We start from the raw sequence: 115,343 nt of genomic DNA, 5'->3' as shown, positions 1-115,343 counted from the left end.
ACGCCTCCGCGCGGCGGCGGGCGGAGTACTCGTCGGACGCGTCGAACTACCGGGTGCCGCCCGCGGTGGTGGTGTTCCCGCGGGAGGTCGACGACATCGCGGCGGTCGCCGAGGTCTGCCGGGCCACCGGTACCCCGCTGACGACCCGCGGCGCCGGCACCTCGATCGCCGGCAACGCGGTCGGCCCCGGCGTCGTGGTGGACGTCAGCCGGCACCTCGACCGCATCGTCGCACTGGATCCCGCCGAACGCACCGCCACCGTGCAACCCGGGGTCGTCCTCGACCGACTGCAGGCCGCCGCCGGGCGCCACGGCCTGCGCTTCGGCCCGGACCCGTCCACCCACGCCCGCTGCACCCTCGGCGGGATGATCGGTAACAACGCCTGCGGTTCGCGCGCGATCGCCTACGGTCGCACCGCGGACAACGTGCTGTCCCTCGACGTGCTCGACGGCACCGGTCGCCGGCTGCGCGTCGGCGCCGGGGAACCGAACGGGATTCCCGGCCTCGACGCGTTCGTCCGGGCCAACCTGGCGACCCTGCGCACGGAGCTCGGGCGGTTCGGCCGCCAGGTGTCCGGCTATTCCCTGGAGCACCTCCTCCCGGAGCGGGGCGCGGACCTGGCCAGGGCGCTGGTCGGCACCGAGGGAACCTGCGTGGTCGTGCTCGGCGCGACGGTGCGGCTGGTGGCGCCCCCGCCCGCGACCGCCATGGTGGTGCTCGGCTACCCGGACATGCCGGCCGCGGCGGACGCGGTGCCGCCCCTGCGAGCGCACGGGCCGCTGGCGATGGAGGGGATGGACGCCCGGCTGGTCGACATCGTCCGCCGCCACCGCGGGGCGGGTGCGGTGCCGGCGTTGCCGGCCGGCACCGGCTGGCTGTTCGTCGAGGTCGGTGGGGACACCCCGGAGCAGGCCCTGGCGGCCGGCCGGGCGCTGGCGGCCGACGCGGGGACGTCGGCGGTGCGCGTGCTGGCGACCGGGCCCGAGAGCCGCGCGCTGTGGCGGATCAGGGAGGACGGCGCGGGCCTGGCCGGGCGGACCGCCGACGGCGAGCCGGCCTGGCCCGGCTGGGAGGACGCCGCCGTGCCGCCCGAGCGGCTCGGCGCCTACCTGCGCGACTTCGAGGAGCTGCTACGCGCCCACCGGCTGGCGGGGGTGCCCTACGGCCATTTCGGCGACGGCTGCGTCCACGTCCGGCTCGACCTGCCGCTCGCGGCCGCGCCCGGTCGGCTGCGAGCCTTCCTCGGCGAGGCCGCCGACCTGGTCGCCGCGCACGGTGGGTCGCTGTCGGGCGAGCACGGCGACGGCCGCGCCCGCAGCGAGCTGCTGCCCCGGATGTACTCGCCGGCCGCGATCGCCGCCTTTGCCGGGTTCAAGCACCTGTTCGACCCCGCGGACCTGCTCAACCCGGGTGTGCTGGTCCGGCCCCGGCCCGTCGACGCCGACCTGCGCCTGCCCGCCGCCCGCCCGTTGCCCCTCGCCGGCGGCTTCGCCTTCGCCGCCGACGCGGGGGACTTCGGGCGGGCCGTGCACCGCTGCGTCGGGCTCGGGACCTGCCGGGCGGACACGTCGGCGGCGGGTGGGTTCATGTGCCCGTCGTTCCTGGCCACCCGGGACGAGAAGGACTCCACCCGCGGACGGGCCCGGGTGCTGCAGGAGATGGCGAACGGGACGCTGGTCCGCGGCGGCCCCGCGTCCCGAGAGGTCGCCGAGGCGCTGGATCTGTGCCTGTCCTGCAAGGCCTGCGCCCACGACTGCGCGGCCGGGGTGGACATGGCGACCTACAAGTCCGAGGTGCTGTACCGGGCGCACCGCCACCGGATCCGGCCGGTCGGCCACTACGTGCTCGGCTGGCTGCCGCGCTGGGCTCGCCTCGCCGGCCGGGCGCCCGCGCTGGTCAACGCGGTGCTGTCCCGGCCCGCGGCCCGGCGTGCCCTGCTGCGTCTCGGCGGCATGGATCCCCGCCGCGACGTTCCCACGTTCGCGGTCGAGCCGTTCAGCCGCTGGTGGCAGGCGCGGATCCGGCGAGACGGGGGCGGCGGCGGGGGCGGGGGCCGGGACGTGGTGCTCTGGATCGATTCGTTCACCGAGTCGTTCTCGCCCGAGGTCGGGCGGGCGGCGGTCGAGGTGCTGACCGCGGCCGGTTACCGGGTGATCGTGCCGCCCGGCCCGGCGTGCTGCGGGCTGACCTGGATCACCACCGGCCAGCTCGACGGGGCACGCCGACGGCTGCGGGCGACCGTGGCGAGCCTGGCGCCGTACGCCCGAGCGGGCACGCCGATCGTCGGCCTGGAGCCGTCCTGCACCGCGGTGCTGCGTGGCGACCTGACCGAGCTGCTTCCCGACGACCCGGCCGCGGCCCTGGTCGCGGGCGGGGTCCGCACGCTCGCCGAGCTGCTGGCGGCCACCCCCGGCTGGGCGCCGCCGCGTCTCGACGGGGTGCGGGTGCTCGCCCAACCGCACTGCCACCAGCACGCGGTCATGGGTTTCACGGTCGACCGCGACCTGCTCTCAGCGACCGGCGCCCGGCTGGAGGTGCTGGCCGGCTGCTGCGGCCTGGCCGGCAACTTCGGGATGGAGGCCGGGCACTACGACGTCTCCGTCGCCATCGCGAAGCGGGGCATCGGCCGGGCGGCCGCGGCGGCACCCGCCGACGCGATGCTGCTCGCAGACGGGTTCTCCTGCCGCACCCAGGCCGCGCACATCACCACCCGGCACGGCCGCCATCTCGCCGAGCTGCTCGCCGCGCCCCCGACCGTTGCGGCGCCCGCGACCATCGCGCCCGCGACCATCGCGCCCCCGACCACCGCGCCCGCGACCATCGCGCCCCCGACCACCGCACCCCCGACCGTCGCCACCTGACGCGGCGGTCCGGACTCGCCCTATCCGGGCCATAGGCTCGCTTGTCCGGCATCGGACGTATGCCATGAACCACATTCTCCCGCCTCGTTGTGGTCGGGAGAGAAGGCGGTCTTCGACTCCGGTAAAGATGCGCAGGATTTACCGTGGAGAATGTCGTGGATTTTCGTGCTGGTTGGGCCCGTCGGCGGGTCGCGTAGCGACGTTGGTTGTGTCTCGGAGTGTGCCTGGTGGGCACTTGTGCCCACCTGTTGCGACCGTACGGTAATTTTTCGCTCAGCCTCGGGAGTTGTCAGGCCGAGATTCGGGCCGGGGGTGTCACGAAAATGGCCCGATTCGTTGTTTCTTTTTCGGCTCCAGCTGGGGGAAATTCGTCATGCTCCTTGCCACAACCATGCCCGACAGACCGTGTGTCGCATTGCCGGCGGCCGCCCCCGGGAACGGGAACCAGTCGGCGCCGGTTCGCCTCGTGAGGGTCCGCCGACTGATAGCGCGCGGACCGGGCGGAGGCCAGCCGCGATGACGCCGACGAGTACCGGGGATCTTCCCGACGACCTCACCGGCCTCCTGCGTCGGCCGGTCCTGCCTCAACCCCGCACCCCACCGGACGTCCTGGCCGGCGCGGCGGCAGCGGGCGGGGCCAGGGCCGATTCGCCCCTGCCCGCCAACGCCGACCTCGACCCCGACCTCGACCCCGACTCCGACTCCGACCTCGACCTCGACGCCGACCCCGACCCACCGACGACCGCCCACCGCCTCGCGCCGGTGGCCCCGCGGCTGTCTGTCGTGGTGCCGACCCGCAACGAGGCGCACAACGTCGAGCCCCTGCTGCGCCGGCTCGACGAGGCGCTGCGGGGCCTCGCTGGCGAGGTCATCTTCGTCGACGACTCCGACGACGGAACACTCGAGGCGATCGCCCGGGTCCGGCCGACGGTGAGCCTGCCGGTGCGGGTGCATCATCGCGCGCCGCGGGACCGGGTGGGCGGTCTCGGCGGCGCGGTCAGCGAGGGTTTCGCCCTGTGCGCGGCGCCCTACGCCGTGATCATCGACGGCGACCTGCAGCATCCGCCGGAGACGATCCCCGCCCTGCTCGCCGCGGCGCTGCACGATGCCGCCGACGTGGTCATCGGCAGCCGTTACGCGCCCGGCGGCAGCGCCTCAGGTCTCGCCGGCACCACCCGGCACCTCGTCTCCACCGGCTCGAACCTGCTCTGCCGGCTGGCGTTCCCGCGGCGGCTGCGCGGTGTCTCCGACGTGATGAGCGGCTTCTTCCTCGTCCGGGTGGCCGCGGTCGACCGGGCGGGGCTGCGTCCCGACGGCTACAAGATCCTGCTGGAGCTGCTGGCCACCGCCGGTCCGCTGCGCATCCGGGAGGTCGGCTACGCCTTCGCCGAGCGGCACGCCGGCGCCTCGAACGCCTCGATGTCCGAGGGAGTGCGGTTCGTTCGGCGGCTGTTCTCGCTGCGGGTGCCCCGCCCGGCGCGGTTCGCCCTGGTCGGGGCGTCCGGGACCGTCCCGAACCTGGCCGGCACCGCCGTCCTGCACCACCTGGGCCTGCACTACCTGGCCGCGGCGATCCTCGCCACGCAGGTCGCGATCGCCTGGAACTTCGCCGGCTGCGAGCTGCTGGTCTGGGACCGCCAGGCCGGCTCCCGGCTCCGTCGCTACCCGGTGTTCGCGATCATCAACAACCTCGACCTCGTCGTCCGGCTGCCGCTGCTCGCGCTGCTCGTCGGCCGGTGGGGCTTCGGCGTCGGCACGGCGACCCTGCTGTCGCTGGCCGCCGCGGTGATCATCCGCTACCTGGTGGTGGAGCGGCTGGTCTACCGCCGCCGGCCGGCAGGATCGCCCACGCCGGCCCCGAGTGGGCCCGCGGGCCCGTCACGACCATTCCGGCCGGGCCGGGCCCAGGGCGCGAGTCGGCCGGGTGGCCTGTCCTGGCCGGCGGGCGCGCCGGGGGAGGAGGCCCCTGATGCGGCCACGTGAGCTGCGGCCACGTGAGCTGCGGTCGCGCCGGCTCGCCCGCCCGACCCGGTCCGGCCGGGCCCTGGTCGCCGTGGTGCTGGCCTCGGCCGTCGGGCAACTCGCCCTGCTGGTCGCGGGCTCGCCGGCGGCGTCGGCGCAGACCTGTTCGGACGACCAGTGGAACGCCGAGTTCCACTCCGGGACCGAGCTGGGCGGCGACCCGGCCGGGCAGCGCTGCGACGCCGCCATCGACTTCGACTGGTCGGCGAACGGCCCCGGCGTCACCGGCATCGGCACCACCGGCTACTCGGTGCGCTGGACCCGCCAGGTCACCCTCGCCGCCGGCTCCTACACGGTGAACGTGACCGGCGACGACGGCGTCCGGGTGCTCATCGACGGGCAGTCCGTCGCCGACGGCTGGGGCGACCACGGTCCGCAGACGTTCACCGGCACCCGCACCCTGGCCGCGGGCGCCCACACGATCGTCGTCGAGTACTACCAGAACGCCGGCGGCGCCATGGTCGAGTTCGACCTCACCGGCGGTCCGGCGGGATCGGGCGGCGCCGGGCCCGACTGCGCGGCGGGCGAGTGGGCGGGCACCTACTTCCCGAACCGGACGATGAGCGGCACCGGGGTGCCCCGCTGCTCGGCGGCCGTCGACTACGCCTGGGGCGACGACGGTCCCGGCCTGGCCGGCATCGGCGCCGACAACTTCTCCGCCCGGTGGACGCGGACGGCGACCTTCGCCGCCGGCACCCTGGCGTTCACCGTGACCGCCGACGACGGGATCCGGGTCTACCTCGACGACCAGCCGATCATCGACCGCTGGCGCGACCAGGGCCCCACCACGTACACGGCGAGCACGGAGGTCACCGCCGGCAGCCATGCCATCCGGGTGGAGTACTACGAGCACGCGGGAGGCGCGACCGCGCGGGTCGGCTACACCCTCACACCCGCGGCCGCGTGCCACGGCCTGCAGTGGTCGGCCCAGTACTTCGGCAACGTCACGCTCACCGGCACGCCGACGCCGGCGCGCTGCGAGACCGGACTGCACCACGACTACGGTGACGGCGGCCCGGGCGTGGCCGCCATCGGCGTGGACGCCTTCTCCGCCCGCTGGACCCGGGCCGACCGCTTCGCCGCCGGTCCGATCACGATCACCGCGACCGCCGACGACGGGGTGCGTGTCTACGTCGACGGCACCCGGGTGATCGACGGCTGGAACGACCAGGGCCCGACCACCTTCACCGCCACCCCGACGATGACCGCGGGCACCCACACGATCGTCACCGAGTACTACGACCGGGCCGGCGGGGCGCAGATCCGCGTCGACTACACCGGCGGCGGCGACCCCGGTCCCGTCCCGCCCCCGCCGCCGGGCGGTTGCGCCTCCGACTGCGGCGGATCCTGGCAGACGCTGAGCTATCCGAGCTCCGTCCGGTCGGTACACGCCAGCGTCCTGCACACCGGGAACGTGCTGCTCGTCGCCGGCTCCGGAAACGACCTGTCCGCGTTCGACGCGCACACCTTCAAGTCCACCGTCTGGAATCCGACTACGGGTCAGTTCAAAGATATTCCTGTTGCGGACGACCTATTCTGCTCCGGCCATGTCCAGCTTCCGGACGGTCGAATCCTGCTGGCCGGCGGAACGGCCGCCTACTCCACCACGACGGCCAACTACAAGGGCCTGGCGAAGAGTTACGTCTTCGATCCCGTGGCCGACACGTACACGGCGACGAACGACCTGCCCGGCGGCGGCCACTGGTATCCGAGCCTGACCGCGCTGGGCGACGGCAACGTCCTCGCCGTGGGCGGCCTGGACCAGAACGCGGCCGGCAGCGTCGCGACCGAGATGTTCGACAGCTCCCGGCAGACCTGGCTCCCCGCCGCCCAGGTGCCGCAGACGTACTTCTTCTGGGGCCTCTACCCGGAGCTGAAGCTGATGACGGACGGGCGGCTGTTCTACGCCGGCGTCCACACCTTCGGCAACGCGCCGACCGAGGCCGGCTCGAACATCTACGACCCGGCCGCGGCGACGGTCAACGACGTGCCGGGCCTGCGTCACGTGAACCTGCGCGACCAGGGCGCCTCGGTGCTGCTTCCGCCGGCCCAGGCCGGGCGGGTGCTGACCCTGGGCGGCGGCAACGGCGACGCCGGGGCCGACGCCATCGCCGCCACCGACCTCATCGACCTGCGCCAGCCCGACCCGCACTGGCAGGCCGGCCCGGACCTGCCCGCGGCGAAGATGTACGTCAGCGCCGTGATCCTGCCCGACGGGAAGGTCCTGGAGACCGGCGGCGGACGGCACCTGCGCTCCGACCCGGTGCACGAGGCGTCGATCTACGACCCGGTCGCGGACACCTTCACCTCCGTCCCGCCGGACCCTCAGGACCGGACCTACCACTCGCAGGCGTTCCTGCTGCCCGACGGCAGCGTCGCGGCGCTGGGGAACAACCCGCTCGACGGGTCGTTCAGCCAGGCGATCTCCGTCTACCGGCCGTGGTACATGAGCCGGCAACGCCCCGCGATCACCCAGGCGGCCGACACGTTCGGCTACGGCTCGCGGCAGGCGCTGACGGTCGACGGTGACATCGGCCGGGTCGCACTGCTGCGGCCCGCGTCGGTCACCCACCAGGCCGATCCCAACCAGCGCAGCGTCGATCTGCCGGTGTCGGGCGGCGGCCAGGGCGGCCAGATCTCGGTCGCGGTCCCCGACAATCCGAACCTGCTTCCGCCGGGGTATTACATGATGTTCGCCCAGAACACCGCCGGGGTCCCCTCGGTCGCCCGATGGGTGCGGGTCGGTTGAGCGCGCACCTGGACGGACCACCCGTCCCACGCGTTCCACCCGTTCCCGCGGCCGGCGGGCGGCGACGGGCGATGGTGACGATCGTCCTCGCGGTGGCGCTGGTCAACGGCGCCGCCGGGGTGATCGGCCATGGCGGGTGGCCCGGCGGCGGCTCCGGCCGTCCCCGCCCCCCCGGCCATGACTCGGCCGGTCATGACTCCGCCGGTCATGACTCGGCCGGTCATGACTCCGCCGGTCAGGACATCGTCGCCGCGGTCGCGCCGGCCGCCGCGCTGTCCGGCCGGGTCGTGCCCCGAGGCAACGGCAGCCCCTCTCCGGTCCCGGTCGGCTTGGACGGCTGCGATTACAACTACGTCACGGCCGACACCAGCCGGCGGATCTGCGTGCCGGTCACCCCGCCGCCCGGCCGGCGCCTCGACTGCGCCTACCTGCGAGAACAGGGAATCGGCTCCGTCCGGGTCGCCGGTCAGGACACCCGGCGGCTCGCCGGCGCGGCGCCCGCGGCCGCACGGGGCACGGTGCTCTGTGCGCCCTGACGAAGGTTCGGTAGGGCGGCGGGGGCTGGTGGCGCTGGTCGCCGTCCTCGGGATCGGCGCACTCGGCGGCTGCGGCGGCGCCGGTTCCGCGGGCGGTGCGTCCGCGGCGATGGCCGATGGGCCGCCATCCGGTTCCGGTGCGGCGGCCACGGCCGGCGGCGGCTGGCACGGCACCGTGCCCGGGGTCACCGTGCCCCGGCCGTCGTTCGTCCTGACCGACACCGCCGGGCGCCGCTACGACTTCGCCCGCGCCACCGCCGGCCGCGCCACGCTGCTGTTCTTCGGGTACACGCACTGCCCCGACGTGTGCCCGACGACGATGGCGGACCTTGCGGCGGCCCGGCAGGTCGCCGGGCCCGTGATCGCGGCGAAGGTGACGGTCGTCTTCGTCACGACCGACCCGGAGCGGGACACCCCGGCGGTGCTGCGCCGCTGGCTCGCCCAGTTCGACGCCGGGTTCGTCGGTCTGACCGGCACCCCGGCGCAGATCGACGCGGCGCAGCAGGCGGTCGGCGTGCCGGTCGCCCTCTCCGACCCGGCCGCCCGCGCCCGCGCCGGTGCGGGTGCCGGCGCTAGTGAGGACGGCCGGGCGTACCTGGTCAGCCACGCCTCGCAGGTTCTCGGGATCGGTCCGGACGACCGCGTCCGCGTGCGCTACTTCGCCGACACGACGGTCGCCGAGTACGTCGCCGACCTGCCGAGGCTCGTCGCCGCCCTCTGATCCGACCCCAGCATCCACGGCGCGCAACCCCGGATCGCGTGCCGCCCCGGCGGCATCCCGCCGTTGCGACCCGCCAGTCCGGCACCCCGCCAGTCCGGCACCCCGCCGCTCCGGCGTCCCGGCGCGACGCCGCCGCGTCCCCTTCCCGTCAGGCAGGTACTCCAGTGGCATCCGACTTCGAAGCACCGCGGCCCCGCGCGGTTCCGTCCGGCCCGCCCCGACACCCACCGGCACACAACCACCGAGACCCGCGGGCGTCCGCACGTCGCCGGCGGTTGGCGACGGCGGCCTGGGGGATCGCGCTGCACGTGGCGCTCGCCGCCCTGCTCGCCGGCCCGTTGGCCGTCGAGGACGGCCTGGCCTACCTGGTTCCCACCGCGTTCGCCGTCCTCGCGCCCCGCACGTTCGGACGCGCCGGCCCCCGCCGCCCGGCCGCGGCTTGGCCGCGGCCGGTTGGTAGCGGCGGGGGCCTCGCCGTCGTCCGCGCCGCCGGGTGGGTCGATCATCGCGGCGCCCGGCTGCCGCGGATCGTCCAGCTCGCCTGCGAGTCCGCCGGCTGGTACGTGTTCACGGTCGCCGGTTCCCCGGACCTGCGGGTCGCCTCGGTCGACGGCCCCGACCTGCCCGGCTGGCTCGCCGCGACGCTGGGGGCGGCGGCAGCGGTGGGCGGCACGCTGCTGCTGTCCCGTCGCGAGCCGTCCGTGCCCGCGGCGCGCAACCGCCGTCGCGCGATGTCCGTCCTGGCCGCCGCGCCGCTCGCCGCGGCGCTGGCGGTCCGCGCGGCGCAGCATCACCACGCGGTGCTGCTCGCCGCGTGGACGGGGGTGTCGCTGTTGATGCTGCTCGTCGCCATCCTCACCCTGGTGCGCGGCCAGTACAGTTGGCAGCTACCCGAGCGGGTGCACCACGTCGACCTCGCCGACGTCCAGGCGCCGCGTCACCGGTTCTCGCTGATCATCCCCGCCCGCGACGAGCCGATCCTCGGCCGGACCCTGACCCAGATCCTCGCCGGTGACTACCCGGCCGACCTGCTGGAACTGGTCGTGATGGTCTCCCACGACGAGGTCGACCGGCCGACCCGGCGCATCGCCGAGCAGATCGCCGCCCGCCATCCCAACGTCCACGTCATCGCGCCGCAGGGCAGCCAGCGCAGCAAGCCGCTGTCCCTGGAGGACGCCCGCCGGCACTGCACCGGGGACATCGTCGGCATCGTCGACGCCGAGTCGCTCATCGCCGGCGGCCTGCTCACCTACGTCAACACCCTCGCGCTGCGCCAGGCCGACGTCGGCATCTTCCAGGGCGGCGTCCAGCTCATGAACGTACGCGGTCCGGCCCGGGAGGCCCGGGAGCCGCGGCCCGCCGGCGTCGGCCCGTTGCGTGCCGCGCTGCGCCGGTGGAACACCGGGACCTCCTGGTGGCGGGCCCGCAACTGCCTGGAGTACTACATCTGGTTCATGTCCCGCCTGCGTTTCCAGGCGCGGGCGCGCTTCATCCCCCTCGGCGGGAACACCGTGTTCATCCGCCGGTCCGTGCTGGAGCGGCTCGGCGGCTGGGATGTCGCCTGCCTCACCGAGGACTGTGACCTGGGCGTGCGGGCCTCGGTGGCGGGCATCCGCACGACGGTCTTCTACCACCCGGATCTGACGACCAGGGAGGAGACGCCGGAGAGCCTGACGAAGCTCGTCGTCCAGCGCACCCGCTGGATGATGGGGTTCATGCAGGTCCTGTTCAAGGGGGACTGGCGCCTGCTGCCGGGGGGCCGCCAACGGATGATGGCGGCGGAGATGCTGGCCATGCCGTTCTTCCAGGCGATGGCCGGGGTGCTGCTACCCGTCTCGGGAGTCCTCACACTGTTTCTCGCGGCGCCGACGGGCCTCGTCATCGTCTTCTGGTTGCCGCTGGCCGCCTCCGTCATGTCCGTCTTCTCGGAACAGGCGGCGTTCCGGGAGTTCACCGACGCCTACGATCTCGCCGTCGGCCGGTGGGACAGCGTCCGGCTCATCCTCAGCGCGCCGTTCTACCAGCTCGTGCTGTCGATTGCCGCGGTGCGGGCGACCGTGCGGTTGGTGCGCGGCCGGCTGGAGTGGGAGAAGACATCGCATTCCGGCGCCCATCACGGCGCCGGCTCCGGCGCGGGTCGCTTCGGATTGGAGGCGGCATCATGACCGTTCCCGACGTCTTCGACGCTCTCGACGAGACCGTGGGGCGGCCGGTGGCGCCGCGGCCCGCCGCCTGGGCCGCCGACCGGGCCCGGCAGGTGGGCGCCCGGGTGGCATCCCTCGCGCGGGCCCACCGGCACAGCCTCGTCCTGCTCGCGGTTCTCCTGCCGGTCGTGGCGGTGGTGCACGGGGTCAACTTCGACGGCTGGCCGGGCCGGGTCACCGATGACGAGGGCACCTACGCCGCCCAGGCCTACTCGATGCAGTACTGGAACCGCATCGCCCACTACACCTACTGGTACGACCATCCGTTCGGCGGCTGGCTGCTCATCGCGATCTACACCAAGCTGACCGACGGCTTCCACCGGGCGGCGACGGCCGTCACCGCCGCCCGCGAGCTGATGTTCCTGCTGCACCTGGTGAGCTGCGTGCTGCTGTACCGGCTTGGCCGGCTGCTGGGCCTGCGCCGGTTCTTCGCCGGCCTCGCGCTGCTGGTGTTCTCGCTGTCGCCGCTCGCGCTGTGGTACCAGCGGATGGCGTTCCTGGACAACATCGCCGTGATGTGGCTGCTGGCGGCCTTCGTCTGCGCGGCGTCCCCGCGGCGCAGCGTGGCCGCGGCGGCGCTCGCCGGGACGTTCATGGCGTTCTCCTTCTGGTCGAAGGAGACGACACTGCTGTTCCTGCCCGGGCTGTACGTGCTGCTCTGGCAGCACCGGGATCCGCGGAACTGGCGGTTCGTGCGACGCAACTTCCTCGGCTGCCTGCTCGGGATCTGCGGCATCTACATCCTGTACGCGGCGGCGAAGAACGAGCTGTTCGAAGGGCCGGGCCACGTCTCGCTGGAGTGGGCGGTGCGCTGGCAGCTGTTCGACCGGGCGCCGAGCGGCAGCGTGCTCGACACCGGCAGCGACACCTACAACGTCGTCCGCTCCTGGTTCGACCTCGACCCGTACCTGGTGCTGGCGGGCATCGCCGCGGCCGTGCCGCTGCTCGCGCTGCGCCGGCTGCGGGTGGTCTCGGCGCTGCTGTTGATGCAGTTCGGCTTCATCTTCCGCAACGGCTACCTGCCCAACCCGTACGTCACCGCGATGCTGCCCTTCGCGGCCCTCTGCGCCGCCGGCCTGCTCGACGTAGCGCTACCCCGCACCCCGTCGCGGATGACTGTTGGCCTTGACCATGGCGACCGCGACGCCGACCGCGACGCCGACCACGACGCCGACCACGACGCCGACCACGACGCCGACCACGACGCCGACCACGACGCCGACGCCGACGCCGAACGCAAGGGCGACCCGGACGGCAGCGGTGGCGCGGCCCGGGAACGCGGCGGTGAAGCGCGGGGTGTGCCGAGATGGTTGACGGCCGCGTGGACGGGACTGCGCCGAGGCGCGGTGGCCGTGGCCGTGGTCGGCGCGGTGGTGACGCTGGCCTGGGACTGGACACCGAAGATCCACACGGCGCTGACCCTGGACGCGAGCGCCCCCAGCCGGGACGCCACCCGCTGGTTCCTCACCCACATCCACGACAACGGCACGGTCATCACCGACGACATCGCCTGGACCGACCTGACCATCCACGGCCGCCATCCGCTGCCGGTGTGGTTCTACAAGCTCGACCTCGACCCGCAGGTCCGCGGCCACTTCCCGCACGGCTGGAAGGACGTCGACTACCTGATGATGGGCAAGCCCCCGGACTCGGTGCTCGCCGAGGTCCCGATCGTCGCCGAGGCCCTGCACCACTCCGTGGTCATCAAGTCCTTCGGCAACGGCGAGATCGAGATCCGCCGGGTTCTCCCCCCCGGCTGCCGCCTCGACATCCCGCCCGACCGCTGCGGCCCCGACGCGTCCGAGCGGCTGTCCCCGCCCGCCGGAGCGGGTGGCCATGGTTCCGACTATGGCTACGTTCCCGCCGCCGGCGGCGGCGATCATGTCGGTGGAGGAGCGGGAGGGCCTGCACGAGACTCCGGCGATCCTCTCCGACACCGAGATGACGTCCCCTCTCCTGGCGGCGGGTGAGGAGATCGTCCGAAGCGAGGTCCACCCGCCCGCCGAGGTGCTCGCGGCGTTCCGTGAACGAGGTCAACAAAGCGCGGATCATGCCTCTGACCTGCGCAGTTGCACTACTGTCGGACCGTTGCAAGATCTCTTTTTCTGACCCGCCCCGCCCTACCCTTGACCTGCACCTTTACTACGGGGTCGCTGATCATCCCTGGCGGGATCGCAACGCCGGCAGATCACACCTGCGGGGTGCTGACGGTGGGTTTCGGCCGCCGGCATCGCCTCAGGCGAGGGTTGGTCGTCGATGCGACGCTGCTCCGGCTCATCGCGAGCGGTCCCCGTAGCGACTACCGCTATGCCTGAGTAGTCACTGCTCATTTCTGACGACTTCTGGTGCCGGCCGTGCACGCGAAGACTGTGCCTGCAGGCGGCTACCGGGGGTGGGAGCTGCGACAAACGGAATCGGCGCCGGCGCAGGCGCAGTCTGGAGACCAGTGTGAACAAATCGAGAATCGCGGTGCGGGCTTTGCTGTCCGTGACCGTGGCCGTGGCCGGTCTCGTACTCGGCATCGCTCAACCGGCGAGTGCCTCGGCGTTCTCCTGCACGGGCTATGGCATCGGGCGGTACGCCCAGTTCTGCGGGGATACCCAGGGTTCGGGTACGTACGTGCGCACCATCGGGGCTGGTTACTCCTCACCAGTGGCATGGACGGGCTGGCTGTGCAGCACGCGGGTGCGGGCGGAGTTCAAGGACAACGGGGGCAACACCTACCTGTCCTACCTGTCCAGTCTGCAGAGCGGCTGCGGATCGGTCGGGGCGTGGAAGTGGACGCTGAACGGGTACCTGCGGCCGGGCACCCTGCGTTACACATTGTTGTCCAACGGTGCGGAGATCGCCGCCGTGCAGCAAACGATCAGGTAGTCGATGCAATGCCCCTCCCATCCGGGGGGCGGGAGGGGCACCGTCCCGCGGCCCGTCGGTTACACGGTCGGGGTGAGCAGGTGGAACGGTCGTGCAGGGCCGCCGCGGCGGACGCCGGTCAGTGGCACACGGATCGTCGTTGTGCGCATGACGTCGTGTAGGTGAACGGGGACGAGGGGGAGACGTGGCAAGGGCGAGTCGGCCGCCTGTGGGCGCGAGCGTCACAGGCGAAGCGAACGATTCCGGCGGGATGACGCCACCTCCGCACGGGGTGCGGCCTCGTCTGGTCCTGCTATACACCACCTCCGGTGGTGGGCACGTCAGCGCGATGGAGGCTCTGGCGCAGCTGCTCACCGATGCCGGGGCCGAGGTCGAGCGCGTCGACGTCGTCGCGGACTGGTCGTCGTTCCTGGTCCGGCCCCTGTTGCGACTGCACGCCGCAGCGGTGCATCATCCGCCGCTCTGGCGCGTCTGGTACGCGTCGGTGGCGGGCGCGCGCCGGGTCAGGGTGGCGAACGCGGTGCTGGGGTGGGCCGCCCGCCGCGGTTTACGGAGGCTGGCGACGGCGTACCCGGGCTGCGTCTTCGTGTCGCTTCATCCCGCGTTGAACGCGCCGGTGTTGACCGCGCTGGATCGGCACGCCGGCGGACGCAGCCCCTTCGCGACGGTGATCACCGACCTGGTGACGATGTCGCCCATCTGGTTCGACCCCCGCGTCGACGCCTGCCTGGTGCCGACGCGGGAGGCCGAGTCCCTGGCCTTTCGCGCCGGCGTCCCGAGCCAGGTGGTCCATCGGGTGCCCTACCTCGTGCGGCCGGGCTTCCGCCGCGATGCGTCCACCCGACCGTCGGACCCCGCGGCGCGACGGCCGGTGGTGCTGCTGATGGGTGGCGCGGACGGGCTGGGGCCGATGGCCGAGATCGTGCACCGGCTGGACGCGGTCGGCACGCCGCTGACGATCGTCGTCGTCACCGGGAAGAACCGGCGGCTGCGGTCGCGGCTGCGGGCAGCGGCCTGGCGCCAGGACGTGCGCGTGTTGGGGCACGTCGCCGACGTGCCGATGTTGCTGCGGGCGGCCGACGTCCTCGTGAGCAAGGCGGGCGCGGCGGCCATCCACGAGGCGTGCGCCGCGCGGGTGCCGCTGGTCATCGTCCACAGCCTGCCCGGGCAGGAGGAGGGGAACGCGGCCTACGCCGCCGAGCGGGGCGCGGCGCTGGTAGGTGCCGACTCTGCTGACGCATGTGCCAAGACCCTCGCCCTGCTCACCGACGGCCCCGCCCGGCGCGCGATGATCGAGGCACAGACGCGCCTGGACGCGAGCGGCGCCAGCGGCTTCCCCGTCGACCTCCTGATGTCGCTGGGCATGTCGTCGGGGGCCGCGAGGTAGGCGCATCGCTGGCGGGCCGGCGACGGGTGGCAGGGAAAGGAGAAGCGGTGGACGTGGCAGGGGAGAGCGTCGGTGCCGACGTGCCGTGGGTCGGCGTGGTCGAGGATCAGCCGTTGATGGGACGTGGCCTGTTGACGGTGCTGGCCGAGGTTCCCGGCCTCCGGGCCGGAACGTTCGCCAAGGATGTGCGGACCTTTCTCGCCAACGAGGGCCCGGCCTGCGGACGAGGTCAGGTCGTGCTGCTGGACCTGGAGCTCAAGGACGGCACGGCGGTCGGCGAGAACGTTTGCCAGCTCAAGGACGCCGGGTACTCGATTGTCGTCTACACCCAGGAGCTGCGTCCGGCGATGCTGCGGGAGGCGCTCAGCGCCGGGGCGGACGCACTGGTGGGCAAAGGGGACGACGAGGAGGCGTTGTTCGACGCCGTGCGCGCCGTGGCCAGCAGCGATCCCGGCTACCTGTCCCCGCTCATGAGTCAGGTCATGCAGGACGCAGGACTGGCTCCCCGCCTCGCGCCTCGCCAGCAGGCGGTGCTGCGCTGGCATGCCACCGGCGCCACCGATCGGCAGATCGCCCAGCGGCTGGGTATGGCCCCCACGACAGTGCGATCCCACCTGCGTGACATCAAAGCGAAGTACGAGGAGATGGGGCGGGCCGCCGGCACCCGCTCCGACTTGCTCGCGCGGGGGCTGACGGACGGCTACGTGCCGCCGGACTGGTTCACGGACCCTGACTAGCATCATGGGCATGCCAACAGAGCCGGACTTCCGGTTCCGGGCACATGCGCAGGGCGCCGAATTGTTCCTGGCCCGCGTGCTGGCCGCCTTCTGCCTGGTCTACCAGGGGCAGTGGTGGCTCACCGTCGGGATCTCCGGCGGAGGGTCGGGGCAGCTGGCCGTGGCCGGTGCCGTCCTGCTGCCGACCCACCTGCTCCTGGCCCTGTCCTGCCTCGGCGGGCCCCCGCAGCCGCGGGTCGTCACAACGCTGTTCGTGCCGGCGGCCCTGGCCGTCGTCGGACTGTGGACGCTACCACTGCCGGCCCGCGCCGCGGACCTGATGGTCAACGGCGGGTACTCCCTGGTGTACCCGTCCGTGGCGTCCTGGCTGCTGTTCGGCCCGGGGCTGCGGCGCAGTGTCGCCTTCGGCCTGATGGCCGTCCTCGCGGCGAGGATGGTGTGGGTCGCGCCGGTCGTCGCCGTCGAGAATTCCGCCTACTCGGTGGCCGTCACCGTCGTGGTGGACGCCGCGAGCAGGCTGCTACGCCGGCGGTCCCTGGCAGCCGACGTCACCGAGCGTGAACTCCAGGGCCGGCTGGCCGAAGCGCTCGCGCGACAGCACCGCGCGTTGCAGGACCGCCGCTGGGCCGCCTACATCCACAACTCCGTCCTGGACGCCCTGCGGGCGGTCCGCCTCGCAGGCCGGCTCGTATCGTTCCCCGACGCGGTCGATCGTTGTCGGGAGGCCATGGATCTGTTCGCCCGGGCGGCGCCTTCGCGGACGAATTATGAGAACCTCCCGGCCCCGACCATGACGGCGCCGCAGTTGCTGGCCGAGCTGGAGCAGATCGCTCGCCGTGAGCTCCCCGGCACACCCGTGACCATCGAGTTCTCCCGAGACCCGGCGCCCGACCTGCCGCGGAACCTTACGGACACACTGGTCCACGCTGCGGCCGAGGCGTTGCGGAACGTACAACGGCACGCCAGGGCGAATAACGCGTCGGTGACCGGGTTTGTCGACGCCGACGGGCTGCGGGTCGCCATCATTGATGACGGCGTGGGCTTCGACCCCTCGGACCCGTCGCCCGGTCGGCAGGGAATCTCGGGAAGCATCGTCGACGTCATGGCCCTCGCCGGCGGCCGGGCCACGGTCACGTCCGCCCCGGGTCGGGGCACCACGGTATGCCTGGAGTGGCGTCGGCCGGCCGCTCCTGAACTCGCCGGTGCGCCCCCGGAGGAGGACGCGTGGCGCTCTCGGTGGGTCTCCCGGGTCATGCCGGATTCCTCGTGGTCCGCCCTGACCACCTACTACGTCTCCTTCTTTCTGGTCATCGGGGGAACGGCGGTGTGGCAGTCGCCTGCCTCCCGCGCGCCGGCGCTGTCGGCTGTGGTGTTCTGCTGCCAGCTCGCGATCGCCGGGGCCTGCGCGCGAGCGATGGCACGGCTGCGTTTTCCCGACCGGACGTGGTGGGTGCTCTCGGCGTTCCATCTGGGCCTGCTCTTCGGAGGGCTTGCGCTCGCGCGTCCCGGCGTGCGCGACGGGTATGCGTACTGGGCCGCCGGAGGCGGCATCGCCTTCGTCGCCACGACGGCTTTCCTGCGCGGGTGGCGGCAGACAGCCGGGCTCTCGGCCGCCTCGCTGGCGGTGGTCCTGCTCGCGGTCGGGTTTCCCCAGCGCACGCCATTCGCTGTGGCCATGGGCCCGGCGGTGGTGGTGCTCGTTGCCACCTTGTTCGGTTGGGCGCACCGACGGGTGCTGGCGGACCTCACCCGTGCTGCGGCCGCCGTCGCCACCCGGGACCGCCTCCTTGTCCGGTACGAACACCAGTTGGCGGCCGAACGCCAGGCCGAGGGCTTCTGGACCAGCCACGTACGCCGACGCGTCCTGCCGTTCCTGCACGAGGTGACGGATGAACGGGCCGCGCTTGAGGACGATCTGCGCTCCCGGGCGGAATGCCTGGACCGGCAGACCCGGCTGCGACTGGCATCCCCGTACCTGTTCGTCCAGGACGACGCCGCCTCGGACGACCCCGGCCGAGGTGGGACCGCCGGGGCCGATCCGCCCGGTAAGCCTCTCGGTGGTGGTGCCGACTTCGGGTCGCTCATCGACCGTGCCCTGGAGTTCGGGGTGTCGATCGCCGTCAGCGGCGTGTCCTCGCAGTCGCCGGTGGTACCTGCGGTGCGACGGCTACTGCGGGAGCTGCTTACCGGCGAGCCGGTGAGTGCGGTCACGCTGCACGTCGGCCGCGATACCAGGGCTGCTGGAGACGAGGCGGACCCTGGATACCTCATCGCCGGGATCGTGCGGACGCGCCGCGACCCCAACGGCGTGGCAGCCAGCTTGGCGCGGGCGTTGGCGCGCGGCGCAGCCGTCGAGTTCGGCCCAGACGGCGACGCCGACATCGACCTGGATGGCACCGTGGACGTCGACCGCGATGCGCTCCTGTTTCAGGTAAGGGTGTACTCGCCCCGGTCGGAGGCGTACCGCCATCCTGCGGATCGGTTAGCCCTGCGGCAGTCCCGGGCCGAGGCCGCAGACCGGGACATGCCCCCCTCGAGCGCCGTCAAGCCGAGATCGGCGGTTTCGACCTGACAGATCACGACCTTTCCGAGGGCGGGTCCGCATCGTCATCGGTCGCTATGCACAGCGCGCTGCGGTGCAATCTGCACGGTCTCGGGAGACTAGACCGTCCCGAGCGCACCACACCGTTCTGATTGATTAAGGATCATCTCTGGAGGGATCGCGACTTTAGCTGAGTGCCAGAAGCGCGCCGAGGGCGAAGCCGGCTGCGGCGAGCCAGACGAGGGTTGGTAGAGCGTGCAGCCAGCGCGCGATTGGTCGCCGTCCGGCCGTCCCGGCTGCCCCGTCCGCAGATCTCGGCTGTTCGGGCACTGGCGACTGGCCGGACATCGGGGGACGGCCCGCTGCCGGTGCTCCCGGCGGTGGCCCTGCGGGGTGAGGAAGGGGAGCGGGTGCGGGTTGGCAGGTGCCCTGGCCGGCGAGGAGCGTCTCCTGGTCGACGATGTCCGGGTCGGCGGGTGGGGCGACCGGGCGGAGCGCCGGGGGCGGGGAGATCAGGACGACGAGTGGGCCGTTTGCGGCGCCGAGATGCAACCGGACCTCGGTGCCGGTGAGCGGGACGCTAGCCCTGCGGGCGCCGTCGACCCAGATGCCGTTGGAGCTGACATCGCGGGCGAGCCAGCCTGCGTCGCCGGGCTCCAGGCGCAGGTGGCGGCGGGAGACCCGGCCGTCGGCGAGGACGACGTCGCAGTCCCGGCCGCGGCCGACGACGTGCTCGCGGTCGGGCGTCAGGACGGTCTCGCCGGCTGGGGTGATGATCCGCAGCCCTGTCGGGTCCACTGCTGGTCCTCTCGAAGCGGCCCAGCCGGTGGCGTGGCTGGGGTCGGCTGGGGCCGGTCAGGCGGGGAAGATCTCGTCGCCGCGGACGGTCACCGCGACGGGGGGCAGGGGGGCCTTGGCGGGGCCGGCGACGGGTTGGCCGGTGCGGGTGTCGAACGCGCTGCCATGGCAGGGACAGCGGATCCGGCCTTTCGACACCGCGTTCACCGTGCAGCCCTGGTGGGTGCAGACGTTCGAGAAGCCCTGGACCTCACCGGCGGCATCCCTGGTCAGGACGATGCCGGCGCCATCGAGGATGAGGCCGCCGTCCGCCGGCACATCACCGACCCGGGCCAGCGCCGCGGCCTTGCTCCCCGAACCGGCCGAGCCCGCGCCGCCGGAGTCGTCGGAGCTCCCCGAACCGGCGGAGCCGCCGGCGGCGGCCGACGTCCGGCCGTGGTCGCCGGACCGGCCGGACGACGACTTCGCCGCGTCGCTGTGGTCTGCCACGACGTAACCAACCGCCCCGGCGGCGACGGTCACCGCGATTCCGGGAACGACGGTCCGTCGGCTGAGCGCTTCCTGGGTCATCGTCTCTTCCTCGATAGCGGGCCCGGAAGCGTCGGCTCAGACATGGGGAATTCCGGACTGGGTGAAGAACCACAGCGAGGCGCTCAGCCAGAGCACGACGAGTGACGCAAGGACCGTGGAACCCAGCACCGGCAGCGCCCAGCCGGGCATCCCGCGCACCCGCAGGCCGAGCATTTTCGCCGCGTAGGCGCCGTAGAACAGGCAGCCGACGACGCTGTGTATCAGAACGCGGGCGTCGGTGTCGGCGAAACCGAGTGCCCAGATGCAGTGGAAGGCGACCGGCAGGGTCAGGACGAACGCGGCCGTGCCGCTCCATCGGTGCAGCCCACTGGCCCAGGCGGGGGCCGGACCCGCGCCGGGCAGCCGGCCCCACATCCACAGCGCCGTGATGAGCTGGACGATCAGCAGCAGGGTGGCCGCAGTCGTCAGCCACGCCTTCATCGGCAGCATTCCGGAAAAGCCGAGAGTGAACACGGGCCGGCCCGCGGGGTCGTGAACTTTCGCGTAGACACCCATCGACACGGCGACTGCGGCGCCGAGCAGAAGAACGCCGGCAGTCGTCACGCCCCGGCCGGTAGGTCTACTGGGCGCCTGTGCGCCGACTGCCATACCGCCCCCATCCCCCGAAACGATCGTTTCTGCGGCAACTATGCCGGAAAGTTTCGGTTCGCGCGGGCGATCGTCGGCGGGATGACACATTTGTTGCGGACCTTTTGGGTCCGCTTATCGGCTTGACCCGCGCCGCCCCGGCCGGGTCAGGGGCGGGAACGGGCGCGCACGGCGCGGCGCAGCTCGTCGGTCGCGTCGACGATGACGCGGCGCAGCACCGGGTCGAGGCTGCCCCGGTCGAGCAGGGCGTCCGCGTCGCGCAGCGTCCCGGCGGACACGGCGTACTGCGGGTAGGCGAAGGTGGCGATCTGGCGGGCGGCGTGCGGGGTCCGCCGGGCGCTCATCGCGGGCATCTGCTCGAAGTAGCGGGGGATGTACGCGGCGGTGAGGTCGTCCTGTTCGGGCTGCCAGAAGCCCTCGGCGGTCGCCCCGATGAGCCGCGCGGACGCCAGATCGTCGGCCACGATCATCTCCCAGGCGCGGGCCTTCGCCGTGGTGTCCGCGATGGCGGCGCGGGCCCGCGCGGCGTGTTCGGCGGCTCGGGCGCTGCGGTCGCGCCGGCCCTCCGCGGCGATCTCCGCCTCGCCGGCCCGGCCGAGCACGACCAGCCGGTGCAGCAGCGTCCAGCGCAGCTCCGGGTCGATGAGCAGGCCGGCGGGCACGTCCTGCCCGGCGAGCCAGGCGGCGAGCCCGTCGACCTCGTCCGGTCCGCTGCACCCGATGGCGCCACGGGCCGCCGAGAGCTGACGGCCGCTGCCGGGGGCGGCGTCGGCCAGCACACGCAGGCAGGCGGCGTGCAGCCGCGCGGCCGCGGCCGGCCGGGCGGACGGGGCGAGGTAGCGGGTGAGGGCGGTGGTGCGGGCGAAGCGCAGGGCGTCCTCGAAGACGGCGAGCTGGGTCTCCGCCGGCAGCGCGGCGGCGGCCAGCGCCAGGTAGTCGGCCGCGGGCCACTGCGCGTCGCGGGTCGCGTCGGCCGCCGCCGCCCAGATCACCGCGCGGGCCAGCGGATCGGCCATCCGGGGCAGCACCGCCGGCAACGCCGCCAGATCCTGCGGCGTGAACCGCACCTTCGCGTAGGTCAGGTCGCCGTCGTTGACGAGCAGCAGCCGGCCCGCCTCGGTACCGGCCAGCGCGGCGACCACGGTCCGCCCGTCCACCGCGGCCGGGTCCACGTCGACCTCGACCCGGCGCAGCAACTCGATCGGCGCCGCGGCGTTCGCGGAGTTGGCGGCGTCCGCGGGGCCGTAGACGCCGATGCCGAGGCGGTGCGGGCGCAGCGTCGGATACGCCGCCGGCGCCGTCTGGACGACCGTGACCTGCTGGTAGCGGCCCTGGGCGTCGACGGTCACCTGCGGGCGCAGCGTGTTGACCTGTTCGCGGCGCAGCCACAGCTCCGCCCAGGTGGCGAGGTCGCGCCCGCTGGCCTCGGTCAGCGCGGCCAGCAGGTCGGCCAGGGCGGCGTTGCCGTAGGCGTTGCGGGTGAAGTAGGCGCGCAGCCCCGTCAGGAACGCCTCGTCACCCACCCAGGCGACGAGCTGGCGCAGCACGGAGGCGCCCTTGGCGTAGGAGATCCCGTCGAAGTTCAGCAGCGCGAGCGCGGTGTCGTCGACGTCGGCCGGTGCGACCGGATGGGTCGAGGGCCGCTGGTCGGCGGCGTAGCCCCAGCCCTTGCGGCCGACGGCGAAGCTGGTCCACGCCTCGGTGAACCGGGTCGCCTCGGCGGTCACCCGGTAGCCCATGTACTCGGCGAACGACTCGTTCAGCCACAGGTCGTCCCACCAGCGCATGGTGACCAGATCGCCGAACCACATGTGCGCCATCTCGTGGGCGATCACGACGGCGCGCAGCTCGCGTTCGGTGTCGGTCACCGCCGAGCGGTAGACGAACTCGTCGCGGAACGTCACGCAGCCAGGGTTCTCCATCGCCCCGGCGTTGAACTCGGGCACGAACGCCTGGTCGTAGGTGCCGAACGGGTAGCGGTCGGCGAACAGCTCGTGGTAGCGGTCGAGGCACGCCCGGGTGACGTCGAAGATCTCCGCCGCGTCGGCGTCCAGGTAGGGCGCGAGCGAGCGGCGGCAGACCAGGCCGAGCGGGATGCCGTCGTGGCTGTCCTCGATGACGTGGTACGGCCCGGCGACCACCGTCACGAAGTAGGTGGCCAGCGGCGGGGTCTCGGTGAACTCCCAGCGGCCCGGGGCGGTCTGCCGGCCCGCCCCGTTGGCCCGCACCACCCAGTCGGGGGGCGCCAGGACCGTCAGCCGCACCGGCGCCTTGAGATCGGGCTGGTCGAAGCAGGCGAACATCCGCTGGGCGTCGTCGAGGAATGTCTGGGCGTACAGGTACACCTCGCCGTCCTCGGGATCGGTGAACCGGTGCAGCCCCTCACCCGTGTTCGAGTAGCGCATCGTCGCCGTCACCGTGAGCTCGTTCGACGGGACGAGGTCGGTGAGCGGGAGCCGGTTGCCGTCGAGCTCCGCCGGATCCAGGAGCCGGTCGTTGAGCCGCAGGCGGTGCGCGGTCACCGGCTTGAGCTCGGCGAACGTCGCCGGCCCGGCCGGGCTCGGATTCGCCGGTCCGGCCGGGCTCGAGGTCGGCGTGCCGGCCGCGTCGACACTCTGATCGACGCCGGGGTCGGTACCGGGATCGACGTCGGGGGCGGTACCGGCGGCCGGTTCGCGCAGGCTGAAGCGCACCCTGGTCGTCGAGCCGAACTTCGTCGACGTGCGGGCCGCCGTCAGGTCCAGCTCGATGTCGTAGCCGTCGACGCGCAGCAGGTTCGCGCGCGTCACGGCCTCGTCCCGGGTGAGGGTGTGCATACCGCGAACCTACGAGATGGCCGGGCTGGGGGAACGGCGATCCCGCCGGACGTCCGGTCAGGGGTTGGCCGACTCCTGAGCCGAGCGACCCGCGGCCCGCGCCCGCGACGCGGATCCGCGCAGCCAGGTCAGGCCGAGAACGGGCAGGATGACCGGAATGAACAGGTAGCCGCTGCCGTAGTTCGACCAGACGGCCTGGTCGGGGAACGCCGCCGAGTCCACGACGCTCGCGGTTCCCACGGCGAGCACGCCGGCCAGCTCGGTCGCGCAGGCGGCGACGGCGACCCGATGCCAGGCCGCGCCGGGCCGGGCCAGCGCCACCGTCGCGACGACGTAGACCACCGCCGCGAACGCCGAGAGCAGGTAGGCCAGCCGGGCGTGGTCGAACTCGGTCGAGATCTGCACGGCCGACCGCGAACAGGCAGCCACCGCGAAGATCGCGTAGACCGTGACGAGGATCCGCCCCGGCCCACCCGCCGTCCGCGAGCCGCCGCGGCCGCGCCCCGCCGGATCTGCCTCGGCCGCCGGGCTGGTCGCGGGGCCTGCCTGGGCCGCGGGGGTCGTCGGGGCTGCCGGGGCTGCCGGCCTTGTCTCATCCACCTGTGCTTCCACCTGTGCTCTCCCAGACCTGACCGAGCCGGACGACGATGATGGCGACGGCGAGGCACGCGATGCCCAGCACCCCGCTGCCCCACCGGGACCGATCACCCAGGGACCACCACACGCCCACGGGTAGCGCCACGACCGAGGCGATCAGGTACAGCACGAAGTTCACCGGCTGGTCGGCGTGCGAACCCCGGGCCACGACGACGATCGCGGCGATCACCTGGGCGAGCAGGACGGCCTCGACCACCCCGGCCGCGGCCAGCAGCCCCACCCCGACAGCCCGGTCTCGCCAGGTCTGCAGCAGGCAGGCCACCCCGGCCACGAGCGCGCAGGCGATGGACGCAGCCGCCAGTCCGTCGATCATCGGCCGCGCCCCGACCCGCCGTCCACCCGCATCCGTCCGCCCCTTCCGAGTTCGCCACGCGTCCTGCTCGAGTTCGCCGCGCGTCCCGCCGCGCGGTCGTTCGCGCCGCTGTCTACGACGGATGGTAGAAGGTTGCCGCCGAACCTGTCAGACGGGACACCTTGCGCGGCAGGTCGTCACGCGGGCGCGGCCTCAACCCCGGCGATCACGAGGTTCCGCGGAACCGCACCACGCCTGTCGACCCGGCCTCGGCGATGCTGCTGTCCTGCTCGCCGTCGAGGATCTTGAGCGGCTGGAGGAGACGCTCACGATCCTCGGCGACCCGGCCACGCTGCGCCGGCTCGCGGACTCCGACGCCGAGCTTGCTCGCGGCGAGGCCGTCTCCGAGCAGGAGCTCGCCGAGACCATGCGGCGCCGCCTCGGCGCAGCGTGACTGATCAAGTCGAGCCCTATGCGTTACGGGCGACACCGACGGTTCGCCGCGCGCTCGCCGAACGCCTCCCCCAGGCGGTGGCCGCGGCGGCGTACACGTTCATCACCGGTCCGCTCGTGCAGGCGCCCTACCGCGTGGGGAAAAGGCTGATGCCGCCGCTGGACGATCGGTTCAACGCCCGTCGCGGCACCTACCGGATCATTTATCGCGTCGATGACGCGGCCAGAATCGCGACCGTCGTGGACATCGACCACCGCCGCGATGTCTACCACCGCTGAACCAGCCGCCGCGCTGCTCGGCGCCCTGCCGCGGCGCCGCCTACACCTGACGCCTTCCCGGGGCGTCTTCGACGATGCCCGGGACGCGGAAACGGGCCGGCCGGTGCGGTAACGTCGGCGTCCCGCCCCGGCAGGAATCGATGGCCGGGGGTCGAAATCGGGGCCGAACTGGGGCTGCCGCCGGTGGTTCGGTCGGCGGTGGCGGTTCAGTCGGCGGTGGGCCGGGCGCGACGAGCGCGAGGGGGCCGGCGTGGGTGTCGAGGCGAACCTGCGGCTCGTCGTGGGTCTTGCGTTGCTGCTCGCCGCGGCGGTCGCCTGCCTGACCTGGGCACGGGTGCCGCGGCGCCGGGACGTGCTGACCGCGTCGGCCCGTGCGGTGGGCCAGCTCGCGTTGATCGGCCTCGCGCTGCGGGGGGTGTTCGCCGCGCCGCCGGCCGCGGCTGCCGTGCTCGCCGTCATGCTGGCGGCGGCCGTGGGGACCGCGTCGCGCCGCCTGGTCGGCTTCCCGGCGGTCGTCCGCCGGGTCGGCCTGTCCTGCCTGCTGGGCGCGTCGGTCGCACTGGGCCTGGTCTTCGCCGCCGGCGCGGTGGAGGCGACCGTGCGCAACCTCGTCGCCCTCGCCGGCAGCGTGGTCGGCGGGACGATGACGGCCTGCACGCTGACCGGCCGCCGGCTCGCCGACGGGCTGCGGCGCCGCCGCGACGAGGTGGAGGCGTGGCTGGCGCTCGGCGCGACGCCGCGGCGGGCCGTCGCCGACATCGCCCGCGAGAGCGTGTCCGAGGCGCTCGTCCCGCCGCTCGACCAGACCCGGACCGTCGGGCTCGTCTCGCTGCCCGGGACGTTCGTCGGCGCGCTGCTCGGCGGCGCCTCCCCGGCCGCCGCCGCCCGGTTCCAGGTGATCATCCTGGTCGCCATGCTGACCGCGCAGAGCATCGCGGCGGTGTCGTTGTCCTACCTGCTCGGCGCGCCGGCGCAGCTCCCGCCGGCGGCGGCGGAACCGACCCCGCGGCCCGCGGCCGGGGGGCGGGGCGGGCTGGGCACGTATCTACCCCGATGGCCCCGCCGGCCAGGTGCACCGCGTCGTGAGCTGCCGTGAGCTGCCGCGAGCCGTCGTGCGCTGCCGGCCGGCGGGCGCGGGTCAGTCCGCGGTGGGCTCGAGCACGAAGAGCGGGATCTCACGCTCGGTCTTGCGCTGGTACTCGGCGTAGTTCGGGAAGGCGGCGACGGCGCGCTCCCACCACTGCGCCTTCTCGTCGCCCGTGACCTCGCGGGCGACGTAGTCCCGCCGGACCGGGCCGTCCTGGAGCTCGACGTGCGGGTCGCCGAGGATGTTGAAGTACCAGACGGGGTGCTTGGGCGCGCCGCCGAGGGAGGCGACCACCGCATAGGCGCCGTCGTGCTCGACCCGCATCAGCGGCGTCTTGCGGATCTTGCCGGACTTCGCCCCGCGGGTGGTCAGGACGATGACGGGCAGGCCCTGCATGACGGTGCCCCGGGTACCGCCGGAGCTTTCGTACTCCTCGACCTGGTCACGGACCCGCTGCGCGGGACTCGGCTCATACTCTCCGGTGAGTGGCATGCCTACCAGTCAATACCACCGGGTACCGCGCGGCCGGATGAACAGGCCGGCTGGCAGGCTGGATGGATGACGGGTGCGCAGGCGACGGACGGGGGCGACCTCGCCGCGGCCCGGCTGGCGGCTCAGGGGTTGACGGGGACGCCGGCGCGGGACCCCGTCGACGTCGTCGGACGCCTGCTCGCCGTGCAGGGCCAGGATCCCCGCGGCCTGCGGCTGGCGATCCGGTCCCGGACCCGCGAGTTGCATGCCGCCGACGTCGACCGGGCCCTGTCCGACGACCGGTCGCTTGTCGTGACCTGGCTCAACCGCGGCACCCTGCACCTCGTGCGGGCCGAGGATCACTGGTGGCTGCGGGAGCTGACCGCGCCGGCCATGGCCGCGCAGATCCGGCGCCGGCTGGCGCAGGAGGGCGTCTCGCCGGACGCCGCGGAGCGGGGCGTGGCACGGATCGAACGTGCGCTGACCGACGACGGCCCCCTGCCGCGCGGCGAGCTGCGGGAACGGGTCGAGGCGGCCGGGGTTCCGACGGCCGGGCAGGCCATGATCTATCTGCTCATCGTCGCCGCGACGCGCGGCCTCGTGGTTCGCGGACCCGTCGTCGGCACCGAGCAGAACTACGTGCTGGTCCGCGACTGGCTCGCCGCGCCGCCGCGGGAGTTCGACCGCGATGCCGCCCTCGCCGAGCTGGCCCGCCGCTACCTCGCCGGGCACGGCCCGGCCGATGAGCGCGACCTGGCCCGCTGGGTGGGCCTTCCGCTGCGGGACGCCCGCCGCGGGCTCGCCGCCGTCGCCGCCGACCTGGTGACGCGCGCCGACGGCCGGCTCGACCTGCCGCGTGGCGACGGGCCGGCGCCGGGCCTGCCGGCGCCGCGCCTGCTCGGCCCGTTCGACCCGGTCCTGCATGGCTGGGACGGGCGGGACTGGTTGGGCGCGGCCGGGCGGGCCGTCACGGTCAACGGCATCTTCCGACCGGTGATCCTCGTCGACGGGCGGGCGGCGGGAACCTGGTCGATGCCCGCCGGCCGCGTCGAGCTGGCGCCGTTCACCGACCCGCCGGACTGGGGGCCGGCGGTGGAGGAGGCGCTGCGCGCCGAGGCCGCGGACGTCCGGCGCTTCCTGGCGCCCCGCCCCGGCTGAGCCCAGGCGGGGCGGCGCTGGGAAGGTCGGCGCTCAGGCGGAGACGCTCAGGAGGAGAACAGCATCCGGGCGAAGCCGCCGTGCTTGTAATGGCCGCCGTGGCCGTGGCCGTGGCCGCCATGGCCGCCGTGGCCCCACGCGGGCTGGGCGTATCCGGGCTGTGCATAGTGCCCCGGCTGCGCGTACGGCGCCGGCGCGGGCGGCGGGGGAGGCGCGGGCTGGGACCACTGCGCCTCGAGCCGGGTGAGCGCCTCCAGCTCGCCGTAGTCCAGGAAGATGCCGCGGCAGCCGTCGCACTGCTCGATCTGGATGCCGTTGCGGTTGTAGGTCCGCATCATCGCGTGGCACTTGGGACACTGCAGCGTGTAGCTCACGGGGCGCAACCTGCCGTTCGATGCGGGAGACATCCGACGTCGCCGGTAGCGTACCGACCGCCGTCAGATCATCCGTTGCGCAGTCGGGATCGCGACGCGTCGCAGACCGCCCCCGCGATGCGCGCGCAGGCGTCGACGAAGGCCAGACCGACCTCGTCCGGCCCGGTCTCCAGGCCGGTCTCCGGGTCGGCGTCGAGGCGGTCGACGGCGCGGGCGTCCGCACCGGGGTGGCGGTCGTCGTCCCCGAGATGGCGGTCGTCCCCGAGATGGCGGTCGTCGAGATGGCGGTCGTCGAGGTGGGCGGCGACGGCGGTGGCGGCGTACTCGACCGTGAGGGCCCGCGCGGGCAGGTCGAGCGCCGCCCAGGGATCGTCCGGGTCTGTCACCGCCGGGCCGCCGCCCGCCGTGTAGGCGTCGAGGAAGCGCGCCCACAGCTCCACCGGCAACAGGCCGGTCGCGAACCAGGCCGCGGGCCGGGCCAGGTCCCAGGCCGGATCCCCGAGCCCGAGATCGTCCACGTCGATGATCCGCCAGCCGGCCGCGGGCAGGGCGACGAGCTGCCCGAAGTGCCAGTCGCCGTGGATCACAGTGGTGGGCCGCCCGGCCCGGATCGCGGACGGCGGCGACGCGGGCGGGGACGGCGGTGGCTGCGAGGCGAGCGCGGTCGGCGGCGGGGACGGCGGGGGCTCGGTGAGCGTGGCCCAGGCGGCGAGGACGGGATCGACCAGCGGGTGACCGGCATGGCGGCGCAACCGGGTCACCCGGTCGGTGAGCCGGCGCAGCACGGTGGCCGGCGGCAGCTCGGTCAGGTCCGCCGGGCTCACCGGGACGCGGTGCAGCCGGGCCAGCAACGCCGCGGCCTGCTCCCAGGGAGCGTCGTCGGCGTCCTCCGTCCCCAGGTTCACCCCGGCCGGCCAGGCGCTGACCCGGTGCGCGCCGACCCGGACCGCGTACGTCCCCGGCACGGACGCCAGCTCCAGCGGGGTGAGCAGCACGGGGCGAAGGGTGGGCCGGGCGGCGAAGCGCAGCCGGGCAGCGAGATGCTCCGGATCGGCGGTGTCGGCGTGCGCCTTGAGAATCACCTCGCCGCAGCGCACGATCAGCCGGTCGTCGCGTCGCGACACCACGGCGGGCGGGCCGACGGCCTGGTCCGGGCGCAGCCGGCCGGCGAGCCGCGCCATGCCCGCCAGCAGCGCGGCCTCGGCGGCGTCCGGGTCGGTCACCTCGGGCTCAGCGGGCGGGTTTACGCAGGCGCCAGATGCACTCGGACGGCCACCGCCGGGCCCACGCCTCGTCGCCCCGCTCAGGTTGCTCGGCCCGCTCCCGGGTCGACCCGCCCGCGGCCTCCACGTCGTACACCTGCTGCCCGCCGCGGCCGTCGTGGGCCGGCGCCGGCGGGCGCGGCTCCAGCAGGTCCTCGATGACGAGACCGCAGTCCCGGAACAGCCTGATCCACGCACCGTAGGGCAGGTTCGCGCTGACCAGGCCGTCCGCCTCGGGCAGCAGGCGAAGCGCGAAGTAGTCCCGGGTCAGGCGGGTGCCGGGGGTGTCCCGGCCCGGCCGCACGGTGATCTCGTAGATCGGGCTGACGTGGCTGAAGGCCAGCAGGCCACCGGGGCGCAGCACCCGTGCCGCCTCCGGCATCGCCCGCAGCGGGTCGGCGAAGCAGAACGCGCCGTGATCGGCGAAGACGATGTCGAACGACTCGTCGGCGAAGGGCACCGACTCCGCGCTCGCCTGCACCAGCGGGAAGGTCAACCCGGTGTCCGTGGCGAGCTTGCGGCTGTGCAGGAGCTGCCGCTCCGACAGGTCGAGCCCGACCGCGCGGGCGCCCCGGCGGACCAGCGCCGTCGACCACTGCCCGCCGCCGCACCCCATCTCCAGCACGTCCCGCCCGGCGACCTCGCCCAGCACGCCCAGGCTGGACTCCGGGATCGCCCACAACCCCCAGGAGATGTCGCCGGTGAACGCCTGCCGGCGGATCTGCGGGGCGTTCAGGCGCTGGTAGTCGTCGGAGATCTCGTTCCATCGGGCCCGGTTGGTGCGTACATGGGCGTCGCCGTCGATCATCCTGGCCTCGTCCTTCTCCCGGCGGACGCGGCTCGGCGTTCCACCCGCACCGCCGGAGGGCGGGCTCGGGTCAGGACGGGTCGGACCGGGATGCCGGGTCGCCGGGCGGGGATCATCCCGATCGGCGGCTGTCGTGATGGATCAGTTCGCTCGATCGGTCATCGTATGAGACCGGGACAAACGCGGATGGCCGGCGTCTGTTCGCCGCCGGTGGGACCATGCCGGTCCGCCCCACCCCCGTGGGGCGCGACGGCACGCCGGTCACCCGCGAGCAGCCCGGTTTCCTCGACGGCTACCTCGACGCCTCCGTCGAGGCGGCGCTGCGGGTGCTCACCCTGCTCGCCGCCCCCGGCCCGGTAGCCTCCGTCATCCCGGCGCCGGCCCTGACCGATCAGTTCGCCCAGCTTGCCGCCGAGCACTGACCGCCGCCGGGCCGGGCCGCCGCCGGGCCGGGCCGCCGCCGGGCCGGCCCGGCGCGGGGCGCAGCGCCGTCAGGCGGGCGGGCGGACCGGGTCCGACAGTTCGGTTGCTAGCGCGACCAGGTTCGCCAGACGCCGAGTGAGGTCATCGGCGTCGACAAGGTGCAGAGCGGGATAGGTCTCGTTCAGTCGGCGGGTGAGCACCTCCTCGACGAAATCGAAGATCGGCGCGATCTCCGCCGTGCTGCGCGCCCTGATGTCCGTGGGCTTCCTCTCCTGCCTTTCATCAATGCCATGCGAGAGCGGATGCTTGTTCCGGTGGCGCTGCAGGCCGCCGAGGACGACCTCCGGCCGCGTCGCCCTCCCGGTCCGGCCGGATCCGCGCACGTCCGGTGGCACGCCCGAGGGCTTGTCGCCCGACGTCCGCATGCCCTCCCACGGCGCGAGTGTCGGCCACTGCTGGGGCTTGCCGACGGGCTTGGTCGGCGCGGCGGCGACCGGGACCCAGCCGTCCTTTCCGGACAGGACGACGCGGCCGATGCCCGGCACGTCACAGGTGTCGCCATTGCGCCGGCAGGGGGCGGCATGCGGAAGGTGTGATCGAGGATGCTCGCGGCCAGGTAGGCGGCGTCCCAGGGATGTCGGTCGACGATCGTCCGGCACAGGCGCAGACGGGCGACCGCGAAGGCGATCTCCGCCGGCGAGGTGTGGGCGGTCGTGCCGTGCTTGCCTGGCGCGACGTCGACGATGCCGTTGAAGTCCCGTCGCAGGGAGGCGATGCCGGCCGCGAGGACAGTCAGCAGCGACGAACCCCGCCGGGCCAGATCGTGGGCAAGGCCCAGGTCCAGATCGCGCAGCGCCGTGGACGCCAACCTGGCCAGCAGCCGGTCCTGGCCAAGCGCGGCCAGCGGCCGGTCGGGCTCGGTCGGCTGCTGATCGTCCGGATGTGAGCCGATCGGCGGCGGTGCCGACATGGTCGCCGGTTCCCGGTCGAGGGGCAGATCGATGACTCGCAACGGGACCCCGAGGTGGATCGACCACCGGACGGCCGCCAGCATGGCGCCGATGGCCAGCGCCTTGAAACCGAGCGGCAGCAGCACGGCCACCTCGTCGACAAGGTCGGCCTCGACGCCGGCGGGGTCGTCCCGGTCTCCGGCGATCGCGCGGAACATTTTCTCGGCGTAGTCGACGACCGTGCTGGGCTGGATGTATTCGATGTTGCGGGCGTCCCCATCAGTCGGAACCCGTCGATAGCGGACGCCGTCGAGGTCGTCCGCGTCGGGAACGTCCGGGCCGGCGAACTCGACGAGCATCCGTTCGCGGCAGCGCAGTTCAGCCCGCCCGCGGTCGAGGACCCGCTGGTCGTCCGCCACAAGATGCGGCGCTGCGGAACGGCGGACCCGCAGGAGCAGGACGCGGCGCTGCGCGACCGGCGGTGCGAGGACCGGCCAGGCCGGAAAGTCGGCCAGCGGCGCGCTCGCATGCTCCTCGTCGACCCAGAGTTGCGCGCGGGCGCGGATCGGCGCGGGCAGGTCGGTGACCGCGTGCAGCCCGCCGTGGCTGGCGGAGACGATCCCGCGATACCACCTGACGACCTCGTCGGTGAGCAGCGCGTACAGCGGGTCGTCGGGGGTCGTGACGTCGTCGGGGGCGGGCGGCAGCCGGTTCGTCTTCGGGAAGCCCAACATGCGGCGTGCCTTCGCCCGACGCCCGTCGGCCGCGGACGCGGGTTCGCCCGCTCTGGGCTCCGTGAGGGCGTCGACGAGGTCGGAGAACCAGATCCGGGCCGCGGCACCGTCGGTGACCTCCCCGCGGGCCAGGCCGCCGAAGAACGACGCCTCGACCGCCCGCCGCAGCACCTCCAGCGGGGTTCGCGGCTCAGGATCATGGGCGGTGCCGGCAAACGGCCAGACCTGAGGGCTCGTCGGGTCGCCCGCCTTCGTCGGGACCGTCGGGTAGTCCCGCAGCAGCGCGCGCACGTCGATGGACTGCCGCTCGTGCAGACGTTGCCACGGCGCGCCGCCGGCGTCTGCCGCGAGGTGGGCGAGGGCGCCGTAGTAGCGGTGCCGGACGAGCCAGCGCCGCAGGTCGTCGACGGTGACGTCGTGGTACGGCGAGATCTCCTCCCCAACGGCGTCCGCGGCCCGCAGAAGCACCCGCCGGCCGCGGACCAGCAGCTCATACAACGCCCCAAGCAGGACGCGCGTCGCCCCGGAGCCGAGCAGGACCGTCCAGTCCGCCGCGTCGGCCAGCTCGGCGGGTGGCATGGTGTCGAGGACGGTGCCGAGACTGGACCGCGTCCGCGCCACCGTCGGTTCGGCGATGGGGACGACCAGCGGCTCGTCGGCGAGAATCACGCTGTCGTGGAGGTAGGCCGCCACCTTCTTGGCGATCGGCATGGTGTCGCGGTGATCGCCGCCGTCGGTCGCGAGCAGGATGACGCGGGGCCGCGCCGGAAGGGTGCGCAGGTGCCGGGCGAGGGCGCCGGTGGGGTTGGCGGCGAAGAACTCCTCGCGGTCGTCGCCCGTCAGGTGGTCGAGCCGGGCGAGGTTCGCCTGCGCCTCGGCGGCCAGTGTCTCCGTCGATTTGTGTTGTGACCGGCCGGCCGGCTGCCGGACGTTGATGTCGGCCTCTCCGACGACGTGGACCAGCGTGCGGTACGTGGGCATGCGTCTCTCCCCGATCGGTACGGGCTGGCCCGTCACGCCGCCGCCGGAGCCAGCTCACACTCCAGCCAGTCGGGTTCGGCGAGCAGCGTCGGCGCCGCCGGCTTGGCCAGCAGCGGTCGGGCGATGTAGCGCCGGTGCCGGGTCGGCTCGGCGTCCCGCACGGCGCTCACCACCCGGTCGATCCAGACGGACATCGCCGCGTCGGTGAGGCCGTACCGGTCCGCCCACGCCCGGACCGGCCAGCCGATCCCGCCGGCGGCCGGGGCGGCGCTGCCCAGCCAGGTGATCAGGTGGACGAGGAAGGTTCGGTCGGGCCGCGCTGGCAGGATCTGCATCAACCAGCGGGCGTCGCCCAGCCGCTCGGGGCGCTGCGGCAGACCGAGGTCGCGTCGGCGTCGGCGGTGCAGGTCCCCGAGTGCCGCCCTGGCGGTGCGTGCCGCGTATGCGGACGGTTGGCGGGGCGCGGCCCTGCGCGTCAGCCGGCGCAGCACGTCGGTGAGAACCTCGATCGCGTCGTCGAAGCAGCCGGCGTCGCAGTAGGCCAGTGCGCCGGCACCCTCCGATCCGTGCTGGTGTCGCTGCGGGCATGGGCGGCCGCGGTGGTGCGGCGAACCTTCGCTCAGCACGGCGTTGACGGCCTCGACGGCGATCAGGAACAGCTCGTCGGCGTCGAGGGAGCCGGGTGTGCGGGGGCAGGGCCGGGCAGGTCCGGCGGGGGCGGCGTCCGTGGTGTCGTCAGGGGACATGCGCAGCAGCCTGGCGGACCGCACGGGTTGCTGAGAAGTCGACGCAGTGCCGAGTTTCTCGGTCTGCGTTGCAGAATCTGCCACTCCGGCCTGAGGTGTGCCGGACGTCCGGATGCCTTGTCCGTCAGGGATGGGTGAGTCGCCCGCGATCGGCCTCGGTGCGAGGAGTGACCCGCGAGGTGCGTCCGGTCCGAAGGTCGCTGATCTGTCCCGCGGTCGCACCAAGATCGCGAAGCTGGCGCGGGTGTGGTGGGTTCCGGCAGGAGGAGGTCAGGTGTCGACGAGTGCAGGGGGGAGCGGCGGGCACGCCGCCGTCGAGGCGACGGGACCGCCCACCGAGCCCGCGGCTGCGGGCGTGGGCGTGGGCGCGGGCGGCTCGGGGGCCGGTGACCTGGTCGTCGTGACGATCCCCGGGGTGCAGCAGTTCATCGGCGAGGCGCGCACGACCGCGGATCTGCACGCGGCGAGCCGGATCATGTCGCTGCTCACGGCCCGGATGGCCGCCGTCGCGGACGAACTCGGCACGCTGGTCCTGCCCGCGATTCCGCCGCTGTCCGTGCCCGACGATCCGGGGCTGGCGGGCATGACGGAGCGTTCCGCCGCCGGGCTGCCCAACCGGGCCGTCGCCTTCGCCGAGGCCGGCGGGGGCGGCCGGCTCGCCCGCGCGATGTCCGCCGCCGTCGTCGACGCCTGGCAGGAACTGGTCGCGGCCGGCTCCGGCGACGGTGTGCCGGCCGCGCCCACCCCGGGGTTCCCCGTGCCGCAGTGGGCCGTGGCGCCGGGGGCGAGCTGGGCGACCTACCAGGAGGATCTGGGCCGGGCGATGCGCGCGCTGGCGAACCGGAAGAAGACGCGGGACTTCCCGGGCTACCGGGTGCGGACCGCCGCGGTCTGCGGGCTGTCCGGCCGGTGGGCGGCGACCGGGCGCGATGCGCGCACCGGGGAGGAGCTCTCCGCCGCAGCGCGGGCCAAGCGGGACTTCCGGGAGACGCTCGGCGGCTTCCCCTCCACCCCGTCGGTGGCGTCCGCCGCCTACCGGGCGCGGATTCTCGACCTCCTGCCGTCCACGCCGGAGCTGCTAGCGGGTGTGAAGCGCCTGCAGGACGCCGTCCAGGCGTTGGTCCAGACGGATGCCCAGCAGCGGGATGCGGGCCGCGCGCGCAACCGCCTCGTCCGAGGCAACAGCGACCTCCCCGGCCTGCGGGAGCTGGGGGAGCGGGCCGGAGAGGTCGGCCGGTGGTTGGCGCTGGCCGAGGGCGCCTGGGTCTACCCCGACACCTGGGACGAACAGTCGCCGCGGCGGGACTTCCGCCTCGACTACGTGCCCGACGGGAAGCTGTGCGATGCGGGCCGGCTGGCGGCGCAGACGCTGAGCCGGCGGGCCGCTGAGGCCGGGGTCGATCCGCTCACGCCGTATCTCGCGCTCGTCGTGCAGGACGCCGACCGGATGGGCGTTGCGTTGTCCGAGCCGCCGCCGACCGCCGAGGACGTGGCCGCCTGGCACGGCAGTGTGTCCCGGACGCTGGTCGACATCGGCGGGCGGCAGTCCGTGCAGGTCGCCCGGCCGGACCTGTTGGGACGCGCGGTCTACGCCGGCGGGGACGACCTGATGTGCTTCGTGCCCGCGGCGACCGCGATCACCGCGGCGCTGCGGATGAACGCGGAGTTCGCCGACTCCGCGGCGCGGGAGGTGGCACACGGCCGCACGTTGTCGGCCAGCACGGCCGTCGTCTACTTCCACGCCTCGGCGGCGTTGCAGGGGGTGGTCAAGACCGCGAACGACCTGCTGAAGGCGGCGAAGGACCGGGACCGGCCCGGCCTCGGCGTCGCGGTGCTGCGACGCGGCGGCGAGCGAGCCCGGGTCGTGGTCCCCTGGCTCGCGCCGGGCGGGCAGACCAGCCTGGAGGCGATCGCGCACCTGGTCGCCGCGTACGGCGAGGGCATGTCGCCCCGGTTGGCCTCCCGGCTGGAGACGGACCGCGAGGTGCTCGCCGTGCTGCCCGAGCGTTGGCGGGCGCGGGAGATCGGCCGGCTCGCCGGGCGCCAGCACGCCCCGGCCGATGTCGTGCACCTGCTCAGCACGTGGACGGACCGGGACGCGCCCAGCAGGCTGGCCACCGATGTCGCCCTCGCGTCGCCCGGTTCATCGCCGCCGAGACGCGCCGCAGCCCCGCCGCGCCGACCGGTGGCGTGGCGGCGGCCGGTGGCGTGGCGGCGGCCGGTGGCGTGGCGGCGGCCGGAGGCGGTGCGCGATGAGCGGCACCGGAGCCGACGTCCGGCGCGCCGGGACCGCCGCGTCGACCGGCAACGACCGATGGGCGGTCCTCGAACCGCTCGACACGCTCGTCGTCCGGGATGGTCGCCTGTTCCAGGCCGGCGCGTCCTCGATGGCCCGGACCACCGAGCCGAGCCCGGCGACGATCGGCGGTGCGGTCGGCCAGGCCCTGCACGGGCAACCCGGGCAGGTGCACGGGCCGCTACTGGTCCGCCGGCGCGAGCAGGCCGACGGCGGTCCGGGCCGCTGGGAGCCGATGTTTCCGGTGCCATCGGATGTCGTGTCCCTGCCGCCGACGCAGGCATCCGCGCCAGAGACGCAAGCCTCCTCGCCAGAGACGCAGGCGTCCTCGCCAGAGACGCAAGCCTCCTCGCCAGGGACGCAGGCGTCCTCGCCAGAGATGCAGCCGTCCTCGCCCGAGACGGGGGCCTCCGCATCGGTGCCGAAGGCGCCCGCGCTGGTGTCGCAGGCGTCCGCGCCGGAGGCGGTGACGCTGTCCGTGCTGCGTCCGGGCGAGCCGGCGTCCCCGACCGAGCCGTATACGGATCTTCCCGCGGACCTGGCGCTGCTTGAGGGCGACGGCCTGCCGACCGGTGGCTGGTGGGACGCCGACACGCTGGCCTCGTACCTGACCGACCGGCCCGCGACGCCGGCCCCCGCGGCCGAATGGACGCCGTGGACACAGGAGAACCGGGTCGGCCTCGCCCGCGACCCCGTCGCCCGCACCGCGCTTGACGGCATGCTCTACTCGCTGCCGCACCTGCGCCTCACCGACGGGGTGGGGCTGGCCGCGTACTGCCAGGACCTGCCGCCCGGCTGCCTCTCCCGCGCCGAGCCGGGCCGGCCGGCGGGCACCGTCCGGCTGGGCGGCGAGGGACGCCGCGCCGGGGTGCACTGGCTGCCCGCCGAGGCGCTGACGCTGCCCCCACCGCCCCGGCTCGACCCCGCCACACCGAACGCCGCCGCCGCCGACGACGACACGGCCGACGACACCGACGGCCGGCCGAGGCTGCTGGTCTATCTGGCGACGCCGGCGCTGTTCACCGACGGTTGGCGTCCCCAGCCGCAGGAGATCGGCCCGGGGCTGACCCTGGTCGCGGCGTCGGTGATCGGTCCCCGGGTCATCACGACCGCCCGGCCCGACCTGGTGACCGGCGCGGTGAGCAACGGCCGACTGCTGTGGGCGGCCCCGGCCGGCAGCGTCTACTACCTGCGCACCGACGACCGCCGGGCGGCGGCCGAGCTGATCCGGGCCTGCCACGGCCGCCTGCTGACCGCCGACACCCCCTTCCCACAGATCGACGACGAAGTGATCACGGCGGGCTTCGGGCTCGCCCTGATCGGGAGATGGTAGATGCCTCGCGCACTGTTGTTCCTGTACGCGGAGTCGCCGGTGCACGCTGGCGCCGACACCAGTCTCGGCGCGGTCGACCTGCCCATCCAGCGGGAGGCCACCACGCGGCTGCCAGTCATCTGGGGCCAGTCGCTCAAGGGCGCCCTGCGCGCGCACGCCTCCGACGCCTGGCAGGCTCGCCCGAGCCTGATCGAGGACGTCTTCGGCTCTCCGCCACCCGGCGCCGAGAGCTTCGGCGTCGAGGACCCCGCCTCCGGGCGGGATGCCCGCGCCGCGAACGGGGCGCCGCGGCGCCCCGGCGCCCTTCGCCCCGGGACCCTGTCGGTGGGCGACGCGCAGCTCGTCGCGTTCCCCGTCCCGACCATCCGGGAGATCTTCGCCTGGGTGTCGTCGCCGCTGCTGCTCGGCCGCCTCGCCCGCCGGGCAGCCCTGGCCGGTTTCACGGGGATGCCACCGCTACCGGTCGGTGACCGACCCGACGGGCCGAGCGGGAGCCGGTCCGAGGGCCCGTCGGACGGCCAGGCGATCGGCCTGTCGGCAGGCCAGGCAGATGGCTGGTCGGCAGGCCAGGCGGACGGCCGCCAGGTCGACGTCTTCGCGGCCGGCAGTGCCTGGCACGACGCCGACACCCTGATCGGACCGTACGTGACCCGGCCGGGCGAAAATCGGGCCACTCGCCGGTGGGCCGACTGGCTGGCCGATTCCGCGCTGCCCACCGGCGACACGGCGGGCTACTTCGCCGGGAAGATGCGCACGGATCTGCTCACGGTGCCCGACGGCGCCCTGGTCGAGATCACCCGCGAGTGCATCGAGCTGACTCCACGCGTCCAGCTCTCCGCCGAGAAGACAGTGCAGAACGGCCCCTTCTACAGCGAGTTCCTGCCGGCGGAGACCGTGCTCGCGGCGCTGCTGGAAGGCTCCGCCGATCACCTTGCGGGCCTGCGCACGCTCCTCGACGGCCAGGTGCTGCGGCTGGGCGGCAACGAGACCATCGGCAAGGGTCTGTTGTGGTGCCGCTGGCTCGCCGCAACCGACGCGCGGCCCACACCCGCCCCCGCGTCTGTGGCCACGTCTGCGTCCGCGGGACGGGTCGAACCACAGCGGGGCGGGGGCCGACCACCGGCCACGCCGCCGGTCGACGCGCGTCCGAACGGGTCCCGTGCGGGCGGTCCCCGGCCGGGTGCCGGGCGGAACGGAAACGGTGGCCGCCGTGGCTGACGACGGGGCGGGCCTCCCCCGTCACGACCTGACCACCGCCACCGCGGCGGCCGACATCCTGGACCACCTGCTCGCCTCCATGCAAGGCAGGCTGACCCCGGAGTTGCTGACGCGGCTGAAGCAGCTGCCGACGATGCTGAGCGTTTCCGGCCTGCCCGCGACGCTCGCCTTCTACGCGGCGAAGAGTGACCCGACGTCGCAGCTGGGCAACGCCTACGCCGCCATCGGCCAGGCGCTGCGGCAGGCGGCGTGGGACGCTCTGCAGCCACCGGCGAGCCGGCCCGACCCCGCCGCCACCACACCAGCGCCGCCACCACCGCCAGCGCCCGACATCGTAGAGATGATCCGCGGGCTCGCGCGCGCCACGGTCGATCGGCGGGCGGCCGCGTCGGCGGCGGTCAACTCGCTGGCCGGCTGGCTGCGGCGGCTGTCCGAGGCAGTCACGCGCGAACGTTCCACCATCACCACGGCCCCCACGGCCCCCACTGTCACCACCGGTGGCACCGTCACCACCGGCGGCACGGCTGCAGGTGGTGCGTCGGATGGCTGAGCGGGGCACAGGGCAGCCAAACGGCCCCAGACCTCGACCTCCGCGATCGACGCACCCGCCGCGTTCCTCCGCCGGCCGTGGAGCGGCGGGGACGTCCGCCGCCGACCAGAGGGGTGCCTGCGGTCGCAGCACCGTCCCACCGGGGACGCAGGCGACTCGTTCCGGCGGGGCCGCGCAGCCGCCGTTGATCGGCCTGCTGGGTTCCCTGCTCACCGTGGATGCGGCGGGACGGCTCCGTGGACCCGGGAGAACTGGCGGCTCCGCAGGCGCGCGCGGGTCCGGACGACCTCCCGAGGAAGCACGGACAGCCACATCGGCGGACGATCTCTCGTCGGCGAACGCCCTGGTGATCCTGCGTCGCGCGCCGTTCCTGCGTCCGGCCCAGGACGGCCAGCCCGCCAAGCTCGATGTCACGGCCAACCACGACTGGGCGCGCCGCACTGCGACCGGCTGGTCCGTCCCCAGGCCAGCGTTCGGGCCCGGGTCGGATTGGGAGGCGGATCCGGAGTTGTCCGCGCTGGCCCGGGCGGTGGCCGAGCGTCGGGAGCGGGCCGTCTCCCGGCTCGCCGTCGGCGCCACGACCGCGCTCGCCATCGACCTGCGCACCGAGGGGACGATGCTGGTGGGAGCCGCGGACGGCAGCGTCCAGGACGTCGCCATGTCCCTGCACGGCACCTACGGTTGGCCAGTGATTCCCGGTTCCGCGCTCAAGGGGGTCGCCCAGGCCTGCGCCGCCCGGAAGGGGGCGTCCCTGTGCGAGGCGGATCTGCGCATCTTCGGCTCGCCTCGGCCGGGCGGCGACGACACCGCCGTGCAGGGCAGCGCCGCGCAGGGCACCGTTCGTTTTCTCGACGCGCTGCCGACTGACGCGCTGCGAATCCATCGCGACGTCCTGACTCCGCACGCGGGGATGTACTACAACACCGTGGCCACGGCGGCCGAGAACATCATCCCGCCGGCCGACTACCTGCAGCCGGTGCCCGTCGGCTTCCTCAGCGCGAGCGGTCGGTGGCAGGCGTTCTGCATCGGGCCGCACGACGACGTCCACCGGGCTGCCCAACTGCTGACGGAGGCGGTGGATCTGCTGGGCATCGGGGCGAAGACGGCGGCGGGCTACGGCTACCTGTCCGCCTCCGAACCCGTGGCAACGTCCGGACCCACGCCGACCGGAGGGCACCATGACCTGGACTGAGATCACGCTGAGGGTGCAGACGCCGATGTTCCTCGGCGGGGTCGACCTGCCCGGCGACATGACGAGGCCCCCCGCCGGGCGGGCTCACCCGGACACCAGGGTCGTCTTTCCGGTCCCGAGCCTGCGCGGGGCGTTGCGGTACTGGCTGCGCGCCCTCGTCGGCGCCCACCTGCCCTCTTCCCGCGAGGGGCTGGTGGCGCTTGCCGACGTGGAGCGTCGGGTGTTCGGCACGGCTTCCCGAGAGGACGGCGGCGCACCGGCGCCCGGCGATCGGTCACCCGCGAGGCGCAGCCAGTCGACGGTGATCCTCCGCTCGCGGGAACTCGTGCCCTTCGTGCGGCCGTACGGCTTGGCGAGCCGGCTCGACGGTGCGCAGGAAGAGGAGCCCCAGAGCAGTCGAGGAACCCGTCGTACGGGCTGGGGCCAAGGCGGACGCGGAGGCAAGGACAAGGACAGGGACCCCGAAGGCGGCGGCACGGTCACCTACCTGCTCGGGCAGGGGCTGTTCAAGGACAAGAAGCTGGTCGTCGGGCATGTGCCAGCGGAGTCCAACATCCGGCTGGCCGTCCGGCTTGACGGCCGCGCCGACGATCAGCCGGCCGTCGGTGACCTGCTGATCGCGTCGCTGTGGGCGCTGGCGACGTTCGGCGGGCTCGGCCAGCGGGCCCGGCGCGGCTTCGGCACGGTGGCGGTCACGACGGTCGGCGAGGACCTACCGGTTCGGCGTTTCTTCACCGGCTGGCTCACGAAACCCGTCGAGGGGGACGCGAGGGCCGAGCTCAGGCTGGTCCTCGGCGGTGTCCGCCTGGTGCTGGTGGATCTCGGCGTCGAGCACCTGCTGGTGGGTGCGCCTCGCCTGCCGGACGGCAGCGGCGGGCCGCCACCGCCGGACTACCCGTGTTTCCGCCCAGGCCGCTACCTGCTGGCCGACGACGTACCCAAGCCCCCGGCGCGGGACGTGGGCGCCGCCCTGCGGTACGTGGCCGGACAGCTTCGAGAATTCCGGGCGAACGGCGAGCCGAGCGCGGCAGGCCAGCCGCGCTCGCAGGACTACGTCGAGGTCATCGGCCCCTGGCTTGACGGCACGCGACCGTCCCCGGAACTGGCCCTCGGCAACTCCGCGCTGGGACTTCCCACGGGCTACGCGCGACCCGGTTCCAGCAGGAAGCCGGACACGGCGATGGTCAGCCCACGCCTCGACGGCGCGGAGATCAGACGCGCCTCGCCGCTGTGGCTGCGACCCTTTCCGTCCGGCGGCGGATGGCACCTGCGCTCGCTAGCCTTCCTCGACCGCTTCCTTCCTGATGGAGCGACTCTCGTGGTCACCGGGGAGCGCAACGGGCGATCCATCGACCCGCACGTCATGGCCGCGCCGACCCAGGACGATGTGGACAGCACGCTGCGCAAGTGGTTCTGAGCCCGGACTGAGGCCCCACATGCGAGGTGAGACCAACATGGGCTGGTCGGGATCCTGCATCGGGCAGGGGGCCGCGTTGCCCGTCGGCGAGCAATCCGTGACGACGTCGGCCCTCAGTAGGCCGCCTGACCGTGGCGGCGGGCGGGCTCCCGCGATCAACGTCCTGACCTGGGCAGTTACACTACCGTCGGACCGCTGCAACGATCATCCCGCACACCCCCCAACCAGCCTGTGATCATCCCTGGAGGGATCGCAACATGACGACGGCGGTCCAGATCCCGCCGCCACCCTCACGCCTGTGATCATCCCCGGAGGGATCGCGACGGTACGCCCAGGTGATCCCCGACAACCTTGAGGACTACCGGCGGATCCGGGCAGTCTTGGCGGATCTTGGCATCACGAACAGTGACACAGACGGTGGCTCGGCCTCCGACGGCGGGGACAAGCCGCCGGATTACCCGTGTTTCCTGCCAGGCCGCCCACTTAAGAACAGGCGGCCGTGGCCTACGAGCAGGCCCAGGTGATCGAGCCGGCCAGGGTCCGGCCGCCGTCGGTGCTGGCGGAGAAGGAGACCGAGCCGCCCGTGGGGGTGACCTGGACCTGCGCCGGGACGGCGGTGATGGCATAGCGCCCCGCGTCCGGCGCCGCCACCGAGACGCTCACGGCGGCCGAGTAGGTCCCCGGGCCCTGGTAGCGGGCGATCCGCACGCCTTCGGTGACGGTCTTCCCGTTCACCGTCCCCGACGCGCTCTCGGCGTAGCGCAGCGCCGCCGAGGCGCAGGTGACCGGCGTGCCGACGTGCCCGGCGACGGTGATCGGGCTGGCGATGTCGAGCGTCAGCGAGCCGGCACCACCCTGCCCCGCGCCTCCGCTCACCGCCTCCTGCATCCCGGCCGACGTGGTGGCCGCAGCGGTGGCCGGGACGGTGGTCGCCCCCGAGGTCCCGCTGCCCGCCGCGCCGATGGCCTCGGCGGTGCCGGCGCTCTGCGTCGACGTGGCGGAGCCGGCGACGACGCCGTCGCGGCAGGCCGTCAGCGACATCGCGGCGGCGAGGCCGGCGACCAGCAGCAGGGGGAGTCGGCCCGGGCGCCGGGTCGGGCGCGACGAGCGGGCCAGGGCCAGGGCCGGATACGGGGTCGGGTGCGGGTGCATCGAGGGGGCTCCCGGGGTCGGAGGGCGGCCAGTCTGCGGGGGATGCGTGGCAGAGCGGCTTCCTGTCTCTTCCACAGGGTTTGACGTCCGATTTGTCCCTGTGGAAGAGACAGGTGGGGCCGTTCCCGTGCACAGGGGCGGTTGCGCTAGTCCTTGGGGTCGGCGACGACTGTGGCGGTGCGGGTGCCGTCGGCTACCGTGGCGCGCACGACGACCTGCGCGCCCTGGTGGATGTCGGTGGCCTTCGCGGCCTTCCCGTCGGCGCGGAACTTCGTGTCGCCGTTGATGACGTAGGTGGCGGCGTAGCCGTCCTCGCTGGTCAGGCTGATCGAGGTCGCGCTGATCGCGGTGACCTTGCCGCGCTGGCCGTCGACGACCCGGTAGCCCTTGTTCGTCTTGATCGTCGCCTCGCCGTGCAGGCCCTGGCGCATGAGCCGGCGCTCAGCCAGCCGTGCGCGGGCCTCGGTCGGCTTCGGGTGATCGCCGGACGTCGTCGACGCCGTGGACGGCGCCGGGGAGGTGGTGGCCGCCGGTGTCGATGCGGCACTGGCCGTGCCGCTGAACCCGAGGCCGATTCCGAGAGCGAGGCCGAGCAGTCCCGCCGCGGCCGCCCCCGCGCCCCGCCGTCCCGTCAGAAAGCTGCGCATCTGTGCGCCGTCCTTTCCCTGCCGTGCCGTCACGCCGCACCCGGCCCGCCCGACCAGAGGGTCGGGCGCCGGCCGGTCCGGCATCGCGCGCCGCCGCGGCGCGCTGGCCGGATCCACAGTGCGGCGGCCGGATGTGAGCGGGATGAGAACGTGGTGGGGAAAGGATGTAGACGGACGGTTGTCGGCGGTGCGGGTGCTCCGTGCTGATGCCAGTCGTCGGTGACCGGCTGACCGCCGTGGGCGGGTGGGTTACTGGAAGCTGACCGCTGTCGGCCGGACCGCGTAGGCCACCCGGTGCGGCGCGTCCGCGGGCGGCCCGTCGAGCTTCATCGCATAGCGGTCGGCGAGCCGCGTGAAGAACTCGGCGGACGGATCGGGGTCGATCCGTTCGACGACGCCGCGGATCTCCAGGTACCGGTAGGGCGCCTCCGGGTCGTTGACGGACACCGCCACCTGCGGCGTCGCCGTGACGTTGCGGTACTTCTGCCGGGTCGTGGTGTTCGTGAACCACAGGAACGTGCCGTCCCAGAGCACCCACATCGGGTTCACCTGCGGGGTGCCGTCCGGCCTGATCGTGGCCAGGTGCCCGAACAGTGGCCGCTCCAACAGATCACGATGGCTCTCGGGAATTAGTGTCATACCACGATGGTATATCAGTACCCTGACGGTTCCTCGTGCGCGCGGGTCGTGACCGCCATCGGCCCGAGGTTGCGGCCCTGCGCAAGTCCCACGCTAAGAGTTCGAGGATCAACGTCCTGACCTGGGCGGTTGCATTACCGCCGGACCGCTGCAATGATCATCCCGTGTACCACCCGACCAACCCCACTGGCCTGCAGCTTTACCATGGGGTCCGTGATCATCCCTAGAGGGATCGCAACACCAGGGATGGATCGGCGACATCACCGCCCGGGACCTCCGCACCCGGTCCGTGATCATCCCTAGAGGGATCGCAACTACGGGCTGTACCAGCTGCCCGAGGTGGCCGCGCAGGTCCGTGATCATCCCTGGAGGGATCGCAACCCGATGTACACGTCACGGCCCTTGGCGAGGCCGACGCTGGTCCGTGATCATCCCTAGAGGGGGCGCGGCGGGAAACGGGCGATCCAGCGGCGTTGCCAGGGAGTCTCGACTGCGCGCGGATGGTGGTGCGCGCGGACCCAGGCGACGGCGTCGGCGGGGGATAGTCCGGCGATGACGGCGAGGCAGGCGAGCACGGTCCCGGTGCGGCCCACCCCGCCGCCGCAGGCGAGCTCTGTTCGCGCGGACGTCCGCATGTGCGCGTGCAGTTCGCGGATGCGGGTGGCGGCCGCCTCGGAATCCCGGGGGAGGAGGAAGTCCGGCCAGTCAATCCACTCGTGTGGCCAACGCAGTCGCTCGTCATGCCGCCGTCGTAGACGGGCGCCACCCAGATAGAGACCACGGTCGGGAAGCGGGCCGGGCGGCGTCGGGTCGCGCAGCGCGCGGGGCCGGATCCAGCCGCCGTCGGGCAACCGGATCGCCCCGGGCAGGGCGGCCCCACCCGTGCCACTGCCGTCCTCATCGACTACGCCATCGTGCATATGGTTCTCGCGGTCCATGCCTCCATCGTCTGTGTCGCCCTCCGCGCCATCCTCGCCGGCTGGCGCCATCCTCGCGAGGCAGCGTCGTCCAGCGGCGAATCGGATCGGTCCGGACGACATACCGGCGGTCGCAGACCGCTCCCGGCGTCAACGGACCGGCCTCGGCCGGGCGGTCAGGGGAACATCGCCACCCCCGGGGGATGGGACGGCCCCCTCGGAGGTGCCGGCCGCGGGGTCCGGATGGTCGTATGGTGGCTGGCTCGATGGCGCCCGGCGTGAGTCCGTTCAGGAGCCTGGCCCTCCGGGGTAACCTCAGACCGGTGTGGCCCTCCCGGCCATCCGTGGGTTGCCCACCCCAGTCGAGTCGAGCGGGCGCAGTGAGGGCCGTGGCAGCCAGATCCCGCCCGGTCGACGCGGGAGTCGAGCGGCTCGGCCTGGTGATCAAGCGGGCCGAGCAGGTGCTCATCGCCGAGAAGACCAGGGTGCTGCGGCCGTTCGGCCTCACTGTCCCGCAGTACGCGGCGATGGTCGCGATCGCCGCCATGCCGGACATCTCCGGCGCGCGGGCCGCCCGGGAGTGTCACGTCACCCCGCAGACGATGGCCGTCGTGCTGGCCGGCCTGGAGACGAGGGGGCTCATCGCGCGGCAGCCGTCCGACGCCCACGCGCAGGTGCTGCTCGCTCGCCTGACCCGGGCTGGCCAGGCGCTGTTCCGGCGTGCCGACGCGGCGGCGCTGGCGGTGGAAGCGCGGCTCGCCGCCGCGTTCACCGATGAAGAACGTGCCGCCCTGCGTGAGCTGCTTGAGCGGGCCGCGGCGGCGATCCCCGCCGAGCAGGGCGACCCCACCGCGGCCGGCTGACGCGACGACGACGCCTCGGGGCGGGCGACGCGGGCGACCGGTATGTCGCAGACGACACACAGCGACGACCGCCCGGCGCGGGAACTCGTCCCGACCGGGCGGTCGTGTGGTTCTGCGGCCTACGCAGGGGCGCGATGGGATCAGCTAGACCCTGGTGGGCTCGCGACTTTCCGTGCCCTTCGCCCCGGCCTGGGGGGGCACCTGGGAGCGGGCCGCGCCCGTCCAGGACGGTGCGTCGCCGGCCTTGGGGGGCAGCGACGGGGCGAAGTTCTCCCCGAGCCGCTCCAACGCCGCGCGGGCGAAGATCTGCTGCTGGGTGACCGTGCGCTCCGACCGGCCCCGGCCGATGAAGCTCACCGTCCAGTGCAACAGGGTGGTGAGGCGGTGCTTGAAGCCGATGATGTAGACGAGGTGCACGGCCAGCCAGACCAGCCAGGCGAAGAAGCCGCTGAACTGGATGTTGCCGATCTTGGCCACCGCGCTGAACCGCGAGATGGTGGCCATGCTGCCCTTGTCGTTGTACTTGAACGGGTGTCCCGTCTGCTTGCCGGCGACCCAGGCCTGGATCTCCTTGGCCGCGTGCCGGCCGCCCTGGATCGCGACCTGGGCGACACCCGGCAGCCGGTTGAGGCTCATCATGTCGCCGATGACGTAGATCTCCGGGTGGCCCGGGAGGGTGAGGTCGGGGAGCACCTCGACGCGGCCGGCGCGGTCGATGCCGGCGCCGGTCTGCTCGGCGAGCTGCTTGCCGAGCGGGCTCGCGGCGACGCCGGCGGCCCAGACCTTGCAGACCGAGTCGATCCGCCGGCGGGTGCCGTCGCTGTCCTCGACGTCGATGCCGGTGGCGTCGACGTTGACGACCTTGGCGCCGAGCTGCACCTCGACGCCGATCTTCTCCAGCTTGTCGGCGGCCTTCGCGCCGAGCCGCTCCCCGAAGGGCGGGAGCACGGCGGGCGCGGCGTCGAGCAGGATCACCCGGGCCTTGGTGGGGTCGATGCTGCGGAAGTCGCGCCGCAGCGTGCGCCGCGACAGCTCGGCGATCTGGCCGGCCATCTCCACGCCGGTGGGGCCGGCGCCGACGACGACGAAGGTCAGCAGCCGCTCGATGTCGGCCGGATCGGTCGAACCCTCGGCGAGCTCGAACATGCCGAAGATCCGGCCGCGCAGCTCGAGGGCGTCGTCGATGCTCTTCATGCCCGGGGCGTGGGTGGCGAACTGGTCGTTGCCGAAGTACGACTGCCCGGCGCCGGCAGCGACGACGAGGCTGTCGTAGGGGTGGACCGTCGTCCGGCCGAGCAACTGCGACGTGACGGTCTTCGCCTTCACGTCGATGGTGGTCACGTCGCCCAGGACGACATGGGCGTTCTCCTGGCGGCTGAGCACCTCGCGGGTGGTCGGGGCGATCTCGCCCTCCGACAGGATGCCGGTCGCCACCTGGTAGAGCAGCGGCTGGAACAGGTGATGGGTGGTCTTTGCGACGAGGGTGATCTCGACGGGCGCCTTGCGAAGAGCCTGCGCGGTGAACAGGCCCCCGAAGCCCGAGCCAATGATCACTACGCGGTGCGGGGAGCTCTGCCGCCCCTCGAGCCGTTCCGGTTCGTCGGCATGCCCTGTGCGGGCGCTGTCCGTGCTCACGATCCTTCTCCGCTCAACCTCTTGACTCCCAGCGGTGCCCGTTGGCGCCGCGGAGACCTTATCCCCGATAGCACGTCGGTCTCCACTAACTATTTTCCGCCGTATACCGGCCGTTGGATCGTGTTCATCGTCACCCCGTAGCCCGAAACATCGACTACGGACTATGTGGCGTGGAACACACTTCCGGTGGCGGGCGGTAGGCTTAGCCCGGACCTTGATCGACGAGTGCGGCCGGTCCCACTACCGGTCGCCGGGGGAGGCTCCGCGTGCCGGCTCGGAAATACGGCCCGACGGCGCCCGCGGTCGACCATACCGTCCGCAGCCTGGCCGAGGTCGGCGGGGATCTTTCTGGGCAGGCGCATGATCACGTCGCCTTCGTCGACCTCGACCTGACCGAGGTGCCGACCACGGGCGCGGTTCTGGACTCGTGCACCTTCCGCGGCGTCCGGTTCAACGCATCGGGTTATTCAGATACCGCTTTCATCAACTGCGTGTTCGTCCGGTGCTCCTTCTTCGACACGAGCTTCGACGCGTGCAAGTTCACCGGCAGCCTGTTCGACGGATGCACGCACGACCTCATGAAGGTCGGCGGCGGGGATTGGTCCTTTGTTGGTCTGGCGCGGGCAAAACTGAGTCGCGCGTCCTTCGTCGGAGTCCGGATGCGGGAGGCCGACCTGACCGGTTCGCGCTGTGATGGTGCCACGCTGCGTGACAACGATCTCTCCGGCGCGCTGTGGGACGGGGCCGACCTGTCCGGCGCCGACCTGCGCGGCAGCGACCTGTCCGCGCTGGATCCGCTGGCCGTCACGCTGCGGGGCGCGCGCATCGACCCCTGGCAGGCCATCGTCGTCGCGACCGCGCTCGGCCTCGCGGTGGACTGACCCGCGCGCCGCCCTGAGCGCCTGGTCGCGAGCCATCGGCGCAGGTCGGCGCAGGTCGGCGCAGGTCGGCGGCCCGTTGGGAGCCGTCGTCCGCCCTCGCGGGAATTGCTCACGATGCCTATCGTGCAGATAGGGAAGGTGGGCGGTGTATGGATCTCGATCCGTTGATCACGCTTGCCGGGTTCGTCGTCGGCGCCGTCGTCGGGATGACGGGCATGGGCGGTGGTGCGCTGATGACGCCGGTGCTGGTGCTGCTGTTCGGCGTCCAGCCGCTCGCCGCCGTCTCCAGCGACCTGGTCGCCTCGGCGGTGATGAAGCCGGTCGGCGCCACCGTCCACCTGCGCCGCGGCACGGTCCACCGGGGCCTGGTCGGCTGGCTGTGCCTGGGCTCGGTGCCGGCCGGCTTCTGCGGCGTGCTCATTCTGCGGGCGCTCGGCGACGGGGACGCCGTCCAGGAACGGATCAAGGTCGTCATGGGGGCGCTGCTCGTCCTCGCGGCGGCGGGGATGCTGGCGAAGACCCTGGTCGACCGCGGTCGGCCGCCGGCGCCCGCGGGCGAGGTCGACCTCCGGCCACGCCCGCTGCCGACTGTCCTGATCGGCGCCATCGGCGGGCTGGTCGTCGGGCTGACCTCGGTGGGTTCCGGCTCGCTCATCGTGGTGATGCTGCTCGGCCTCTACCCGCGCATCCGTTCCTCCCAGCTCGTCGGCACCGACCTCGCCCAGGCGGTGCCCCTGGTCGCCGCCGCCTCGCTGGGGCACCTGCTGTTCGGGGACTTCCAGCTCGGCCTGACCGGTTCGCTGCTGCTCGGCTCCCTGCCCGGGGTCTACCTGGGGGCGCGGGTCTCCGCCGGCCCGGCGACGAGCCGGCTCATCCGGCCCGCGCTCGTCGTCGTGATCTCGCTCAGCGGCCTGAAGCTGGTCGGTGTGCCGGCGGTCTGGCTCGGCGGGATCCTGTTCGCGATGCTCGGCACGGCGGTGGTCGTCCTGGCGCTGCGCCGCCGCAGCCGGGTCGCCGCCGGTACCGGCCGGGCCGATGATCTCGCCGGGGTGGCCGCGGCCGCGACGATGGGGCCCGGTGCGCGACCGCTCGGGCCGCCGCCCGCCGTGGCCGTCGTCCAGGATCCGTGGGAGATCACCGAGGTGCGGCTGCTTGCCGCGTCCATGGCCGGGATCCCCGCCGGGGCGGCGGTGGGGATCTCAGCCGCGCAGCGGATCACGGGCGAACGCCGCCATCCCCGCGGCGAAACCTACCCGCGCCCGGTAGCCGAGCAGCTCGGCGGCGCCGACCGATGAGGCGACGATGTGCCGCACGTCGCCGATCCGGTAGCCGCCGGTCACGACGGGCGGCGGGCCGCCGACGGCGCGGGCCAGCGCGTCGGCCATGTCCCCGACGGTATGCGGTGTCCCCGAGCCGATGTTCAGGGCCGTGAGGCGGCCGGGCCGGTCCGCGCCGCGTGCCGCCAACAGGTTGGCACGCGCAACGTCGTGGACGTGGACGAAGTCCCGCAGTTGGCCGCCGTCCTCGAACACCCGGGGCGCACGTCCGGCCGCAAGGGCGCTGCGGAAGATCGACGCGACCCCGGCGTACGGGGTGTCCCGGGGCATCCGCGGGCCGTAGACATTGTGGTAACGCAGGGCGATGACGGTGCCCCCGGTGGCGGCGGCCCAGGCGGCGGCCAGGTGCTCCTGGGCCACCTTGGTCGCCGCGTAGACGTTGCGGGGATCGATCGGGGCGTCCTCGCGGACGGGGACGGACGCGAGCTGCCGGTGGCAGTGCGGGCAGGGCGGCTCGAACCGCCCGGCGTCCAGGTCGGCGCGCACCCGCGGGCCGGGGCGCACCGTTGCGTGCTCGGCGCAGCGGTAGCCGCCCTCGCCGTAGACGACCATGGAGCTGGCCAGCACGAGGCGCCCGATCCCGGCGCGGGCCATCGCGGCGAGCAGCACGGCCGTGCCGAGATCGTTGTTCGCGGCGTACGCCGGCAGGTCGTCGAGGTCCACCCCCAGGCCCACCATCGCGGCCTGGTGGCACACCACGTCGATCCCGTCGAGCGCGGCGGAGACCTGGCCGCGGTCGGTGACGTCGCCGACGACCAGTTCGGCGCGGCCGTTCACCGCGGGTGCGACCCGGTGCACCGCCGGCAGCAGGGCGTCGAGGATCCTGACCTCGTCGCCGGCCGCGACCGCCGCGTCCACGACGTGGGAACCGATGAAGCCGGCGCCGCCGGTGACGAGAACCCGCATGTCGCCGACGCTATCCGCGCCGGCCGCCGCCGGATCTTACGATCCGCGGATGGCCCCGCCGCTTGCGGCGTCAGGAGGTCGGGAGGGCGACGACGAAGCGGCAACCGCCCGGCTGGTTGTGCACGCTGACGGCGCCGCCGTGCGCCTCGATGATCCCGCGCACGATCGCCAGGCCGATGCCCGAGCGCATCCGCGGCTGCCGGGGCCCGTCGTCGCCGTCCGGGGTTCGCGCGGGCTCCCCGCGGAAGCCCAGGTCGAACACCCGGGGGAGGTCCTGCGGCGGGATACCGCCGCAGCGGTCCGCCACGGCGAACAGCGCCCGGTCGGCGGCCATGGTGGCGGTGACCTCCACCGTTCCGTCGTCCGGAGTGTGCCGGATGGCGTTGACCAGCAGGTTCGTCAGGGCCCGCCCGACCTCGACGGCATCGGCGTCGACGCAGCCGGAGTCGTCGGCACTGCCATGCACGACGACCCCGCGCGCCCGCGCGATCGGATCGACGGCCGCGACCGCGTCCGACACCACGTCCGCGACGCGCACCTTTGCCAGGCTCAGCCGCAGCGCCCCGGCCTGCAGGCGCGCCAGCTCGAACAGGTCGTCGACCATCCCGGTGAGCCGCTCGGCCTCGGTGAGCATCCGGCGGTGGTAGCGGTCCGTGGTCTCCGCATCGGTGATCAGGCCGTCCTGGAACGCCTCGGCCATCGCCCGGATCCCCGCCAGCGGGGTCCGCAGGTCGTGGCTGATCCAGGCGACGAGCTCCCGGCGGCTCGCCTCCAGGGCCCGTTCGCGGGCGAGTGACTCGACCAGGCGGGTGTTCGTGGCGTCCAGCGTGGCGGCGAGCGTGGCGAGTTCCGTCGTCGGGACGCGCCCCGCGCCACGGTAGCCGGGATCGCCGAGGCTCGCCGCCGCCCGGGTGAGGGCACCGGTCCCGGCCACGACCGGACGCCCGACGCGCAGCGCGAAGGCGGAGGCGACCACCGCCGAGACCACGACGACGATCAGGACTACGCGCAGGTCGTGATCGGAGAGGAACATCATCCGTGCCGTGACCGCGACACCCACGACGACCGCGACGATCGGCCACACGCACAGCGCCGCAGCCATCGCCCACAGCGGCCGGCGGCGCAGCGTGAGCAGCAGCGGCACGCCGCTGACGGCGGCGGCCGTCGAACAGGCCAGCGCGATCCCGGCGACCTCCAGCTCGGCGTTCATCGCGTTCCCGCCGGCGCGGCGTCGTAGCGGTACCCCACCCCCCAGACGGTGACGAGCAGGCGGGGAGCGGTCGGATCCTCCTCGATCTTCTCCCGGAGCCGGCGGATGTGCACCGTCACCGTCGACGGATCGCCATAGCTCCAACCCCACACCTGTTCGAGCAGCTCGACCCGGGTGAAGGCGTGGCCGGGCCGGCGCAGCAGGAAGGCCAGCAGGTCAAACTCGCGCACGGTGAGCCCGAGTGGCACCTCGTCGCGGGTCGCGGTCCGCGCCGCCGGGTCGACGACCAGGGCGCCGGCCCGCAGGACGCCGGGCTCCGGGGCCGCGGCGGCTTCGGCCGCCCGCCGCAACACCGACCGCACCCGCAGGGTCAGCTCCCGCGGGGAGAACGGTTTGGTCACGTAGTCGTCGGCGCCGACCTCCAGGCCGGTGATCCGGTCCGCCTCGTCGGCCCGCGCGGTGAGCATGATGACCGGGACGGCTCGGCGCGCCGTGAGCCGGCGGAAGACTTCGAGGCCGTCGATGCCGGGCAGCATCAGGTCGAGGACGACGAGGTCGGGCGGGCGGGCCTCGGCGGTGCGTAGGGCGGTCGGGCCGTCCGCGGCGCGGTCGACGTCGAAGCCGGCGTTGCGCAGGTAGCGGTCGACGACCTCGGCGACGAGGGCGTCGTCGTCGACGACGAGGACGCGGGCCATGCCGCCACGATAGGCAGCCCGGCCCGCCCTCGCCCCGCCTGGCGCGGATGTTCCCCGCTTCGTAATGTTCCGCGGACGGTGGGGATGGCCGGTGCCCGCACGGGGGCCGAACGGCCGCGGTCGGCGGCGCGCCCCACCGCCTCCGCGCCACCGATGAGCCAGGTCAGCGGGCCGATGCTCGCCGAGGCCCGTCCTCGTTCCGTAATGATCGATCATGGTCGTCCGGCACTACAGTCCCGATCATGTTTACGGAAAGTGATGGTGACCGGACGTCGGTGGACATCGTCCTGCCCTGCCTGGACGAGGTCGGGGCGCTGCCCTGGGTGCTCGACCGGATCCCCGCGGGCTACCGGGCGATCGTCGCCGACAACGGTTCTCGCGACGGATCCGCCGAGCTGGCCCGCGGCCGGGGCGCGACGGTCGTCGCCGTGCCCGAGCGCGGCTACGGGGCGGCCGTGCACGCCGGCCTGCTGGCCGCGGACGCCGACGTCGTCTGCGTGTGCGACGCCGACGCCTCGCTCGACCCGGCCCGGCTGCCCGACCTCGTCGCCCTGCTCGCCACCGACCTGGTCGACCCGACCGCCGGCCGCGCCGATCTGGTCCTCGGCCGGCGCCGCCCGACCTCGCTGCGGGCCTGGCCGCCGCCCGCCCGGCTCGGCAACGCCGCCGTCGCCCGCCGCCTGCGTCGGCGCGGCGTGCCTGTGCGCGACCTGGGGCCGATGCGGGCCGCCCGGCGCGCGGACCTGCTCGGCCTGTCGATCGCGGACCGCCGCTTCGGCTACCCGCTGGAGCTGCTGCTGCGCGCCGCCCAGGCGGGCTGGCGCATCGCCGAGACTGACGTCGCCTACACCCCCCGGATCGGTCGGTCCAAGGTCACCGGGACGCCGCTCGGTGCCGCCCGTGCCGCCCGGGACATGTCGGTGCTGCTGGCGAGCATCCGGTGAGGCTGCTCGTGATGGCGAAGGAGCCGGTGCCCGGCCGGGTGAAGACCCGGCTCACCCCGCCGCTGCGCCCGGAGCAGGCCGCGGCCGTCGCGGCGGCGGCGCTCGCCGACACCCTCGCCGCGGTCGCGGCGGTCACCGCCCGGCCCCGATTCGCCGACCTACGTCCCGTGCTCGTCCTCGACGGGGCGGCGGGGCCCTGGCTGTCCACCGCCGGCGGCTGGCCCACCCTGGCGGTGGCGCCGCAGGCACCCGGCCCCTTCGATGCCCGGCTCGCCGCGGCCTTCGACGCCACCGGCCCTGGGCCGGCGCTGCTCATCGGCATGGACACCCCGCAGCTCACCGCCGACCTGCTGGCCGTCGCCTGCGACGCGCTGCGTGGCGCCGACGCGGTGTTCGGACCGGCGGCGGACGGCGGCTGGTGGGCGTTGGGGCTGGCCCGTTCGGACGGCGACCTGGTGCGTGGGGTCCCCACCTCGCGCCCCGACACCGGCGCGCGCCAGCGGGCCCGGCTCGTCGCCGCCGGCCTCGCGGTGACGGGGCTGCCGGCGTTGCGCGACGTCGACACCATCGCCGACGCCGAGGCGGTCGCGCGGCTCGCCCCGGACGGCCGGTTCGCCGCCGCCCTGCGCGCGGCCCGCGCCGGTCTCCCCGAGGACGGCCGGACTCTCCCCCTTGAGGGCCGATGTTCGCCCGGGGGAGGCGGCCGTGTCGCCGGAGCGTCCTCGAACGCGGCATGGTGACCGCATCGGTGGACGGCGAGTGGGAGCCCACGGACATCTACGAGGCGGGGCTGCTCTCCGCCACCGGCCGGCTGTGGGCGCGCCTTGCGGACGGGCGGCGGATCCCGCTGCCCGTGGACCGCTGGCGGGGCATGCCTGTGCCGCCCGCCGGGCTCGGGAGCGAGTGGTCGTCGGCCCGGGCCAGCGCCGGGACCCCGCTGAGCGCCGGGGACCTGTCCCTCCTGGGGCACTGCGCCGGCCCGACGTTGGACGTGGGCTGCGGCCCGGGCCGGCTGGCGGCGGCACTCGCCGCCCGCGGGATCCCGGCGCTCGGCATCGACCTCGCCCCGCTGGCCGTGCGGCTGACCCGGCAGGCCGGCGCGGTCGCGTTGCGCCGTGACGTATTCGGTCGCCTGCCGGCCGAGGGCCGCTGGGTGGCGCTGCTGCTGGCCGACGGCAACATCGGTATCGGCGGCGATCCGGTCCGGCTGCTGCGCCGAGCCCGACAACTGCTCGCCCCGGCCGGGCAGGCGCTCGTCGAGGTCGAGCCGCCCGGGACCCCCGTCGGACCGGTCTGGCTGCGGCTGGAGGACGCCGGCGGCCGCGTCTCGAAGCCGTTCGCCTGGTGCCAGGTCGGCGCCGATGAGCTCACCGCCGCCGCGTCGGCCGCCGGCCTGCTCGTGGCCCGGTCCTGGCAGAGCGCGGGGCGCCACTTCGTCGCTCTTCGCCGCGACAAGGTGCCCGCCGCCGCCTCGACCATCTCACCAGGCCAGCACTAGCGCGCGTGCCTGGCTGTGATCAGGGGCTTGTTCGCGAATCCCGACGGGCGTTGCGGGCTCGGCGGGCTCGGCGGGCTCGGCAGGCCATGACGAGCGCGGCGCCGGCCCAGACCGTGCCGAGGACGATGGCCAGGTTGCGGACATAAGGCAGCGGGTTCACCGAGGGGTTGTCGGCGGACCCGCCATAGCCGCGCCACAGCGGCAGCGATGCCAGCGCCACCGCCCCGCTGACGATCAGCGCGCCCTGGACGACGGCGCGGTAGGGCGCCGGGACGAGGCGGCTCAGGGCGAAGCCCACGACCATCGTCACGGGCACGGCCAGCGCGTCGTGGACGGCGACCCCGCCGATCAGCCAGGCGGCGGCGTTCGGTGGGCTCGTCGCCCGGGACATCGTCAGCAGGCCGTGGACGCCGTAACCGAGCGCGGCGAGCCCCGCCGCCGCCAGTACCACCCGCAACGCAAGGCCCGCGACGCTCGGGCCCGCGACGCTCGGGCCCGCGACGCTCGGGCCCGCGACGCTCCTCCCGGTCCTGCCGTCGCCGTCGCTCGTCACAGCATCACCACCCGGTGCACCCACTTCGTCTGCAGAACGCCGGGCCGGTCGGGCGCGATGAGCCGGGCCGGGTAGCCGTGGTCGAGGTCGAGGTCGGCGCCGTCAAGGCCGGTGGCCAGCAGGGTCAGCGGATCCCGGGCGTGAGCGGGGCGCACCTCGCTGGCGCGGTAGCCGCCGCGCGCCTCCAGCGACTCGACCCGGACGGTGGCGTCGACGGGGATGAGCGCCGCGTCGAGCAGGTCGCGCAGCCGGGGGCCGTGCCAGGTCGCATCGGCCGACCAGCCCTCGACACAGGTGATCGGCAGCCGCACGGTGTGGCGGGGCAGCGCGTGCACCTCGGCGAGGTGGTAGATGATCCGGCGGGCGCCAACGATCTCCAGTCGGTACTCCGGATCGCGGGCCGCGGCGGTGACCCGGGCGGCCCGTGCGGTCCGGTTCACCGGCAACCCCTGCGGACCGAGGTCGGGCCGGCGGGGAGCGAGCAGGTCGAGCGGTGCCAGCGCGGGAACAGCCTGGCCGGCCGTCGTCGCGACGATGACGGCCGCCGCGGTGCCGGTCGCCACCGCCAGCCCACGGCGGGTGAGGCCGCCGGTCGGCGGGCCACTGTCGCCGGGCGGCCTTTCCGCCGCCGTCACCGTGTCTGCGCGGGGAAGCTTCTCGTCTCGTTTCCGGCCCACGTTCGCGCGTACGACCGTCAGCTTCGCGGCTATATGCACGACCAGGGCGCCGATAGTGATCCAGGCGACCCAGTAATGGGTCACGGTGAAGAAGAAGTGGAACCGGTACCACTGGGCGACGTTCGCGATGCCCGTCGCGAGCTGGAAGATGGAGCCGGCGATCAGCGGCACGATCGTGAGCCGTTCCAGGGCATGCCCGACGGACCGCAGCGGCGGCCATTGCCACAACCGCGGATACACCGTCCACAGCTTCACCAGCAGCAGCGGAACGCTGGCCAGACCGGTCGTGACATGCAGGCCCTGTGTCGCCCGGTACAGCCAGACCGGCCGGGACGGCCATTGCAGCCAGCCCGGTGGGTGTTGCATGAAATGTGACACGAGCCCGGTCAGGAAGCAGGTTCCGAAGGCGATCCCGAGCGCGATTCCCAGCAGCGATGCCACTCGTGGATCATGCAGCGTGCTCGGGAACGCTCCAGCGCGCAGCGGACCGCGGCGCACCGCCACCGGTGGTTCCGGCAGCCTCGCGGAAAGCAGACGGGCCCCGCTGGCCGACCGGCTGGCGGAGAACACACGGAGAAACCGTCGCACGAGAGGAACCGTAGGTCGCGGCAACCGGAATCCGGCCTGATCATCGCCTTACGGAACGAGGAAACCGGGTCACAGCAGCCGGGCGTCCCCCTGTTGTCCTGCGAGGCTCGGGGCATGCCGCCACCCGCCGTCGTGCCGCGAAGCCGCCCGGACCGTGCCCTGATCGGCGCGGGCGTCGGGCTGGCGGGGGTGCTCGCCACGCAGCTCGCCATCCGCGCGGTCCCCGGCTACCTGCCCGGCCGGGCCGGCGTGCTGCCCGGGGTGCTCGTGTGGTGGGTCCTCGGGGCCGCGACGGCCGCGTCACTCGTGCGGTCGGCGAACCGGCGGGCCGCCGCTGGCATGCTGCTGGCCGGGATCCTCGCCGTGCACGCGGTCGCGGCGACCGGACCGCCACAGCTCTCCGACGACCTTTACCGCTACGCCTGGGACGGCCGGGTGCAGGCCGCCGGCGTCGACCCCTACCGCTATGGACCGCTGGACCCGCACCTGGCCGGGCTGCGCGACCAGTGGCTGTTCCCCGACGCCGCCGGCTGCGCGGCGATCGAGCGGGGCCCGCACTGCATCCGTCTCAACTACCCGCGGGCGCACACCATCTACCCGCCGGTGGCGCAGGCGTACTTCACCGCCGTGCACTACCTGCCCGGCCCGCCGCGGGAGCACAAGCTCCAGCTCTACGGTTCGCTGCTGTCGCTGGCGTTGACCGGCCTGTTGATGCGGATGCTCATCGCCCGCGGCCGGGACCCCCGGTACGCGGCGTTCTACGCGCTGTCGCCGCTGGCCGGCCTGGAGATCGGCTCGGACGCGCATGTCGACGTTCTCGGCGCCCTGTTCGCGCTGGCCGGCCTCGCCGTGCTCACCCACCGCTCCGTCCGCCCGCCGTCGATCCCGCCGTCGATCCCACCGTCGTCGTCGAGCCCGCCGCGGCCCGCGCGGCCGTCCCGGCGGCGGGTGGCGGCGGCCGGGGCACTGCTCGGCGCCGCGGTGGCGGTGAAGCTGTACCCGGCGCTGCTGTTGCCGGCCGCCGCCCGGCGTCGCCCGGTCGCGCTGGTCGGTGCGGCGCTGGGGGTCGTCGGGCTGGCGTACCTGCCGCACCTGTTCGCCGTCGGCACCGGTGTGCTCGGCTTCCTCCCGCAGTACCTGGACGTCGAGGGCTACGGCCAGGGCGCGCGGTTCCTGCTGCTCGCCGGCGTGCTGCACCTCGGCGGGTCGGCGGCGAAGGCGGTGGCGGTGGCGGTGCTCGCGGCGGTGACGGTGGCCGTGTGGCGCACCGACCCCGACCGGCTGCCCCCCGAACGGGCCGCGCTGTGGACGGTGGGCGCGGCGTTCCTCGTCGCCACGCCGGTGCAGCCCTGGTACGGCGTGCTGCTGGCGGCGCTCGCCGTCGTCGCCGGGCGGCTGGAGTGGCTCGCCGTGGCCGCCGCCGCCCATCCCGTCTACATCTCGCTGTTCACCGATCTACCCGGCGATGCCTGGACCTTGCGGGTGACCTCCTACGCGGTGGCCGCCGCGATCGTCCTCGCCGTGACCGGCCTGCGCCGCCGACTCGCCGTCCCCGGCCCCCGGGTAGATCGGGACGCGGAACCGACGCTCCTCGCCCGGCCGCTGGATTCTGGAGTGACGGTTCCAGAGAGGTAGGGTTCGTCGATGAGCCCACCCGTCCCCGGCGGTGCCGGCGACCAGGACGGACGCCGGATCACCCGCAAGGGCCAGGCCACCCGGGCGCGGATCGTGGCGGCCGCCGCCGGGCTCATGTACGCCCGGGGCGTCGCCGGCACCAGCACCGAGGACGTCCGCGCCGCCGCCTCGGTGAGCAGCTCGCAGCTCTACCACTACTTCGAGGACAAGAACGCGCTGGTCCGCGCCGTGGTCGCCTACCAGACCGAGGCCGTGCTCGCCTTCCAGCAGCCACTGTTCAGCCGGCTGGACAGCCTGGCGGGGCTGGCGGCCTGGGCGGACACGCTCGTCGACTTCCACCTAGGTCTGCATCTGCGCGGCGGCTGCCCGCTGGGGTCGCTCGCCAGCGAGCTCGCCGACGCGGATCCGGTCGCCCGCGAGGCCCTGGCGGCGGCGTTCGCCCGCTGGGAGGCCGCCATCCGGGAGGGACTGGCGGCCATGCGCGCCCGGGGCGAGCTGCGGGACGAGGCGGACCCGGAGCGCCTCGCCCTCACCCTGCTCGCCGCGGTGCAGGGCGGCCTGCTGCTCGCCCGGACCCGCCGCGAGGTGGCGCCGCTGCGGGTCGCTCTCGCCACCGTGCTGGACCACATCCGTTCCCTCGTTTCCGACGTCGTCCGTCCGTATCCGGTCGGGTCGGCCTCGGTCGTGGTGACCTCCGGCGTCCCGGTTCGGGTCGAACGGCACTGACCTGGGCGTTGTTCATGCCGGAGGCTGGAGACCGCCAACAGCCGAACACGACTGCGCATTGGCGCGCAGGGCGGAGGAGGAGCAATGGCCGGTGTGCGGTTTCCCCGTCACAAGCCCGTCACGGTGCCCCGCGAGATGACCATCGTCGAGGCGGCCCGGTGGATGGACGTGCAGGGGGTGGGATCACTGCTGGTCATGGACGGCGAGGACCTCGTCGGGATCGTGACCGACCGGGACCTGGCGCTGCGGTCGCTACGCCGGCGCATCCCCTTCGACGGCCGGGTCGAGGCCGTGATGACCCGCGGCGTCGTCACCCTGGACGTGGACGCCGACCCCGTCGACGTGGTCCGCATGTTCCGCGAGCACACCGTCCGGCGGCTGCCGCTCACCGACAATGGCCGGGTGGTCGGCCTGATCGCGCTCGACGATGTCGTCGCGGTGCCGGCGTCGGCCGCGGCCCCGGCGTCGGCCGCGATGCCGGCGCCGGCTGGGCGGGCCGCCGGTGGCTCCGGGGCGGGTGCGCTCGCAACGGTCGTCCCGGCCGGCCGGGAGTCGACCGCCGAACTCGCCGACCTGCCGGGACTGGCCGATCTCGCCGCGGCGGTGGCCGCCGAGACCCCGCGTTCCTCGCACGAGGGCGGGCTGCCCGGCCCGAAGACCGTCACCTGGCTACCCGAGCCCCGGCTCGGCCGCTGGCGGGCGTCCGTAGGCGACCGGCTGGTCGTCTCGCCGCCGAACCCCGGCCGGCCGCCGTGCGGCGGGGAGATCCTCGAGGTTCACTCGCCCGCCGGCGACCCGCCCTACCTGGTCCGATGGGGCGATGGCGGCCACGCCACCTTCGTCTACCCGGGACCGGACGCCGAGGTGCAGCCCCTGCGCAGCAATGCCGGCCCGGTGGCCCCGGTCTGACGGCCCCTGCCCGGCGGCCCCTGCCCGGCGGCCCCTGCCCGGCCGGCGGGCCCCAGCGCCGTGCCTCAGCCCGGCGGCCCCAGCGCGGCGTCTCGGCCCGACGGCCCCCGCCGGCGCCCCCCGCCGGCGCCCCCCGCCGGCGCTGGGCGTCTGGCCGGGGCGCGCGTCTGACCATCGTCAGGGCGAGGATGGGCGTGGTGCTCGCGAGGACCGCGGGCCAGGGCGAGGGGGCTCGTTGCACGCGCTGCGGATGACCCGTCACCAGTCGGCTCCCGAGCTCGTCGAGGTGCCCGATCCGGTCCCCGGGCCGGGCCAGGTGCGGCTGCGGGTGGCCGCCGCCGGGGCCTGCCACAGCGACCTGCACCTGATGGAGATGCCGCCGGAGCAGCTCGCCGGGCAGGGGCTGCGCCTACCGTTCACCCTCGGCCACGAGTCCACCGGCTGGGTCGACGCGATCGGCCCGGGGGTCAGCGCGGTGCGGGTGGGTGACGCCTGTGCCGTCTACGGGCCCTGGGGCTGCGGGCACTGCCGAGCGTGTGCCCGCGGCGCCGAACAGTACTGCGAGGTTACCCACGGGATGGGTGGCCCGGGCCTCGGTGGGGACGGCGGTATGGCCGAGTACCTGCTCGTCGACGACGTGCGCCACCTCGTCCCGCTCGGCGACCTCGACCCGGTGGCCGCCGCGCCGCTCACCGACGCCGGGCTGACCCCGTATCACGCGATCCGCAAGGCCCTGCCGCTGCTCGGGCCGGGCTCGACCGCGGTGGTGATCGGGGCCGGCGGCCTCGGTCACCTCGGCATCCAGATCCTTCGGGCGATCACCCCGGCCCGCGTCGTGGCCATCGACGTCGCCCCGGGCAAGCTCGTCCAGGCGCTGGCTCTCGGCGCGCACGCGGCGGTGCCGGCGGGCGAGGACGCGGCCGCCGCGATCCGGGCGCAGACCGCCGGCGGACTGGGCGCGCAGGCCGTGTTCGACATGGTCGGCAGCGCCGCGACGATGGCCACCGCCGCGGCTGCCGTCGGGGCCGAGGGACGGATCACCGTCGTGGGCCTGGCCGGCGGGGCGCTGCCGTTCCGGCTCGGGACGGTGCCGTTCGACGTCGACGTCTCGCTGCCGTACTGGGGCACCCGCGGCGAGCTGTTCGAGGTCCTCGACCTCGCTCGCGCCGGCCTGATCCGCGCCCACGTCGAGACCGTCCCGCTGGCCGACATGCCCGCCGCCTACGACCGCCTGCGCGCGGGCGACGTCTCCGGCCGCGTCGTCATGGTTCCCACGACCTGATGCGGGCGACGACAGAAGGAATCGAAGGACAGCGCAGGTCTTCCTAAACTCTGCCGGGTGCAGATTTATGGTCGCGTGGTGGCCCGGTACGAGGTGGCCGACGAGGACCGCCGGCTGTGGAAGCCGGGCATCGGCGACCTCGTCCGGCTTCGGACCTGGGACATCTTCGCCCGGTTCCTACCTGGGCGCGGCAGTCTCGTCGACGTCGGCGGCGGGCCGGGAACGCACGCCGCGCACCTTGCCGAGCAGGGTTATGACGTTCTTCTCGTCGACGTCAATCCCAGCTGACCTATCAAGCCTGACCAGGCGTTCCCTCACGTCGGTCAACCAGCGGAGCGAGGTCGACCCTGGCAGGCCGCTCGAGCCTCCTCCGAGTCCGTGGGGGCAACGACCTCATCGCGCGCCTGGATGGGATGCGAAGGGCCCCTCTCGCACCACGCGGTGATCTACCCGGCGGCGCCGATGAGGGTAAGCCTGGGCCTAGTCTACTGTGGAGAGGGTAAGAGCACTCTTCGACGCGAGGACCTGTCTGGGAGGTTGGTGTCGAGGATGAGTGGTATGCCATCCGGCGGGCCGCCCCCGGGCTCGCGGTACGACGACGTGCGTCCCTACGCGGTCGCGAACTCTTTGGACGAGCTGGAGGGTCCGACATCGGGAGTGGTGGTTCTGGACCGGTGGCTGGACTGGTCGGGCTCAGCTCGGTACGACCTGACGAACCCCGGCCGTCTTGCACGGATGTACGAGACGGTGCTCCGGGAGGCGTCCAGGACTGCGGATCTGTCCCGCTGGCTGGAGGGGCCCACGCTGGTCCGGCTCTGGGGTGACCTGGTTCTTCCGCCGCAGGTCCGTAGCCGCTGGGAGGCCCGGTTCCCCGAGCTGACCGCTGGGCGCCCGACCGCGGCCTAGTACTACAGCCCCAGTGGTCGGGATGTGATCTCTGCTCGGCGGACGGCGTGGCGCGTTAGGTGTCGCTGCCGCGGGTCTCTCGAAGTCCGATCGCTCCCACTCCTAGCGCAATCTGCTACCCGTTCGCGTGCCTCCGAAGACGTTCCCTGGACCCGGGACCCCAGCTTGCGCCGCTTGAACGCCCCATCGGCGGCGCCAAGCATTACCACCACCGGTCACGCGACCGCGCAGCGGAGAACTTCGACACGGCCATCGAGCCGACAGAAAGATCACTGAAACTGTAGTACTAGCCTAGTAGGACTTTGTTAGGTCTTTGATCGTCTGGTTTGGCTGTTGGGATCTTCGCCTGGTTCGCTGCCTGCTGTGACGCCGGAGGAGATGGAGCAGGTGCGTCCGGTCGTGGAGGAGTTCGCGGCCCGGATGTTCGCGGACCTGCCGCGTAAGGACCAGCGGGCCAAGGGCGAGGCGTATCTGCGTGGGCTGATGCTGGACGGGAAGCGCAAGAGCCTGGTCCCGATGGCCGAGCGCCTCGGGGTGGATCATCAGGGGTTGCAGCAGTTCCTGCGGAACTCGACCTGGGAGCATGGTGAGGTCCGTGCCCGGCTGGCGGGCTGGGCGGTGGACTTCGTGGCCCCGCAGGCGCTGGTCGTCGACGACACCGGTTTCCCGAAGGACGGGCCCGCCTCGCCCGGAGTGGCCCGGATGTACTCCGGGACGTTGGGCAAGGTCGGGAACTGCCAGATCGGGGTGTCCGTGCACGCGGTCACCGACTGGGCGTCGGCGGCGCTGGACTGGCGACTGTTCCTGCCGGCCAGCTGGGACGACACATGCTGCGATGATCCGACCGAGGCCGCGGCGGTCCGCGCTCGCCGGACCCGGGCCGGGATCCCCGCCGACGTCCGGCACCGAGAGAAGTGGCGCCTGGCGTTGGACATGCTCGACGAGTTGGCCGGCTGGGGCGTGCCCGCCCGGCCGGTCGTCGCTGATGCCGGGTACGGCGACGCCGCGCAGTTCCGCCAAGCCCTGACCGACCGGCACCTGGTCTACGTGCTCGGGGTGACCCCCACCGCCACCGCGCACCTGGCCTCGGCCGCACCGGTGACCCCGCCGTACTCCGGGACCGGACGCCGCCCGGTCCCGGCCTACCCGGACCCGCCGTCCACCCTGAAGGACCTCGCCCTGGCCGCCGGCCGGGCCGCGCTGCGCACCGTGACCTGGCGGCACGGCACCCACCACAGCGCGAACAACCCGACCGCGGCGATGCGGTCGCGGTTCCTGGCCCTGCGGGTCCGCCCCGCCGGCCGGTCGGTCACCCGCGCCGACGACCGCAGCCTGCCCGAATGCTGGCTGCTGGCCGAATGGCCCCCCGGCAAGACCGAACCCACCGACTACTGGCTCTCGACCCTGCCCGCCGACATCCCCCTGCGCCAACTGGTACGCCTCGCGAAGATCCGCTGGCGGATCGAACACGACTACCGCGAACTCAAGGACGGCCTCGGCCTCGACCACCACGAAGGACGTTCCTTCCTCGGCTGGCACCGCCACGTCACCCTCGTCTCCGTCGCCCAAGCCCTGTGCACCCAGCTACGCCGCACCCCAAAAGCCCCTGCGCCGGCCTGACCCTCTACGGAGTCCTCCGTAGCCTCCAGACCCTGCTCAACGTCTGGACCGGCGCCTGCCGCACCTGCCACCGCCCCTACGACCCGTCACAGGGCAAATCGCCACAACTCCTCGGAGTCACCTAACAAAGTCCTACTAGGTGACGGCCCAGTCCCCGCCGATTCACCTGCGGCTCGCCCGGATCGGGCTCCAGGTCGGCGGCCCGTACGGCTTCGCCCTCGCCGGCGGCTACGCAGTCGCGGCCCACGGAATCCTCCAGCGGCCGAGCGAGGACGTCGACCTCTTCGCCGACTGGGACCGACGCGCGGACTTCCCAGCCGCCGTCGACGCGGTCATCGTGGCCTATCGGGCAGACGGTCTCGAGGTCGCGACGGAACTCCGGACCGAGCTGATCGCGCGGCTCCACGTGACCGACCCGAGCAAGCCTGACGAGGTCCACCGGGTGGAACTGGTCGCCAACTGGCGGATCCAGCCCCCAGTCCAGATGGAGATCGGTCCAGTGCTGCATCCGGATGACGTTATGGCGGGCAACGTCGACGCGTTGTGCAACCGCGCAGCCGCCCGCGACTTCCTCGACATCGATGCCGCGATCAACGGCGGTCGCTACACCCTCAACCGGCTCTGCGAGATCGCCCAACAGGCGGATCCGGGCTTCGACCGCGGCCATTTCGCCGCCATGCTCGGGCAGATCGCCCGGCTCGACGATGCGGACGACTTCGCCCCCTACGGGGTGACCCCCACCTACGTCGCTGATCTACGTGAACGCGTCGTCGCCTGGCGTCTCGAACTCCTTGAGAAATGACCATTGAGCACAAAGAGCTCCGACGGGCGTGCCAGGTCCGCGGGCACGGGCGCAGATCGGAGGCATTGGAATCGCCAAAATGAGCAGGACCGCCTCAGGTAGAACAATCACGGAACACGAACTTCGTGGCTACCTTCTGGAAGAATGCCTTGCCTACCTTCTCCGTAGCAGCGGATACGATCTGCTCACGCAAAGCGATGACTCTGAGGCCCTGGGAACCGCCCCGACAGGGCTCGTCGTACGCGGCAGGGGCGCGTGGCATCAGGCGGACGTGCTGGGTCAGCTCCGATACGTGCCGCCATACTCGTCACCGATCCGACTGTTCGTCGAGGCGAAGTGCCTGAAGGAGCCAGCCGGCCTCGCAATTCTTCGCAATGGACATGGCGTTATCGAGGACGTAAACGAAAACTTCGTCGTCACAAACCGTGACCCGAGGCGCGGGCCCGGACCTCGCAGCACACCACCCCGCTATCGGTACAGCTATGCCGTATTCTCTACGAGCGGCTTTACCGGCCCCGCGTTGGACTATGCCCTCGCCCACCAGATCTCGGTGGTCGACCTCTCGGTGCCGGCTTTCCAAACGCTACGCGATGCCATCTGGAAGGCCGCACACGGCGTGCTGAACGCTCCATCAAAGAGGCTTCCGGAGGGCTCGGTCGGCCACCTCCGAACCCATCTACGTGACGCACTCAAACTACCCGGGCACTACACCGAAAAGATCCACCCCACTCCATACGACACGCGTCCGCTGGACGAGCTTGCGCGTTTTCTTGGGAGCCGCGAGTCGCCGGGCATCCTGATGGCATTCCCTGCAGCGCCGTTCCTGCTCGGCCTAGTCCTTCGCAACCCTGCCGCTTTCGTCAGATACTGCCGTGCCTTCCCGAACCACCCCGTGACTTTCACACCCGAATCGCAGGCAGAGGCCTCTGGTCCTAACGAGACCTTCACATCTCAGCGGCAGACGGCGACCCTACGCCATGTATGGCACCTGCGCCCCATCCAGGAGCCTTCCGCCTACGAGATCAGTGTTTCCCTCCCAGCCGGGATCGAAGATTTGGTCATCCGAAGCAGCAGCACATTTCTCCGACGCAATCGCGGACCGATCATGGGCCCTCTGGCCAGCCTTGTTATTCCCTGGGTCGGTGGCACCGGCGAGCCAACCCTCCCGTTTCAGCTCGTCTACGGGTCGGGCTGGCCCCGGAACCTGTCAACCTCTTTGAGGCAGGATGTTGTGGAAATTAGCTGGTCTCGGCCTCTGCCTCCGGTGTCTGGTCTTCGTCGTTCTGGGGTCGGTTGATCCAGGCGGGTTCGGGCATGGCCGGTGGGCTTGGCGGGCGGACGAACCGTTCGGGGTGCGCGGTGTAGGCGGTGTCGAGGACGGCAGCGCGGGCCCGGCGGACCGCGGGCGCCTGGCCGTGGTGGACGACGGCCGGGGTGAGTAGCCCGAGCCCGGAGTGACGGTGATCATTGTTGTAGTGGTCGAAGAACGCCCGGCACCAGGAGCGGGCGGTCTGGATGGTGTCGAAGGAACCCGGGAAGTCGGGCCGGTACTTCAACGTTTTGAACTGGGCCTCGCTGTAGGGATTGTCGTTCGACACCCGGGGCCGGGAATGGGAACGGGTCACGCCGAGGTCAGCGAGGAGCAGCGCGACGGTCTTCGAGGTCATCGAGGTGCCCCGGTCGGCGTGGATCGTCAGCTGACTCCGATCGATCCGCTGCTTCTCACAGCTGGCGATGATCAGATCCTCGGCGAGGGTGGCGGATTCCCGGTCAGCGACCATCCACCCGACAACATAACGGCTGTACACATCCAGGATCACATACAGGTAGAAGTAGGACCATTTCTTCGGGCCGCGGAGTTTCGTGATATCCCAACTCCACACGGAGTTCGGTTTCTCGGCGACGAGTTCGGGTTTGACGTGGGCGGGGTGCGTCGCCAGGCGGCGGCGCTCACCGGTCTCACCGCGTTCGGCCAGCAGCCGGTACATCGTGCGCTGCGACGCCAGGTAGACCCCTTCGTCGAGCAGGGTCGCCCAGACCTGCGCCGGGGCGGCATCGACGAACCGGTCCGAGTGCAGCACCTCGACCACCCGCTCCCGCTCCGCCGGTGACAACGCCGCGGGCTGCCGGCGCTGGCGGTGCGGGATCGGCGCCGGCCGCGGCGGGGCGGGGGATTTCCGGTGCCGGCGGTAATGCGTCGCCCGCGCCCGGCCCAACGCCGCGCACGCCGACGCCGTACTCACGCCGGCCTGTTCGGTGAGGCGGGCGAGTCCGTCCTCGATTATCCGTTCCGCCTGGTCGGCGAGTTCGGGTCGTCGGTGGTCCCGGGCATGCCCTCGGAGAGTTTCTCCAAGAGCTCGGAGACTTTTCCCTGGACTTCTATCACGAAGCGGGCTTTCGCCAGCTCCTTTTCCAACCGTTCCTTCTCCACCCGAAGTTTCGCCAGCTCCCGGTCCCGGTCGTCGACCGCGGGCCGGCCCTTCGGCTTCGACATACCCGCCAACGCCCCCGCGTCGCGGGCCTTACGCCACTCCACGAGATGCGCCGAATACAGGTTCTCTCGGCGCAGGATCGCGCCTTTCGCACCCGGCCCGGTCGCCGCCTCGTACTCGGTCAGGATCCTCAGCTTGTACGCCGGCGAGAACGACCGCCGCCGCGCCTTCGGCTCGACCTCCGGATCCGGCCGCGACCGGTCGGCCTCACGATCTCCCACCCGACCATCATCGACCAGGCCCCGCCTGGCCGTCACCGACACCACCACGATCTTCTTCTCCCAACCCCGCCCCGGTCACAAGATGGTAGCTGCTACCTGACTCACCTCATGCTGACAGGTAGGGCCCGGAGACGAGGAGGAAGGCTGGCACCGAGGCTGACCTGATCAATACAGGCAGAGGGCCGATGGACAGCATAGGGCTGAAACGCAATTGAACTGTCGCGCATTGTGGCGGGCGCGCTGGTCAGCCCGGCATGGCCGCCGACACCCCCGGGGGAAAAGTGCCAGAGGTCAACTGCCTTCGGCCTGGCAGGAGTCCGTCGCCGCGGAACCCCAAAGTAGCCGTCAGTGCCGTCTTCGTAGCCGGGATGTTCGTGCCGATCATGGATGTCAAACCCGGCTGACCTGCCAAGCCCGACTAGGCGTTACGTGTGATGATCCGCAGATCCGGCAGCTAGGGACCTGTACGCGGCGCCTTACACGCCGGCCAGAGCAGAGCGCGACCGCTCAGAACGGCGGTCCATTTCCTAGCCGGTAGGTACCGCCCTTCGTCGCTGCTTCTTTCCGGTACGGCCGGAACGCGCAGCCCATTCCCGCCCTTCGGCCGCCACGCCTTCCAGAACGTGCAGCGTATGGCTGAGTTCGGCGGCATCCAGGGACATCTCGGCCACTGCATTGACGTCCTCCGCGCCCCCGCCGACCGGCTCCTCGGGGCCGTCGTCCTCGACGGGCTGACCGGTGAGCTGGATCTTGAATGACTTGCCGTTTTCCAGTGTTAGCTCGAAGACGCGCTCGCCCTTGTCGTCGCTGGTTATCTGCACATAAGTCACTGCGTTGAACTTGAAGTTCGTCCGCTGCCTGAATGTTGCGACAGCTGTCTCAAGGTCAAGGCTGTGCGTTACCTGCCGTACGCCCTGCATGGTGAGCACGAAAAGTATCAACCGGTAGGAGGAGTACCGCCACGGTCCCCGCTTCACTCGAGCGCGTCGTGCGCCTGGCGCCGGCGTCTCGATGAATCCGAACGATATCGCGTCGGTGATCGCGAGACGCTGCTCAGCGAGGAAGCCGTCGAGAATGACTGTCCGATCGCAGTCCAGCCAGGCCGCCAGCTCGGAATCATCCGGGCGGTCGGCGAGTTTCGCGCACCACCGGTCGTAGCCTTCGAGGCAGCCTGCGTTCAGACGCTCACACTCGATTGTGTCCGCCTGGAACCGCACCCGATTCTTGTGAATCTTCGCCCAACCGATTGCGGCGGATCCGGCGCTGACGAGCGCAAGTAGAGTCGACAGGATGGCGGACGTCGGGGTAGTGCAGACAGCAACGCCGACTCCCCATCCGGCGCCCACGGAGCAGGCAGTCAGGCTCGTCACTGCGATTAGCTTCGTCGACCACGAAATCCGCAGGTCGTACCGCCTGCTCGGCAGCGTGCCGTGGCGCCACCGCAGGTACTCCTGATAGGTAAGGTAGCGAATCAGATACGCGATGCGCTGAACTCGCACCCAGCGGTACTGCTGCACGACAAGATCGACGAGTCGCTGCCGCATCCAGGCGCTGTCTGCAAGCCAGTCATCCTGGTTTTCACCACCGGGTCCATACTTGTGAAAATAATGCGCGAACCGTCGTCCAATTTCGCCTGACGGGGCGCTTTCTATGGGCGGTCTCCGGTCCCTGTCGCCGCCTCCCTGCCGCGCCAGGCTGGCGGGCGCATACCACCGGAAGGCACTGCGTGCGCCAATGCCGCCGCAGAAGACAGCCAGCAGAAAAATGGCGGTAACCAGTCCGTCCGCGTGGGCGGCAAGAAGGAATGTGAGGCGGGTCATGGCAGCGACAGATACGGCGCCGCCGAGCACACCGTACGCCCACCATGAAGGCGGGATGTTGATGGGATCCGGTGCCCAGGGGCGTGGCCTCACCGGCGGAGGCTCGAAGAACTTCCAGGTCCGACCCAGGCGGTTGTGGTCCTGCTGATCAACCCTCGCCTGCTTGCGGTTAAGATCCCAGAGATGACGTTCGATAGGGCCGTCGAGATACGTTCTGAGGTTTCGAACGACTAAGTCACGGTGCGCTGGAGTGAGTTTGTCGATCTCTTTGATCATAATTTCCGGATCGATAGCCTCGTGGGAACCCTGGAGAAGTCGGTGCGCTATCCTAAAACTGGATGCCCAGTCGTCGTCTCCGTGAATGCGAACCGTTTCCGGCGGCGAGTAGAGCATTTCCCGCTCAGTGATAGATAGCTCGTCTCGGGACCGTCCACTCACCAGCGAGAGTAGCCAGTAGAAGCTGGCCTCATTGGAGGTGTGCCCGGCGGCCAGAGCCTTCTGAATGTACTGCCGCGCCATACCCGGCATCCGGCCGGCGAGATAACGCACGCCGATACGGAACTTCTCCTCGGGAGTATCGTTGGAGCCGATGTAAAATTTTACGTCGTGCACGTAGCCAGCCTGAACGCCGACCCGGCCGTTGTCGGTGACGATGTTGGACGTCGTCACGGTTTCCGGGCTGGCCGGGTGGTCCGGACTGGTCATGTCGAGACCTTGGTGAGGGCAATGATCGTGGCGATTTTCGCAGTGAGGTCGGCTACGTCTCCGACGAGGCCGCGGATGCGCTTCAGAGTGAGCCGCAGTCGGCGCCGACCTTCCTCCGTTTCAACGGCTGCGGTGTCGACCGAACGTAGTTCGTCGGCGACCGCCGCGGAGGTCTCCTCGTCTAGGCGACCGGAGAGCGAGGCCGCGTGAACGGCGGCCCGGAACTCGGCCATGGCCTCGTCGAGGCTCTGCGGGGACGCGGATGCGGCGGTGATGCGAATGCCACCGTGCACGGTGCCGGCCATTACTCCGACACGCGCGTTACCTGAGGCGCTGTTGTGGGTACTTCCTGACATGTCGGTTCCCTTCTGTCGCGGTGTCCCGCCTGTTGGAAGGACGTTGGCGCGCACAAGTTGCTCGGCCAAAGCCACAGCGAAGGCCGCGGCGTTCGCGGCGGCACGCGGCTGCCAGAACTGACGATCGGTGACTTCCTTGGTGCCGTCGGCTCGATCGCTCAAACCCCTGATCACCACTACCGGCAGGGCGTTGTTGAGGTGCCCGGCCTGCGCGACTCCGGCGCCTTCCATCTCGATCGCGAGCGCGTCGTTGTAGTGCTGCTGAATCCAACGCGCATGGCCGGATGTCGTGGAGTTCAGCACGACCTCACCGGCGGCTATGGGCCCGAAATGGACCTGAGGCGGTCGGCGCGGATCGGTGAGGTGCCGCGTCCACGAAGCCGACATCTTCAGGTGCCTGGCGAGTTGGTCGGCAGCGTGCGATGTCGGCCAGGCGTTTGGCCGGCTGCGAAGGCCGTCGTTCTCGCTGGTGCCCCCGTGATAGGCGTACACCCGGGTGGCGACCACCACGTCCCCGAGCGCGAGATGGGTGTGCAGGGCGCCGGCCACACCGACGAACAACACCGCGGCCGGCGTGAACTCGGCGATTGCCCGTTCGGCCAGGACTGCTGCCGACTGGTTTCCCTTGTCGATATGGGCGAGGACGACTGGCACGCCGCCGTGGACGGAGCGCCCGGTCTCGAAGATGGTTCCCTGGGGGTGGTGCTGCTGGTGTAGATCAGTGAGATGTTGACGCAGGGCGAGATATTCGAGTTCCAGGGCGGCAAGGAGGACGATCGGCTGGCTGCTCACGTGTGGATTCCTTCGGAGTCTGGGTCCGTGGGACGTACCATGGGCGGATACAGATGGCGTCGAGGTCCAGCACGAAAAAGGCGGGCTGGGCGCCCTGCGGTATCGCGGAGAGTCTTTCCGGTTGCGACGATGAACCCGGATGAGGTCTGCACCTTGCGGTAGAAGTTCCGTGGGTCGAGCCGCACTCCCCAGACGGCCTCGTATACCCGCTGAAGGTCCACGATGGTGAATGCTGGGGCACAAAAATGAATTGCCAGATTGCTGTTCTCAAGTTTCGATCGCGCGCGGTCGACGCCGTCCGTGACAATGCGCCTGTGGTCGAAGGCGATGGGCAGCGCGCCGGAGAGAACGTCGGCGGCGGGCCGCCAGGCCGCTACTGACGCGTCCGTGCCCGCGACCGGCTCTGGCAAGTCCGGCCTGATCGCCAAATAGGCGACGGAGATCACCCGCCCGCGCGGATCTCGCCCCGGTGCACCGTAGGTCGCGAGCTGCTCCAGCAGCAGTGACGCAGCGTCCAGGCCTGCTTCCTCGGCCAGTTCCCGATGCGCAGCTGCCAGGAGGTCCTCGCCGTCGTCGGCCAGGAAGCCGCCGGGAAGGGCGAGGGCGCCCGCGAACGGTTCGACGCCACGCTCGACCAGCAGGACATTCAGCACGGAGCTGCGCAGTGTAAGGACCACCAGGTCGACGGCGATCAGGATGGCCGGCGGCTTCCACGAAGTGCCTGTCACACAGAGCATGCTGCCTTACTGTCGATATGACAGTAATTGGATGTCGTCCACCCGACAGGATGCGCGCGGCCGGGTCGACGCCGCGACCACGTACCCACGCTCGGACTCCGAGGGTGAATCCCGCGCAGGCTGTCCGTGGGCTGGATCCAGCAACTCGGCAGTGCTGGCTGCTGGGACGCCGACCAGTTGCATGTCGCGCATCGGGCTGCCTCGCGGCCCTTTGGATCGCGACTCGGTAGGTGGTTCGCGGCACGCAGAGCGTCAGCCGGCGGGAGCGTCACGCTCAGGGCGATGCCGAGTCGTACTGCCGTCGCCGCGTGGAGGTGATAGTGGTGATGTGGCCGTCGACCTTCGTGACAGCCGGATCGCTGAGGTGTGCCGCCGCTACGGCGTCGCTGAGTTGTCCGTCTCTTCGGCTCGATGGCCCGCGGCAAGGAACCGAGTCCTCGGACGTCGACCTGCTGTATGCGCTGGCGCCCGACTCGACGCTTGGCTTCGAGATCGTCGATCTCCGAGGCGAGCTCGAGAAGATCGTCGGTCGTCACGTCGACCTGGTGCTCAACTCTCGACTGAAGTGGGTCATCCGCGATCGGGTGATCGCGGAGGCCAAGGTTCTCTATGCGGCGTGATGAGCTGTATCTCGTCGACATGATCTAAGCGGCAGCCGCCGCGACAACGTTCGTCCGGGACGTTGACGAGACCGGCTTCGGAGCGAGCGACCTGATCCAGAGCGCCGTTCTGCAGAAACTTCCGGTGATCGGCGAGGCCGCCGGACGAGTGTCGCCCGAGACCCGCGCATGCTGGCCGGACGTGCCGTGGCGGTCCGTCACAGGTTTCCGCAACATCGCCGCAACATCGTCGTTCACACCTACTTCGACGTCGACTGGTCAATCGTGTGGCGAATCGCCACCACCGAGCTGCGCGAGCTCCACGAACAACTGACAATGCTCCTCCAGGCCGAGTTCCCGCTGGTCACCAGCCAACTCGACCAGCCGCACTAACCACGATCACGATCTCCTGGCGGCCCGGCGGTTGCCCGAAAACGGTGGGTGTTCGGAACGCCTGTTCTACCGGGTAGACGGTGTTCCAGTCGGCGCGGTCACCGAGCATCGTCCCTTTTCGGGGTCTGTGTGGCCCCGTTGGCCTCCCAGCAGGTGGCGACCCTGGGGCCGATTTCACCCCCGTTCCTCGCTGGGCGGCACCGAGACCCGCTGGGCCATCTGTTCCACCAACTCCTTCGAGTCCGTGAAAGCCCGTCGGAACGAGTGCGCCCATCGTGGGCGTAGCGCGCAGGCCGTAGGCCGCGTATGTGATCGGGATCAGGCGGCGTGGTGGTGCGACCTGACCGCGGACCGTCGAGGCCTGGCCGTGGGACCGTGTGGTCGTGGGCGTCAGGGTCGTCGGTGACGTCGGGCCGGCCGCCGACGGCGCTGGCGCGGTTCCGCGGAACCGTCGGGACCGGGCCAGGCTCTCGCGGTGGCAGGTCGTGCCGTGGGGCAGGGTTTCGCGGACGCGACGATCATCCAGGTCGGAGACGGGGCGCCGTGCGGTACGGAATGTACGGTCTGCGGGCCCAGGCCGTGCAGAACGCACCGCAATGCGGCCGCGGTGGCCCCACCGTGATCACCGTCCTGCGCGACAGGAACCGGCCACCACGGAGCGCCCACACACCAACCCCTGACGCTTCACAAGTAAAGGCAGGCCCTGACGGGCTCCAACTCGGTCCGGCGCAGGTGAGTGCACCTGTGGGTGGGGTGACGGGCAGGGCGATCCGGACGTGAGGTGTCCGTTCTGCGTAATCGGCGATACCCCGCGTGGTGACGAAGGCTGCGGTGGTGGACAATTCACTCACGGTAGGTCGTCGATCGGACCGCGTAGGGGATGGTGGATGATGGATGAAATGCCCGGGTGGGCCGCGGGTGTCGACGTCGATCGGCCGAGCGCCGCGCGGATGTACGACTACGCGCTCGGTGGGTCGCACAACTTCGCCGCGGACCGCGAGGCCACCCAGGCAGTGATCGCGGCGTTCCCGGACGGGCCGCTCGTGGCGCGGTCGAACCGGCTGTTCCTGCACCGGGCGGTCCGCTTCCTCGCCGCCGAGGCGGGGATCACGCAGTTCCTCGACCTCGGCTCGGGCGTGCCGACCGTCGGCAACGTGCACGAGGTCGCCCAGGGGGTCAACCCGCAGGCGCGGGTCGTCTACGTGGACATCGACCCGGTGGCCGTCGTCCACTCCCGGATGCTGCTCGCCGACAACCCGCTGGCCACAGTGCTGCAGGCGGACATCCGCGAGCCGGCCTGCATCCTCGGATCGAGCGAGGTCACCGGGCTGCTCGACCTCTCCCAGCCGGTTGCGGTGCTGATGGTCACCGTGCTGCACTTCGTCGCGGACGGCGACGACCCGGCCGGGATCATCGGAGCCTTCCGGGCGGCGACGGTGCCCGGCAGCTACCTGGCGGTGTCCCACGTGACCGCGGACGAGCGGGCCGAGCAGGTGCACGGCGCGGGCAAGGTGTACGAGTCGACGCCGACCGGGGTCACCCCGCGGTCCCGGGCCACGATCGCCGGCCTGCTCGCGGGCTACGACCTGATCGAGCCGGGGCTGGTCTACCTGCCGTCCTGGCGGCCGGACGAGGCGCACGGCGGGCTCGACCCGCTGGCGGCCGATCCGAGCCGGGCCGTGGCGCTGGCCGCCGTCGGCCGTCGATAGTCCATCCGACAGTCCGGCCGACGATCTCCGGCCCTCGATCGTCGATCGTCCACGGGCGTCGGGGCGGTTCGCCGGGCGCTGCGCGGCTGCGGCGGGGTCTGTGAGGAGCGGGGTGGAGAAGAGGTACCTGTCCCCGGCTGCCCGCAGGCGCGGGGTGGCGCGTTTTGCCCAGGTCTGGGCGCGTGCCATCGTCGGTGCGAGCTACCCGGCCACCGGTCTGCTCGCCGTCGAGGAGCGGCTGCTCGGCCTGACCGAGCGGCTCGTCGATGCCCTGCTCGACGAGCCATTGGCTGACGAGCCGTTCACTGACGAGGCGTTCGCCGCGGAGCCGCTCGCCGGGGAACCAGCCGCGGTCGGGGCCGCCGTCGCCGACTACACCTACGGCGCCGCGGACGCGCTGGCCGCCACGATCCGCGTCTGCGGCGCCCGGCTGCTTCCCGAGCTGGGCCTCGACACGGACGACGAGCTCACCGGCCGCGTCGCCGCCCTGCAGGGAGCCCTGGCCCACGGGTACACCCGCGCCCTGCGCGAGCGGATCCTCGCCGGCCAGGACTCGATCCATCGCGCCGCCCACCAGGCCACCGACGCCAGGTTCCAGATGATCTTCAATGGGGCGGCGATCGGGATCGTGCTCGCCGACGCCGCCGGGCGGATCGTCGACGCCAACGACGCCTTCCTGCGGATGCTCGGCGTCGCCCCACACCGCGTGCACGGCCGGGCGCTGCACGAGTTCGCCCATCCCGAGGACGCCGCTGGCCTGCGCGACGCCCACGCCGCCCAGCGCCTCACCGGACCGGCGCACCTGCGCACGGAGCTGCGTTTCGCAGGGCCTGCCGGCGCCACGGTGCGGGCGGAGCTGACCACGTCCTGCCTGCGGCGAGCCGACGGGTGCGGCGAGGCCCAGCTCTCGATGATCGTCAATGTCACCGAGCGCCACCGGTTGCAGAGCCAGTTACGCCGGCAGGCCCGCCACGACCCGCTGACCGGGCTGCCCAACCGGATGGTGCTCGTCGAACGGGCCACCGAGCTGATGACCGCGGAGCCGGACCGGCGCCTCGGGCTGTGCTTCATCGACCTCGACGGGTTCAAGGCGGTCAACGACAGCCTCGGGCACGACGCCGGTGACCGGCTGCTCGTCGCGGTCGCCGGGCGGATCAGCGACGCGCTGCCCGCGGACCAGCTCCTGGTCCGGATGGGTGGGGACGAGTTCGTCATCCTCCTCGCCGACACGACCGGCATCGACGACGTCACCGCCACCGCCCGCGCCGTGCTCGCGGCACTGGCCGAGCCCGTCCGGGTCGGCGACCAGGCGTTGTCGATCGGCGCCAGCATGGGTCTGGTCGAGCGATCCGTGGCCGACGGAGACCTCGCCGATCTGCTGCGCGCCGCGGACATCACCCTCTACCAGGCCAAGGACGCCGGACGGGGGCGGTGGGCCGTCTACGACGCGGAGCGCAACGCCCGTCAGGTGACCCGGCACATCCTGTCGACGATGCTGCCCGGCGCCGTCGAGCGGGACCAGTTCATCGTTGTCTACCAGCCGATCGTCACTCTCGGCGAGCAGTCCGGCGGTGGCGGCACCGCCGGCACCGGTGGGACCGCCGGGGATGGTGGGACTGCCCGGGCTGGGGGGACCGGTGGGGCTGGTGGGTTGATGGTCGGGGTGGAGGCGCTGGTCCGCTGGCGGCATCCCCGCTTCGGGCTGCTCGCTCCGGACGCGTTCATCGGCCTGGCCGAGGAGACGGGCCAGATCGTTCCGCTGGGCCGCCGGGTGCTCGAGCTGGCCTGCCGGCAGGCGGCCCGCTGGCGCGAGCTGCGCCCGGACGGCGTGGGCGCGCCCTACGTCAGCGTGAACCTCACCGCCCGCCAGACCCGCGAGACCGACCTGGTCGACCAGGTCGCGCGGATCCTCGACGAGACCGGGCTGCCGGCCGAGCTGCTCCAGCTCGAACTCACGGAGAGCGCGATGATGGGCACGGCTGGCGAGCCGGCGCGGGCCCTGGACGAGCTCGCCGCGATGGGCGTGCGCATCGCCATCGACGACTTCGGCACCGGCTACTCCAACCTTGCCTACCTGCGCCGGTTGCCGGTGCACACGCTCAAGCTCGCCGGGCCGTTCGTCGACGGCTTCGGCTCCGCTCGCCAGCACGACCCCGACGGCGAGAAGATCGTGCGGATGCTCGTCGAGCTCGCCCATTCGCTGCGCCTGACGGTGACGGCCGAGGGCGTCGAGACGGTCGCCCAGGCCGAGCGGCTGCGCCAGGTCGAGTGCGACAGCGCCCAGGGCTACCTGTTCGCGCCACCGCTACCGCCCGGTGAGATCACCCGCCGGCTGCGCGCCGCTCCCGCTGGCGCCGTTCCCGCCGGCGCCCCGCCCGCCGGCGCCCCGACCGGCGTCGACCTGTCCGCCGGGGGACGGCCCGCCGAGTTCTCGGCCGTCTCGGTGCTGCCCGTACCGCGGGCGTTTGGCGCTCCTACCACCGGTTTTGTCTTGTGAGCAGACACGCTTGACTTGGCATGTGACCGCCCTAACATCGTTTACTACGTAAAGGACGCATTACGGGGCCGCGCCGGCGGGACGGCCGACAGGGAGGGTCACATGCCAGAGGTCGCGGCGATGCTCGGCGAGCCGTCCCAGCATCCGGCGGACCGGCTGGCCGTCGTGATGGCCGACGGCAGCGCGCAGCTCACCTTCGGCGAGCTGGAACGCCGCAGCCGGCAGGTCGCGCACCTGCTCGCGGGCTACGGTCTGCGCCCCGGTGACCACGTGGCGATCCTGCTGCCGAACCGGCCCGAGTACTTCGAGGTCGCCTGGGGCGCGCAGCGCAGCGGCCTGTACTGGACGCCGGTCAACTGGCACCTCACCGCCGAGGAGACCGCCCACATCGTCGACGACTGCGGGGCGCGGGTGCTGTTCACCTCCGCCGAGCTGGCCCCGATCGTCAAGCGGGTCCGGGAGTCCGCCGCCCGGCTGGAGCACATCGTCATGATCGACGCCGGGCCCGCCGAGCTCGCCGAGGGCATCCTCGACCACCGCGCCGCCCTCGCCGGCCAGCCGGACGGCGAGCCCGCCGGCCAGGTCGAGGGCATCTACATGTTCTACTCGTCGGGTACGACGGGCCGGCCCAAGGGCATCGAGCCGGCGTTGCCACTCGAACCGTTCGGCACCGGGCTGGCCATCGACCGCGCGATGGTCGGCTCGTTCGGCTTTGGCCCCGACAGCGTCTACCTGTGCCCGGCGCCGCTCTACCATGCGGCGCCGACGGGCTGGAGCACCGCGACCCAGCGTCTCGGTGGCACGGTCGTCCTCATGGAGCGATTCGACCCGGTCGAGGCGTTGCGGGCGATCGAGCGATACCGGGTCACCCACGTCCAGGTCGTGCCGACGATGTTCGTCCGCCTGCTCAAGCTGCCCGCCGCGCAGCGCACCGCCTTCGATCTGTCCAGCCTGCGCCTGGTCGTGCACGCCGCCGCGCCCTGCCCGCCGGAGGTCAAGCAGCAGGTGATCGACTGGCTCGGGCCGATCGTCTTCGAGTACTACGCCGGCAGCGAGGGCGGCGGCATGTGCGCGCTGACCTCGCAGGAATGGCTCACCCACCGCGGCTCGGTGGGGCGGCCCGTCATCGGGGTCGTGCACATCGTCGGCGAGGACGGCGCGGAGCTGCCCGTGGGCGAGATCGGCCGAGTCTACTTCGAAAGTCCGACCCGGATGGAGTACCACAACGACCCGGAGAAGACCGCCGCCGCCTACAACGACCGTGGCTGGCTCACCCTCGGCGACCTCGGCCACCTTGACGCCGACGGCTACCTCTACCTGGCCGATCGTCGAACCGACCTGGTCATCTCCGGTGGGGTCAACCTCTATCCGCAGGAGATCGAGAACGTGCTGATCCTGCACCCCGCCGTCGCCGACGTCGCGGTGATCGGCGTGCCGGACGCGGAGATGGGGCAGCGGCTGCTCGCCGTGGTCCAACCGGCCGCCGAGGCGGTCGTCGGTGCGGAACTCGCGGCCGAGCTGCAGGCGTTCGGCCGCGAGCGGCTCGCCGGCTTCAAGGTGCCGCGCACGGTCGAGTTCGTCGAGGAGCTGCCGCGGCTGCCCACCGGCAAGCTGCAGCGCATCCGGCTGCGCGAGCGCTACGCCGGCTGAGGGGCGCCTCGGCGTCGCGGTCAGCCGGCGACGCCACCTGCGCTTGCGCGCCGCGGTTGGTCGGCCGGCGCCGCCTGCGCCCCTCAGCGCCGCCTGCGCCCCTCAGCGCGGCTGTGCCCCTCGGCGGCGGCCGGCCGGCCGACGGCGCCTCAGCCGCGGTCGGCGCCCAGTCGCGCTCGGTTGCCTGCCATCACCTCGACTCGGCGCTGCTCGATCTCGGCGAACGCCGGCGGGGTCTCGATCGTGCCGCGCGCCTCGGCGGCGCTCGCCGGGCCGGTGTAGGTGGCGATGCCGTCGGCGTAGACCTTCTTCAGCCCGCGCATCATCCGCGGGTCGACCTCGCCCACGGACGCGGCCACCGCCAGCGCCCGGTCGCGCAACTCCCCGTGCGGCACGACCTCGGTGACCAGCCCTATGCGCAGGGCCTCGGCGGCGTCGACGAGCGCGCCGGTCATCGACATCCGCCGGGCGTTGCCGACGCCGACGAACAGCGGCAGGTGCGCGGTCAGGCCGCCGCCGGGCAGCACCCCGACGCGCACGTGGGTGTCGGCGAACACCGCGCGCTCGGAGGCGATGAGGAAGTCGCAGCCCAGCGCGATCTCCAGACCGCCGGTGAACGCCGGCCCGTTGACGGCGCCGATGACCGGGGTCCGCATCCGCGCGACCTGGCCGACGCAGTTGGTGCCCTCGAACTGGTCGAAGTACTTCTTGCCGTCCCGCGCGGCCTCCTTGAGGTCGACGCCGGCGCAGAACGCCGGGTCCGCGCCGGTCAGGACGACCACGTGCACGTCCGGATCCTCGTCCGCGGCGACTAACGCCGAATACAGCGCGGTGACGAGCCCACCGCCGAGCGCGTTGCGGGCCTGGGGCCGGTTCATGGTGATCAGGCGCGTGGTGCCGAGCGTCTCGGCAATCAGGATCTCACTCATTCGAGGAGTATTTCCCAGCCCCGTCACAGCCGCGACCCTTCCCACCTGCGGCGGTTGTGGCGGCAGAGCCGGCGGCGGTTGTGGCGGCAGAGGTCCCGGCGGGAGGTGGCGGCGGTGGCCGCCGCGAGAGGCGGCCGCGCGGGTATCCGGGGAGTAGCGTCGCCAGCATGGACCGCGGCGGTCGCCTGGTCGGCATCTACACCGCGACCGGCCCCGGCGCGGCGATGCGGGCGCGTTGCCGGGCGCGGGTAGTCGAGGGCCGGGGCCTGGACGGGGACCGGTACGCGACGGGCACCGGGACGTACTCGGGGTGGAGCGGCTCCGGGCGGGCGGTGACGCTGATCGCCCGGGAGGCGGTCCGTGCCGTGGTCGAGGACGGCCGGGTCACGCTCGCCGAACACGAGACGCGGCGCAACCTGGTGACCGAGGGGATCGTCCTGCCGGATCTGATCGGCCGGGAGTTCCGCGTCGGGGACGTCGTGCTGTACGGCGCGCGGCCGTGCCCGCCATGCGGTTACCTCGAACGCCTGCTCGACCGCCCGGGCCTGTGGCGGGCCCTCGCCGAGCGGGGCGGCCTGCGGGCCGACGTCGTGCGCGGGGGCACGGTCGAGCTCGGCGCCGCCGTCGTCCCGCTGCCCACTCCCTGAACTGGGCGGACCGGCCTCGCCGCTGTATCACAGTAAATCCTGACCGGCGACGGTTTGCTTCTCGTCTTATTCTTTACAATCGGCAAGCACTGCCATCGAATTGAAGTCCTGTCGGGGCGGTTCGCATTCCCTGGTCGGTTCACCGGCGGGTGTTGCGTTCCGGCAGGTCACGCGTGTTCCTTGGCGGTCGGGTCGCGAACGCGCGCCGGAAACGCGTGACACCGGGCGTGCCGACTGGTTAGTCTAAGCACGACGACAATTCCACTGCCGGGGGCGGCGATGGCGTGCGCGGGTGTGCCGGCAGGTCCAGGTCGGAGTGCACCCCACTGCAATTGCGGACGCCGCGGCCGCCAGGGGCACCATCCGCCGCCCCGCTGCCCCACCGTGCGCGGGGCGGGGCAGGCGGGAATCTACCCGCGGAGATCCTCCGACCGGACGTCAGGCTGCGGGCGGGCGCTGGGAATCGCCGGAACGACGTGGGGCCAGGTCGCCTTTCGCCGACCGGTGGTAGCGGCAGCCGTGCCAGACCTCGGCGAGGACCATCACTAGCTGCAACGCGAACAGGAGGTAGAACGATGGACCGGACCCGGGCCCGCCCGCGGGGACGGCGACCAGGAGGACGAGTATCGGCCGTGGACGCGAGCGCCGCGCGGCTTCGTCGGTAAGGGTGAGTCGCATACCGGTATGGTGCGCGGCCGGGTGGGAAAGTGGCGACCATCTGACGGCGCATCTTCCTGCGCGGTGGTTTCGCAGTACTTTCGGGGGAGGTCGTGAACGAGGAGTTGCTCGCCGTGCTGCGGGGTAGATGCCTGGCGGCTTCGCTGAACGAAGCGCCGCACTTCGTCGACTGGCTGAAATCCAACTGGCCGCCGCTGGCCGGCTGCCAGCCGGCCGATGGGCCTCGACTGGTGCGTCAGCTTCTGGTTGATGCCGCGACGGCGAATCTCGATCCACCGAATCTGCTGCCCGTCGTCAAGATCATGCTCGGTGCATCGGTCGCGGATCCGGCCCGGATAACCCGGCAGCGCATTCTACGGCTCATGGCAGAGGCGATGCCCAGGCATCGGTCCGGTGCGCCGGGTCTCGCCTACAGTCCCCGCCGGATGGAACAGTTGGAGCGAGAAGTGATCTGTCCTGCGGTTGAGACGGCATTGCGCCTCTTTCTCGGCAAGACGTCCCTGTCGGGCGCGCAGCCCTGGCTGGACTACGACCTGGCGATCACGCTGCGCGGGCATCACGCGAACCGCGAACTGATCACCATGAGGACGGTGATGGAGTTCACCGCCCGCATGCGCCGGGTCGAGATGGCGGTCACCGCCGACGAGACCCTGGCGGACGGTATCTGCCAGGAGCATCCCGAGATCACCGACGTCTTCGTACCCTCCGCCGGCTGGTCGGTCGAGATGATCCTGGTCAGCCTGCGCCGCAACGGGGCCTGGCATGGGCTCCCACTGCGTGAGGTGGAAGCCGAGAAAGTGCGCGAGCGTATGGAGCAGACGGGGGACGCAGCCGACGACCTGCGGATCTACGCCAGTGACGAGAATACCGACGCCAGCCCAACCCGTTGGCGCATCATCTCCGACCAGGAGATCACCCGGGCGACGCGCTACTGCTACTGGAGCGCTGCTCGGCCGCTTTTTCTGCGCAGGGCTCAGTTCGACTACTCCGCCTTCCCCGACGGTGATCGGCTGGCATTCGAACTCAAGCCGCGCCTCGGCCGGCGGATGACGGTCGGACGGCATGACGACCTCGGCGTGATCGAGTTGGAGGTCGGCTCCTGGGTCAGCCCGGGCAACGCTGTGGAACTCACCTGGCAGGACCGCTCCGGATGACCGCGGAGGTGCTGGTCATCGGCCGGCATGACGACCAGCACGTGGCGCGTTGCGCCGCCGTGCTGGGCGCGGCCGGCCGGACCTGCGAGGTGCTATGGCTCGGACTCGCCCGCCGGCGATACCGGATCCACGGCGATCTGGCCTCGATGGAGCTCGGGCTCGACGGCCGCCGCTACCCGCTCGCCGACTATCGGCACGTGCTCTGCCTGCCGATGGCGGTCAACCGACCGAGCATGGTCGATACCGAAGGCGACGAGTTCGGGGAGCGTGAGTGGAATGCCCTGCTCCGGTCGGTCCTCGTCCGATCCGCGGCGCACACCCCGGCCGCCTGGTTGATTCACCCCGATGCCGACCTGCTCCAGGATCGTAAGATCGCTCTCCTGCAGTGCGCCGCGCGCTCCTGTCCGGAACTCGCGATACCGCCGACCGTCATCACCAACGAGCTGCTCGACGCCGACGTCGCGGTCCTCGGCGATCGCATCGTGGTGAAATCGATCAATGCCTGGCAGGAGGTCTCGCCGGGCCGGTACTTCAATACCACCCTCCTGACCGACGCCGCGCTGGCGAAGATTCGCAGGGTTGGGCTGCTCGACACTCCGACCATTTTTCAAAGTTTTCTTCCACATTCGGTCGAATACCGTTGTTACTGCGTCTACAATGCCATTCTGACCGTTCGGATTCAGGTGGCGGCGGGGTCGGCGGACTCGCGCCTTCCCGGAGCGTCGCAGGGGGCCAGCGTCACGACCGACGTACCGGACTTCGCGCCCGCACTGCGGAAGATCGCGCGGAATCTTCGAATCCATTACTGTTGCTTCGACATGGTGGTGGACGGGAGCGGACGGAGCTGGCTGACCGACATCAATCCGACCGGATCATGGCGGTACCTCGAAAACCAGTTCGGTTTTGACCTCACGTCCTGGATCCTGGCGACCTGGCTAGGCAGGAGTACCGATGGATAGCCCCTTTGCGATTCGTCACTATGTCCCGAACTCGCCCGACGCACTGCACTGTGCGCAGGCCAGTCTGATCATGACTCTGGAGGTTCTCGGTCATTCCGAGAAATTGACCCTGGAGCGGGCCGATGAGATCACCGGATTCCGGGCCGGGGTGGAGACCTGGCCATATTCGATGCTCGCCTGGCTCGGGGAGAACGGGTATGAGGTCCGACACGAGGACGCACTCGACGCCGTCGCGCTGATGCGGGACGCGGAAGCGGAGCTGCGGCGCTCCGGTCTGGACGAGGAGACGCTGGAGTATTTCCTCGCCATCAGCGACTTCTCTAGTGAGGGCGCTGCGATCGCCCGATGTCTCGCAAGCGGTAATGTCACCTTTGTGCCCGGGATTCCCGACCCGAGCCGTCTTACGGACCGCATCGGAGCGCGGTGGCTTCCGCTCCTGAGCCTGGACGCGGCGGTGCTGGCCGAGCGTGAACGTGACGGTTTCGAGGGGCACATGGTGCTGGTCACCGGCCTTGTCGGGCAGTGCGCCGTGGTCCAGGATCCGGGGCCGCCGACCCGGTGGAACTGGGTGGTTCCGCTGTCGCGTATTTCGACTGCCCTGCGATCTCCGGCGGACACCTCGGGTACGATCACCTATATCCGAAGAATAGCGGGATGGGGAGGAACTGAACATGTCGGTACATGATCTCGTTGCCCAGGAAAGCAGCGCTCAGCAGACGGATTCCGGCGACGGTCAGCCGGTCGGCTGACGACCTCGTCGTTGTGGTGCCGGCATCGCCGGCGCCGGTCCAGCGGGCGGCGAAGGCCAGTCCGCTGCGCCGGGCGCTCAAACAGTCCGGGAGGCGACAGGTCGGGAACCCGGCGCGGCCTGTTCGCCGCGGAGTGGGGCCGTAGGCTTAGCCGGTGCCATCTTCACAGATTTGCGCCGTTCCGTGGTCGGAGGACGGTCTGTCCGCTCGCCCCGAGCGGCCCGCCCGATCGGCCGGTCGCGTGCTGGCGGGCGGGCTCGCGCTCGGGCTCGCCGTCGGGTTCGGGGCGGTGGCGGCGGGGTGCTCCTCCGACGGGTCCGGCGCGGCGGCGGACGTCCGGATCACCGGCTGCGTGCGCGACCCCGACAACCACCGGGCGGTGGTGACCGGCGAGGTGAACAACGGCTCGTCCAAGCGGTCGAACTACGTCATCCAGGTCGACGTCAAGGCCAATGACAGCAAGATCGAAAGCGGGTTGGCGTCGCTGTTCAGGGTGGACTCCGGCGCCCGCAAGACGTTCACGATCCGGCCGGTGGGCGCGGACGTCCCCAGCGACACCAAGCTGACCTGCACCGTCGCCCACGTCGGCCGGATCGCCGCCGAATAGCGGCCGGACGGGCGGCGGGGACGCGGGCCGAACAGGCCGGAGCCGGGGCGCGGGCAATCGCTTGTTCCCGGGCACCGCGGCGGCATACACAGGGAACGGCGCTGGACCAGCGTCACCACCGGCGGGCGGTCGCCGGCCCGGGTGATCCGTGGAGGATGCCGATGTCCGACTCCGAGCGTGTGTCCGTCCAGCGGCGGGTGCCGGCCGCCGCGAGAGAGATCTTCGCACTCATCACGGACCCGCACGGCCATGTGCGCATCGACGGCTCCGGGATGCTCGTCGCCCCGGTCGACGCCAAGCGCCTCGAGCAGGTCGGTGACACCTTCGAGATGGACATGGACCGCGAGCCGCTCGGCGACGTCCCCCTCGGCCGCTACAAGGTGATCAACACGGTCACCAGGTTCAGCCGCGACGCGCAGCTTGAATGGGGCGTCGCGGGGGTCGGCATGCCGAACGTCGGTCACGTCTACGGCTACCTGCTCGACCCCGTCGACGCGACCACCACCGACGTGACGTCCTACTGCGACTGGAGCGGGTCGCCCGAGCGGTGGAAGGCCCGGATCACCTGGCCGGTCGTCCCGGTGGCGTCCCTGGAGAAGTCGCTGGAGAACCTGGCCCGCGTCGTCGCGGCGCCGGCCGGCTGACCGCCGGCGTCGCGCGGTCAGGACCGGGCGATGTCGGCTGGCCGGGCGAGGCGGTCCGGTGCGGGCGTGGCCGGGGCAGGGCGGCGGGCAGGCGACGCGGCCCGGTCGAGCTGCCGGGCGGCTGGTGCTCACCCAGGTCCGGCTGGTCGCCGTCTGCCTGGTCAAGGTCGAGCCGGTCGGGGTCGGGCAGGTCGGGGTCGGGCCGGTCGCGCAGCAGGCCGACCCGGGCGGCGACCCCGAGGCTGTACAGCAGGGAGCGCACTCGGGAGTCGATCTCGTCCCGGATCGGCCGGACGTCCTCGAGCGGTTTCTCCGCCGGGTCGTCGAGCTCCCAGGTGAGGTACCGGGTGTGCGGGTAGATCGGGACGGTGTCGCCGCAGCCCATGGTGATGACGACCGACGCGGCGCGCACGGCGTCGTCGGTGAGCCGGGTCGGGCAGGCGCCGGACAGGTCGATGCCGACCTCGGCCATGGCCGCGACCACCGGCAGACCCAGGGTCGCCGCGGGCGCGGGGCCGGCGGAGCGGGCCTGAACCCGGCCGCGGCTGTGCTGGTCGAGCAGCGCGGCACCCATCTGCGAGCGCCCCGCATTGTGCACGCACACGAACAGCACCTCGGGCGGGCGCTGCACGGGCACCCCGGGGTGGGCGGGTCGCAGTGGGGTGGGGTCGGCGGACGACGAGTCGGCGGACGACGAGTAAGCGGACAACGAGTCGGACGGCGAGCGCCCGGTCATCGGGGCCACGGCGTCAGAGGATGCGGGGCGCGCCAGGAATGGCGCCGCCGATCGGCCCGGCGGAACCCCCCGCAGGCTGATCCGAGGGTGACGGCGCCCCTGCCGCCGCCCGCATGGACGGGTGTCTCGCCCGGTGCTGAGCCGCGCCGCCCGAGGGCGTCCGCGCACTGTCGCCGGTTCGTGGTGTCCACGCATGAATTTTAGGCATTCATCCCATCTTACAGGCATGTGCCGGGCCGTCATGGGTGAATCCCCGCAGCGGCGGTGGAGACCGGCCGATGACCGCGCCGGCCGGGCTCAGCCGAGACCGTCGAGCAGTGCGGGGAGGTCGGCGAACGAGTCGATGACGTGGTCGGGACGCCCGGAGGCCGCGGCAAGGGTGTCGGACCGGAACTTGCCGGTGCGGACCAGCACCCCGGTCAGGCCGTGGCGGGCGGCGGCGAGCACGTCGTGCTCGACGTCGTCACCGATCATCACCGACTCCGCGGGCCGCGAACCGAGCGCGTGCAGCGCGGTGGCGAAGAACTCCGCCGCCGGCTTGCCGACGACGACCGCCGGCCGGCCGAGCGCCTGCTCCAGACCGTGCAGGTAGGCGCCGGTGTCGAGCTGGAGGCCGTCGCCGGTGCGCCAGAACAGGTTGCGGTGCAGCGCGATGAGGGGCACGCCGTCCGTCGCCCAGGCGAAGACCTGGTTGACCGCCTCGTAGCTGAACTCCGGCCCGGCACCGCCCAGCACGATGACGTCCGGCCGTTCGCCGGGCACGCTGAACGCCACCCCGTCGAGATCGGCGCGGATGTCCCCGCTGTTGAGCACGTGGCAGCGGGCGGCCGGGTGATGCTGCCGCAGGTAGGACGCGGCCATGGCGGGCGCGGTGAACACCTCGCCGGGGTCGACCGTGAAGCCCGCGGCCACCAGCGCCGCCGCGATCGACACCCGGTCGCGGGAGGTGGTGTTCGTGACGAACGCGACGCCGAGCCCCGCCGCCCGCAGCCGGTCCAGCGCCTGGGGCGCGCCGGGCAGCGCCTGCCAGGACACCGTCAGCACGCCGTCGATGTCGATGAGCACGGTTCGGATGCGCCCCATACGCCGAGACGCTACCGAGTCCGCCGCATCCGCCGGCCGGCGCCGGGCGGCGCGCACTGGTCCGGTCAGCTCGGCCGCCGGGCATGCGCGGTCATCGGCAGCCCGTCCCGCGGGCGCAGCGTGACCAGCGGGTGGGGGACGACGTCGAGGCCGGGCACGGGCCGCAGCGACCGGTGCCGGGCGATCGCGGCGAGCGCCAGTGCCCCCTCGGCCAGCGCGAAGGTGTTGCCGATGCACTGGCGGGGACCGCCACCGAACGGGAAGTAGGCGAACCGCGGGCGCTCGGGCGCCACGCCGCCGCCGGTGCCGCCGCCGCCGGTGCCGCCGCCGCCGGTGCCGGTGCCGGTGTTTGAGCCGCTGCGGGTGTCGGAGCCGAAGCTGGAGCCGGTGTCGGTCGTCGCCGCGTCGGGGCGCAGCCAGCGGGTCGGATCGAACCGGTCCGGGTCCGGCCACCAGCGTTCGTCGCGGTGCACCACCCACTGGCTGAACAGCAGCGTGGAACCGGCCGGCAGCAGGTGCCCGCCGACCTGGCGGTCCTCGGTGAGGTGTCGGCCCATCGCCCAGACCGGCGGGTAGAGCCGCATGGCCTCGTTCAGCACCGCCTGGGTGTAGGCCAACCGGGGCAGATCGTCGATCGTCGGGAGCCGCCCGTCCAGCACCGTGTCGAGTTCGGCCTGCAACGCCCGCTCGGCCTGCGGGTTCGCGCCGAGCAGATGGAACGTCCAGGACAGCGCGTTCGCCGTGGTCTCGTGCCCGGCGAGCAGCAGCGTCAACGCCTCGTCGCGGACCTGGGTGTCATCCATCCGCGCGCCGGTCTCGGCGTCCTGGGTGGACAGCAGCAGGGAGAGCAGGTCGTCGCCGGTGGCGCCGCCCGCCCGCCGCCGGGCGATCAGGCCGTAGACCATGCGGTCGAGGGCGTCGCGGGAGGCCCGCCGGCGGCGGGCGGCGGGTAGCGGCAGCCGCTCGGCGGTGGCGAAGCCGGGCACGACGCGGCGACCCGCCGCCGGCATGTTCTCGTGCAGCGCGGTGCGGACGACCTCGATCAGGGCGTCGTCGAGCGGCACGTCGAACAGGGTGCGCGCGACGATCTCCAACGTCATCTCGGACATCTCGGCGTGGACGTCGAGGCGCTGGCCGTCGCGCCACCGGCGGGCGGTGGAGTCGGCGATCGCGGCGAACGTCGCGCCGTAGCCGGCGATCCGCCGGCGGTGGAACAGCGGCTGCATGAGCCGCCGGTTCGTGCGGTGGGTCTGCCCGGAGCTGGTCAACAGCCCCCGGCCGAGCAGGAGCGACAGCGGCTGGACGACCGTCAGGCGCCCGCCGCGACCGCGCCGCGCCGCCCCCTTGGCGTAGGCGCGGTGGCCGCCGACCAGGGCGTCGGCGATCGCCTCCGGGTCGCTGACCAGATAGGCCGACACGGGCCAGGCGGCCAGGTGTACCACCGGGCCGTACACGCGGCGCAGGTCGAGGAACCGGGTGAGGGGATCGGACCGCATCCGGCGCAGGGCCGCCAGCCCGCCGCCGGCCGGTCCGGGCACCTCACCCGCCGGGCGTGGTGCCACCCGCGGACCCGGATGTTCCGTTGACACGATCATTGCGCTACCTCCTCGGACGGCCCGACCCTCGTCAGGATGGCCCGCCGGGATGCGAGGCAGATGTGAGCGGGATGTCACCTCGGCCGGGGGCGGTCCGGCGTGGCTGCGGCCGGGTCTGCCGTACCCGGGGCGGCAGTCGGCGTGGCGGCGGCCGCGTCGGTGATCGTGGCGTCGGTGATCGGGGCCGCGTGTGCCTCGGTGATGCCGGTGGCGGCCAGCCGGTCGAGGGTGCGGGCCAGGACCGCGGTGTCCTCCAGGGTCCGCACCTCGGTGATCTTCCCCCAGCGCATCCGCATGAACTGCATGACGACGTTGCCGTAGCGGGAGCCGTCCGGCAGGCCGGCGTCGACCGTGACGCGGGTGGCGATGCGGGTCGACCAGGGCCATCCGGCGACGAGCACGTCGTCGACCCGGAAGACCGTGCCGGGCAGCAGGCGCTCGGTGCGCTGCCACCACAGCCGCAGCGCGGCCGTGGTGTGGCGCTCGCCTGACAGCGCGTGGTCCCCGTAGAAGCGGTAGGTGAACGTCGGCGCCATTCCGGCGATCATCGACTCCCAGTCGCCGGCGTTGATGGCGGCGAAGGCGGCGCGCACCCTGCCCGCCACGATGCGGTGGTACATCGGCCCTCCTGCTTTCCCTGGGACCCGCGGGTCCCGGCGGTGGCGCCGGCCGCGGCGAGAGACACGCTAGCCGCAGTAAGTTCAATAGTGCAACCCGCTAGGCTCGGGCCATGCGGCAGACGAGTTTCGCGGCCATGCAGTGTTCCCTCGCCCGGACTCTGGAGGTGGTGGGTGACTGGTGGTCCCCGCTGGTGCTGCGCGACCTCTACCTGGGCATCCGCCGCTTCGACGAGCTGGTCACGGACTTGGGGATCTCCCGTAACCTGCTGACCTCCCGGCTGGCCGAGCTGGTCGCCGGCGGAGTGGTCCGGCGGGTGCGGTACGCCGATCGCCCGCCGCGGTTCGAGTACGAGCTGACCGACGCGGGGCGCGACCTCGTTCCGGTGCTCCTCGCGATGACCGCCTGGGGGGATCGCTGGGCGACACCCGAGGGCGGCCCGCCGATCCGGTTCGAGCACGACCGGTGCGGCCAGGAGTTCACCCCCACGGTGCACTGCTCCGCCTGCGGCGAGCCCGTCACCGCCGACGCCGTGCGCCCCCGGCCTGGCCCCGGCGGCCGGCGGGCGCCGGGGACGATGGTGCTCCCCGACCTCCTCGGTCGTCCGGGCTGACCCGGCCGCCGCCGGAGGCGATCGTCCGCGGCGGATCCCTCGGACGGAGGGTGGACAGCGTCCGCCGGGGTGATGCGCGACCCGGGGGCGACCGGGCATCCTCGACGGGCGGTGGTCGAGGTGCCGGTGATGGAGGAAGCGGTGATCGAGGAGACGGTGAGCGAGGAGGCGGTGGCCGAGGAGGCAGCGGTCGAGGAGGCAGCGGTCGACGGGTCGGGCTCCGGCGAACAGCGGGGCGACGGGCCGCACCCCGAGCTGGCGGGCCTGGCGACCGTGCGGGTGGACCGGCCGCGACCCGGGGTCGCGCTGGTGCGGCTGCACCGTCCCGAGCGGCTCAACGCGCTGGACCGGCGAATGCTCCGCGAGCTGCGCACCGTCGCCGAGCGGCTCGCCGTGGACGCCTCGGTGCGGGCGGTCGTGCTCACCGGCACCGGCCGGGGCTTCTGCTCCGGGTACGACCTCGACGGCGCCGCCGAGTTTCCGGCGCTCGGAGCCACCGGCGGGCTGGCGCTGCAGGACCTGGCCAACCGGATGCTGCTGGCGCTGCACACGCTGCCGCAGCCGCTGCTCGCCGCGGTCGGCGGTCCGGCGATCGGCGGCGGCGTGAGCCTCGCCCTGATCGCCGACATCCGGACCGTGGCCGCCGAGGCGTACTTCCAGGTCGCCTTCGTGCGCATCGGCATGTCGGGCGGGGACCTGGGGGCCTCCTGGCTGCTGCCGCGCATCGTCGGGCGCGGCCTCGCTGCCGAGCTGATGTACACGGCGCGCCCCGTCGGCGCCGAGGAGGCCGTACGAATCGGGCTCGCCAACCGGGCGGTGCCCGCCGGCCGCCTGCTGGCGGAGACGCTCGACCTCGCCGGGCAGATCGCCGCCCATCCGCCGTTGGGCGTGCAGTTGTCCAAACGAGCACTGGCGGCCAGCACCGACGCCCCGTCGCTGTGGTCGGCGCTGGAGACGGAGGCCCGCGGTCAGGCCCTGCTGATGGGCCATCCGGACACCGCCGCCGCCGTGGCGTCGCTGCGGGCGAGCCTGGCCGCGACCCGCGCGGCGAGAACCTGACGACCCGTCGTCCGTCGTCCCCGCCCGTCATTCGTCGCCCGTCATTCGTCGTCCGTCATACGTCATTCGTCGTCCGGCCGAATGCGGCCCGGCGGGACCGCCGACCGGCCGAATGCATCCGGGGCGGATTCACCATCCGGCCGAATTGCGCAGCCGCCCGGCGGCGGGCCGATTGACCGTGTCGCTAACCGGCCGAGCCGCCGATCTCGGCGTGCCGGTGCGGTGGCTTCCGCGCGTCCCCGAAATCGCGGCGGTACGTCGCCCTTCGCCGTGGACACCATTCCGCTTGACGGCGTGAGCTGCGTCACCTAGTCTTTAGTCGGTAAATCCGACGGCTTGCTTCCATGCTTTCCGGCCGGCCTTTCGGCGGGGCTGTTCGGCGACGTCGAGGAAGCGGCGCAGGTGCGGCCGGCGGGGTCTCGCGGACCGGGGAGGTACACCGCCTTGACATCGCCCGCTCCCTCGCTCGTGTCGATACAGCAGGAGATCCGGCGGCGGCGCGGGGATCTGGTGTGCGCGCTGCGCTCCGCCGCGGTGGGCGGGGCGTCGGCGTCGCTCACGGCCCGGCTCGACCGCCTGGCCGCGCCGGGCGCCGACGCCGAACTGCGTGCGGAACTCGCCGCGGGCCACTTCCGGCGGATCGGTGAGCTGCTGGCCGAGCTCGGTCCGGCCCAGTCGGCGGTGGGCGTGCACCTGGCGGCGCACCCGGCCGCGGTCCGGCGGCGCATCGACGAGTGCCTCGCCGCGCTGCGCCGCGAGCCGAGTGCCGCGAGGGTGACCGCGGCCGCGCCGGCGGCGCTGTGCGCGGCCGCCGGGTTCGATCGCGCGCTGATCTCCGGCGTGCGGGGGTCGAGCTGGCTGCCGATCGCGCTGCACGTGGCGGTATCAGGCGTCGGGACCGTGCCGAGCGTCGGGACCGTGCCGGGCGAGTCCCTGCAAGACGCGGAGGTGACCCTGACGGCCGCGATGCCGGAGGCCGAGCTCGTTCGCCGGCGGTCGGCGGTGCTCGTGCGCCATGCCCGTTCCGCCTGTAGCCGGGTCCTGGGGCCGCCGGTCGAGCTCGCCGGGAGCGACGAGGACGAGGAGTACGTCGCCGCGCCGATCGTCGCGGGCGGTGCCGTCCTCGGCCTGCTGCACGCCGACGCCCAGCCCTCGGGCCGGCCGCTGCGCACCGCCGACCGCGACCACGTGCAGACCTTCGCCGACGGCCTCGGCCTGCTCCTCGAACGGATCACCTTGATGGAGCGTGCGCACCTGCAGCGGGATCGGATCGCGCAGGCCCTGCATGCCGTGCGCGCAACGACCGCGGGGCTCGGCGCCGCGCCGGTGCGCCTCGGCCGCCCACCCTTGCCCGCGGCACCACCGACACCACCGGCACCGCTGGCACCGCTGGCACCGCCCCTCGGGTTCGGCGGCGCCCCGGCCGGCGACGCGGCGGCAGGGGTGGACGCGGCGGATGCCGCGGCCGGACTCGCCGGGCTCACCCCGCGCGAGCGTGAGGTGCTGCGCATCCTCGCCGGCGGGGCGACCAACGCCCAGATCGCCGCCGCGCTCACCGTTTCCGAGACCACCGTGAAGTCCCACGTCAAGCACATCCTGCGCAAGCTGCGGGCGACGAACCGCTCCGAGGCGGTCGCCCGATACCTGCACCTGGCCCGCGTCGCGCAGCGGGCGCTGTGAGCGCGTCCGCCGGCAACCGCCGGCAGCTCGTGTTCGCCGCGGCCGCCGCCGATCGTGACCGCCGGCGGCGCGGGTGCGAGCTCGCCGCCCGCTTCGCCGCCCTGTCCGGGCGGGTGCACGAGGCCCTCGACGCCGAGCCGTCCGCCGCGGCGGACGGCTCGGCCAGCCCCGCGTCGCCGGCCGTCGAGGACGCCATCGAGCTGGCCGAGCGCTGCCTGGCACGACTGCGCGACCCGGACGACCCCACCGTGGCCGCCCCCGCGCACGGCTCGTCCGCAGGGGCGGCCGCCCACGGCGTGCCGGCGCAGGGCGGCCTGCGGTTGTGCCTGCTCGTCCTCGACCTGCACGAGCTCGCCTTCGACCTCGGGCAGTTCGAGCGGGACGCGCGCCACCACCGGCTCGGCGCCGTCTCGGCGGGGCTGGCTCGGTTGCGCTCGCTGCCCGGATCGACACCGCTGCTGGACGAGGCGTGTGAGGAGCTGGTCCGGCGCTGTGGCTTCGGCCGGGCGGTGCTGTCCCGGGTCGAGGACGGCGCCTGGTGGCCGTGGATGGCGCATTTCAGCAACGGCGACGAGTTCGAGTCGTGGTTCGCCGGCTGGGTGGACCAGCCGATCCCGCTGCGCGGGCGCACCCCGGAGGCCGGGCTGCTGGCCGACGGCCGGCCGGTCGCCGTCCTCGACACGGCGAGTGCGGTCGTCCACCGGCCGATCATCGTGGAGTCGGGCCGGTCCGCGTCCTACGTCGTCGCCCCGCTGCTGCAGGGCACCTCGGTCGTCGGGTTCCTGCACGCCGACCACCATCCCGCCACCCGGCGGGTCGACGCCTTCGACCGCGACGTCCTGTGGGCCTTCGCCGACGGGTTCAGCCACCTCTACGAGCGGGCCGTGCTCGCCGAGCGGCTGCGCGCCGGCCGGGACCAGGCCCGGATGATCCTGTCGTCGGCGGTGGAGTCGATGAGCGCGTTCTGCGACGCGGGCCTCGACCTGTCGCCCCGGGCGGCACTCGGGGCGATGCCCCCCGCCGCGGCGCCGGCCGCGGCCGCCCGGCCGGGCGACGGCCTCACGGCCAGGGAGTCGCAGGTGCTCGACCTGATGGTGGCGGGGGCGGCGAACGCCGCGATCGCCGCCGCCCTGGTCATCACCGAGGACACCGTGAAGACGCACGTGAAGCACATCCTGCGCAAGCTCGGCGCGGTGAACCGCGCGCAGGCGATCGCGACGACGCTCGGGCTCGCCGGGCCCGGCCTGCGCGGCTGAGCCCGGCGACCGCCATGCGCGTCAGGCGCCGTCGAGCAGCCCCAGCTCGGCGCGCCCGAGCAGGTCGTACGCCTGGTCGGTGGTGAGCGGGTGGAAGGGTCCGCCGCGGGCGTCGCGGTAGAGGCGTTCCAGGACGTGCCCGCGCCGGAACGCCGACCCGCCGACCAGGCGCAGCGCGGTGTCGGTCACCCGGATCGCGGCCTCCGTGGTGGCGACCTTCGTGACGTCGAGTAACCCTGTGCGGGCGAGGGGACTCCACTCGGCGTCCCGGCCGTCGAGCAGGATGCGCCCGGTCGTCTCCAGGGCGCGGGCCGCCGTCTCCGTGTCGACCAGCATCCGGCCGAGCCCGTGCTGGATGTAGCCGATGCCCTTCAGTGCGACGTCGGAGCCCTCCATCGTGGCGCCCAGGGACTTCTTGCGCAGGATCTCCCGGGTCGCCGCGTACGCCTTCTCGGCCAGGCCGCAGTAAACCCCGGCGAAGCTCATCGACGCCCACTCGAACTCGCCGAACAACCCGTTTCGGAAGTTTCCACCGTAGGCGTCCGCCGGCGCCGCGACGCCGTCGAACACGAGGGTGTGGGTGCCGGTCGCGCGCATGCCCATCGTGTCCCAGGTCTCGACCACGCTGATGCCGGGGCTGTCGATCGGCAGCACGAACACCGCCTCGCGCGCGGCGTGGTCGGTGAAGTCCGCCGGCAGCTCGCCGGCGGGGTCGGTGATCGTCGCGTTGAAGGCGACGAGGTCGGCGCCGAGGCACAGGGTGGCCCAGGTCTTGCGGCCGGAGATCCGCCAGCCGCCGGAGCCGTCGGGAACCGCCCTCGTGTCGGCGAGACCGGTCAGGCCGGCCCGGTCCTCGCTGAACGGTCCGCACACGATCTTCCGTTCGTCGACGACCTCGGCGAACACCCGCTCACGCATCGGCTCGTCCAGCAGCCCACGGAAGATCCCGATCATCGTCTGGTGCATGTTGAAGGCCAGCGCGATGGCCGGGTCGCCCTTGGCGAGCTCCTTCGACACCAGGGTGGTCGTCCAGATGTCCGCGCCCAGCCCGCCGTACTTCTTCGGCACCGAGAGGGCGACCAGGCCGCTGTCCCGGTAACGCGGCACCAGTTCGGTGGGGAACCGGTTGTCGGTGTCGGCCGCCGGCCCGGCCGCGGCGAACTCCTCGGCCAGCGCGCGGGCCGTCGCGAGCACGTCGGCCTGTTCGTCCGGCGTCATCTCCACGTGGTGCTTTCCCATGCCGCAGCACACTCCTCGTCGTCGACGGTGTCCCGGTGAACACGCCCCGGTGAATGCGTCCCGATCGAGCGAAACGTAGCTCGGCAGGCGCGGGCCGGAATCTCCCTGCGGGAGAACTTCCGCCCTTCAACGGGGTGACATCGCCGCCGCGCCGACCCGCATTCCGGCGCCCGCTGCGCACCAGCCGGTCGCATTCACCCCAAGGGGCGGGGTCTTTACCCCCGAGGGATGACGCGGTGACGCCGGCCCGGACCTAACGTTGAGGCCACCGAACCACGGGATTCCCCCGGACCGCGGGGGAAGCCGTCGGTCGGCGGGAAGCGCCGACAGGGAGCGTTGTCCGATGTCCTCCTACCGTTTCGCCGTGCAATGGCTCAAGGCATTCCGTGAGAGCGCGGAGAAGGTGTGTGCACTGTATGCCGACGAGTTTCTCTTCGAGGACCTGATTCTCGACCAGTCCATCACCGACAAGGCGGAGCTGCACCGGGTCTTCGCCCCGTACGCCAACGCGGACCGGGGCAACGGCATCGGCATCAACGTGTTCCGCATCGACGAGTACATCGGCGACGCCCGCAGCGGTCTCATCCGCTGGACCTGGGAACCCGACGGGTCCGCCGCCTTTCTCGGGGTCCCCACCGGCGGGCGGCCCTTCGCCACCTCCGGCCAGACCTTCCACGTCTACGACGCCGACGGCCGCATCCGGCGCGAGTCGACCTACTGGGACGCCGTGGCGCCGCTGCACACCCTGGGACTGCCGGTGTCGGTACACGGCGGGATCACCGCGCCGGTCCTGGCCGCCGCCCCCTGAGTCGCCGTCCTCTGAGTCGCCGTCCTCTGAGCCGCCGCCCACCGAGCCGGCGTCCCCTGAGCCGCCGCCCACTGACCGGCCCCGGCCGGCGCGAAAGGAGAACCGATGAGCCAGGCGACCGAGCACGCCGAGCGATGGGCGCGGGCGATCACCGCCGACACCGACGCCGCCGTCGCGCTCTACGCCGACGCGGTCCTCTACGACGACCGCCGGGCGGTCGACCACGTCGTGGACACGGCCACGGACCGGACGGAGCTGCGCGAGCGGCTCGCCCCCTTCGCGAACCGTGATCCGGCCAACGGCCTCGGCATCCACCGCTTCGACGTGCTCGAGGCCATCGAGACCACGGGCGGGGCCGGCGCCCGCGCCGTGACGATCCTGTGGCGCTGGACGGGCGAGCATCTCGCCGGCTTCCGCGGGGTGCCGACCGGCGGTCGCTCCCTGGCCACCCGCGGCCAGACCTGGCACCAGCTCGACGCCGACGGCCGCATCGACCGCGAGCTGACCAACTGGAACGACACCCCGGTGCTCCAGCAGCTCGGCCTGCCGGTGCTCACCCCGCACTACTGGGTCGCCGACGCCGACGCCGACGCCGACGCCACCGCGGTCCCGGGCGCCGCCCCAGGCGTCGGCGCCACCACCGCCCCCGTCTCAGCCACCGTCAACGGCGCTGGTGGCTGAGACGGGCAGAGGGGTGGCGGGCGCGACGGATGGGGTGGACGGGTGGCGGCCGGGCGACGAGTCAGCGAGGAGGGGATCGGTCATGTGGGGCACCCTGCCCGAGGTCTTCGACCGGGCGTGCCTTTACCACGCGGGGGCGACGGCGCTCGTCGACGGCGACCGGCGGCTCACCTACCGGCAGATGTGGGACCGCGCGAACCAGGTGGCGCACGGCCTCGCCGCGCTCGGTGTCGGCCGCGGGGACCGGGTGGGGCTGCTGCTGCCCAACGTGCTGGAGTTCATCCCGACCCAGCACGGCATCTGGAAGGCCGGAGCGGCGCTCGTGCAGATGCCGGCGCGGGCCGCGGCCGCCGGGCACCGGGCCACGCTGCGCCAGACCGGGGCGACCACGCTGATCTACCACGAACGGTTCGACGAGGTCGTCGCCGAGGCCCTCGCCGGCCTGCCGGAACGGCCCCGGCTGATCCGGCTCGCCGCGAGCGCACCGCCACCGGCCGATCCGGGCGGTCCGACGGATCTGGCCGGTTCGGTGGGCCCCGCCGGTCCCGTCGAGCCGGTGGCCCCCGCCGGGCTCGGCCGCCTCGACTACGCGGCGTACTTCGGCGCCCAGCCCGACGGCCCGCCCGCGACGGCGCCGAACGAGGACGACGAGGCGTACGTGCTGTTCACCTCCGGTAGCACCGGCGAGCCGAAGGGCGTCGTCACCTCCCATGAGACCTGGGCGCACTACAGCATCACGGCCGGCCTGGAGATCGGCGACATCCGCCCGGGGGAGGTGTTCGCGCACGGCGCGCCGCTCACCCACTTCACCCAGATCTTCGTCATGCCGACGTTCCTGCGCGGCGGGACGAACGTGATGCTGCCGGGGCTCGACGTGGACCTGCTGCTGGGCACGGTGCAGCGGGAGCGCGTCACCGCCACGGCGGTGGTGCCGACGATCGTGTATCTGCTGCTCGACCATCCCGACCGGGCGTCCTACGACCTCTCCTCGTTGCACACGATGATCTACGCCGGGGCGCCGATCGCCCCGGAGCGCCTGCGCGAGGCCCTCGCCGTGTTCGGCCCGATCTTCGTGCAGGCCTACGCCGGCACCGAGCCCGGGTACGTGTCCTGTCTGCGCAAGGAGGACCACCGGGTCGACAGCGAGCCCGGCCTGCGCCGGCTGGCCTCCGCCGGGCGCCCGATCCCGTACGTGCGGGTGAGCATCCAGGACGAGGCCGACCGGCCGCTGCCGATCGGCGCGACCGGGGAGATCTGCTCACGCCAGCTCGGGCAGATGCTGACCTACCTCGATCCCACCCGCAACGCCGAGGCGCTGCGCGACGGCTGGGTCCACACCGGCGACATCGGCCGCCTGGACGACGACGGCTTCCTCTATCTCGTCGACCGCAAGAAGGACATGGTGGTCAGCGGCGGGTTCAACGTCTTCCCGCGCCAGGTGGAGGACGTGCTGCTCACCCATCCCGCGGTCGCGCAGGCGGCCGTCATCGGCGTGCCGCACGCCAAGTGGGGCGAGGCCGTGCACGCGGTCGTCGTCGTCCGGGCCGGGGCGGAGGTGGCCGAGGCCGACCTGATCGCCCACGTCCGCCGGGAGCTGGGCGGGGTGCCCGCGCCCAAGTCGATCGAATTCCGCGCCGGCCTGCCGCTCAACGCGGCCGGCAAGGTCGACAAGCGGGCGATCCGCGAGCCGCACTGGGCCGGCCGCGCCCGCCGGGTCGGCTGATCGCCGTGCCGAGCCGCGCCTGGGTCCCGTCGGGAGGAGACCAGCCTGTGCCTGTGCGCATGCGTATGACCGGAGCCGGCCACGGACCCGGACCCGGCCACGGACCCGGCCATGGACCCGGACCCGTGCCTGGGACGGGGCCGGATGCCGCCAGTTTCCGGGACGTGCTGTCCCGGTTCGCCACCGGCGTGGTGGTGGTGACGGCGCTGGCCGGCGACCGGCCGGTCGGGCTGACCTGCCAGTCGTTCACCGCACTGTCGCTGGACCCGCCGATGATCCTGTTCTGTCCGGGACGGTCGTCGACCTCGTGGCCGGCGGTGGCGGGCGCGGGCCGGCTGTGCGTCAACATCCTCAGTGCCGATCAGGACCTGCTCAGCGCGGGCTTCGCGCGCAGCGGCGCGGACAAGTTCGCCGGCGTCGCGTGGACGCCGCTGCCGGGCGGCGCACCCGCCCTGGCCGGGGCCGCCGCCCACATCGGCGCGCGGGTCGCCGCGATCCACGACGGCGGCGACCACCACATCGTCACCTGCCACGTCGAGAGCGTGCGGGCCGGCGAGCAGGACGGCCCGCTCGTCTACTACCGCAGCCGCTACCGGCAGCTACTGCCGGTGGACTGACCGCACCGGCATGACCGTCGGTCCTGGACCAACCGCCGGTCCTGGACCAACCGTCGGTCCTGGACCAACCGCCGGTCCTGGACCAACCGTCGGTCCTGGACCAACCGTCGGTCCTGGACCAACCGCCGGTCCTGGACCAACCGCCGGACCAGATCGAGGAGGGGGAGGCACGATGGGCGTACCGCACCACCCGCTGTTCATCGCCGGGGAGTGGGTCGACACCGCCGATCGGTACGACCTGCGCAGCCCAGCGACGGGTGAGCTCGTCGCGACCGCCGCGAGGGGCGGGGTCGCGCACGTCGACCGGGCGGTCGACGCCGCCGCGGCGGCGCACGTGGCGGGGGAGTGGCGGCGCACCCCCCCGGCCGAGCGGGCGGCGCTGCTGCACCGCGTCGCCGACCGGCTCGAGGCTCGGCTGCCCGAGCTCGCGGCGCTGCAGAGCCGGGAGAACGGCGCCACGATCCGGGTGAGCACCGCTCTGCACCTGGGCCTGTCGATCGCCCACCTGCGCTACCTGGCCGATCTCGCCGGCTCCTACGCGTTCGAGCGGGCCGGCCCGGCGATGGACCCGCTGCCCACCGCCGGCCTGCTGCGGCGCGAACCGCTCGGCGTCGTCGCCGCGATCGTGCCCTGGAACATCCCGCTGCTGGTGACGATCTGGAAGGTCGCCCCGGCGCTCGCCGCGGGCAACACCGTCGTGCTCAAGCCCGACGAGCACGCTCCGCTGCTGCCGCTGGAGCTGGCCGCCGAGTTCGCGGCGGCCGGCCTGCCGCCGGGCGTGCTCAACGTCGTCACCGGCGACGGCGAGCCGGTCGGCGCCCACCTCGCCGCGCACCCGGCGGTGCGCAAGGTGGCGTTCACCGGCTCGACCGAGGTGGGCCGCGCCATCCTGCGCGCGGCCGCCGGCACGGTGAAGCGGGTGACCCTGGAGCTGGGCGGCAAGGGTCCGAACATCATCCTGGCCGACGCCGACCTGGCGCTGGTGGTGGACGGTGCCCTGTACGCGGCCCTGGCCAACAACGGGCAGGCGTGCGAGGCCGGCACCCGCCTGCTCGTGCCGAACAACCGGCGGGCGGAGATCGTCGAGGCCCTGGTGGACCGCGCCAAGGGCCTGCGCCTGGGCGACCCGCTGGACCCGGCGACCGACGTCGGACCGGTGATCAGCGCCGGCCAGCGGGACCGGATCCTCGGCCGCCTCACCGCCGCCCGCGCCGAGGGGGCCACGATCGCCCTCGGCGGCGCCACGCCGACCGGACCCGGCTTCGACGTCGGGTACTGGGTCGAACCCACCGTGGTCACCGGGGTCGCCGCCACGGCGCGGATCGCCCGCGAGGAGGTCTTCGGCCCGGTGCTGACCGTCCTGTCGTACGACTCCGTCGACGAGGCGGTGGCGCTGGCCAACGACAGCGACTACGGCCTGTCCGCCGGGGTGTGGAGCGCCGACGAGGACCGGGCGCTGGACGTGGCCCGCCGGCTCGACGCCGGGATGGTCTACGTCAACGACTGGCACGTCATCCACCCCGCCTACCCGTTCGGCGGGACCAAGCAGAGCGGCCTGGGCCGCGAGGGCGGCGCGGACGCGCTCGACGCCTACACCGAACAGAAGATCATCACGCTCGACCGGGCCGGCGGCCTGGCGAACCGGCCGGCGTTCGGGCTGGTGCTCGGCGCGCCTGCGGAGGGGGGCGACGGTGGATTTCGCTGAGAGCGCGGAGCTGACGGCCCTGCGCGAGACCGTCGCCGTGATGATGAAACCGTTCGGCGGCGCCTACTACACCGAGCGGGCGGCGACCCGCACGCCGACCGCCGAGGCGTGGGGCGCACTGGCCGAGGCCGGTTTCCTCGGCGTGAACCTGCCCGAGCGCTACGGCGGGGGCGGCGGCGGCATCGTGGAGCTCGCCGCCGTCTGCGAGGAGAGCGCCGCGGCGGGCTGCCCGCTGCTGCTCCTGCTGGTCTCGGCGGCGATCTCCGGGGAGGTGATCGCCCGGTTCGGCGACGAGGGCCAGCGGGAACGCTGGCTGCCCGGCCTCGCCGACGGCAGCCACAAGATCGTCTTCGCGATCACCGAGCCGGGCGCCGGGTCGAACACCCATCGCCTGACGACGAGCGCGCGCCGCGACGGCGACGACTGGCTGCTCGCCGGCCAGAAGTACTACATCTCCGGGTTCGACGAGGCCGCGGCCGTCCTCGTGGTGGCGCGCACCGGCGTCGACGAGGGCGGTGGGCGGGCCCGCCTGTCGCTGTTCGTCGTCCCGGCCGACACCCCCGGGCTGACCGCGCACCCGCTGCCGGTCGCGGCCCAGTTGCCCGAACGCCAGTTCACCTTGTTCCTCGACGACGCGCGGGTGCCGGCCGCGGCGCTGGTCGGCACCGAGGGTGACGGCCTGCGCCAGGTGTTCCACGGGCTGAATCCGGAACGGATCACCGGTGCCGCGCTGTGCGTCGGCATCGCCCGGTACGCCCTGGACCGCGCCGTGGCCTACGCCCGCGACCGGCGGGTCTGGGACCAGCCCATCGGCGCCTACCAGGGCATCGCCCACCCGCTCGCGAAGGCGCGGATCGAGACCTCGCTCGCCGCCCTGATGACGCGCCGCGCCGCGTGGGCGCACGACCGGGGGCTGCCCGCCGGCGAACCGTCGAACACGGCCAAGTACGCGGCGGCGGAGGCGGCGCTGGCCGCCGTCGACCAGGCCATCCAGACCCACGGCGGCAACGGGATGTCCGCCGAGTACGGCCTGGTGCCGCTGTGGGGGCTGGCCCGCACGCTGCGGATCGCTCCCGTCAGCCGGGAGATGATCCTGAACTACGTCGCCCAGCACGGTCTCGGCCTGCCCCGCTCGTACTGAGGAGACGCCACCTTGACGATCATCACGCCCGGGACGATCACCGCGTCCCAGCCGGGGGCGGCGCATCCCCGCGTCGCCGAGGGGACGGTCCTGCGCTCCCGCCTGGACACCGGCTCCGCGCGGTTCCGCGCCAACCGGCGGGCCCAGCTCGGACTCCTGGCCGAGCTGTCCGACCAGCTCGCCGCCGCCCGCGACGGCGGCGGCGAGCGCTACCGTGACCGGCACCATCGCCGCGGCCGGCTGCTGGTCCGGGAGCGCATCGAGCTGCTGGTCGACCAGGACTCGGCGTTCCTCGAACTGTCCCCGCTCGCCGCCTGGGGCAGCGGGTTCGCCGTCGGGGCGAGCGTCGTCACCGGGATCGGTGTGGTGTCGGGGGTCGAGGTCGTCGTCATCGGCCATGACCCGACGGTCCGCGGCGGCGCGATGAACCCGCACTCGCTGCGCAAGACCCTGCGCGCGCTGGAGATCGCGCGGCGCAACCGGCTGCCCGTGGTGAACCTCGTCGAGTCTGGTGGCGCGGACCTGCCCAGCCAGGCCGACCTGTTCGTCGGGGCCGGACGGATCTTCCACGACCTGTCCGCGTTGTCGGCGGCCGGCATCCCCACGATCGCCCTGGTCTTCGGTACCGCGACGGCCGGCGGCGCCTACGTGCCCGGGATGTGCGACTACGCCGTGCTCGTCGCCGGCCAGGCGAAGGTGTTCCTCGGCGGCCCGCCGCTGGTGCGGATGGCCACCGGCGAGCAGGCCGACGACGAGGAGCTCGGCGGGGCGGCGATGCACGGGCGGGTGTCCGGGCTCGCCGACCACGTCGCCGTCGACGAGCGCGACGCGATCCGCATCGGCCGCCGCATCCTGTCCGAGATCAACTGGCGCAAGCTCGGTCGGGGGCCGGACCTGCCCGCCGACGCGCCGCTCTACGACCCCGACGAGTTGCTGGGGATCGCCCCGGCGGACCTGCGGCTGCCGTTCGACCCGCGGGAGGTGCTGGCCCGGGTCGTCGACGGTTCCCGGTTCGGCGAGTACAAGCCGGAGTTCGGCACCCGCCTGGTGACGGGCTGGGCGTCGGTGCACGGGTTCGCGGTCGGGGTGCTGGCCAACGCGGGCGGCATCCTGTTCAGTGCCGAGGCGTGCAAGGCCGCCGAGTTCATCCAGCTCGCCAACCAGGTCGACACCCCGCTGCTGTTCCTGCAGAACACCACCGGCTTCATGGTGGGCACCGCCTACGAACGCGGCGGCATCATCTCCGACGGCGCCAAGATGATCAATGCCGTGACGAACAGCAGCGTCCCGCACCTGACCATCACCATGGCGGCGTCGTTCGGCGCCGGCAACTACGGCATGTCCGGCCGGGCCTTCGACCCGCGGCTGATGTTCGCCTGGGCCGGCGCCCGCTGCGCCGTCATGGGCGCCGCCCAGCTCGCGGGCGTGCTGTCGATCGTCGGGCAGTCCGCCGCCGAGGCCGCCGGCCGGCCGTTCGACACCACCGCGGACGCCGCGCGCCGGGCGGCGATCGAACGCCAGATCGAGGCCGAGTCACACGCGTTCTTCATGAGCGGGCGGCTCTACGACGACGGCGTGCTCGACCCGCGGGACACCCGCACGGTGCTCGGCATCGCCCTGTCCGCCGCGCACTCCGCCCCGATCGAGGGACGCCGTGGCTACGGCGTCTTCAGGATGTGACCGCCGTGCAGCCCACCGACCCGCCAGCGCCCACCGACCCGCCAGCGCCCACCGACCCGCCATCGTCCACCGGCCCGACGCACCCCATCCGCCGGCTGCTCGTCGCCAACCGTGGCGAGATCGCCGCGCGGATCATCCGTACCGCGCACGCGATGGACATCGCCACCGTCGCCGTCCATTCCGACCCGGACGCCGACGCCCCGTACGTCGCCGCCGCGGACGAGGCCGTCGCGCTGCCCGGCGCGACACCGGCCGAGACCTACCTGCGCGCCGACCTGCTCGTCGATGCCGCCCTGCGCACCGGGGCCGATGCCGTCCACCCCGGCTACGGCTTCCTCGCCGAGAACGCCGAGTTCGCCCGGGCGTGCGCCGCCGCCGGCCTGACGTTCGTCGGGCCGCCGCCGGCGGCGATCGAGGCGATGGGGTCGAAGATCCGCGCGAAGGAACTGATGGCCGCCGCCGGAGTGCCGGTCCTGCCCGGCCTGGTCGTCGACGAGGCCCTGCTCGCCGGCCACGACGAGGCCCTGCTCGCCGGCCACGACGAGGCGCTGCTCGCCGGCCGCGCCGGCGGGCCTGCCGCGCCGGCGGGGCCGGAGCCCGCCGCCGCGCCGGAGCCGGATCCGTTGGCGCGGGCCGCCGCCGCCGCGGGCCTGACGTTCCCGCTGCTGGTCAAGGCCGTTTTCGGTGGCGGCGGGCGGGGGATGCGCATCGCCCGGGACGCCGCGGAGCTCGCCGAGGCGGTGGCGGCGGCCCGGCGCGAGGCGGCGTCGGCGTTCGGTGACCCGACGGTGTTCCTCGAGCATCTCGTCGACCGGCCCCGTCACATCGAGGTGCAGGTCTTCGCGGACTCCCACGGCGAGGTCGTGCACCTGTTCGAGCGGGAGTGCTCGATCCAGCGGCGCTACCAGAAGATCATCGAGGAGGCGCCGTCCGCGGCGGTCGACGCCGACCTGCGCGAGCGGCTCGGCGCCGCCGCGATCGCCGCCGCGGCGGCGATCGGATACGTCGGCGCCGGCACGGTCGAGTTCGTGCTCGACCGCACCGGGCGCTTCTTCTTCCTGGAGGTCAACACCCGCCTGCAGGTCGAGCACCCGGTGACCGAGCAGATCACCGGGCTCGACCTGGTCCGCGCCCAGCTTCTGGTCGCGGAGGGCGCCCCGCTGCCGGCCGGGCTGCGCAGCGCCCGGGTGACCGGCCACGCCGTCGAGGCCCGGCTGTGCGCCGAGGACGTCGGCGCCGGGTTCCGGCCGGCCGCCGGGACGATCCACCGCTTCGAGGTTCCCACCGAACCGGGCATTCGCGTCGACAGCGGCGTCGCGGCGGGTTCCGTCGTCGGCGTCCACTACGATTCCATGATCGCGAAGGTTGTCGCGCACGGGGCGACCCGCGACGAGGCGCTCCGCCGGCTCGCCCGGGCGCTGTCGCGGACCCGGGTGCACGGGGTCGCCACCAACCGGGACCTGCTCGTGGCCGTCCTGCGTGACCCGCGGTTCCGAGCCGGCGAGTTCGACACGGGTTTCCTCGACCGGTGGGACCCGGCCGGGCTCGGCGCGCCCGCGGCGGACGGGGACATCCTGGCCACGCACCTCATCGCGGCCACCGTCGCCGCCTCCTCGCAGCGCCGGGCGGCCGCGGTCCTGCCCGGCGTGCCGTCCGGCTGGCGCAACGTCCCCGGCGAGCCGCAACGCGCCGTGTACACGGTGGTCGGCGGTGGGACGGCCCCCGGCGGGGCGGTCGGCGGTGGGACGGCCCGCGGTGGGGCGTCCGGTGGCGGGGCGGCCCCTGCCGACCCGGCGGCCGGCGGGATCGAGGTGCGCTACCGGTGGCGGGGCCGGGCGCTCGACGTCAGCGTCGGCGGGCGGGCGCGCGATGTGCTCGTCCACCGGGTCGGACCGGACGGGGTCGATCTCACCGTCGACGGCGTCCGGGCCACGGTGGCGGTGCACCGGGTCGGGTCGCAGATCTACCTCGACGGCCGCGGCGCATCGACGACCGCCGACGAGATCCCCCGGTTCGTCGAGCCGGGTGCCGCCGCGGCGGCGGGTTCGCTGGCCGCCCCCATGCCGGGCACCGTCGTGCGCGTCGCGGTGGCGCGGGGAGCGGCGGTGGCCGCCGGCGACGTCGTGGTCGTCCTGGAGGCGATGAAGATGGAACATCCGGTGCTCGCACCGCACGACGGGGCGGTGAGCGCGCTGGACGTCCGGCGCGGGCAGGCCGTCGGCGGCGGCGACATCCTCGCGGTCATCAGCCCGGCCGAGCCGGCCGCGGGGGACACGGATCGCGCGGACGGCACGCGCACCGGACCCGCGGTCACCGGACCGCCGGTTACCGGACCCCCGGACATCGGATCGCGTGACCAGGGCTCCGCGGACACGGGCCCCGTGGCGGCCGGGACGGCGGCGCCGTGACGTCCCCGGCGGTCGGCTACCGCCGCGACGGGCGGGTGGCGTGGCTGACGATCGACCGCCCCGAGACCCGCAACGCCCTGTCGGCCGAGGTGCGCGCAGGGCTGTGGGAGGCGTTCACCCGGCTCGGCGCGGACGTCGACGCCGCCGTCGGCGTGCTCACGGCCACCGGGGACCGGGCCTTCTGCGCCGGCGGCGACCTGCGGGAGATGGCGGGGGAGGGGTTGCGGGTGCCGCCGCCGGACTACCTGCCGCAGCTCGGCCGCAACATCGACGTCGACAAGCCGGTGATCGCCGCCGTCAACGGGGCCGCCTACGCCGGCGGGTTCCTGCTGACCCAGTGCTGCGATCTCGTCGTGGCCGCCGAGACCGCCCGGTTCGCCGTCACCGAGGCCCGCGTCGGCCGCGGCGCCCCCTGGGCCGCGCCGCTGCCCTACCTGCTGGCGCCGCGGATCGCGATGCAGATGCTGCTGACCGGTCAGCCGCTGACCGCGCGGCGCGCCCACGAAGTCGGCCTGGTCAACGAGGTCGTCCCCGGCCCGGAGCTGGCCGGGCGGGCCGGCGAGCTCGCGGCGACGATCGCGGCGAACGCGCCGCTGTCGGTGCGCGCGGCCCGGCGCACGGTCGGGCTGCTCGCCGAGCTCCCACTGTCGGCGGCGTACCGGGAGGCGGAGCGGATCTGGGAACCGGTCTACCTCAGCGACGACGCGCAGGAGGGCCCGCGGGCGTTCCGCGACGGCCGCCCGCCGGTGTGGACCGGCCGCTGATGACCCCCGGGACGCCGCCGCGGCGGCCGGTGCGCATCGCGAACTGCTCGGGCTTCTACGGCGACCGGATCGACGCCGCCCGGCTCATGGTCGACGGCGGTCCGGTGGACGTGCTCACCGGCGACTACCTCGCCGAACTCACGATGCTGATCCTCTGGAAGGCACGCCAGCGCGATCCCGCCGCCGGCTACGCGCGGACCTTCCTCGTCCAGCTCGAACAGGTGCTCGGCACCTGCCTGGACCGCGGGATCCGGATCGTGGTCAACGCCGGCGGGCTCAACCCCGCCGGGCTCGCCGCCCAGGTCGCCGCGGTCGCGGGGCGTCTCGGCCTGGCCCCGCGGGTCGCCCACATCACTGGTGACGACCTCGTCGGCCGGCTCGACGAGCTGCGGGCGGCCGGTGAGCCGCTCATCCACCTCGACACGGGGCGGCCGTTCGCCGGGCTCGCCGCGGACGGCGCCCCGCCGGTGACCGCCAACGCCTACCTCGGCGGGTGGGGCATCGCCGCCGCGCTGGCCGCGGGCGCCGACGTGGTGGTGGCGCCCCGGGTGACCGACGCCTCCCTCGTCGTCGGGCCGGCGGCCTGGTGGCACGGCTGGGCCCGCGACGACTGGGACCGCCTCGCCGGCGCCGTCGCGGCCGGGCACGTGATCGAGTGCGGGCCGCAGGCGTGCGGCGGGAACTACCCCTTCCTGGCCGAGATCACCGACCGGCGTTACCCTGGGTTCCCGGTCGCGGAGGTCGCCGCCGACGGCTCCAGCGTCATCACGAAGCATCCCGGCACCGGCGGGCTGGTCTCCGTGGGAACCGTCACCGCCCAGCTCCTCTATGAGATCGCGCAGCCGGCGTACGTGAATCCGGACGTCGTCGCGCATTTCGACACGGTTCGGCTGGTCGGGCTGGGCCCGGACCGGGTGCGGCTGTCCGGCACCCGGGGCAGCCCACCGCCGGACACGCTGAAGGTCGCCATGACCTGTCTCGGCGGTTACCGCAACACGATGACGCTCGTCCTCACCGGCCTCGACATCGAGGAGAAGGCCGCCTGGGCCCGCCGGGAACTGTTCGGCCTGCTCGGCGGCGAGGACGCCGTCGGTGAGGTCGACGTGCGGCTGCTGCGGTTCGACCGGCCCGACGCCGACGACAACGCCCTTGCCACGGCGCACCTGCGGATCACGGTGAAGGATCGCGACCCGGCCCGGGTCGGCCGGACGTTCTCCGACGCGACGATGGCGCTGGCCCTCGGCGGCTACGCGGGATTCCACGCGACCACCCCCCCGACCGAGGCCAGCGCCTACGGCGTGTACTGGCCGACGCTCGTGCACCGCGACGCCGTCGAGCAGCGCGTGGTTCTCGACGACGGCCGGGAGATCGTCGTCCCGCACAGCCCGTCGGCGCCGGCCGCCGCCGGCGTCCCGCCGCTGCCGGCGTCCTCGGCCGGCGCGGTCGCGCCGCGGGCGGTGTCCGCGGGCATCCGGCTGGACGCCGCCCACGCGACCGCCGCCCGGGACGGTGCCGCCGCGGGCCCGGGTGCCACAGCGGGGGCGCAGCGGCTGGTCCGGGTACCGCTCGGGCTGATCGCGGGCGCCCGGTCCGGGGACAAGGGCGGCAACGCCAACGTCGGGCTCTGGGCCCGCGACGACGCCGCCTACGCCTGGCTCGCCGCCGAGCTGACCGCGGCGCGGTTCGCCGAGCTGGTCCCGGAGGCCCGGGGGCTGGCGATCCACCGCTACGAGCTGGCGAACCTGCGGGCGCTGAACTTCGTCGTGGTCGGCCTGCTCGGCGACGGCGTCGCCGCGGCGACCCGGCCGGACCCGCAGGCGAAGGGCCTCGGCGAGTACCTCCGCTCCCGGCTGGTCGACGTGCCGGCGCGGCTCATGCCGCGTTGAGCTGTCCGGACTACGGACGCCGCCGCCGAGTGGCATCTCGCCGTCCCCGGCCGCGACCACTCGGGCCGGTGGGTCGACTCGGGAGCTCCCGGCGCCGTCGCGGCGTGAGCCCCGGCCGAGCCGGCGGGCTCTGGGTCATCGGGAATCTCACCATTGCGCACCTCCCCCTCGCAGTGAACGTGTAGAACCCTCGCGGTGAAGTGCAGGACTCGCAGTCCCCTGCCCGCAGCCTCGGGCGGGGGAGGACGTCAACGCCGCATCAGCAGCGAGTCGCCCAGCAGGTAGGCGCCGACCATCTCGAAGTTCATCGGCGACAGGGTGATGTGCGCGGCCGCGCTGTGGACGTCGCGCAGGCAGCGGTCGAGCCGCCCGCCCGCGCCCAGCGCCCGGGTGCCGGCCATGCTGTGCAGGCTGTCCACGGCCTTGACCGTGTTCTCGCCGACGGTGGCGGCGGCCAGCCTGATCAGCGCGGACAGCTCCTCCCCGCCGATCAGGCAGCGCAGGCTGGCATGGTTGGCGGCGTCTTCCAGCAGCAGCTCGGCGGAGCGGACCAGCGCGGCGGCGCGGGCGAGGCCGGCCTGGACGGTGTGGCTCGAGCCCAGGGTCTGCGTCCCCCGCGCGGGGACCGTGCCCACGGCGATGCCCGGGAATGCGCTCAACGCGTCCTGGGCGATGCCGAGGATCGTCGACGCCGTGGTGAACGGCCCGAAGTCGTAGTAGGCGATGGGGTAGCCGCGGGAGGGGCGGGCGGCCGGTGGGCGGCGCAGCAGCCCGCCGTCGACGGTGAACTCCTCGGGCACGAACTGGTCGTCGACGGTGAAGCTGACACTTCCCGTCCCCCGCAGGCCGGTCGTGAACCAGTCGTCGTCGAAGCGGACCGCGTCGGCGGGCACGAACAGCATCCGGGTCCGCGCGGTCGCCGCCGGCGCGGGATCGCCGCCCGGGGGGCCGCCGGCCGAGGGGTCGCCCGCCGCAGGGCCGCCGCCTCCCGCGGGGTTACCTCCGGCGGGGTTGCCTCCCGCACTGTCGGGCGCCGGGACGAGGCCTGCCTCGGCGGCGGGGTCCACCTCGGTGACCAGGGAGGCACAGACGAGCCAGTCGGCGTGCGTGGATCCGCTCGCGAACGACCAGCGGCCCCGCAGCCGGTAGCCGCCGGGCACCGGCTCGGCCTGACCGGACGGGTTGATCCCACCGACCACGAGCCCGTCGCTGTCCTGGAAGAGCTGGCAGGCGACCTGCTCCGGCAGGTAGTCCGACATCCGGGAGATGACCCCCTGCACCCCCATCTGCCAGGCGACCGAGGCGTCGACGCGGGCGAGGGCCTGCAGGACGGCCGAGCCGGTCCGGACGCTGACTCCGCCGCCGCCGAAGGACGGGGACACCCACATGCGGTGAATGTTCTGGTCCCGCAGCGCGGCGATGACGGCGGGCGGTGTCACCCTTTCCCGTTCGGCCTGCTCGCGGTGGCGGACCAGAACGGGAGTGACCTTCTCGACTCGCGAGAGCCACTCGGTCGTCTCTTCGTGGGAGTGTGCGGAGCCGCTCCAGGACACGTCAGATACCTACTCTGCTCGGAATTCGCGTCGGGTCTGCGGGCAAAGGCCGGAACGGAAGTGCCGGTAGGCTCTTGACCGGCAGGTTTCCAGCTCTTTGCGGGGACGGGCGGCCGGTTGCCATTGTTGTTGACAGCTCGATACGCCCCGGCGCCGGATGGCCCGGAGGTGGTGGACGCCGGGGGGCCGGCCGCCGGAGTGGGACTCGCGACGAGGCGGTGCGCCGCGGTCGTAGCGGCGCTGAGCTGCGCGGACATCCGCCGCTCCTTCCTCGTCGGGGCAGGCGACCGCAGGTTGCGGCCACCTTGCGGCCCGGCGTTCAGCCGCATCTACGGTTAGATCCTAGCAATTTAAACGCAGATGCGGTCCGATATAGGAAGAAGGGTCCGTGGGTGCTGTCCAGTTGGCCGGGTCGGGCGGTCCGATAGGCCCCAGTGTGACCCGACTGTCCGGGGGTATTCGCCGGTCGCAGCGTTGCTCGAACGGCCGGAAGACGGTCGCGTGACTCGGGTAACACCGTCGACATGCAACTCGTCCGATACATGAGCTAGATAAGGTCGATTCATGATCCTTAGTATTCGTAACCGATTCACCGGAATTATTACCGAGATAGTCAGCGGCTCGGTCATGGGAACCGTCACCATGGAGATTCCCGGCGGCCTGTCGCTCGCGGCCACGGTCACGATGGACGCGATCAAGGATCTCGGTATCGGCATCGGCACCGCCGTGGAGGCGCTCATCAAGTCGACCGACATCGCGGTGGCGACCACCGAGGTGTCCGGACTGAGTATCCGGAACAAGCTGGCGGGCACGCTCGTCGGACTAGACTCCGGCGGTGCGATGTCAGTCGCGAGGATCAAGGTCGGCAAGGATGTGGAGCTCACAGCGGCGATCACCCGGGTGGCGGCCGAGGAGCTCAAGCTCGAGCCCGGCACGCCGGTCACCGCACTGATCAAGTCCACCGAGGTCTCCTTCTCCGCCGTCTGACGCACCCTCCGCGCCGACCGGCGCACCCGCCGGTCGGCGCGCGGCACCTCCCCGCAGGCCCGCAGCGGTCCCCTGCCGTCTGCCGTCTGCCGTCTGGCGAAGTCACCCGATCCGGGTGTCCGGGTGCGGTTCGGAAAAGGACGCACTGTTATCGCGACCCAGGGTGGGTACCCCGTAACGCAGGGCCTGACCACCCGCTGTGCGGGGGATCGCACCGGCATGCCCCCCGGCGGTCGCGATACGCGTCCCTGACGTCGACGCACTGTCACCGAGTCCGGGTGGCCGCTTTCGCATCCCATGTTCCATCAGCGGTCCGACGTGTGCGGAGGATGCGCGGTGTCTCGGCCCGGCCGCAGTGCTTACGCGGACAAGCCGGATGGACGCAGTCGACCAGGAGGCGGGAATTCTCGTGGAGATCGCAATCACCGGGGCAACCGGATTTGTGGGTGTGCATCTGGTGCGGGAACTTCTCGAGCGGAATGCGTCGCTGACGGTTCTGGCCCATGCGGGCTCCGGGGACGCCGCGGACCGGCTGGCCAGGTTCCTGCAGGTCACCGGGGCCAGCCCGCGGCTGATCGACGAGCTCCCGCGCCGGGTCTCGGTGGTCGACGTGGACGTGGCCGAGCCGTTCCTCGGCCTCGGCCATGCCGATTTCCGGCGGGTGGCGGACGGCGTCGACGCCATCTGGCACAGCGCCGCCCAGACGAAGCTCGCCGGCGACCTCACCGAGCTGCAGCACGTCAACGTCGACGGCACCCGAAACATGCTGGCGCTGGCGGCGGCGGGCGGGCGACGGCCGCGCTTCTACCACGTGAGCACGGCGTTCGTGGCCGGCCTGCGACCCGACCCGGTTGTCTACGAGGACCAGCTCGACCCCTCGTGGGGGTTCGCCAGCCCGTACGAGCAATCGAAGTACGAGGCGGAGGTCGCGGTCCGGGACTGGTCGGCCGACAGCGGCCGGCCGGTCGTGGTGTTCCGGCCGAGCGTCCTGTTCAGCCACCGCCCGCCGCACCCCGACCTGCCGTCGGACACCCTGGAGGCGGTCGCCCGCTTCATGCTCACGATCGCCTCGATGGCCGTGGAAGGCGGTCTGGTCGACGCCGAGGAGCCGACCGTGCAGACCGTGCGGGTCGTCGGCGACCCGCGGGCACGCTGGAACGTGATGGCCGTCGAGGACGCCGTCCGGGACATGGTGCGCCTCGCCGGGCGCCCACCGGCCGGCGCGATGACCACTTATCACATCGTCAGCAGTCGTGACCTGCCCGTGTCGCTGCCCATCGACCTGCTGGAGAGCTTCCTGCCGGTCCGCGTGGAGCTCGTCGAGCAGCCCCCGGCCGATCCGACGCCGCTGGAACGGATCATCGGCATGGTGCCCGGGTTCCTGATGTACCTGCGCCACCGCCACGTCTTCGACGACACCCGCACCCGCACGGCGCTGGGCGAGCGGCTCGCCGAGACGCTGGTGGACCGGGACTACCTGCTCTCCGGCCTGGGCGTCGAGGAGCTGGACCTGGCCCCGGGCGACCTGCTCGCCTCCGACCTGCTGACCCGCGCCCTGTCCGCCTACGACCCGACGACCCGGGCCGATCCCGCCGCACGAGCCGATCCCGCCGCGCCGCTCGATCCCGCCGCGCCGCTCGATCCGGCCGCGCGGACCTACCCGGCCGCGCGGACAGACCCGGCCCCGCGGGTCGAATCCGCCCAGGTCAGATCCGCCCCGGGTGGGAGCAGCCGATGACCGTCACCCCTCGACCCCCCCGCGTCGCGAGCCTGCCGGAGCGCCGGAGCAGCCCTGTGCCGGCGCTGCGCCGGCCGCCTGCGCGCCGGCCCCACCCGGGTGAATCCGCCGCCGCCGGCGCCGGGGCCGGCCGTCCGGTGACGGCACCGACCTGGCGGCCGGGCCCGCACCCGGCGGCCTTCTCCGGCCCGGAGCTGGCCGCCTGCGTGCGCGCGGTGCGGGAGCCGGTGCACCTGCTGGCCGTGCCCGGCCGGGGCGTCGGCCTCGGTCTCGGCGGCGACGTCGGCGCCGGGGACCCCGCCGCCCCGGTGGTGGTGGGCACCCTGCCCGCCCTGTACCCGGAGTGGCTTGGCGACCGCTCGTTCGCGGCGGCGCACGGGGTGCGTTTCCCCTACATCGCCGGGGAGATGGCGACCGGTATCGCGACGACCGCGATGGTGACCGCGATGGCCCGCGCCCGGATGCTCGGCTTCTTCGGTTCGGGCGGGCTGGGGCTCGACCGGATCGAGAAGGCCGTCGTCACCCTGGCCGGCACGCTCGCCGGCCAGCCGAACTGGGGGGTAAACCTGCTGCACTCGCCCGGCGACCCGGCGCTGGAGAACACCACCGCCGCCCTGTTGCTGCGCCACGGGGTGCCGTGCGTGTCGGCGTCGGCGTTCATGTCGATCACACCGGCGGTGGTCCGCTGCGCGGCGGCGGGGTTGCGCCGCACGCCCGACGGCCGGGTGGAGCGCCGCACCCGGGTGTTCGCGAAGATCTCCCGGCCCGAGGTGGCCGAGCAGTTCATGTCGCCGCCGCCGGGGGAGATCCTGCGTGCCCTGGTCGACGGCGGGCAGATCACCGCGGCGGAGGCGGAGCTCGCCGCGGGTCTGCCGATCGCCGAGGACATCACGGTCGAGGCCGACAGCGCCGGGCATACCGACGGCCGGCCGATGGCCGTCGTGGTCCCGGCCGTGCAGGCCGCGCGGGACCGGGTCGTTGCCCGCTTCGACTACCCGCGGCCGGTGCGGGTGGGCGCGGCCGGCGGTCTGGGCACGCCGCAGGCGGTCGCGGCGGCCTTCGCGCTCGGCGCCGACTACGTGCTCACCGGCTCGGTGAACCAGGTCAGCGTCGAGTCCGGCCAGTCCGAGGACGCCAAGGCGATGCTCGCCGGCGCCGACCTGGCCGACGTGGCGCTGGCGCCCGCCGCGGACATGTTCGAGCTCGGCGCCAAGGTGCAGGTGCTGCGCCGCGGATCGATGTTCGCCCCCCGTGCCGGGCTGCTGTTCGAGGCGTACCGCCGGCACGACAGCCTGGAGCAGCTCGCCCCCGAGCTGCGCGCGAAGCTGGAGCGCGACCTGTTCGGCATGTCCCTGGACGACGTGTGGACCCGCACCGCCGCGTACTGGGTCGAACGCGACCCCGGCCAGGTGGAGCGGGCGTTGCACGATGCCAAGCACCGGATGGCGCTGGTGTTCCGGTGGTATCTGGGGAACTCCGGCCGGTGGGCGCTCGCCGGCGAGCAGAGCCGGCGCACCGACTACCAGATCTGGTGCGGCCCGGCGATGGGCGCGTTCAACCGGTGGATCAGCGGCAGCTTCCTCGCGCAGGCGGCGGAGCGCAGCGTCGTCCAGATCGCCCTGAATCTTCTCGAAGGAGCGGCGGTGGTCACCCGCGCCCACCAGGTGCGCAGTTGCGGGGTGCCGGTGGGTGTCGCTCAGTTCCCGCCGCGCCGACTGGCGCTCGGCGCCGACGGCTGACCTCGCGGCCGGTCGGTCCGCAAAGGGCCGGCCAGTCCGGAAGGAGACACGGACACAATGCGACGAACGGACTCCCCGCCCCAACCGCCGATCGCGGTCGTCGGAGTGGGCGCCATCATGCCGGGCTCGACGGACGCCGCCGGGTTCTGGAACTCCATCGTCCGCGGCGAGGATCTGATCACCGAGGTGCCGCGTTCCCACTGGCTGGTCGAGGACTACTACGACCCGGACCCGGCCGCGATCGACAAGACGTACGTGCGGCGCGGCTCGTTCCTGCCGACGATCGACTTCGACCCGGCCGAGTTCGGCATCCCGCCGAGCACCGTCCCGGCCACCGACACGGCGCAGTTGTTCGCGCTGCAGGTCGCCGACCAGACGCTGCGCGACGCCCTGGGCGACGAGTACGACACCGCCGACCGCGGCGGCATCGGCTGCATCCTCGGCAGCGGCAACCTGGAGCTGCTCAGCGAGATCGACCTGCGCCTGGGCCGCCCGATGTGGTTCAAGGCGCTGCGCGAACTCGGCTACTCCGACACCGACGCCCGCCGCATCTGCGACCACGTGCTC

General features: G+C 72.9%; 97 protein-coding genes and 3 pseudogenes (2 of these 100 running past the window's edge). 67 read left to right on the top strand and 33 right to left on the bottom strand.

Annotated features, from left to right (window positions below):
• From AC5R91_RS12645 to AC5R91_RS12595, 11 genes are all read left to right on the top strand, one after another.
• Nucleotides 1–2,861, top strand: the 3' portion of a protein-coding gene (locus AC5R91_RS12645; RefSeq protein WP_495397345.1) for an FAD-binding and (Fe-S)-binding domain-containing protein. It extends 193 nt beyond the left edge of the window; only the last 2,861 of its 3,054 coding nucleotides appear in the window; its start codon lies off the left edge, out of view; it ends in the stop codon at nucleotides 2,859–2,861.
• Between the two features lie 516 nt (nucleotides 2,862–3,377).
• Nucleotides 3,378–4,844: a glycosyltransferase gene (locus AC5R91_RS12640; protein WP_495397344.1), complete on the top strand. Its 1,467-nt coding sequence runs from the start codon at nucleotides 3,378–3,380 to the stop codon at nucleotides 4,842–4,844.
• Nucleotides 4,831–7,632, top strand: a complete 2,802-nt coding sequence (locus AC5R91_RS12635; RefSeq protein ID WP_495397343.1) for a PA14 domain-containing protein — start codon at nucleotides 4,831–4,833, stop codon at nucleotides 7,630–7,632. Before AC5R91_RS12640 ends, AC5R91_RS12635 begins: the two co-directional genes overlap by 14 nt.
• Nucleotides 7,633–7,703: 71 nt before the next feature.
• Nucleotides 7,704–8,168, top strand: coding sequence for a hypothetical protein (locus tag AC5R91_RS12630; RefSeq protein WP_495397342.1), 465 nt, complete (start codon nucleotides 7,704–7,706; stop codon nucleotides 8,166–8,168).
• Nucleotides 8,158–8,889 (top strand): SCO family protein, encoded by a 732-nt coding sequence (locus AC5R91_RS12625; protein WP_495397341.1) that lies wholly within the window; start codon nucleotides 8,158–8,160, stop codon nucleotides 8,887–8,889. The genes AC5R91_RS12630 and AC5R91_RS12625 overlap by 11 nt, the downstream gene beginning before the upstream one ends.
• A gap of 275 nt (nucleotides 8,890–9,164) precedes the next feature.
• On the top strand, nucleotides 9,165–11,054 hold the full coding sequence (locus AC5R91_RS12620) for a glycosyltransferase family 2 protein (RefSeq protein WP_495397340.1): 1,890 nt from the start codon (nucleotides 9,165–9,167) through the stop codon (nucleotides 11,052–11,054).
• Nucleotides 11,051–13,063, top strand: a complete 2,013-nt coding sequence (locus AC5R91_RS12615) for a 4-amino-4-deoxy-L-arabinose transferase (RefSeq protein ID WP_495397339.1) — start codon at nucleotides 11,051–11,053, stop codon at nucleotides 13,061–13,063. Before AC5R91_RS12620 ends, AC5R91_RS12615 begins: the two co-directional genes overlap by 4 nt.
• 478 nt (nucleotides 13,064–13,541) lie before the next feature.
• Nucleotides 13,542–13,967 (top strand): hypothetical protein, encoded by a 426-nt coding sequence (locus AC5R91_RS12610; protein WP_495397338.1) that lies wholly within the window; start codon nucleotides 13,542–13,544, stop codon nucleotides 13,965–13,967.
• A 250-nt stretch (nucleotides 13,968–14,217) separates the two neighbouring features.
• Nucleotides 14,218–15,354, top strand: coding sequence for an MGDG synthase family glycosyltransferase (locus AC5R91_RS12605; RefSeq protein ID WP_495397337.1), 1,137 nt, complete (start codon nucleotides 14,218–14,220; stop codon nucleotides 15,352–15,354).
• A 47-nt stretch (nucleotides 15,355–15,401) separates the two neighbouring features.
• The gene (locus tag AC5R91_RS12600; protein WP_495397336.1) at nucleotides 15,402–16,091 is read left to right on the top strand and encodes a helix-turn-helix transcriptional regulator; all 690 of its coding nucleotides are present in this window, start codon (nucleotides 15,402–15,404) and stop codon (nucleotides 16,089–16,091) included.
• Between the two features lie 10 nt (nucleotides 16,092–16,101).
• Nucleotides 16,102–18,663 carry a sensor histidine kinase gene (locus tag AC5R91_RS12595; RefSeq protein WP_495397335.1) on the top strand — a complete coding sequence of 854 codons (2,562 nt, stop codon included), beginning with the start codon at nucleotides 16,102–16,104 and terminating at the stop codon, nucleotides 18,661–18,663.
• Between the two features lie 156 nt (nucleotides 18,664–18,819).
• Here AC5R91_RS12595 and AC5R91_RS12590 read toward each other — a convergent pair whose 3' ends face one another.
• The 6 genes from AC5R91_RS12590 to AC5R91_RS12565 all read right to left on the bottom strand — a co-directional run bounded on the left by AC5R91_RS12590 (nucleotide 18,820) and on the right by AC5R91_RS12565 (nucleotide 24,396).
• Entirely contained in the window at nucleotides 18,820–19,431 is a 612-nt protein-coding gene (locus tag AC5R91_RS12590; RefSeq protein WP_495397334.1) for an FHA domain-containing protein, read from the bottom strand.
• Between the two features lie 57 nt (nucleotides 19,432–19,488).
• Nucleotides 19,489–20,001, bottom strand: a complete 513-nt coding sequence (locus AC5R91_RS12585) for a Rieske (2Fe-2S) protein (protein WP_495397333.1) — start codon at nucleotides 19,999–20,001, stop codon at nucleotides 19,489–19,491.
• 36 nt (nucleotides 20,002–20,037) lie between these two features.
• Entirely contained in the window at nucleotides 20,038–20,610 is a 573-nt protein-coding gene (locus AC5R91_RS12580; protein ID WP_495397332.1) for a DUF6529 family protein, read from the bottom strand.
• 146 nt (nucleotides 20,611–20,756) lie between these two features.
• Nucleotides 20,757–23,426 (bottom strand): aminopeptidase N, encoded by a 2,670-nt coding sequence (gene pepN, locus AC5R91_RS12575; protein ID WP_495397331.1) that lies wholly within the window; start codon nucleotides 23,424–23,426, stop codon nucleotides 20,757–20,759.
• Between the two features lie 57 nt (nucleotides 23,427–23,483).
• The gene (locus AC5R91_RS12570; protein ID WP_495397330.1) at nucleotides 23,484–24,026 is read right to left on the bottom strand and encodes a hypothetical protein; all 543 of its coding nucleotides are present in this window, start codon (nucleotides 24,024–24,026) and stop codon (nucleotides 23,484–23,486) included.
• A complete protein-coding gene (locus AC5R91_RS12565) occupies nucleotides 24,019–24,396 on the bottom strand; it encodes a hypothetical protein (RefSeq protein ID WP_052681264.1) in 378 nt (125 codons plus the stop codon). Before AC5R91_RS12565 ends, AC5R91_RS12570 begins: the two co-directional genes overlap by 8 nt.
• 121 nt (nucleotides 24,397–24,517) lie before the next feature.
• On the opposite strand from AC5R91_RS12565, the gene AC5R91_RS12560 reads away from it, so the two are divergent.
• The 3 genes from AC5R91_RS12560 to AC5R91_RS12550 all read left to right on the top strand — a co-directional run bounded on the left by AC5R91_RS12560 (nucleotide 24,518) and on the right by AC5R91_RS12550 (nucleotide 26,203).
• Nucleotides 24,518–24,829, top strand: coding sequence for a type II toxin-antitoxin system Phd/YefM family antitoxin (locus AC5R91_RS12560; RefSeq protein ID WP_495397329.1), 312 nt, complete (start codon nucleotides 24,518–24,520; stop codon nucleotides 24,827–24,829).
• Nucleotides 24,826–25,107, top strand: coding sequence for a type II toxin-antitoxin system RelE family toxin (locus AC5R91_RS12555; protein WP_495397328.1), 282 nt, complete (start codon nucleotides 24,826–24,828; stop codon nucleotides 25,105–25,107). The genes AC5R91_RS12560 and AC5R91_RS12555 overlap by 4 nt, the downstream gene beginning before the upstream one ends.
• A gap of 250 nt (nucleotides 25,108–25,357) precedes the next feature.
• Nucleotides 25,358–26,203, top strand: coding sequence for an ABC transporter permease (locus AC5R91_RS12550; protein WP_495397327.1), 846 nt, complete (start codon nucleotides 25,358–25,360; stop codon nucleotides 26,201–26,203).
• A gap of 42 nt (nucleotides 26,204–26,245) precedes the next feature.
• On the opposite strand, the gene AC5R91_RS12545 is transcribed toward AC5R91_RS12550, so the two are convergent.
• On the bottom strand, nucleotides 26,246–26,686 hold the full coding sequence (locus AC5R91_RS12545) for a nitroreductase family deazaflavin-dependent oxidoreductase (protein WP_495397326.1): 441 nt from the start codon (nucleotides 26,684–26,686) through the stop codon (nucleotides 26,246–26,248).
• Between the two features lie 66 nt (nucleotides 26,687–26,752).
• Between AC5R91_RS12545 and AC5R91_RS12540 the strand changes: the two genes are divergently transcribed.
• Entirely contained in the window at nucleotides 26,753–27,823 is a 1,071-nt protein-coding gene (locus tag AC5R91_RS12540) for a winged helix DNA-binding domain-containing protein (RefSeq protein WP_495397325.1), read from the top strand.
• Between the two features lie 47 nt (nucleotides 27,824–27,870).
• Here AC5R91_RS12540 and AC5R91_RS12535 read toward each other — a convergent pair whose 3' ends face one another.
• From AC5R91_RS12535 to AC5R91_RS12525, 3 genes are all read right to left on the bottom strand, one after another.
• A complete protein-coding gene (locus AC5R91_RS12535) occupies nucleotides 27,871–28,197 on the bottom strand; it encodes a TFIIB-type zinc ribbon-containing protein (protein WP_495397324.1) in 327 nt (108 codons plus the stop codon).
• A gap of 68 nt (nucleotides 28,198–28,265) precedes the next feature.
• Nucleotides 28,266–29,420, bottom strand: coding sequence for a phosphotransferase family protein (locus AC5R91_RS12530; RefSeq protein WP_495397323.1), 1,155 nt, complete (start codon nucleotides 29,418–29,420; stop codon nucleotides 28,266–28,268).
• A gap of 7 nt (nucleotides 29,421–29,427) precedes the next feature.
• The gene (locus tag AC5R91_RS12525) at nucleotides 29,428–30,267 is read right to left on the bottom strand and encodes a class I SAM-dependent methyltransferase (protein ID WP_495397322.1); all 840 of its coding nucleotides are present in this window, start codon (nucleotides 30,265–30,267) and stop codon (nucleotides 29,428–29,430) included.
• 218 nt (nucleotides 30,268–30,485) lie between these two features.
• Here AC5R91_RS12525 and AC5R91_RS12520 point away from each other — a divergent pair, with 218 nt between their 5' ends.
• Entirely contained in the window at nucleotides 30,486–30,689 is a 204-nt protein-coding gene (locus tag AC5R91_RS12520; protein WP_495397321.1) for a hypothetical protein, read from the top strand.
• A 182-nt stretch (nucleotides 30,690–30,871) separates the two neighbouring features.
• Here AC5R91_RS12520 and AC5R91_RS12515 read toward each other — a convergent pair whose 3' ends face one another.
• Together AC5R91_RS12515 and AC5R91_RS12510 are read right to left on the bottom strand one after the other, a co-directional pair.
• A complete protein-coding gene (locus tag AC5R91_RS12515; protein ID WP_495397320.1) occupies nucleotides 30,872–33,355 on the bottom strand; it encodes a hypothetical protein in 2,484 nt (827 codons plus the stop codon).
• 32 nt (nucleotides 33,356–33,387) lie between these two features.
• Complete coding sequence (locus AC5R91_RS12510; RefSeq protein WP_495397319.1) at nucleotides 33,388–34,101, bottom strand: hypothetical protein; 714 nt, start codon at nucleotides 34,099–34,101, stop codon at nucleotides 33,388–33,390.
• A 112-nt stretch (nucleotides 34,102–34,213) separates the two neighbouring features.
• Here AC5R91_RS12510 and AC5R91_RS12505 point away from each other — a divergent pair.
• The 7 genes and pseudogenes from AC5R91_RS12505 to AC5R91_RS12475 all read left to right on the top strand — a co-directional run.
• Nucleotides 34,214–35,899: pseudogene (locus AC5R91_RS12505) on the top strand (Cas10/Cmr2 second palm domain-containing protein); the annotation flags it as partial.
• 262 nt (nucleotides 35,900–36,161) lie between these two features.
• Nucleotides 36,162–36,620 (top strand): annotated as a pseudogene (locus tag AC5R91_RS12500) (type III-B CRISPR module-associated Cmr3 family protein); the annotation flags it as partial.
• 216 nt (nucleotides 36,621–36,836) lie between these two features.
• The gene (locus tag AC5R91_RS12495) at nucleotides 36,837–37,730 is read left to right on the top strand and encodes a type III-B CRISPR module-associated Cmr3 family protein (RefSeq protein WP_495397952.1); all 894 of its coding nucleotides are present in this window, start codon (nucleotides 36,837–36,839) and stop codon (nucleotides 37,728–37,730) included.
• On the top strand, nucleotides 37,731–38,948 hold the full coding sequence (cmr4, locus tag AC5R91_RS12490; RefSeq protein WP_495397318.1) for a type III-B CRISPR module RAMP protein Cmr4: 1,218 nt from the start codon (nucleotides 37,731–37,733) through the stop codon (nucleotides 38,946–38,948). It begins immediately after the preceding gene.
• Nucleotides 38,941–39,498: a type III-B CRISPR module-associated protein Cmr5 gene (locus AC5R91_RS12485; protein WP_495397317.1), complete on the top strand. Its 558-nt coding sequence runs from the start codon at nucleotides 38,941–38,943 to the stop codon at nucleotides 39,496–39,498. The genes cmr4 and AC5R91_RS12485 overlap by 8 nt, the downstream gene beginning before the upstream one ends.
• A 346-nt stretch (nucleotides 39,499–39,844) precedes the next feature.
• Nucleotides 39,845–40,690 (top strand): type III-B CRISPR module RAMP protein Cmr6, encoded by an 846-nt coding sequence (cmr6, locus tag AC5R91_RS12480; protein ID WP_495397316.1) that lies wholly within the window; start codon nucleotides 39,845–39,847, stop codon nucleotides 40,688–40,690.
• On the top strand, nucleotides 40,677–42,107 hold the full coding sequence (locus AC5R91_RS12475) for an RAMP superfamily CRISPR-associated protein (protein WP_495397315.1): 1,431 nt from the start codon (nucleotides 40,677–40,679) through the stop codon (nucleotides 42,105–42,107). Before cmr6 ends, AC5R91_RS12475 begins: the two co-directional genes overlap by 14 nt.
• A 504-nt stretch (nucleotides 42,108–42,611) precedes the next feature.
• Here AC5R91_RS12475 and AC5R91_RS12470 read toward each other — a convergent pair.
• The 4 genes from AC5R91_RS12470 to AC5R91_RS12455 form a co-directional block, all read right to left on the bottom strand.
• Nucleotides 42,612–43,259: a hypothetical protein gene (locus tag AC5R91_RS12470; protein WP_495397314.1), complete on the bottom strand. Its 648-nt coding sequence runs from the start codon at nucleotides 43,257–43,259 to the stop codon at nucleotides 42,612–42,614.
• A gap of 146 nt (nucleotides 43,260–43,405) precedes the next feature.
• Nucleotides 43,406–43,906, bottom strand: coding sequence for a DUF5666 domain-containing protein (locus tag AC5R91_RS12465; RefSeq protein ID WP_495397313.1), 501 nt, complete (start codon nucleotides 43,904–43,906; stop codon nucleotides 43,406–43,408).
• Between the two features lie 249 nt (nucleotides 43,907–44,155).
• Complete coding sequence (locus AC5R91_RS12460; protein ID WP_495397312.1) at nucleotides 44,156–44,545, bottom strand: PPOX class F420-dependent oxidoreductase; 390 nt, start codon at nucleotides 44,543–44,545, stop codon at nucleotides 44,156–44,158.
• 434 nt (nucleotides 44,546–44,979) lie between these two features.
• Nucleotides 44,980–45,465 carry a protein-tyrosine phosphatase family protein gene (locus tag AC5R91_RS12455; RefSeq protein WP_495397311.1) on the bottom strand — a complete coding sequence of 162 codons (486 nt, stop codon included), beginning with the start codon at nucleotides 45,463–45,465 and terminating at the stop codon, nucleotides 44,980–44,982.
• A 386-nt stretch (nucleotides 45,466–45,851) separates the two neighbouring features.
• Here AC5R91_RS12455 and AC5R91_RS12450 point away from each other — a divergent pair, with 386 nt between their 5' ends.
• Nucleotides 45,852–46,325, top strand: a complete 474-nt coding sequence (locus tag AC5R91_RS12450) for a MarR family winged helix-turn-helix transcriptional regulator (protein WP_495397310.1) — start codon at nucleotides 45,852–45,854, stop codon at nucleotides 46,323–46,325.
• Nucleotides 46,326–46,469: 144 nt separating this feature from the next.
• Here the strand turns inward: AC5R91_RS12450 and AC5R91_RS12445 are convergent, their stop codons facing one another.
• Entirely contained in the window at nucleotides 46,470–47,960 is a 1,491-nt protein-coding gene (locus AC5R91_RS12445; RefSeq protein ID WP_495397309.1) for an NAD(P)/FAD-dependent oxidoreductase, read from the bottom strand.
• A gap of 266 nt (nucleotides 47,961–48,226) precedes the next feature.
• Between AC5R91_RS12445 and AC5R91_RS12440 the strand changes: the two genes are divergently transcribed.
• A complete protein-coding gene (locus AC5R91_RS12440; RefSeq protein ID WP_495397308.1) occupies nucleotides 48,227–48,841 on the top strand; it encodes a pentapeptide repeat-containing protein in 615 nt (204 codons plus the stop codon).
• A 149-nt stretch (nucleotides 48,842–48,990) separates the two neighbouring features.
• Nucleotides 48,991–50,136, top strand: a complete 1,146-nt coding sequence (locus AC5R91_RS12435) for a sulfite exporter TauE/SafE family protein (protein WP_495397307.1) — start codon at nucleotides 48,991–48,993, stop codon at nucleotides 50,134–50,136.
• Here AC5R91_RS12435 and AC5R91_RS12430 read toward each other — a convergent pair.
• The 3 genes from AC5R91_RS12430 to AC5R91_RS12420 form a co-directional block, all read right to left on the bottom strand.
• Nucleotides 50,041–51,084, bottom strand: a complete 1,044-nt coding sequence (locus AC5R91_RS12430; protein WP_495397306.1) for an NAD-dependent epimerase/dehydratase family protein — start codon at nucleotides 51,082–51,084, stop codon at nucleotides 50,041–50,043. The two genes, AC5R91_RS12435 and AC5R91_RS12430, sit on opposite strands and share 96 nt — an antisense overlap.
• A 70-nt stretch (nucleotides 51,085–51,154) precedes the next feature.
• Nucleotides 51,155–52,294: a sensor histidine kinase gene (locus AC5R91_RS12425; RefSeq protein WP_495397305.1), complete on the bottom strand. Its 1,140-nt coding sequence runs from the start codon at nucleotides 52,292–52,294 to the stop codon at nucleotides 51,155–51,157.
• On the bottom strand, nucleotides 52,291–52,989 hold the full coding sequence (locus AC5R91_RS12420) for a response regulator (protein WP_495397304.1): 699 nt from the start codon (nucleotides 52,987–52,989) through the stop codon (nucleotides 52,291–52,293). The genes AC5R91_RS12425 and AC5R91_RS12420 overlap by 4 nt, the downstream gene beginning before the upstream one ends.
• A gap of 242 nt (nucleotides 52,990–53,231) precedes the next feature.
• Here AC5R91_RS12420 and AC5R91_RS12415 point away from each other — a divergent pair, with 242 nt between their 5' ends.
• From AC5R91_RS12415 to AC5R91_RS12405, 3 genes are read left to right on the top strand one after another with little or no spacing between them, the layout of a single operon-like run.
• Nucleotides 53,232–53,933: a glycosyltransferase family 2 protein gene (locus tag AC5R91_RS12415; RefSeq protein ID WP_495397303.1), complete on the top strand. Its 702-nt coding sequence runs from the start codon at nucleotides 53,232–53,234 to the stop codon at nucleotides 53,931–53,933.
• Nucleotides 53,930–54,673, top strand: a complete 744-nt coding sequence (locus tag AC5R91_RS12410; protein WP_495397302.1) for a TIGR04282 family arsenosugar biosynthesis glycosyltransferase — start codon at nucleotides 53,930–53,932, stop codon at nucleotides 54,671–54,673. The genes AC5R91_RS12415 and AC5R91_RS12410 overlap by 4 nt, the downstream gene beginning before the upstream one ends.
• Nucleotides 54,670–55,431 carry a methyltransferase domain-containing protein gene (locus tag AC5R91_RS12405; protein ID WP_495397301.1) on the top strand — a complete coding sequence of 254 codons (762 nt, stop codon included), beginning with the start codon at nucleotides 54,670–54,672 and terminating at the stop codon, nucleotides 55,429–55,431. The genes AC5R91_RS12410 and AC5R91_RS12405 overlap by 4 nt, the downstream gene beginning before the upstream one ends.
• A 19-nt stretch (nucleotides 55,432–55,450) precedes the next feature.
• On the opposite strand, the gene AC5R91_RS12400 is transcribed toward AC5R91_RS12405, so the two are convergent.
• Both AC5R91_RS12400 and AC5R91_RS12395 read right to left on the bottom strand, forming a co-directional pair.
• Nucleotides 55,451–55,984 carry a hypothetical protein gene (locus AC5R91_RS12400; protein WP_495397300.1) on the bottom strand — a complete coding sequence of 178 codons (534 nt, stop codon included), beginning with the start codon at nucleotides 55,982–55,984 and terminating at the stop codon, nucleotides 55,451–55,453.
• Nucleotides 55,981–57,159, bottom strand: coding sequence for a molybdopterin-dependent oxidoreductase (locus tag AC5R91_RS12395; protein WP_495397951.1), 1,179 nt, complete (start codon nucleotides 57,157–57,159; stop codon nucleotides 55,981–55,983). Before AC5R91_RS12395 ends, AC5R91_RS12400 begins: the two co-directional genes overlap by 4 nt.
• Before the next feature lie 204 nt (nucleotides 57,160–57,363).
• Between AC5R91_RS12395 and AC5R91_RS12390 the strand changes: the two genes are divergently transcribed.
• From AC5R91_RS12390 to AC5R91_RS12355, 8 genes are all read left to right on the top strand, one after another.
• The gene (locus tag AC5R91_RS12390; protein WP_495397299.1) at nucleotides 57,364–58,884 is read left to right on the top strand and encodes a glycosyltransferase 87 family protein; all 1,521 of its coding nucleotides are present in this window, start codon (nucleotides 57,364–57,366) and stop codon (nucleotides 58,882–58,884) included.
• Nucleotides 58,885–58,893: 9 nt separating this feature from the next.
• The gene (locus tag AC5R91_RS12385; RefSeq protein ID WP_495397298.1) at nucleotides 58,894–59,610 is read left to right on the top strand and encodes a TetR/AcrR family transcriptional regulator; all 717 of its coding nucleotides are present in this window, start codon (nucleotides 58,894–58,896) and stop codon (nucleotides 59,608–59,610) included.
• 84 nt (nucleotides 59,611–59,694) lie between these two features.
• The gene (locus AC5R91_RS12380) at nucleotides 59,695–60,519 is read left to right on the top strand and encodes a DUF1918 domain-containing protein (RefSeq protein ID WP_495397297.1); all 825 of its coding nucleotides are present in this window, start codon (nucleotides 59,695–59,697) and stop codon (nucleotides 60,517–60,519) included.
• A gap of 250 nt (nucleotides 60,520–60,769) precedes the next feature.
• Nucleotides 60,770–61,801 carry an NAD(P)-dependent alcohol dehydrogenase gene (locus tag AC5R91_RS12375; RefSeq protein WP_495397296.1) on the top strand — a complete coding sequence of 344 codons (1,032 nt, stop codon included), beginning with the start codon at nucleotides 60,770–60,772 and terminating at the stop codon, nucleotides 61,799–61,801.
• A gap of 78 nt (nucleotides 61,802–61,879) precedes the next feature.
• Complete coding sequence (locus AC5R91_RS12370) at nucleotides 61,880–62,089, top strand: class I SAM-dependent methyltransferase (protein ID WP_495397295.1); 210 nt, start codon at nucleotides 61,880–61,882, stop codon at nucleotides 62,087–62,089.
• Nucleotides 62,090–62,359: 270 nt separating this feature from the next.
• Nucleotides 62,360–62,707: a hypothetical protein gene (locus AC5R91_RS12365; RefSeq protein ID WP_495397294.1), complete on the top strand. Its 348-nt coding sequence runs from the start codon at nucleotides 62,360–62,362 to the stop codon at nucleotides 62,705–62,707.
• Between the two features lie 363 nt (nucleotides 62,708–63,070).
• On the top strand, nucleotides 63,071–64,327 hold the full coding sequence (locus tag AC5R91_RS12360) for an IS701 family transposase (protein WP_495392234.1): 1,257 nt from the start codon (nucleotides 63,071–63,073) through the stop codon (nucleotides 64,325–64,327).
• A 139-nt stretch (nucleotides 64,328–64,466) separates the two neighbouring features.
• Complete coding sequence (locus AC5R91_RS12355; RefSeq protein WP_495397293.1) at nucleotides 64,467–65,129, top strand: nucleotidyl transferase AbiEii/AbiGii toxin family protein; 663 nt, start codon at nucleotides 64,467–64,469, stop codon at nucleotides 65,127–65,129.
• Nucleotides 65,130–66,367: 1,238 nt separating this feature from the next.
• Here AC5R91_RS12355 and AC5R91_RS12350 read toward each other — a convergent pair.
• From AC5R91_RS12350 to AC5R91_RS12335, 4 genes are all read right to left on the bottom strand, one after another.
• Nucleotides 66,368–67,842 (bottom strand): IS3 family transposase gene (locus AC5R91_RS12350; RefSeq protein WP_495392209.1). Its coding sequence is split into 2 segments (ribosomal slippage): nucleotides 66,368–67,411 and nucleotides 67,414–67,842, totalling 1,473 coding nucleotides; the frame shifts between segments, so codons are not numbered across the junction.
• Between the two features lie 527 nt (nucleotides 67,843–68,369).
• The gene (locus AC5R91_RS12345; protein ID WP_495397292.1) at nucleotides 68,370–70,367 is read right to left on the bottom strand and encodes a hypothetical protein; all 1,998 of its coding nucleotides are present in this window, start codon (nucleotides 70,365–70,367) and stop codon (nucleotides 68,370–68,372) included.
• Nucleotides 70,364–71,515 carry a 5'-methylthioadenosine/S-adenosylhomocysteine nucleosidase gene (locus AC5R91_RS12340; protein ID WP_495397291.1) on the bottom strand — a complete coding sequence of 384 codons (1,152 nt, stop codon included), beginning with the start codon at nucleotides 71,513–71,515 and terminating at the stop codon, nucleotides 70,364–70,366. The genes AC5R91_RS12345 and AC5R91_RS12340 overlap by 4 nt, the downstream gene beginning before the upstream one ends.
• Complete coding sequence (locus tag AC5R91_RS12335; RefSeq protein ID WP_495397290.1) at nucleotides 71,512–72,243, bottom strand: NUDIX hydrolase; 732 nt, start codon at nucleotides 72,241–72,243, stop codon at nucleotides 71,512–71,514. The genes AC5R91_RS12340 and AC5R91_RS12335 overlap by 4 nt, the downstream gene beginning before the upstream one ends.
• 239 nt (nucleotides 72,244–72,482) lie before the next feature.
• On the opposite strand from AC5R91_RS12335, the gene AC5R91_RS12330 reads away from it, so the two are divergent.
• From AC5R91_RS12330 to AC5R91_RS12305, 6 genes and pseudogenes are all read left to right on the top strand, one after another.
• Nucleotides 72,483–72,872 (top strand): nucleotidyltransferase family protein, encoded by a 390-nt coding sequence (locus tag AC5R91_RS12330; RefSeq protein ID WP_495397289.1) that lies wholly within the window; start codon nucleotides 72,483–72,485, stop codon nucleotides 72,870–72,872.
• Between the two features lie 91 nt (nucleotides 72,873–72,963).
• Nucleotides 72,964–73,035: pseudogene (locus AC5R91_RS12325) on the top strand (DUF86 domain-containing protein); the annotation flags it as partial.
• Between the two features lie 5 nt (nucleotides 73,036–73,040).
• Nucleotides 73,041–73,244 carry a HepT-like ribonuclease domain-containing protein gene (locus tag AC5R91_RS12320; RefSeq protein WP_495397288.1) on the top strand — a complete coding sequence of 68 codons (204 nt, stop codon included), beginning with the start codon at nucleotides 73,041–73,043 and terminating at the stop codon, nucleotides 73,242–73,244.
• Nucleotides 73,245–74,134: 890 nt separating this feature from the next.
• Nucleotides 74,135–74,953 carry an SAM-dependent methyltransferase gene (locus tag AC5R91_RS12315; protein WP_495397287.1) on the top strand — a complete coding sequence of 273 codons (819 nt, stop codon included), beginning with the start codon at nucleotides 74,135–74,137 and terminating at the stop codon, nucleotides 74,951–74,953.
• Between the two features lie 112 nt (nucleotides 74,954–75,065).
• A complete protein-coding gene (locus AC5R91_RS12310; protein WP_495397286.1) occupies nucleotides 75,066–77,450 on the top strand; it encodes a putative bifunctional diguanylate cyclase/phosphodiesterase in 2,385 nt (794 codons plus the stop codon).
• 102 nt (nucleotides 77,451–77,552) lie between these two features.
• The gene (locus AC5R91_RS12305) at nucleotides 77,553–79,100 is read left to right on the top strand and encodes an acyl-CoA synthetase (protein ID WP_495397285.1); all 1,548 of its coding nucleotides are present in this window, start codon (nucleotides 77,553–77,555) and stop codon (nucleotides 79,098–79,100) included.
• Nucleotides 79,101–79,249: 149 nt separating this feature from the next.
• On the opposite strand, the gene AC5R91_RS12300 is transcribed toward AC5R91_RS12305, so the two are convergent.
• Nucleotides 79,250–80,029: an enoyl-CoA hydratase gene (locus AC5R91_RS12300; RefSeq protein WP_495397284.1), complete on the bottom strand. Its 780-nt coding sequence runs from the start codon at nucleotides 80,027–80,029 to the stop codon at nucleotides 79,250–79,252.
• Nucleotides 80,030–80,196: 167 nt separating this feature from the next.
• On the opposite strand from AC5R91_RS12300, the gene AC5R91_RS12295 reads away from it, so the two are divergent.
• The 6 genes from AC5R91_RS12295 (at nucleotide 80,197) to AC5R91_RS12270 (ending at nucleotide 85,467) form a co-directional block, all read left to right on the top strand.
• Nucleotides 80,197–80,676, top strand: a complete 480-nt coding sequence (locus AC5R91_RS12295; RefSeq protein ID WP_495397283.1) for an MOSC domain-containing protein — start codon at nucleotides 80,197–80,199, stop codon at nucleotides 80,674–80,676.
• Nucleotides 80,677–81,446: 770 nt separating this feature from the next.
• On the top strand, nucleotides 81,447–82,508 hold the full coding sequence (locus AC5R91_RS12290; RefSeq protein WP_495397282.1) for a hypothetical protein: 1,062 nt from the start codon (nucleotides 81,447–81,449) through the stop codon (nucleotides 82,506–82,508).
• Nucleotides 82,505–83,467 carry an ATP-grasp domain-containing protein gene (locus AC5R91_RS12285; protein ID WP_495397281.1) on the top strand — a complete coding sequence of 321 codons (963 nt, stop codon included), beginning with the start codon at nucleotides 82,505–82,507 and terminating at the stop codon, nucleotides 83,465–83,467. The genes AC5R91_RS12290 and AC5R91_RS12285 overlap by 4 nt, the downstream gene beginning before the upstream one ends.
• Nucleotides 83,460–84,152 (top strand): hypothetical protein, encoded by a 693-nt coding sequence (locus tag AC5R91_RS12280; protein ID WP_495397280.1) that lies wholly within the window; start codon nucleotides 83,460–83,462, stop codon nucleotides 84,150–84,152. The genes AC5R91_RS12285 and AC5R91_RS12280 overlap by 8 nt, the downstream gene beginning before the upstream one ends.
• A 218-nt stretch (nucleotides 84,153–84,370) precedes the next feature.
• Nucleotides 84,371–84,823, top strand: coding sequence for a hypothetical protein (locus AC5R91_RS12275; protein ID WP_495397279.1), 453 nt, complete (start codon nucleotides 84,371–84,373; stop codon nucleotides 84,821–84,823).
• 161 nt (nucleotides 84,824–84,984) lie between these two features.
• Nucleotides 84,985–85,467 carry an SRPBCC family protein gene (locus AC5R91_RS12270; RefSeq protein ID WP_495397278.1) on the top strand — a complete coding sequence of 161 codons (483 nt, stop codon included), beginning with the start codon at nucleotides 84,985–84,987 and terminating at the stop codon, nucleotides 85,465–85,467.
• Here AC5R91_RS12270 and AC5R91_RS12265 read toward each other — a convergent pair.
• From AC5R91_RS12265 to AC5R91_RS12250, 4 genes are all read right to left on the bottom strand, one after another.
• Nucleotides 85,385–86,203 carry an arsenate reductase/protein-tyrosine-phosphatase family protein gene (locus AC5R91_RS12265; protein ID WP_495397277.1) on the bottom strand — a complete coding sequence of 273 codons (819 nt, stop codon included), beginning with the start codon at nucleotides 86,201–86,203 and terminating at the stop codon, nucleotides 85,385–85,387. The two genes, AC5R91_RS12270 and AC5R91_RS12265, sit on opposite strands and share 83 nt — an antisense overlap.
• Before the next feature lie 297 nt (nucleotides 86,204–86,500).
• Complete coding sequence (locus AC5R91_RS12260) at nucleotides 86,501–87,286, bottom strand: TIGR01458 family HAD-type hydrolase (protein ID WP_495397276.1); 786 nt, start codon at nucleotides 87,284–87,286, stop codon at nucleotides 86,501–86,503.
• A gap of 65 nt (nucleotides 87,287–87,351) precedes the next feature.
• Complete coding sequence (locus AC5R91_RS12255) at nucleotides 87,352–88,881, bottom strand: cytochrome P450 (RefSeq protein ID WP_495397275.1); 1,530 nt, start codon at nucleotides 88,879–88,881, stop codon at nucleotides 87,352–87,354.
• A gap of 74 nt (nucleotides 88,882–88,955) precedes the next feature.
• Nucleotides 88,956–89,501 carry a nuclear transport factor 2 family protein gene (locus AC5R91_RS12250; RefSeq protein WP_495397274.1) on the bottom strand — a complete coding sequence of 182 codons (546 nt, stop codon included), beginning with the start codon at nucleotides 89,499–89,501 and terminating at the stop codon, nucleotides 88,956–88,958.
• A gap of 110 nt (nucleotides 89,502–89,611) precedes the next feature.
• Here AC5R91_RS12250 and AC5R91_RS12245 point away from each other — a divergent pair, with 110 nt between their 5' ends.
• The 4 genes from AC5R91_RS12245 (at nucleotide 89,612) to AC5R91_RS12230 (ending at nucleotide 94,107) form a co-directional block, all read left to right on the top strand.
• Complete coding sequence (locus AC5R91_RS12245; protein ID WP_495397273.1) at nucleotides 89,612–90,112, top strand: winged helix-turn-helix transcriptional regulator; 501 nt, start codon at nucleotides 89,612–89,614, stop codon at nucleotides 90,110–90,112.
• Nucleotides 90,113–90,241: 129 nt separating this feature from the next.
• Nucleotides 90,242–91,171, top strand: a complete 930-nt coding sequence (locus AC5R91_RS12240) for an enoyl-CoA hydratase/isomerase family protein (protein ID WP_495397272.1) — start codon at nucleotides 90,242–90,244, stop codon at nucleotides 91,169–91,171.
• Nucleotides 91,172–91,615: 444 nt separating this feature from the next.
• Nucleotides 91,616–92,851 carry a helix-turn-helix transcriptional regulator gene (locus AC5R91_RS12235; protein ID WP_495397271.1) on the top strand — a complete coding sequence of 412 codons (1,236 nt, stop codon included), beginning with the start codon at nucleotides 91,616–91,618 and terminating at the stop codon, nucleotides 92,849–92,851.
• Nucleotides 92,848–94,107, top strand: a complete 1,260-nt coding sequence (locus AC5R91_RS12230) for a helix-turn-helix transcriptional regulator (protein WP_495397270.1) — start codon at nucleotides 92,848–92,850, stop codon at nucleotides 94,105–94,107. Before AC5R91_RS12235 ends, AC5R91_RS12230 begins: the two co-directional genes overlap by 4 nt.
• 21 nt (nucleotides 94,108–94,128) lie before the next feature.
• Here the strand turns inward: AC5R91_RS12230 and AC5R91_RS12225 are convergent, their stop codons facing one another.
• Nucleotides 94,129–95,346 (bottom strand): acyl-CoA dehydrogenase family protein, encoded by a 1,218-nt coding sequence (locus tag AC5R91_RS12225; protein WP_495397269.1) that lies wholly within the window; start codon nucleotides 95,344–95,346, stop codon nucleotides 94,129–94,131.
• Nucleotides 95,347–95,689: 343 nt separating this feature from the next.
• Here AC5R91_RS12225 and AC5R91_RS12220 point away from each other — a divergent pair, with 343 nt between their 5' ends.
• The 10 genes from AC5R91_RS12220 to AC5R91_RS12175 all read left to right on the top strand — a co-directional run bounded on the left by AC5R91_RS12220 (nucleotide 95,690) and on the right by AC5R91_RS12175 (nucleotide 108,759).
• Nucleotides 95,690–96,154, top strand: a complete 465-nt coding sequence (locus tag AC5R91_RS12220) for a ketosteroid isomerase-related protein (RefSeq protein WP_495397268.1) — start codon at nucleotides 95,690–95,692, stop codon at nucleotides 96,152–96,154.
• A 105-nt stretch (nucleotides 96,155–96,259) separates the two neighbouring features.
• Nucleotides 96,260–96,835, top strand: a complete 576-nt coding sequence (locus tag AC5R91_RS12215) for a ketosteroid isomerase-related protein (RefSeq protein ID WP_495397267.1) — start codon at nucleotides 96,260–96,262, stop codon at nucleotides 96,833–96,835.
• 82 nt (nucleotides 96,836–96,917) lie between these two features.
• A complete protein-coding gene (locus tag AC5R91_RS12210) occupies nucleotides 96,918–98,558 on the top strand; it encodes an AMP-binding protein (protein ID WP_495397266.1) in 1,641 nt (546 codons plus the stop codon).
• Nucleotides 98,559–98,683: 125 nt separating this feature from the next.
• The gene (locus AC5R91_RS12205; protein WP_495397265.1) at nucleotides 98,684–99,175 is read left to right on the top strand and encodes a flavin reductase family protein; all 492 of its coding nucleotides are present in this window, start codon (nucleotides 98,684–98,686) and stop codon (nucleotides 99,173–99,175) included.
• 172 nt (nucleotides 99,176–99,347) lie between these two features.
• On the top strand, nucleotides 99,348–100,880 hold the full coding sequence (locus AC5R91_RS12200; protein WP_495397264.1) for an aldehyde dehydrogenase family protein: 1,533 nt from the start codon (nucleotides 99,348–99,350) through the stop codon (nucleotides 100,878–100,880).
• Nucleotides 100,867–102,021, top strand: coding sequence for an acyl-CoA dehydrogenase family protein (locus AC5R91_RS12195; RefSeq protein WP_495397263.1), 1,155 nt, complete (start codon nucleotides 100,867–100,869; stop codon nucleotides 102,019–102,021). The genes AC5R91_RS12200 and AC5R91_RS12195 overlap by 14 nt, the downstream gene beginning before the upstream one ends.
• A 12-nt stretch (nucleotides 102,022–102,033) precedes the next feature.
• Nucleotides 102,034–103,701 (top strand): acyl-CoA carboxylase subunit beta, encoded by a 1,668-nt coding sequence (locus AC5R91_RS12190; RefSeq protein ID WP_495397262.1) that lies wholly within the window; start codon nucleotides 102,034–102,036, stop codon nucleotides 103,699–103,701.
• A 5-nt stretch (nucleotides 103,702–103,706) separates the two neighbouring features.
• Nucleotides 103,707–106,109, top strand: a complete 2,403-nt coding sequence (locus AC5R91_RS12185) for an acetyl/propionyl/methylcrotonyl-CoA carboxylase subunit alpha (RefSeq protein ID WP_495397261.1) — start codon at nucleotides 103,707–103,709, stop codon at nucleotides 106,107–106,109.
• Nucleotides 106,106–106,873, top strand: a complete 768-nt coding sequence (locus AC5R91_RS12180) for an enoyl-CoA hydratase-related protein (protein WP_495397260.1) — start codon at nucleotides 106,106–106,108, stop codon at nucleotides 106,871–106,873. The genes AC5R91_RS12185 and AC5R91_RS12180 overlap by 4 nt, the downstream gene beginning before the upstream one ends.
• On the top strand, nucleotides 106,873–108,759 hold the full coding sequence (locus AC5R91_RS12175) for an acyclic terpene utilization AtuA family protein (RefSeq protein ID WP_495397259.1): 1,887 nt from the start codon (nucleotides 106,873–106,875) through the stop codon (nucleotides 108,757–108,759). The genes AC5R91_RS12180 and AC5R91_RS12175 overlap by 1 nt, the downstream gene beginning before the upstream one ends.
• A gap of 248 nt (nucleotides 108,760–109,007) precedes the next feature.
• Here the strand turns inward: AC5R91_RS12175 and AC5R91_RS12170 are convergent, their stop codons facing one another.
• Entirely contained in the window at nucleotides 109,008–110,312 is a 1,305-nt protein-coding gene (locus AC5R91_RS12170) for an acyl-CoA dehydrogenase family protein (protein WP_495397258.1), read from the bottom strand.
• Between the two features lie 564 nt (nucleotides 110,313–110,876).
• Between AC5R91_RS12170 and AC5R91_RS12165 the strand changes: the two genes are divergently transcribed.
• The 4 genes from AC5R91_RS12165 to AC5R91_RS12150 form a co-directional block, all read left to right on the top strand.
• Entirely contained in the window at nucleotides 110,877–111,299 is a 423-nt protein-coding gene (locus tag AC5R91_RS12165; protein WP_495397257.1) for a TOBE domain-containing protein, read from the top strand.
• Nucleotides 111,300–111,675: 376 nt separating this feature from the next.
• Nucleotides 111,676–113,037, top strand: a complete 1,362-nt coding sequence (locus AC5R91_RS12160) for an SDR family oxidoreductase (RefSeq protein WP_495397256.1) — start codon at nucleotides 111,676–111,678, stop codon at nucleotides 113,035–113,037.
• Nucleotides 113,034–114,776: a PfaD family polyunsaturated fatty acid/polyketide biosynthesis protein gene (locus AC5R91_RS12155; protein ID WP_495397255.1), complete on the top strand. Its 1,743-nt coding sequence runs from the start codon at nucleotides 113,034–113,036 to the stop codon at nucleotides 114,774–114,776. The genes AC5R91_RS12160 and AC5R91_RS12155 overlap by 4 nt, the downstream gene beginning before the upstream one ends.
• A gap of 57 nt (nucleotides 114,777–114,833) precedes the next feature.
• Nucleotides 114,834–115,343, top strand: the 5' portion of a protein-coding gene (locus AC5R91_RS12150) for an SDR family NAD(P)-dependent oxidoreductase (protein WP_495397254.1). Its footprint extends 6,759 nt past the window's final position; the window shows 510 of its 7,269 coding nt (coding positions 1–510); its start codon is at nucleotides 114,834–114,836; its stop codon lies off the right edge, out of view.

It is taken from the genome of Frankia sp. BMG5.60, assembly GCF_059428125.1.
This window is presented reverse-complemented; position numbering and strand designations above follow the sequence as displayed.

Coding starts and splice junctions, on each gene's coding strand:
- AC5R91_RS12640 (WP_495397344.1), top strand. CDS start 3,378: ATGACGCCGACGAGTACCGGGGATCTTCCCGACGACCTCACCGGCCTC.
- AC5R91_RS12635 (WP_495397343.1), top strand. CDS start 4,831: ATGCGGCCACGTGAGCTGCGGCCACGTGAGCTGCGGTCGCGCCGGCTC.
- AC5R91_RS12630 (WP_495397342.1), top strand. CDS start 7,704: ATGGTGACGATCGTCCTCGCGGTGGCGCTGGTCAACGGCGCCGCCGGG.
- AC5R91_RS12615 (WP_495397339.1), top strand. CDS start 11,051: ATGACCGTTCCCGACGTCTTCGACGCTCTCGACGAGACCGTGGGGCGG.
- AC5R91_RS12605 (WP_495397337.1), top strand. CDS start 14,218: ATGACGCCACCTCCGCACGGGGTGCGGCCTCGTCTGGTCCTGCTATAC.
- AC5R91_RS12595 (WP_495397335.1), top strand. CDS start 16,102: ATGCCAACAGAGCCGGACTTCCGGTTCCGGGCACATGCGCAGGGCGCC.
- AC5R91_RS12585 (WP_495397333.1), bottom strand. CDS start 20,001: ATGACCCAGGAAGCGCTCAGCCGACGGACCGTCGTTCCCGGAATCGCG.
- AC5R91_RS12580 (WP_495397332.1), bottom strand. CDS start 20,610: ATGGCAGTCGGCGCACAGGCGCCCAGTAGACCTACCGGCCGGGGCGTG.
- pepN (WP_495397331.1), bottom strand. CDS start 23,426: ATGCACACCCTCACCCGGGACGAGGCCGTGACGCGCGCGAACCTGCTG.
- AC5R91_RS12565 (WP_052681264.1), bottom strand. CDS start 24,396: ATGATCGACGGACTGGCGGCTGCGTCCATCGCCTGCGCGCTCGTGGCC.
- AC5R91_RS12560 (WP_495397329.1), top strand. CDS start 24,518: ATGGTAGAAGGTTGCCGCCGAACCTGTCAGACGGGACACCTTGCGCGG.
- AC5R91_RS12545 (WP_495397326.1), bottom strand. CDS start 26,686: ATGCCACTCACCGGAGAGTATGAGCCGAGTCCCGCGCAGCGGGTCCGT.
- AC5R91_RS12540 (WP_495397325.1), top strand. CDS start 26,753: ATGACGGGTGCGCAGGCGACGGACGGGGGCGACCTCGCCGCGGCCCGG.
- AC5R91_RS12525 (WP_495397322.1), bottom strand. CDS start 30,267: ATGATCGACGGCGACGCCCATGTACGCACCAACCGGGCCCGATGGAAC.
- AC5R91_RS12520 (WP_495397321.1), top strand. CDS start 30,486: ATGCCGGTCCGCCCCACCCCCGTGGGGCGCGACGGCACGCCGGTCACC.
- AC5R91_RS12515 (WP_495397320.1), bottom strand. CDS start 33,355: ATGCCCACGTACCGCACGCTGGTCCACGTCGTCGGAGAGGCCGACATC.
- AC5R91_RS12510 (WP_495397319.1), bottom strand. CDS start 34,101: ATGTCCCCTGACGACACCACGGACGCCGCCCCCGCCGGACCTGCCCGG.
- cmr4 (WP_495397318.1), top strand. CDS start 37,731: ATGCCTCGCGCACTGTTGTTCCTGTACGCGGAGTCGCCGGTGCACGCT.
- AC5R91_RS12475 (WP_495397315.1), top strand. CDS start 40,677: ATGACCTGGACTGAGATCACGCTGAGGGTGCAGACGCCGATGTTCCTC.
- AC5R91_RS12470 (WP_495397314.1), bottom strand. CDS start 43,259: ATGCACCCGCACCCGACCCCGTATCCGGCCCTGGCCCTGGCCCGCTCG.
- AC5R91_RS12465 (WP_495397313.1), bottom strand. CDS start 43,906: ATGCGCAGCTTTCTGACGGGACGGCGGGGCGCGGGGGCGGCCGCGGCG.
- AC5R91_RS12460 (WP_495397312.1), bottom strand. CDS start 44,545: ATGACACTAATTCCCGAGAGCCATCGTGATCTGTTGGAGCGGCCACTG.
- AC5R91_RS12455 (WP_495397311.1), bottom strand. CDS start 45,465: ATGCACGATGGCGTAGTCGATGAGGACGGCAGTGGCACGGGTGGGGCC.
- AC5R91_RS12435 (WP_495397307.1), top strand. CDS start 48,991: ATGGATCTCGATCCGTTGATCACGCTTGCCGGGTTCGTCGTCGGCGCC.
- AC5R91_RS12430 (WP_495397306.1), bottom strand. CDS start 51,084: ATGCGGGTTCTCGTCACCGGCGGCGCCGGCTTCATCGGTTCCCACGTC.
- AC5R91_RS12425 (WP_495397305.1), bottom strand. CDS start 52,294: ATGAACGCCGAGCTGGAGGTCGCCGGGATCGCGCTGGCCTGTTCGACG.
- AC5R91_RS12420 (WP_495397304.1), bottom strand. CDS start 52,989: ATGGCCCGCGTCCTCGTCGTCGACGACGACGCCCTCGTCGCCGAGGTC.
- AC5R91_RS12415 (WP_495397303.1), top strand. CDS start 53,232: ATGTTTACGGAAAGTGATGGTGACCGGACGTCGGTGGACATCGTCCTG.
- AC5R91_RS12390 (WP_495397299.1), top strand. CDS start 57,364: ATGCCGCCACCCGCCGTCGTGCCGCGAAGCCGCCCGGACCGTGCCCTG.
- AC5R91_RS12385 (WP_495397298.1), top strand. CDS start 58,894: ATGAGCCCACCCGTCCCCGGCGGTGCCGGCGACCAGGACGGACGCCGG.
- AC5R91_RS12380 (WP_495397297.1), top strand. CDS start 59,695: ATGGCCGGTGTGCGGTTTCCCCGTCACAAGCCCGTCACGGTGCCCCGC.
- AC5R91_RS12375 (WP_495397296.1), top strand. CDS start 60,770: ATGACCCGTCACCAGTCGGCTCCCGAGCTCGTCGAGGTGCCCGATCCG.
- AC5R91_RS12365 (WP_495397294.1), top strand. CDS start 62,360: ATGCCATCCGGCGGGCCGCCCCCGGGCTCGCGGTACGACGACGTGCGT.
- AC5R91_RS12345 (WP_495397292.1), bottom strand. CDS start 70,367: ATGACCAGTCCGGACCACCCGGCCAGCCCGGAAACCGTGACGACGTCC.
- AC5R91_RS12320 (WP_495397288.1), top strand. CDS start 73,041: ATGCTGGCCGGACGTGCCGTGGCGGTCCGTCACAGGTTTCCGCAACAT.
- AC5R91_RS12315 (WP_495397287.1), top strand. CDS start 74,135: ATGGATGAAATGCCCGGGTGGGCCGCGGGTGTCGACGTCGATCGGCCG.
- AC5R91_RS12305 (WP_495397285.1), top strand. CDS start 77,553: ATGCCAGAGGTCGCGGCGATGCTCGGCGAGCCGTCCCAGCATCCGGCG.
- AC5R91_RS12300 (WP_495397284.1), bottom strand. CDS start 80,029: ATGAGTGAGATCCTGATTGCCGAGACGCTCGGCACCACGCGCCTGATC.
- AC5R91_RS12295 (WP_495397283.1), top strand. CDS start 80,197: ATGGACCGCGGCGGTCGCCTGGTCGGCATCTACACCGCGACCGGCCCC.
- AC5R91_RS12285 (WP_495397281.1), top strand. CDS start 82,505: ATGACCGCGGAGGTGCTGGTCATCGGCCGGCATGACGACCAGCACGTG.
- AC5R91_RS12280 (WP_495397280.1), top strand. CDS start 83,460: ATGGATAGCCCCTTTGCGATTCGTCACTATGTCCCGAACTCGCCCGAC.
- AC5R91_RS12270 (WP_495397278.1), top strand. CDS start 84,985: ATGTCCGACTCCGAGCGTGTGTCCGTCCAGCGGCGGGTGCCGGCCGCC.
- AC5R91_RS12265 (WP_495397277.1), bottom strand. CDS start 86,203: ATGACCGGGCGCTCGCCGTCCGACTCGTTGTCCGCTTACTCGTCGTCC.
- AC5R91_RS12260 (WP_495397276.1), bottom strand. CDS start 87,286: ATGGGGCGCATCCGAACCGTGCTCATCGACATCGACGGCGTGCTGACG.
- AC5R91_RS12255 (WP_495397275.1), bottom strand. CDS start 88,881: ATGATCGTGTCAACGGAACATCCGGGTCCGCGGGTGGCACCACGCCCG.
- AC5R91_RS12250 (WP_495397274.1), bottom strand. CDS start 89,501: ATGTACCACCGCATCGTGGCGGGCAGGGTGCGCGCCGCCTTCGCCGCC.
- AC5R91_RS12245 (WP_495397273.1), top strand. CDS start 89,612: ATGCGGCAGACGAGTTTCGCGGCCATGCAGTGTTCCCTCGCCCGGACT.
- AC5R91_RS12240 (WP_495397272.1), top strand. CDS start 90,242: ATGGAGGAAGCGGTGATCGAGGAGACGGTGAGCGAGGAGGCGGTGGCC.
- AC5R91_RS12225 (WP_495397269.1), bottom strand. CDS start 95,346: ATGGGAAAGCACCACGTGGAGATGACGCCGGACGAACAGGCCGACGTG.
- AC5R91_RS12220 (WP_495397268.1), top strand. CDS start 95,690: ATGTCCTCCTACCGTTTCGCCGTGCAATGGCTCAAGGCATTCCGTGAG.
- AC5R91_RS12215 (WP_495397267.1), top strand. CDS start 96,260: ATGAGCCAGGCGACCGAGCACGCCGAGCGATGGGCGCGGGCGATCACC.
- AC5R91_RS12210 (WP_495397266.1), top strand. CDS start 96,918: ATGTGGGGCACCCTGCCCGAGGTCTTCGACCGGGCGTGCCTTTACCAC.
- AC5R91_RS12200 (WP_495397264.1), top strand. CDS start 99,348: ATGGGCGTACCGCACCACCCGCTGTTCATCGCCGGGGAGTGGGTCGAC.
- AC5R91_RS12175 (WP_495397259.1), top strand. CDS start 106,873: ATGACCCCCGGGACGCCGCCGCGGCGGCCGGTGCGCATCGCGAACTGC.
- AC5R91_RS12165 (WP_495397257.1), top strand. CDS start 110,877: ATGATCCTTAGTATTCGTAACCGATTCACCGGAATTATTACCGAGATA.
- AC5R91_RS12160 (WP_495397256.1), top strand. CDS start 111,676: ATGGACGCAGTCGACCAGGAGGCGGGAATTCTCGTGGAGATCGCAATC.
- AC5R91_RS12155 (WP_495397255.1), top strand. CDS start 113,034: ATGACCGTCACCCCTCGACCCCCCCGCGTCGCGAGCCTGCCGGAGCGC.